The sequence below is a fragment of the Myxococcus qinghaiensis genome (genome assembly GCF_024198215.1).
Classification (GTDB): domain Bacteria; phylum Myxococcota; class Myxococcia; order Myxococcales; family Myxococcaceae; genus Myxococcus; species Myxococcus qinghaiensis.
Genome location: NZ_JAKCFA010000003.1, coordinates 115344 through 230686, shown reverse-complemented (window position 1 = coordinate 230686; position 115343 = coordinate 115344). Strand labels below are relative to the sequence as shown.

General features: G+C 69.2%; 80 protein-coding genes and 2 tRNA genes (2 of these 82 cut by a window edge). 43 read left to right on the top strand and 39 right to left on the bottom strand.

The features are described from left to right. From LZ199_RS06005 to LZ199_RS05990, 4 genes are all read left to right on the top strand, one after another. Positions 1-588 carry the 3' portion of a class I SAM-dependent methyltransferase gene (locus LZ199_RS06005; RefSeq protein ID WP_253992677.1) on the top strand. It extends 153 nt beyond the left edge of the window, so the window shows 588 of its 741 coding nt (coding positions 154-741); the start codon falls outside the window, past its left edge; the stop codon is at positions 586-588. 170 nt (positions 589-758) lie between these two features. Further along, positions 759-2357 carry a M28 family metallopeptidase gene (locus LZ199_RS06000; RefSeq protein ID WP_253992676.1) on the top strand — a complete coding sequence of 533 codons (1599 nt, stop codon included), beginning with the start codon at positions 759-761 and terminating at the stop codon, positions 2355-2357. A 101-nt stretch (positions 2358-2458) separates the two neighbouring features. Then, positions 2459-3019: a gamma-glutamylcyclotransferase gene (locus LZ199_RS05995; RefSeq protein WP_253992675.1), complete on the top strand. Its 561-nt coding sequence runs from the start codon at positions 2459-2461 to the stop codon at positions 3017-3019. 120 nt (positions 3020-3139) lie between these two features. Beyond that, the gene (locus tag LZ199_RS05990) at positions 3140-4513 is read left to right on the top strand and encodes a DNA/RNA non-specific endonuclease (protein ID WP_253992674.1); all 1374 of its coding nucleotides are present in this window, start codon (positions 3140-3142) and stop codon (positions 4511-4513) included. 54 nt (positions 4514-4567) lie between these two features. Here the strand turns inward: LZ199_RS05990 and LZ199_RS05985 are convergent, their stop codons facing one another. The 6 genes from LZ199_RS05985 to LZ199_RS05960 form a co-directional block, all read right to left on the bottom strand. Beyond that, the gene (locus LZ199_RS05985; protein ID WP_253992673.1) at positions 4568-5473 is read right to left on the bottom strand and encodes a glycoside hydrolase family protein; all 906 of its coding nucleotides are present in this window, start codon (positions 5471-5473) and stop codon (positions 4568-4570) included. 38 nt (positions 5474-5511) lie between these two features. Next, a complete protein-coding gene (gene uvrA, locus LZ199_RS05980) occupies positions 5512-8055 on the bottom strand; it encodes an excinuclease ABC subunit UvrA (RefSeq protein ID WP_253992672.1) in 2544 nt (847 codons plus the stop codon). Positions 8056-8166: 111 nt separating this feature from the next. After that, positions 8167-8601, bottom strand: a complete 435-nt coding sequence (locus LZ199_RS05975) for a hypothetical protein (protein WP_253992671.1) — start codon at positions 8599-8601, stop codon at positions 8167-8169. A 47-nt stretch (positions 8602-8648) separates the two neighbouring features. Next, the gene (locus LZ199_RS05970) at positions 8649-9080 is read right to left on the bottom strand and encodes a hypothetical protein (RefSeq protein WP_253992670.1); all 432 of its coding nucleotides are present in this window, start codon (positions 9078-9080) and stop codon (positions 8649-8651) included. A 156-nt stretch (positions 9081-9236) separates the two neighbouring features. After that, positions 9237-12272: a DEAD/DEAH box helicase gene (locus tag LZ199_RS05965; RefSeq protein ID WP_253992669.1), complete on the bottom strand. Its 3036-nt coding sequence runs from the start codon at positions 12270-12272 to the stop codon at positions 9237-9239. Positions 12273-12346: 74 nt separating this feature from the next. After that, positions 12347-14182, bottom strand: coding sequence for a fibronectin type III domain-containing protein (locus LZ199_RS05960; RefSeq protein ID WP_253992668.1), 1836 nt, complete (start codon positions 14180-14182; stop codon positions 12347-12349). 303 nt (positions 14183-14485) lie between these two features. On the opposite strand from LZ199_RS05960, the gene LZ199_RS05955 reads away from it, so the two are divergent. The 6 genes from LZ199_RS05955 (at position 14486) to LZ199_RS05930 (ending at position 26803) form a co-directional block, all read left to right on the top strand. Further along, positions 14486-14908 (top strand): YciI family protein, encoded by a 423-nt coding sequence (locus LZ199_RS05955; RefSeq protein ID WP_253992667.1) that lies wholly within the window; start codon positions 14486-14488, stop codon positions 14906-14908. A 433-nt stretch (positions 14909-15341) separates the two neighbouring features. After that, positions 15342-16838 carry an SDR family oxidoreductase gene (locus LZ199_RS05950; RefSeq protein WP_253992666.1) on the top strand — a complete coding sequence of 499 codons (1497 nt, stop codon included), beginning with the start codon at positions 15342-15344 and terminating at the stop codon, positions 16836-16838. A gap of 24 nt (positions 16839-16862) precedes the next feature. After that, positions 16863-23330 (top strand): type I polyketide synthase, encoded by a 6468-nt coding sequence (locus LZ199_RS05945; protein WP_253992665.1) that lies wholly within the window; start codon positions 16863-16865, stop codon positions 23328-23330. A 26-nt stretch (positions 23331-23356) separates the two neighbouring features. After that, positions 23357-24451 (top strand): fatty acid desaturase family protein, encoded by a 1095-nt coding sequence (locus tag LZ199_RS05940; RefSeq protein WP_253992664.1) that lies wholly within the window; start codon positions 23357-23359, stop codon positions 24449-24451. A 297-nt stretch (positions 24452-24748) separates the two neighbouring features. Continuing rightward, positions 24749-25825, top strand: a complete 1077-nt coding sequence (locus LZ199_RS05935) for an NADH:flavin oxidoreductase (RefSeq protein ID WP_253992663.1) — start codon at positions 24749-24751, stop codon at positions 25823-25825. Positions 25826-25996: 171 nt separating this feature from the next. Next, positions 25997-26803 carry an outer membrane beta-barrel protein gene (locus LZ199_RS05930; protein WP_253992662.1) on the top strand — a complete coding sequence of 269 codons (807 nt, stop codon included), beginning with the start codon at positions 25997-25999 and terminating at the stop codon, positions 26801-26803. 66 nt (positions 26804-26869) lie between these two features. Here the strand turns inward: LZ199_RS05930 and LZ199_RS05925 are convergent, their stop codons facing one another. The 3 genes from LZ199_RS05925 to LZ199_RS05915 all read right to left on the bottom strand — a co-directional run bounded on the left by LZ199_RS05925 (position 26870) and on the right by LZ199_RS05915 (position 30296). Further along, on the bottom strand, positions 26870-28216 hold the full coding sequence (locus LZ199_RS05925) for an alpha/beta hydrolase family protein (RefSeq protein WP_253992661.1): 1347 nt from the start codon (positions 28214-28216) through the stop codon (positions 26870-26872). A gap of 226 nt (positions 28217-28442) precedes the next feature. Next, complete coding sequence (locus LZ199_RS05920) at positions 28443-29258, bottom strand: NAD(P)H-binding protein (protein ID WP_253992660.1); 816 nt, start codon at positions 29256-29258, stop codon at positions 28443-28445. 159 nt (positions 29259-29417) lie between these two features. After that, positions 29418-30296: an alpha/beta hydrolase family protein gene (locus LZ199_RS05915; protein ID WP_253992659.1), complete on the bottom strand. Its 879-nt coding sequence runs from the start codon at positions 30294-30296 to the stop codon at positions 29418-29420. Positions 30297-30605: 309 nt separating this feature from the next. Between LZ199_RS05915 and LZ199_RS05910 the strand changes: the two genes are divergently transcribed. Continuing rightward, positions 30606-32003, top strand: coding sequence for a hypothetical protein (locus LZ199_RS05910; RefSeq protein WP_253992658.1), 1398 nt, complete (start codon positions 30606-30608; stop codon positions 32001-32003). A 160-nt stretch (positions 32004-32163) separates the two neighbouring features. Here LZ199_RS05910 and LZ199_RS05905 read toward each other — a convergent pair whose 3' ends face one another. Beyond that, complete coding sequence (locus LZ199_RS05905) at positions 32164-32874, bottom strand: cell wall protein (protein ID WP_253992657.1); 711 nt, start codon at positions 32872-32874, stop codon at positions 32164-32166. Between the two features lie 331 nt (positions 32875-33205). Here LZ199_RS05905 and LZ199_RS05900 point away from each other — a divergent pair, with 331 nt between their 5' ends. Continuing rightward, positions 33206-33442, top strand: coding sequence for an FAD-dependent monooxygenase (locus LZ199_RS05900; protein ID WP_253992656.1), 237 nt, complete (start codon positions 33206-33208; stop codon positions 33440-33442). A 12-nt stretch (positions 33443-33454) separates the two neighbouring features. Here LZ199_RS05900 and LZ199_RS05895 read toward each other — a convergent pair whose 3' ends face one another. Beyond that, complete coding sequence (locus tag LZ199_RS05895; protein WP_253992655.1) at positions 33455-34147, bottom strand: TetR/AcrR family transcriptional regulator; 693 nt, start codon at positions 34145-34147, stop codon at positions 33455-33457. A 148-nt stretch (positions 34148-34295) separates the two neighbouring features. Continuing rightward, entirely contained in the window at positions 34296-37010 is a 2715-nt protein-coding gene (locus tag LZ199_RS05890) for a hypothetical protein (RefSeq protein WP_253992654.1), read from the bottom strand. A gap of 254 nt (positions 37011-37264) precedes the next feature. Here LZ199_RS05890 and LZ199_RS05885 point away from each other — a divergent pair, with 254 nt between their 5' ends. After that, entirely contained in the window at positions 37265-39610 is a 2346-nt protein-coding gene (locus LZ199_RS05885) for a DUF1588 domain-containing protein (RefSeq protein ID WP_253992653.1), read from the top strand. 5 nt (positions 39611-39615) lie between these two features. After that, positions 39616-41013 (top strand): DUF1552 domain-containing protein, encoded by a 1398-nt coding sequence (locus tag LZ199_RS05880; RefSeq protein WP_253992652.1) that lies wholly within the window; start codon positions 39616-39618, stop codon positions 41011-41013. A gap of 268 nt (positions 41014-41281) precedes the next feature. Here LZ199_RS05880 and LZ199_RS05875 read toward each other — a convergent pair. The 6 genes from LZ199_RS05875 to LZ199_RS05850 form a co-directional block, all read right to left on the bottom strand. Further along, positions 41282-41358 (bottom strand) — tRNA-Asp (locus tag LZ199_RS05875). Between the two features lie 8 nt (positions 41359-41366). After that, a tRNA-Val gene (locus tag LZ199_RS05870) sits at positions 41367-41438 on the bottom strand. A gap of 149 nt (positions 41439-41587) precedes the next feature. Continuing rightward, the gene (locus LZ199_RS05865; protein ID WP_253992651.1) at positions 41588-45655 is read right to left on the bottom strand and encodes an IPT/TIG domain-containing protein; all 4068 of its coding nucleotides are present in this window, start codon (positions 45653-45655) and stop codon (positions 41588-41590) included. A 36-nt stretch (positions 45656-45691) separates the two neighbouring features. Continuing rightward, a complete protein-coding gene (locus LZ199_RS05860) occupies positions 45692-46540 on the bottom strand; it encodes a sugar ABC transporter permease (protein WP_253992650.1) in 849 nt (282 codons plus the stop codon). Next, entirely contained in the window at positions 46537-48708 is a 2172-nt protein-coding gene (locus LZ199_RS05855; RefSeq protein WP_253992977.1) for an extracellular solute-binding protein, read from the bottom strand. Before LZ199_RS05855 ends, LZ199_RS05860 begins: the two co-directional genes overlap by 4 nt. A gap of 5 nt (positions 48709-48713) precedes the next feature. Beyond that, positions 48714-49802, bottom strand: a complete 1089-nt coding sequence (locus tag LZ199_RS05850) for an ABC transporter ATP-binding protein (RefSeq protein WP_253992649.1) — start codon at positions 49800-49802, stop codon at positions 48714-48716. Positions 49803-50023: 221 nt separating this feature from the next. On the opposite strand from LZ199_RS05850, the gene LZ199_RS05845 reads away from it, so the two are divergent. The 9 genes from LZ199_RS05845 (at position 50024) to LZ199_RS05805 (ending at position 64947) form a co-directional block, all read left to right on the top strand. Next, complete coding sequence (locus tag LZ199_RS05845; protein WP_253992648.1) at positions 50024-52465, top strand: glycogen debranching protein; 2442 nt, start codon at positions 50024-50026, stop codon at positions 52463-52465. A 39-nt stretch (positions 52466-52504) separates the two neighbouring features. Continuing rightward, positions 52505-54004: a hypothetical protein gene (locus tag LZ199_RS05840; RefSeq protein ID WP_253992647.1), complete on the top strand. Its 1500-nt coding sequence runs from the start codon at positions 52505-52507 to the stop codon at positions 54002-54004. After that, positions 53995-56499 (top strand): alpha-amylase family glycosyl hydrolase, encoded by a 2505-nt coding sequence (locus tag LZ199_RS05835; protein WP_253992646.1) that lies wholly within the window; start codon positions 53995-53997, stop codon positions 56497-56499. The genes LZ199_RS05840 and LZ199_RS05835 overlap by 10 nt, the downstream gene beginning before the upstream one ends. A 13-nt stretch (positions 56500-56512) precedes the next feature. After that, the gene (gene hemE / locus LZ199_RS05830; RefSeq protein WP_253992645.1) at positions 56513-57559 is read left to right on the top strand and encodes a uroporphyrinogen decarboxylase; all 1047 of its coding nucleotides are present in this window, start codon (positions 56513-56515) and stop codon (positions 57557-57559) included. A 264-nt stretch (positions 57560-57823) separates the two neighbouring features. Further along, positions 57824-59323 carry a hypothetical protein gene (locus LZ199_RS05825; protein ID WP_253992644.1) on the top strand — a complete coding sequence of 500 codons (1500 nt, stop codon included), beginning with the start codon at positions 57824-57826 and terminating at the stop codon, positions 59321-59323. Positions 59324-59530: 207 nt separating this feature from the next. Next, the gene (fadI, locus tag LZ199_RS05820; protein WP_253992643.1) at positions 59531-60832 is read left to right on the top strand and encodes an acetyl-CoA C-acyltransferase FadI; all 1302 of its coding nucleotides are present in this window, start codon (positions 59531-59533) and stop codon (positions 60830-60832) included. Continuing rightward, complete coding sequence (fadJ, locus tag LZ199_RS05815) at positions 60832-63063, top strand: fatty acid oxidation complex subunit alpha FadJ (protein WP_253992642.1); 2232 nt, start codon at positions 60832-60834, stop codon at positions 63061-63063. Before fadI ends, fadJ begins: the two co-directional genes overlap by 1 nt. 85 nt (positions 63064-63148) lie before the next feature. After that, the gene (locus tag LZ199_RS46055) at positions 63149-64282 is read left to right on the top strand and encodes a mannosyltransferase family protein (RefSeq protein ID WP_256568864.1); all 1134 of its coding nucleotides are present in this window, start codon (positions 63149-63151) and stop codon (positions 64280-64282) included. Then, on the top strand, positions 64279-64947 hold the full coding sequence (locus LZ199_RS05805; protein WP_253992641.1) for a class I SAM-dependent methyltransferase: 669 nt from the start codon (positions 64279-64281) through the stop codon (positions 64945-64947). Before LZ199_RS46055 ends, LZ199_RS05805 begins: the two co-directional genes overlap by 4 nt. Here LZ199_RS05805 and LZ199_RS05800 read toward each other — a convergent pair. Beyond that, on the bottom strand, positions 64920-65768 hold the full coding sequence (locus tag LZ199_RS05800) for a ChbG/HpnK family deacetylase (RefSeq protein WP_253992640.1): 849 nt from the start codon (positions 65766-65768) through the stop codon (positions 64920-64922). The genes LZ199_RS05805 and LZ199_RS05800 overlap by 28 nt on opposite strands. Positions 65769-65777: 9 nt before the next feature. Beyond that, positions 65778-66566 carry a glycosyltransferase family 2 protein gene (locus LZ199_RS05795; protein ID WP_253992639.1) on the bottom strand — a complete coding sequence of 263 codons (789 nt, stop codon included), beginning with the start codon at positions 66564-66566 and terminating at the stop codon, positions 65778-65780. Between the two features lie 130 nt (positions 66567-66696). Here LZ199_RS05795 and LZ199_RS05790 point away from each other — a divergent pair, with 130 nt between their 5' ends. From LZ199_RS05790 to LZ199_RS05780, 3 genes are all read left to right on the top strand, one after another. After that, the gene (locus tag LZ199_RS05790) at positions 66697-67647 is read left to right on the top strand and encodes a diguanylate cyclase (protein ID WP_253992638.1); all 951 of its coding nucleotides are present in this window, start codon (positions 66697-66699) and stop codon (positions 67645-67647) included. A gap of 168 nt (positions 67648-67815) precedes the next feature. Beyond that, positions 67816-69396, top strand: a complete 1581-nt coding sequence (locus LZ199_RS05785) for an ATP-binding protein (protein WP_163861326.1) — start codon at positions 67816-67818, stop codon at positions 69394-69396. Then, positions 69393-70859 (top strand): sigma-54-dependent transcriptional regulator, encoded by a 1467-nt coding sequence (locus tag LZ199_RS05780; RefSeq protein WP_163861329.1) that lies wholly within the window; start codon positions 69393-69395, stop codon positions 70857-70859. Before LZ199_RS05785 ends, LZ199_RS05780 begins: the two co-directional genes overlap by 4 nt. 1 nt (position 70860) lies before the next feature. Here the strand turns inward: LZ199_RS05780 and LZ199_RS05775 are convergent, their stop codons facing one another. Continuing rightward, the gene (locus LZ199_RS05775; RefSeq protein ID WP_253992637.1) at positions 70861-72192 is read right to left on the bottom strand and encodes a replication-associated recombination protein A; all 1332 of its coding nucleotides are present in this window, start codon (positions 72190-72192) and stop codon (positions 70861-70863) included. A 117-nt stretch (positions 72193-72309) separates the two neighbouring features. Here LZ199_RS05775 and LZ199_RS05770 point away from each other — a divergent pair, with 117 nt between their 5' ends. Further along, positions 72310-73155 (top strand): NAD(+)/NADH kinase, encoded by an 846-nt coding sequence (locus tag LZ199_RS05770; RefSeq protein WP_163861335.1) that lies wholly within the window; start codon positions 72310-72312, stop codon positions 73153-73155. A gap of 16 nt (positions 73156-73171) precedes the next feature. After that, positions 73172-73948 (top strand): YdcF family protein, encoded by a 777-nt coding sequence (locus LZ199_RS05765; RefSeq protein ID WP_253992636.1) that lies wholly within the window; start codon positions 73172-73174, stop codon positions 73946-73948. Between the two features lie 30 nt (positions 73949-73978). Here the strand turns inward: LZ199_RS05765 and LZ199_RS05760 are convergent, their stop codons facing one another. Next, positions 73979-75061, bottom strand: a complete 1083-nt coding sequence (locus LZ199_RS05760) for a 2-oxoglutarate and iron-dependent oxygenase domain-containing protein (RefSeq protein WP_253992635.1) — start codon at positions 75059-75061, stop codon at positions 73979-73981. 196 nt (positions 75062-75257) lie between these two features. After that, positions 75258-76877, bottom strand: a complete 1620-nt coding sequence (locus tag LZ199_RS05755) for a bifunctional metallophosphatase/5'-nucleotidase (protein WP_253992634.1) — start codon at positions 76875-76877, stop codon at positions 75258-75260. Positions 76878-77117: 240 nt separating this feature from the next. On the opposite strand from LZ199_RS05755, the gene LZ199_RS05750 reads away from it, so the two are divergent. Further along, positions 77118-79013 (top strand): alpha-amylase family glycosyl hydrolase, encoded by a 1896-nt coding sequence (locus LZ199_RS05750; RefSeq protein ID WP_253992633.1) that lies wholly within the window; start codon positions 77118-77120, stop codon positions 79011-79013. A 54-nt stretch (positions 79014-79067) separates the two neighbouring features. Here the strand turns inward: LZ199_RS05750 and LZ199_RS05745 are convergent, their stop codons facing one another. The 8 genes from LZ199_RS05745 to LZ199_RS05710 all read right to left on the bottom strand — a co-directional run bounded on the left by LZ199_RS05745 (position 79068) and on the right by LZ199_RS05710 (position 84915). After that, entirely contained in the window at positions 79068-79814 is a 747-nt protein-coding gene (locus LZ199_RS05745; RefSeq protein WP_253992632.1) for an MBL fold metallo-hydrolase, read from the bottom strand. Further along, positions 79811-80308, bottom strand: coding sequence for a pantetheine-phosphate adenylyltransferase (gene coaD, locus LZ199_RS05740; protein WP_253992631.1), 498 nt, complete (start codon positions 80306-80308; stop codon positions 79811-79813). Before coaD ends, LZ199_RS05745 begins: the two co-directional genes overlap by 4 nt. Further along, positions 80305-81516 carry an MFS transporter gene (locus tag LZ199_RS05735; RefSeq protein WP_253992630.1) on the bottom strand — a complete coding sequence of 404 codons (1212 nt, stop codon included), beginning with the start codon at positions 81514-81516 and terminating at the stop codon, positions 80305-80307. The genes coaD and LZ199_RS05735 overlap by 4 nt, the downstream gene beginning before the upstream one ends. Continuing rightward, entirely contained in the window at positions 81513-81719 is a 207-nt protein-coding gene (locus LZ199_RS05730; RefSeq protein WP_253992629.1) for a hypothetical protein, read from the bottom strand. The genes LZ199_RS05735 and LZ199_RS05730 overlap by 4 nt, the downstream gene beginning before the upstream one ends. Further along, entirely contained in the window at positions 81716-82324 is a 609-nt protein-coding gene (locus LZ199_RS05725) for a TetR/AcrR family transcriptional regulator (RefSeq protein WP_253992628.1), read from the bottom strand. Before LZ199_RS05725 ends, LZ199_RS05730 begins: the two co-directional genes overlap by 4 nt. A 91-nt stretch (positions 82325-82415) precedes the next feature. Continuing rightward, on the bottom strand, positions 82416-83258 hold the full coding sequence (locus LZ199_RS05720; protein ID WP_253992627.1) for an alpha/beta fold hydrolase: 843 nt from the start codon (positions 83256-83258) through the stop codon (positions 82416-82418). A 119-nt stretch (positions 83259-83377) separates the two neighbouring features. After that, the gene (locus LZ199_RS05715) at positions 83378-83932 is read right to left on the bottom strand and encodes an adenine phosphoribosyltransferase (RefSeq protein WP_253992626.1); all 555 of its coding nucleotides are present in this window, start codon (positions 83930-83932) and stop codon (positions 83378-83380) included. Next, positions 83929-84915, bottom strand: coding sequence for a 2-hydroxyacid dehydrogenase (locus tag LZ199_RS05710; RefSeq protein ID WP_253992625.1), 987 nt, complete (start codon positions 84913-84915; stop codon positions 83929-83931). Before LZ199_RS05710 ends, LZ199_RS05715 begins: the two co-directional genes overlap by 4 nt. A 135-nt stretch (positions 84916-85050) precedes the next feature. On the opposite strand from LZ199_RS05710, the gene LZ199_RS05705 reads away from it, so the two are divergent. From LZ199_RS05705 to LZ199_RS05690, 4 genes are all read left to right on the top strand, one after another. Continuing rightward, complete coding sequence (locus LZ199_RS05705) at positions 85051-88317, top strand: DEAD/DEAH box helicase (protein WP_253992624.1); 3267 nt, start codon at positions 85051-85053, stop codon at positions 88315-88317. A gap of 147 nt (positions 88318-88464) precedes the next feature. Then, positions 88465-90204 carry a DNA repair protein RecN gene (recN, locus tag LZ199_RS05700; protein WP_253992623.1) on the top strand — a complete coding sequence of 580 codons (1740 nt, stop codon included), beginning with the start codon at positions 88465-88467 and terminating at the stop codon, positions 90202-90204. Between the two features lie 60 nt (positions 90205-90264). Next, positions 90265-91062, top strand: coding sequence for a Stp1/IreP family PP2C-type Ser/Thr phosphatase (locus LZ199_RS05695; RefSeq protein WP_253992622.1), 798 nt, complete (start codon positions 90265-90267; stop codon positions 91060-91062). Between the two features lie 215 nt (positions 91063-91277). Then, positions 91278-92195: a M23 family metallopeptidase gene (locus LZ199_RS05690; RefSeq protein WP_253992621.1), complete on the top strand. Its 918-nt coding sequence runs from the start codon at positions 91278-91280 to the stop codon at positions 92193-92195. Between the two features lie 99 nt (positions 92196-92294). Here the strand turns inward: LZ199_RS05690 and LZ199_RS05685 are convergent, their stop codons facing one another. Then, positions 92295-93005 carry a GGDEF domain-containing protein gene (locus tag LZ199_RS05685; protein WP_253992620.1) on the bottom strand — a complete coding sequence of 237 codons (711 nt, stop codon included), beginning with the start codon at positions 93003-93005 and terminating at the stop codon, positions 92295-92297. Between the two features lie 49 nt (positions 93006-93054). Further along, the gene (gene rlmM / locus LZ199_RS05680; protein WP_253992619.1) at positions 93055-94077 is read right to left on the bottom strand and encodes a 23S rRNA (cytidine(2498)-2'-O)-methyltransferase RlmM; all 1023 of its coding nucleotides are present in this window, start codon (positions 94075-94077) and stop codon (positions 93055-93057) included. A 355-nt stretch (positions 94078-94432) separates the two neighbouring features. On the opposite strand from rlmM, the gene secA reads away from it, so the two are divergent. The 6 genes from secA to LZ199_RS05650 all read left to right on the top strand — a co-directional run bounded on the left by secA (position 94433) and on the right by LZ199_RS05650 (position 102025). After that, positions 94433-97276: a preprotein translocase subunit SecA gene (secA, locus tag LZ199_RS05675; RefSeq protein WP_253992618.1), complete on the top strand. Its 2844-nt coding sequence runs from the start codon at positions 94433-94435 to the stop codon at positions 97274-97276. A 393-nt stretch (positions 97277-97669) separates the two neighbouring features. After that, positions 97670-98653: a 30S ribosomal protein S2 gene (gene rpsB / locus LZ199_RS05670; protein ID WP_407667170.1), complete on the top strand. Its 984-nt coding sequence runs from the start codon at positions 97670-97672 to the stop codon at positions 98651-98653. A 159-nt stretch (positions 98654-98812) separates the two neighbouring features. Beyond that, the gene (tsf, locus tag LZ199_RS05665) at positions 98813-99466 is read left to right on the top strand and encodes a translation elongation factor Ts (RefSeq protein ID WP_253992617.1); all 654 of its coding nucleotides are present in this window, start codon (positions 98813-98815) and stop codon (positions 99464-99466) included. A 213-nt stretch (positions 99467-99679) separates the two neighbouring features. Continuing rightward, positions 99680-100432 (top strand): UMP kinase, encoded by a 753-nt coding sequence (pyrH, locus tag LZ199_RS05660; protein ID WP_253992616.1) that lies wholly within the window; start codon positions 99680-99682, stop codon positions 100430-100432. Positions 100433-100475: 43 nt separating this feature from the next. Continuing rightward, positions 100476-101033: a ribosome recycling factor gene (frr, locus tag LZ199_RS05655; protein ID WP_253992615.1), complete on the top strand. Its 558-nt coding sequence runs from the start codon at positions 100476-100478 to the stop codon at positions 101031-101033. Next, positions 101033-102025, top strand: a complete 993-nt coding sequence (locus LZ199_RS05650; RefSeq protein WP_253992614.1) for a diguanylate cyclase — start codon at positions 101033-101035, stop codon at positions 102023-102025. The genes frr and LZ199_RS05650 overlap by 1 nt, the downstream gene beginning before the upstream one ends. Here LZ199_RS05650 and cyaY read toward each other — a convergent pair. Together cyaY and LZ199_RS46050 are read right to left on the bottom strand one after the other, a co-directional pair. Further along, positions 102013-102345 carry an iron donor protein CyaY gene (gene cyaY, locus LZ199_RS05645; protein WP_253992613.1) on the bottom strand — a complete coding sequence of 111 codons (333 nt, stop codon included), beginning with the start codon at positions 102343-102345 and terminating at the stop codon, positions 102013-102015. The two genes, LZ199_RS05650 and cyaY, sit on opposite strands and share 13 nt — an antisense overlap. A gap of 13 nt (positions 102346-102358) precedes the next feature. Then, complete coding sequence (locus LZ199_RS46050) at positions 102359-102856, bottom strand: SixA phosphatase family protein (RefSeq protein WP_256568863.1); 498 nt, start codon at positions 102854-102856, stop codon at positions 102359-102361. 192 nt (positions 102857-103048) lie between these two features. Between LZ199_RS46050 and LZ199_RS05630 the strand changes: the two genes are divergently transcribed. After that, the gene (locus LZ199_RS05630) at positions 103049-103720 is read left to right on the top strand and encodes a hypothetical protein (protein WP_163861409.1); all 672 of its coding nucleotides are present in this window, start codon (positions 103049-103051) and stop codon (positions 103718-103720) included. A gap of 21 nt (positions 103721-103741) precedes the next feature. Here LZ199_RS05630 and LZ199_RS05625 read toward each other — a convergent pair whose 3' ends face one another. From LZ199_RS05625 to LZ199_RS05615, 3 genes are all read right to left on the bottom strand, one after another. Beyond that, positions 103742-107521: an FAD-dependent oxidoreductase gene (locus LZ199_RS05625; RefSeq protein WP_253992612.1), complete on the bottom strand. Its 3780-nt coding sequence runs from the start codon at positions 107519-107521 to the stop codon at positions 103742-103744. A 406-nt stretch (positions 107522-107927) separates the two neighbouring features. Further along, on the bottom strand, positions 107928-108758 hold the full coding sequence (locus LZ199_RS05620; RefSeq protein ID WP_253992611.1) for a glycosyltransferase: 831 nt from the start codon (positions 108756-108758) through the stop codon (positions 107928-107930). A 1574-nt stretch (positions 108759-110332) separates the two neighbouring features. After that, positions 110333-112567, bottom strand: coding sequence for a glycosyltransferase family 4 protein (locus LZ199_RS05615; RefSeq protein ID WP_253992610.1), 2235 nt, complete (start codon positions 112565-112567; stop codon positions 110333-110335). A gap of 29 nt (positions 112568-112596) precedes the next feature. Between LZ199_RS05615 and LZ199_RS05610 the strand changes: the two genes are divergently transcribed. The 3 genes from LZ199_RS05610 to LZ199_RS05600 are packed head-to-tail and all read left to right on the top strand — an operon-like array spanning position 112597 to position 115031. Then, the gene (locus LZ199_RS05610) at positions 112597-113700 is read left to right on the top strand and encodes a glycosyltransferase family 4 protein (protein ID WP_253992609.1); all 1104 of its coding nucleotides are present in this window, start codon (positions 112597-112599) and stop codon (positions 113698-113700) included. A 55-nt stretch (positions 113701-113755) separates the two neighbouring features. Further along, positions 113756-114280, top strand: coding sequence for a hypothetical protein (locus LZ199_RS05605; RefSeq protein ID WP_253992608.1), 525 nt, complete (start codon positions 113756-113758; stop codon positions 114278-114280). A 25-nt stretch (positions 114281-114305) separates the two neighbouring features. Continuing rightward, a complete protein-coding gene (locus LZ199_RS05600) occupies positions 114306-115031 on the top strand; it encodes a hypothetical protein (RefSeq protein WP_253992607.1) in 726 nt (241 codons plus the stop codon). On the opposite strand, the gene LZ199_RS05595 is transcribed toward LZ199_RS05600, so the two are convergent. Beyond that, positions 114982-115343, bottom strand: partial view of an NADAR family protein gene (locus LZ199_RS05595; protein ID WP_253992606.1) — the 3' portion only. The gene runs 199 nt beyond the window's last position; 362 of the gene's 561 nt are visible here — the last part of the coding sequence; its start codon lies off the right edge, out of view; its stop codon occupies positions 114982-114984. The two genes, LZ199_RS05600 and LZ199_RS05595, sit on opposite strands and share 50 nt — an antisense overlap.

The following is a 115343-nucleotide window of genomic DNA, read 5'->3' as shown; positions in this document are numbered from 1 at the left end:
AACGCCAGCTTCCTCAAGCACGACTTCCAGCTCACGCTGGTGGAACCCTCGGAGGGCATGCGCAAGCACAGCCGCGAGCTCAATCCCGAGTGCGAGCACCTGCCCGGTGACATGCGGACCGTGCGCCTGGGCCGCGAGTTCGACGCCGTGTTCATCCATGACGCCGTCGAGTACATGACCACGGAGGCGGACCTGCGCGCGGCGCTGGAGACGGCGGCCATGCACCTGCGCCCGGGTGGCGTCGTCGTGGTGGCCCCGGATGCGACGCAGGAGAGCTTCGAGCCGGGTTCAATCACCGAAGGAGGCGACGAGCCCGAGGTGCCGGGGCGGGGCTCCCGCTCGCTGCGCTACCTCATGTGGACGTTGCCGACGAAGCCGGGGAGCGCGACCTCGGAGACCCACTTCGCGATGTTGCTGAAGGAGCGTGACGGCAGCGTCCGCTCCGTCCACGACGTGCACCTGCATGGCCTCTTTTCGAGGGCGACGTGGCTGCGCCTCTTCGACGAGGTGGGGCTCGACGCCCGCTTGGAGACGCGCACCCTGGAGGGGACGCCGTACGACACCTTTGTCGCCGTCAAGCGTCGCTAGCCGCCACACCAGGCGAGCGTCCCGGACGCCGGCAGATCCACCGCCGGTGATACATCGCTGAGACAAGGCACTGAAATCACGGGGAAGTGAAACCTTCTCGCAACCTTGAACTCCCCCGGGGCGATAATCCTGAAGCGCGCCGTTCGTGCTCTCCATCGGGATCCCCCACCATGGCCTCCAAGATCAGCGATACGCCTCGTCCTCTGCCGACCACGACGACGCGAACCCCGGCCACGAAGGCTCCCTCGGAGACGCCGAACAAGGTCACCACGCCCGACCTGAAGTGGAACAAGGACTGCTTCGAGCCGGGCAAGGCCCAGCCGCTGCCGCTCCCCAAGCCCCCGGTGTCCCTGCCCCTGCCGCTGCCCAAGCCTCCGGCGCCGCAGGTGCCGACGAACCCGCTGCCCCTGCCGCTGCCGCAGCTTCCGACGGACCCCCAGGTCCCGACGAATCCGCTGCCCCTGCCGCTGCCGCAGCTCCCCACGGACCCCCAGGTGCCGACGAACCCGCTGCCCCTGCCGCTGCCGCAGCTCCCCACGGACCCCCAGGTCCCGACGAACCCGCTGCCGGAGCCCGGCCCCGTCGAGCCCACGCCCGAGCCGAAGCCCGAGCCGTCCATCACCGACTCGGACCCGATGACGCACATCGCGTACCTCGCCTCGGATGAGCTCCAGGGCCGCGACAGCCCGTCGGCGGGACTCGATGCGGCCTCCGCGTACGTGCAGGCGCATGTCCAGAAGTACGGCCTCGTGGGCCCCAACAGCAACAACCCGGAGAACCCCTTCCAGCAGAAGTTCGACGTGTTCTCCTTCGTTGGAAAGCCGGAAGCGGCGGCGACGGGGGATGCGCGGGCGCACGACCACGCGGAGCACAAGGAGTTCGGCCACCAGCTCTTCCAGGAGGGGTTCTACCTGGAGGATGGGATGCCCCGCGAGACGCTGGAGATGCTCAACAAGAAGTACGAGAGCACGATGAAGGCCGAGGGGCAGCCCCTCACGCCCGCTCGCGGTGGTGGGCTGCGCAGCGTGGAAGAGCTGCGCGCGCTGGCCACGGAGTCCGGCCAGGCGGTGAACACGATGGCGCTGCTGCCCGGCACCGGGCCGCACAAGGACGAGGTCATCGTGGTGATGGCCCACCTGGACCACGTGGGCACGGACCGTCGCGGCAACATCCACAACGGCGCGGACGACAACGCGTCCGGCAGCGCGGTGCTGATGGCGGCGGTGCCGGAGCTGGCCGAGGCGCAGAAGCGCGGCGAGTTGGACCGCTCCATCCTCTTCATCTGGACGGGCGCCGAGGAGAAGGGCCTGGTCGGCTCGCAGTACTTCGTCGACCACCCGATTCCGGGGCTGAGCACGGAGCAGATCTCCGGCGTCGTCAACGTGGACATGGTGGGTCGCTGGGACGACCAGCGCCTGTCCGTCGTGGACACCGACCGCAGGGGCCAGGCCAACTACTTCCGTGACGTGGTGGACCAGGCCAACGCGCAGCTCGCGGACCCGTTCGACCGCATCAACCGCGACATCAACGTGTACCGGGACCGCCAGGATGGCGCCGTCTTCGGCCGCAAGGGCGAGGACGTCCTCTTCCTCTTCGAGGGCCTGTCCAATCCCAAGGGCGGCGGCGACCTCATCCCCGAGTACCACGAGCCCGGAGACGACATCGACCTCATCCTCCGCGACAACGGCGGCGAGAAGCCGCGCCGGGTCAAGGACCTGATGGTCAACGTCATCGAGCTGGCGGCCAACCGGACCACCGCCAAGGAGTGACGTCCGCCTGGACGTGAAGCCGCCGGCCCCCGAATCCCCGGCGGCCGGCGCGCACCCCCAGGGGCTTGTCCCCAGGTCATCGCCCGTCGAGACTCGATGCCATGTCCGCAGGTACTCCAGCTCCGCGTCCGTGGTTCGCCTTCTCCGTCGACCTGTCCCCCGCGACAGCGCGTGAGCGCCTGCCGGGCCTGCCCTCCGCGCCCACGTTGCCGGAGGGAGAACTGGCCGAGGCACTCGACGTGGACGTCGTCTACGACGTGCCCTCGCTCGCCTGGGGCGGCAAGGTGGCCCGGCTGGTGGACGCCCCGGGCAAATCCCTCCCCGGACTGCTGCGGCGCGTGTCAGCGGAGACGTGGGACGCCGTGAGCCGGCTGGAGCCGGTGCTCGCCGAGGCCACCACGTCCCGGCCCGTCAAGGTGCGCACCGCCACCGGCGCCGTCCTCTCCGCCCACGCCTTCACCGCGCCAGCTCGCGGTGGCCCTCCCGCGCAGGGCCCCATCAGCGAGGCCTTCCTCATCACCGTGGCCCTCGCCGCCGAGCGCTCCGGCCTCCCGGCGGACTACGTGGAGCGCCTCCAGGCCGAGGCCCGTATTGTGGGAACGCTCCAACAGGCGAAGGCGGACGCACGCTCCGTCCCAGGCTCCCCGGCGAAGAAGCCGTGATCTCAAGTTTCTAGAAAAAAGGTGGGGCGATGACGCAACCCGGTGTCGCTCGCAACCGACCATAGCTCTACCAGGGCCTCACTCCGTTCCTCTCCTGGGCGGCCCAAGGATGTCTTCCGCATGACGACGCTGCGACCCACTGCTCGTGTCAGCACCCCGCCCACCACGGTCGCCCCGGCGGACACCGCGTCCACCAACGCCGTGACGCCGAAGGGGGGCAGCTGGAACCGCTCCGCCGCTCGCGAGGTGCCCATCTCCGAGCTCCAGGCGAAGTTCGGCTGGACGGAGCAGAGCTGGGAGACCGGGCTGCTGAAGGCGGCGGACGCGGCGGGCGCCAAGACGCGCGGAGGCAATGGCCAGGTGTCCGCGGCGGAAATCGAGGCCTACCTCGCCGCGCCCACCGACGGTCGCTATCTCACCTCCACGGCGCTCCAGCAGGGCCGGGCCGCGGTGGACGCGAAGCTCGCCAAGGGCGGCGGCGCGCCCGTGGACGTGGATGCCTTCGACTCCAAGTGGCAGGACGGGCTGGCGAAGCGCGCCGACCTCCTGGGTGGCAACAGCGACGGCAAGGTCACCCAGGACGAGCTGGCGGCCTACATCCAGAAGTCCAAGGCCAACCAGGTGGACGGCACGCGGTGGGTGCCGGACCAGCAGATGGCCACCTTCCAGAGCCGCGTCGCGGAGTCCGCCGGAGAAGTGGACCCGCTGCGTCCCACGGGCGGCGAGGGCAAGGGGCTGGAGCTGGTGAAGCAGTACTCGCGAGTGATGCTGGACGAGGGGAAGAACCTCCCCACCTTCGTGAGCTACCTGCTGTCCGCCGCCGACATCAAGGAGACGCCCGCCGAGGTGAACCGCACGAAGAGCACCTTCGTGAGGGACCCGTCGCTGGGAGGCAACGGCGTCTCGACCTCCGACTACGACCACACGGGCTTCGACCGCGGGCACATGAAGGCCGCCGACGACTCTCCCAACCAGGAGGCGATGGACGAGAGTCACCAGATGACCAACATCGCCCCCCAGTACGGCAACCACAACCAGCAGGTGTGGAAGACGCTGGAGCGGGCCGTGACGGACCTGGTGAAGGAGACCGGCGGCAAGGCGCACATCATGACCGGCAACCTGTTCCTGGACGCGGACGGCAAGCCGCTGCCTCCGGAGTCGGTGGAGACGACGGGCGCCAGGGACCGCAAGATTGGCGTGCCCACGCACAACTTCAAGACGGTGCTGCTGGAGCTGCCCAACGGCAACGTGACGATGTTCGCGTACCTGGTGCCCAACGTGAAGGACGGGCCCTCGAAGAAGGACGCCATCGTCCCGCTGCTGGAGTCCTCGCGCGTGCCGGTGGACCAGCTCGAGCAACTGCTGGGGCAGGACCTCTACGCGCAGCTCCCCAAGGGCGTGCAGGAGCAGCTGGAGAAGGACACGTCGGCCCCCGGCGCCTTCCAGCTCCAGGGCAGCAAGTACGAGTCCGTCACGCTGCTCACGAATCGGTAGTGCCTCCCTCGCACCGGGCCTCCTCCCACGGGCCCGGTGGTGCGCTGTCCCGCCTCAGGGCGTCGTGGGCAGGGCGATGTAGTGCTTGCCCAACTCGTTCAGGACGCCGTTCGCGCCCAAGAGACTCGCGAAGCACGGGTCATTGGTCCACCGTCCGGTGAACCACGCGTAGCGGAACACGTCCGAGCGGCGCTCGCAGACGGCCACCATCTCCGTCATCTGCGCCTTCGCCTTGGCGACCGAGTCAATCTGCGCGCCGTCCTGCTGCTGGTGGCAGTTGGCGAACTCGGTGACCCAGAAGGGCTTGCCGTACTTCGTCAGGCGGTTGAGCTGGCCGTCGAGCCCGTAGTCGTACCAGTGGAACGCCAGGTAATCGATGCGCGGCTCTCGGTTGCCGTTCTCCGCGCGGTACGTGGCGAAGAAGGCATCCAGCCAGACCACGGGGTCCTGGTAACCCGACACCGTGCCCCAGTTCATCGCCGGGCCCACCAGCTTCACACCCGTGTTGGTGGCGATGCTCTCGTACCGGGGCCACAGCCGCGCGGCGGCCTGCGGCGTCATGTTCGCCTGGTCCCTCAGGTTCGGCTCGTTGAGCAGCAGCAGGTACTCGATGTGGGGACTGTCCCGGAGCATCGTCTCGATGCGCGCGGCGTCGAAGTCGCCGTTCCAGAGCATGGGGATGAAGTCCATGCCGTAGCGGGTGCGGAAGTCCGTCGGCACGTTGGTGTGAGGCCGGGGGCTCCAGTTGTACCACCAGCTCACGCCTGGAGAGACGGCCGCCAGGTCCTCGGGCGTCGCCAGGTCGAAGGCGAGGCCGCGCTTGGCGCTCTTGATGAGCGGGGGCGTCTGGGTGCCCGCGTCGTCACCGGTGGAGGGACGGCCGGGCTTGATGGGGTCCGCCGGGTCGCAACCCAGGAGCAGGAACAACGCGATGGAGAGTCGTGCGAGCCAGCGTCTCATGTGCCGTCACCTCCGCCCGTGAGGGCGTGTGGAGACGGTCATCCTAGTGCGAGGAATGGCGCGGTGCGGCTCTTCGATGAGGCGGCGACCTGCGCGGGTGTCCCCGCCGCGACGATGTGGCCCCCTTCGTCCCCGGCACCGGGCCCCAGGTCGATGACCCAGTCGCTCGCGGCGACGACGCGCATGTCGTGCTCGACGAGGATGACGGTGTTGCCCGCCTCCACGAGCCCATCGAGCTGCGCCATCAGCTTGTCCACGTCCGCGGGGTGCAGGCCCGTGGTGGGCTCGTCCAGGACGTAGAGCGAGTGGCCTCGCTGGGTGCGTTGCAGCTCCGTGGCCAGTTTGATGCGCTGGGCCTCGCCGCCGGACAGCTCCGTCGCGGGCTGGCCCAGGCGCAGGTAGCCCAGGCCCACCTCGCGCAGGACGCCCAGGGCGCGGTGGACGTGGGGCTCCTCGGTGAAGAACGCATGGGCCGCGTCCACCGTCATGCCCAGCACGTCGGCGATGTTCTTCCCCCGGTAGCGGATCTCCAGCGTCTTCGCGTTGTAGCGGGCACCGTGGCAGGTGGGGCAGGGCGCGTAGACGCTGGGCAGGAACAGCAGCTCCACGCTCACGAAGCCCTCGCCCTCGCACGTCTCGCAGCGACCCTTGGCCACGTTGAAGGAGAAGCGGCCGGCGTCGTACTTGCGAGACCTGGCCGCGGGGGTCGCGGCGAAGAGCTTGCGGACATGGTCGAACAGGCCCGTGTACGTCGCCAGGTTGGAGCGCGGCGTGCGGCCGATGGGCTTCTGGTCCACGCGCACCATCCGGTGGATGTCCTCCAGTCCCTCGGTGATTCGACCGCCCGTGGTCAGCACCTCGGAGCGCTCCAGGAGCTCGCCCTCCTCCTCGTCCTCGGGAGGCTCGTGGCCCAGGTGCGCGGCCACCAGCTCCACCAGCACCTGGCTCACCAGGCTCGACTTGCCGGAGCCGGAGATGCCCGTCACGGTGGTGAAGACGCCCAGCGGAAAGTCGGCGTTCAGGCCGTGCAGGTTGTTTCGGGCGACGCCTCGCAGGCGCAGCCACCCCTTGGGCGTGCGCGGAGGTCTAGGACGCGGGGCCTCGGCCTCGAAGAGGTAGCGCCGCGTCTGGGACGCCTCAACGCCCTTCAGCCCGTCCAGCGGGCCGCTGTAGAGAATCTGGCCGCCCTGCTCTCCGGCGGCGGGGCCCACGTCGATGACCCAGTCCGCGTGGCGGATGACGTCCACCTCGTGCTCCACGACGAACAGCGAGTTGCCGGAGCCCTTCAGCGAGTCGAGCGCCTTGAGCAGCGCCTGCGTGTCGGCGGGATGCAGGCCCGCGGAGGGCTCGTCCAGCACGTACACCACGCCGAACAGGTTGGAGCGCACCTGCGTGGCCAGCCGGAGCCGTTGCAGCTCACCCGGGGAGAGCGTGGGCGTGGAGCGCTCCAACGAGAGATAGCCGAGGCCCAGCTCCAAGAGAACGTCCAGTCGCTCCACCAAATCCCTGGCGATGCGCTCCGTGACGAGCGCCTTCTCGGGGTGCTCTCGCGTGAGCTTCTTCAGCGCGGAGGCCGTCCCGTCCGCATAGGGCTGGAGCAGGGTGGCGACGCGCTTGAGCGGCAGGCGTGACAGCTCTCCGAAGTCCAGCCCGGCGAAGGTGACGGACAGGGACTCGGTGCGCAGGCGTTTGCCGTGGCAGACGCGGCACTCGCCGCTCTCCATGTAGCGCGACACGCGCTTCTTGATGAGCGGGCTCTGCGTCGTGGCGAAGGCCTGGAGCACGTACTTCCGGGCGCTGGTGAAGGTGCCCATGTAGCTGGGAGCTGTCTTGCGCTTGAGGGCCTGACGCGTCTCCGCGGGGGTGAAGCCCGCGTACACCGGGACGGTGGGCTGCTCGTCCGTGAAGAGAATCCAGTCGCGGTCCTTCCGGGGCAGGTCCCGCCACGGCGTGTCCACGTCGTAGCCAAGCGTCACCAGGATGTCGCGCAGGTTCTGCCCGTGCCACGCGGGCGGCCACCCGGCGATGGCCCGCTCGCGAATGGTGAGCGAGTCATCTGGCACCAGCGAGCGCTCCGTCACCTCGTAGACGCGGCCCAGGCCGTGACAGTTCGGGCATGCTCCCGCCGGTGTGTTGGGAGAGAAGGCGTCGGAGTCGAGGTGGGGCTGGTTCGGTGGATAGGTGCCGGCGCGCGAGTACAGGAGGCGCAGGGAGTTCGACAGCGTCGTCACGCTTCCCACCGATGAGCGTGTCGTGGGAGCGCCCCGGTGTTGCTGGAGCGCGACGGCGGGGGGAAGGCCCTCGATGGCGTCCACCTCGGGGATGCCTGCCTGGTCGATGAGGCGCCGAGCGTACGGGGCCACGGATTCGAAGTAGCGCCGCTGGGCCTCGGCATAGAGCGTCCCAAAGGCCAGGGAGGACTTGCCGGAGCCGGAGACGCCCGTGAAGACGACCAGGGCATCGCGGGGCAGGTCCACGTCCACGTGCTTCAGGTTGTGCTCGCGGGCACCGCGGACGCGGACGAAGCCTGCCCGGGTGTCGCTGGAGCTGCCTGGGATGTGGAGACGGCGGGGTCGACTCATGAGGGACGCTCCTCCGGGCGTCCTATCGAATCTGATGCCGGAAGGCGTGGAGGAACAGGCTCCAACCGACGGAGCCCGTGGTTGAAGCGCTGTGCTGACGGACAGGCGCCCCTAGACGACCCGGGTGCGGTGAAGGGGGCCCCGCCACCGCCCTATCAGCCATCGGACAAGGATGGCGACCACCGCCAGGATTCCCGAGGCCATGGACGCGTAGAGGGGCACGAAGAGGAGGGCAATGGGTGCCTGGGCATCGGTGTGCACCTGGGCCCAGGCATAGACCTGTCCGGCCAGGGTCAGCACAGGGGCGCTGACGGCGCCCGTGACGAGTCCCCACCTCACAGGGGGCGTTCTGGGGACGCCGTGGGCGACGGCGACTCCCAGCGCGATGAAGCCGACCAACGGGACGGCGACATACGGGATGAGCATGGGCATGGCGCTCATGTTCTGGGGACCGACGCCGAGGAAGAGGCGGCCCAGCCCCACGCTCAGTGGATTGACGATGACGCTGAAGAGCGCGGCGGCGACCAGTGCGAGAAGCGATTTCATGAGTCCCCTTTCTGCCTTCGTGCAACGGGCACTCCTTACCGGGCTCCCTATGCGGTCCGAGGGGGGCGGGCCTCGTCCAGGAAACCCCCACAGGCCCAGCGCAAGAACATGGCGACCAACGCCAATGCTCCCGAGGCCAGTGCCGCACAGGTGGGGATGAACATGAAGGTGATGACGACGTAGGGGTCCCTGCCCACCGATTCCCAGGCGTAGAGCTGCGCGGCCAGCGCCAGCGCGGGCGCGCTGATGGCACCCGTCCAGAGTCCCCACTTCACGGAGGGCCTCCTGGGCGCCAGGTCGGCGACGATGACTCCCACGCCGACCAGGACGACCAGCGGGACGACGGTGAGGGGGATGACGTTGAACGCGTCATGTCCATGGACGTGGGCGTCGCCGAGGCGCTTGGCCACTGCCCCGACAAGCGGATGGACGAGGACTCCGAAGATGATGGCGGCGACCATGGCCTGGAGCGACTTCATGAGGCCTCCTTCTTCCTGCGTGTGCCTCACACCGTACCGGGTCCTCATGAGTTCCGGAGGGAACTAATCAGGTGCTCATCAATCACTCACGGTTATCGATGAAGCCGTGGAGCCGGGCTCGGTGCGGCGCCAGTTCCTGGCGGAGCCCAGAGCCGTTCAGTCGAGCAGCTGCATCAGGTCCGCGCGGGTGATGGCGGCGCCACCCGAGGCTCCTCCACCCAGCGCCGACTCGAACAGCGCGCGCTTCTTGTCCTGGAGCGTGAGGATCTTCTCCTCCACCGTGCCCTGGGACACCAGCCGGTACACCATGACGGGGCGCTGCTGGCCGATTCGATGCGCGCGGTCCGCGGCCTGATTCTCCACGGAGGGGTTCCACCACGGGTCCACCAGGAACACGTGGTCCGCCGCCGTGAGATTCAGCCCCGTGGCGCCCGCCTTCAGCGAGATGAGCATCACCGGCGGACCCTTCGGGTCCTGGAAGGACTCCGCCACGGCGCCGCGATTGGACGTGCTTCCGTCCAGTCGGATGAAGCCGATGTCCGCTTCCTTCAGCGCTGGCTCGATGAGGTCCAGCATGGACGTCCACTGCGAGAAGACGAGCGCCTTGTGTCCGTCCGCCACCGCCGTGCCGAGCGCCTCCAGGAGCGCCTGGACCTTCGACGACGTCTTCGCGTGCTGCCCCGGGACGAGCGCGGGATGGCACGCCGCCTGACGAAGCCGCAGCAGGGCCTCCAGCGCCTTGAGCACGCTGCCGCCCGCCTCCAGCTGGGACACCACCTCCTCGCGGGTGGCGGAGTACACCGCGTCGTAGACGGCGCGCTCGTGCTCGCTGAGCGTCACGTGCCGCACGGACTCCGTGCGCGGCGGAAGCTCCGGGGCCACGTCGCGCTTGAGCCTGCGCAGCACGAAGGGACGGATGCGCGCGCGCAGTCGCTCGGCGGCGCCCTTGTGGTTGTCACCGACGGGACGGGCCCAGCGCTCCTCGAACTCCTTGCGCCCGCCAAGCAGCCCCTGGTTGGTGAAGTGCATCAGGCTCCACAGCTCCTCCAGCCGGTTCTCGATGGGCGTGCCGCTGAGCGCCAGTCGGAACGTCGCCTCCAGTCCGTATGCCGCGCGCGCCACCTGACTGTCGGGATTCTTGATGGCCTGGGCCTCGTCGAGCACCACCATGTCCCACGTCTTCGCGCCGAGCACCTCCGCGTCCAGGCGCATCAGCGCATAGGTGGTGAGCGTCACGTCGGCCGTCTCGTCCAGGGAGCGTCCGGGGCCGTGGTACACGGACACCTTCAGCGAGGGACGGAAGCGCTTCACCTCCGCGTGCCAGTTGGGGAGCACGCTGGTGGGCGCGACGACGAGCGTGCCCTTGCCCACCATGCAGATGGTCTGCAGCGTCTTGCCCAGACCCATGTCGTCCGCGAGCACTCCGCCCAGGCCCGCCTGACGCAAGAAGGTGAGCCAGCTCACGCCCTGGAGCTGATACGGCCGCAGCGTCGCCGTGAGGTCCGCCGGGAGCCTCGGGTCGGGGAGCTTCTCGAAGCCCTGCACCAGGGGCGCCAGCCGCTCCAGGCCGGGAGGGGACGGATGCTCCAGCGCCTCGCACAGGTCCGTGAGCTGGGGGATGGCGTGGTTGGCGAGCCGACCATCCGAGCCGCGCGCCGCCAAGAGGTCCGTCACACGCTGGCCATGCGACTTCAGCCATGCGGTGGGCAGCGGCGCCCACCCGCCGCCCTGAAGCGGCACCAGTCCGAGCCCTTCTTCCCACGCCTTCATCACCGCGCCCGCGTCCACCGTGCGCGGCGCATCCGGTCCCGCGCCCTCCACCTGGAAGTCGAAGGAGAAGTCCACGCGCGGGGCCCCCGCCTCGGTGGTGCTCGCCTTCACGTCGAGCATGGGGCGCAGCTTCACGTCCGGGCTGACGAAGCGCGCCGCGTCCCCGGTGAGCCCGCCCCGCCAGCGCCGCAGCTTGTCAGCGAGCTGCAAGGCCTCCTGGCCCTGCACCGTCACCCGGCGACCGGGGACCATGTTCAGCTCGTCGCGCAGGCCGTGGATGAGCTGCTGCTCCGCGGCCTCGTTGCGCACGGGCACCGCGCCGGTGAGGTACACCATGCGCCCGTTGTCGATGCGCACCGTGGGCGGTGAGCCGTACACGAGCGTGGGCAGCACGGAGAGCCCCGTGCCCAGCGCGTCCAGCTCCAGTGAGATGCGCGGCTTGAGCGTGCGGTCGATGCGCGGCAGCCGCTGGCTCTTCACGTCCACGGGCAGGCGCCGGGCCATCTCCGGCAGCACCTTGCCCGTGAGGTCGCCCATCTGGTCGGGCGAGAAGACGCGCTCCTGGGGCAGGTTCTCCAGCCGCGAGCCGGTGAGCGACTGCTCGCCCATGCGGAAGAGGATGCCTCCGCCCACCGCGACGCCGGGGCTGACGACTTCGGTGATGCGCGGGTCCCGGTCCACCTTCAGCACCGTCTGCTCGCCCCGGTCCTCCACGGTGACGCGAGGCAGGAGCAGCTCGCTGGATATCGAGACCAGGTTTCCATCGAAGAGCACCGTGCGCGCGGGCTCCAGCGCGCGCAGCAGCGCCTCCAGTCGCTCCGGAGGCAGGGCGCCGCGCGTGGGCTTCGCGAGCAGCGCGTCGGCGACGCGGTCGCACGGCTCCACCTGGATGCGAGCGGCCTCCACGGGGTTCGTCAGCAGCGAGGACAGGCTGCGCGCCAGGAGTCGCGCCGTGTTGTCGGGACGGACCACCAGCCGCTCGAGCTGGAGTCCGCCGTCCACGCGCTTGAAGCGGTACACCATCCGCTCCGGCTTCGGCGCGGCGCCGGGACGTGGGGCGGACGGGGCTGTCGCGCGCGCAGGAGCGGAAACGGGCGGACGGGCAGGGGGACGCGCGGGGGCGGCGGGGCGGGGCGGCGTGCCCTTCTGCGTGGAGTGGTGGAGGAAGAGGGCCGCGGCCACCACGTGCTCGCACGGGTCCGCCTTCCCCTTGCAGTCGCACTCCCAGATTTCGTCCTCGGGATAGAGGACGGTCGTCACCGGCGCGGGGCGGCCGGTGGCGCGCACGCGCAGCACCGTCTCCTCCTCGCCGACGGACTGCACCGAGACGGCGCCGGCACGAGCCAGGCCCATGCCGGCGGACCAGGTCTCCGGGCGCGCTTCCTCCTGGATGGTTTCGAGCAGGTCGGCGGTCGCGGACATACGAGGACCGCCTCCCTAGCTCCGTTGGAGGACCCGGCGCAATGCTCGCCTGCGCCGGGCCTGTAGGGGCGTGGCTACGGGTAGGTGTCCAGGTACGCGCGGTGGCTGTTGGAGAACTCGAAGTTCGTGAACTTGTCCCAGTTGATGGACCAGGTCATCAGGCCCTTGAAGCCCGGGTAGCCCGCGGTGTTGCGCAGGACGTAGGTCCCACCGAAGGACTGGCCCTTGATGAGGTAGTCGAGCGCCTTGTGCACATTGGCCGGCGTGGTGTACCCGCCACCCGCCGCCTGCGGCGAAGAGGGCAGGCCGATGAGAATCTGCTCAGGCCGGAGCGCGGGGAATATCGCGCTGCTGTTGCCTCCCACGGGGAAGCCGCGCAGCAGCATCTCCGCCATGGCGACGTGGAAGTCCGGCGTGCTCTGCGCGTAAGCCCGGCCGTCAAGCGCCGTGACAGTCCCGGTGTTGTAGTGCTGCACGTGCAGGTACGTGAGCCTGTCGCGCAGCGCGTAGATGACGGGCAGGTACGCACCCCAGGGGCCGCCGTAGGCCGCCATGCCACCCTGCACATAGGCCGTCTCCGGCGCCATGGTCAGGATGAAGCCGGAGCCATTCTGGTTGAGCAGCTGGCGGGTGGCCTGGATGAGGTTCGTGATTCGCGGCGTGGTGGGAGTGCGGAAGTCCGTGTCGCCGCCATTGAGGGAGAGCGAGCTGCCCTCCAGGTCCAGGTCGAACCCGTCGAAGCCATAGGTGTCGATGAGGCCCTGCATGGTGGTGACGAAGTTCTGCCGGGCGGCGGCGTCATCCAGGTGCACCGTGCCGTTGGCTCCGCCGATGGAGATGAGCACCTTGCGCCCCTGGCTCTTGAGCAGGGCGACGTCCGCCTTGAAGTCCGCGACGCTGGAGTTGTACGGCGTGAAGGCCATGTTGCCGGAGCCGGCGCCGCCCACGGGCTCGGCGAACGCGACCTGGATGACGTTGAACTTCGCGGAGATGTCGCGCAGCCGGATGTTCGTCGAGCCGTTGTCGAAGTTGTGCCAGTAGCCGACCAGCAGCTTGTTTCCCACCGGCTGCGTCCCCGTCGTCGTCGCGGAGATGCTGTTGCTCGCCGACGAGCGGTTGCCTGCGGCGTCCCGCGCCTTCACGGTGAACGTGTACGTCGTGTTCGCGGCCAGCCCCGTCACCGTGACGCTGGTGGCGCCCGTGGTGCTGGCGGACGCGGACGCACTTCCATTGACGAAGACCTCGTAGCCCGTGACGCCGACGTTGTCCGTGGACGCGCCCCAGGCCAGCGACACGCTGCTGCTGCTCACGCTGGTGGAGGTGAGGCTTGTGGGAGTGGAGGGCGCCACCGTGTCGTTCGCCGGGCGGGGCGACGTCGTCACGCTGTGCGCGGTGCTCGCGGAGGAGCGGTTGCCCGCGGCGTCACGCGCCTTCACGGTGAAGGTGTACGTGGTGTTCTCCGCGAGGCCCGTCACGGTGACGCTGGTGGTCCCGGCCGTGGACGCGGACGCGGTGGCGCCTCCGTTGACGAAGACCTCGTAGCCGGTGACGCCCACGTTGTCCGTGGACGCGCCCCAGGACAGCGACACGCTGTCGAAGGTCTTCGCGGTGGAGGTGAGTGAAGCGGGTGTGGAGGGGACCTGCGTGTCGGGCTGCGGATTCCCCGTACGCTCCAGCCACAAGGCCAGGACGTTGGGCGGCTCCCAGCCCACGAGGGAATGATGGGACTGACGGCAGTCGTAGGCCTTGCCTCCATAGGAGGCGATGTCGCCCACGGTGTACTGCGTGTTGGGAGCCCAGGCCCCTCGGTCCGCCGCGAAGGCGGACGTGGGAAGCAGGGTGCTGAGCAGGGTGACGAAGGCCACCAGGGCGGTAAATGTCGCCCGGGAGAGGTGTCCTGGAAGCTGCATGGCGTCTGCCTTTCGGCTTGGGGGAAACCGAAGAGAGCGGACCGCCCACTTTTTCGGGTCATTCCATTCTTTTCGTTTTCCTTCGCGCCCGTGGACCGGGCGAGCGACCGGCTTCGTGATTTCCGGCGGAGCGCGCCCCATTTTCTTCGAGGACGGGCAAGGACGGCCTGTCATTTCGCGGGTTTGACGCCGGCCTTCGGAAAATAAAAAGGCCGTGTCGATCTCCCGCGAGTCTGTTCGACGAAGAAGTAGAGCCCGGGACAACGGGCACGTACGAACCCCAGGAACCTGAAGGAGAACGACATGCGATTCATGGTGCTGGTCAAGGCGACGAAGGACTCGGAATCGGGAGCACCGCCGGACGAGAAGCTGATGGCCGAGATGGGGAAGTACAACGAGGAGCTGGTGAAGGCGGGCATCCTCCTCGCGGGCGAGGGACTCCACCCCAGCTCCAAGGGCGCGCGCGTGCGCTTCTCCGGGACGAGCCGGACCGTGATTGACGGCCCGTTCGCGGAGACGAAGGAGTTGGTGGCCGGCTTCTGGCTGTGGCAGGTGAAGTCGAAGGAAGAGGCCATCGAGTGGGTGAAGCGCTGCCCGAACCCGATGCCCGGCGAGTCGGAGATTGAAATCCGCCAGGTCTTCGAGATGGAGGACTTTGGCGCGGAGTTCACGCCGGAGCTGCGTGCGCAGGAAGAGCGCATGCGTGAGCAGATTTCAAAGCGCTAGGCGCCTCGGCCCTCTCCCACACCCCGCAGAACGCACGCGGCCCCACTCCAGTGCGGGGCCCGTGCGCGATATCACCCCGGCGATTTCTTGTCGCGTTACCTGTCGTGAGAGCCCTTGGTTCTCGCGATGTCTGTGTTTTGTGCGGTGGATTGAACCCCGCCTGTTGATTCCTGTCACCCCCGCATGGACATGGCTGGCCATGGTGGTGGAGGAAGGTCCGGAGTGAGCCCGTTTGCGTGAGGAATTCCGCGACCTGCTCAAGCTGGAGCCTGCTGTTGGTCGTCTCGCTCGCGAGGATTTATTCCCGAGCGAAGTCGCTCATGACTGTCTTTTGGGTCGCCTGAGCCGGGTCGCGAAGCAATGTCAGACCCATGGTGCACAACGCACGTGGCTTATTGATCTCCATGCGGTTCTCGAATTGTGAGGGTTCACCATGTCCCCGTCATTCCAGCAGGGCACTCGTTCGCCTGTGCAGGTCCTGGAGCAGATTCGTCGTTGCGCGGCGAGCGTCACGCGGTATCCGCTCGATATCCTCACCGCCGAGGCCCACCTCGAGGACGAGCTCGGCATCGACTCCGTGAAGCTCGCCGAGATTGCCGCCGTCGTGGCGCGGGAATTCAATCTTCCGGTGGAGCGGCTGCCACGTGGCGCGAAGGCTCGGACGCTGGGCGCCATCTCCGAGCGTGTGGCGGAGCTGCTGGCGGAGGTGGCGCCGGCTCCCGTCGCGGCGCTGGAGGTCGCTCCCCCGTCGGGTGGTGTCGCCCCCCGTCCCCCCGTGGCGCCTGCCTCGCCCGCGACTTCTTCGGACCTCGAAGCCCAGGTGCGTGCCGTGTTCGCCCGGGCCACCCGCTATCCGTTGGAGTTGCTGACGCTGGAGGCGGACCTGGAGGATGAGCTGGGCATCGACTCCGTCAAGCAGGCGGAGGTGATGGCGGTGCTCGTCAAGGAGCTGGGGCTGGAGGTAGGGCCCAAGCCCTCCCAGCGACTGCGGACGCTCTCCGCGCTGTGCGAGGCGATTCGCATATCGCGAGGCGCGGTGAGCGCGCCTCCTCATGCGGTGGAGCAGCCTGTGCGAGCCGCGCCTCCGCCCGCGGTGGCCCGGCTTCCCTTCGAGGGGAAGGTCGCGCTCGTCACGGGCTCGGGCAAGGGCATTGGCAAGGTCATCGCCATGCGGCTGGCCAGCGCGGGCGCGACGGTGGTGGTGAACTCGTTCCACTCCCGAGATGAAGGGGAGCGGACGGCCCAGGAGATTGTCGCGGCGGGGGGCAAGGCGCTGCACCTGTGGGGTTCCGTCGCGCAGGAGGAGCACCTGGAGCGGCTGTTCGCCGCCATCTCCGAGCAGTTCGGCGGGCTGGACTTCCTGGTGTGCAATGCGTCCAACGGCTTGATCGGGCCGTTCGACCGGATTTCTCCGCGCGACTGGGACAAGGCGTTCCGCACCTGCGTCACCGGCACCTACGAGTGCGCCATGCGCGCGCGTCCGCTGATGGCACGGCGGGGCGGCGGGGCCATCGTCACGATGTCCACGTCCATGTCCCAGCGGTACATGCATGACCTGGGCTGCCAGGGCGTGGTGAAGGCCGGAGTCGAGTCCCTCACGCGCTACCTGGCCGCGGAGCTGGCTCCCGAGGGCATCCGCACCAACTGCGTGTCGGCCGGGCCGGTGCACGGCGAGCTGCTGGGGATGTTCCCCAACGCTCCTGGGCGTGTCGCGCGCTGGGAGGGGGCCACTCCGGGCGGACAGCTCTGCACGGCGGAGGACGTGGCCGACGTGACGGAGCTCCTGCTGGGGTCGAAGACGCAGCGGGTGAACGGCGCCGTCTGGGTGGTGGACGGCGGGCTCTCCAGCACGGTGGATGGCTTGTTGCCCGCCGGCCAGCGGCCTTCCAACGGACACGACGTGCGGGCGCTGCTCGCCCTGGATTCCTGAACGCCTTCGAAAGGGGAGAACGCCATGGGTTACTTCGCTGTCCCGTACGTCATCCATTTCGATGACACGATGGCCTACGGGAGCCATCACTTCCTCACCAACTTCAAGTTCCAGTGCGCGGGCCGCGAGCACCTGCTCTTCGGGCCTCACTTCTTCGAGGTGCCGGAGTTCCGCCGCGACTTCGACCGCGTGCTCCTGCTCACGTATGAGGGGTACTCGCGCAACCTCGCGCCCGCGAACCTGGGCGACCGATTGGTGGTGCTGACGTCGTTCGAGGAGTGGGGCGAGGTGTCGGTCCGCTACTGCTTCCGGACATTGAAGCAGGACGGCACGCCCGTGGCCTGCGGCTACCAGACGGTGCTCTGCGCCGACAAGCAGACCGGCGCCCTCTGCCCGTTCCCTGACTCGTTCCGGCTGGGCTTCGAGACCCTGGCCGGGATGTCGGAGTCCGTGGCGCCGCTGAGCTTCCGTGAGCGCGCGCTCAAGGGTGGCACCTCCATGTCGGAGCTGTTCTCCGAGAGCGTCCGAGCTTTGGCCAGGCAGCTCCTCGCGGACCCGGCCACGTTGGGCTCGCCTCGTCTGGTGGAACTCGCGCCGACGCCCGCGCGGACTGCTCGGGAAGAAGCGCCTGACTTGGCGCTGCCCGCCGGTGCCACCGCGTTCCTGTTCGCGGGACAGGGCTCGTTCGAGCCCGGGCTGTTCGCGCGGCTGCGGCTCCTTCAGCCGGAGCTGCGGGGCGAGCTCGCGGCGGTCGAGGAGGTGGCACGGCGATACGGGTTCGAGGCGGGGCCCTTGCTCGCGGCCCGGGATGCGGACGAGGTGCGGCGTGCGCTGGAGCAGTCGCCCCGGTTGGACCAGCTCGGCATCTTCCTGGTGGGCGTGCTCGGAGCGCGGTGGCTGATGCGCGAGGGACGGGCCGCCGACATCTTCGTGGGCCACAGCTTCGGGGAGATCGCCGCGATGACGGCGGCCGGGGCCATGGACCTGCGAGGGGGCGCGGAGGTGGTGTGCCTGCGCAGCCAGGCGCTCCTGAAGGTGTCGGACGACCTGGGAACGCTCGCCGCCGTCGCGCTGGGTGAGGCGGAGACGTCGCGGGCCATCGCGGACTGTGGCGCGGCGGGGCTGGTCATCGCGGGCCGCAACCACGCGAAGCAGACCGTGGTGGCGGGGGCGCGCGCGGAGCTGGAGCGGCTCCGCTCCCACCTGGAGCAGCGCGGACAGGGCTTCACCTTCGTGGTCAGCCGGTATCCGTTCCACCATCCCGGACTGCGGAGCGCGGCGGAGGCGTTTCGTGCCGCGCTCGCGCGTGTCGAGATGCGGCCACCTCGGGGGCCCATCTATTCGCCCATCGAGCGACGCGTCTACACCGGAGCGCCGGGGGAGCTGGCGGACGCGCTCGCGTCGCACCTGGTCCACCCCTTCGACTTCCAGGGCGCGGTGGAGTGGTTGTCGCGCTCGGGCTGCACCCGCTTCCTGGACTGCGGAACGGAGGGACGACTGGCGCGCATCGTCCAGCGCGTCCTCCCGTCGACCGCGCTCACCGAGCTGAGCGCCATCGCCGGGATGCTGCCCTCGGACTCGGTCCCCGTGGTGCCGGCTCATGATGAGGCGACGGGGGCGGCACCGGAGGTCGCCATCGTCTCGCTCGGGTGTCTGTTTCCGGGGGGCGCGTCGGACCCCGAGGCCTACTGGCGGAACATCCGCCAGGGCGTGAGCGGCATCATCGACCCGGGAGCGAGCGACCCCTCCCTGGTCACCGACTTCGTGGGACCCACGGGAACGCCGGACCGCGCCTACACGCTCCTCACGGGCACGGTGCGAGACGCGGACCTGGTGGCTCCGCGAGGTGTCGACCCCGTGCGCTTCCAGCGGTACGTCCGGGAGCAGAAGCTCCTGGCCATCGCGCTCGCACAGGGGATGGCGGGGCTGGAGGCCATCGCCGCGCGCTCACCCGAGCGCATCCAGTGTCTGCTCGGCTCCACGGCGGAAGGGTCGGCCGAGTACGACGCGGCGCTCAGCCTGGAAGCGGGAGAGGCCCTCCTTCGCGCGGACGGGATGCGAGGGGCTGACCTCGCGTTGCTGTCACACGCGGCGCGCTCGGTGATGGGAGTGGAGTCCCGCTCTTCCGAGCTGGCGCCGCATCCCACGCTTCAGGCGGTGGTGACGGACGTCGTTGGACGGGGTGTCTCGACGGTGTTGCTCGATGCCGCGTGCGCGTCATCGCTCTATGCCATCGCGCTGGGGATGAAGTCGCTCCAGCAGGGAGACGCGGACCTGGTGCTGGCCGGCGGAGTCTTCTCGCCGGGTCCTGGCAACAGCTGTCTCTTCTCCCAGTTCAACGGGCTCTCGGGGACGGGGAGTCGTCCGTTCGACGAGCGGGCGGATGGAGTCATCTTCGGAGAAGGCGCGGGCGTCGTCGGGCTGATGCGGCTGTCGGACGCGCTCTCCGCGGGGCTTCCGGTGCGCGCCATCGTCCGGGGCACCGGGCTGTCCAGTGACGGGCGCAGCAGCTCGGCGAACGTTCCGCGCGTCGAGGGCCAGGTGTCCGCGATGAAGGCGTGCTACGCGGCGGCCGACATCGACCCGGCCACCATCCAATACCTGGAGGCGCACGGCACGGCCACGCCGGCGGGAGATGCCACCGAGCTGAAGTCGATTGCGAAGGTCTTCGGTGGCAAGCGCCAGGGCATCCAGCTCGCGAGCGTGAAGGCGTTGATTGGTCACGTGGGCTGGGCGGCGGGCGCGGCCTCGGTCATCAAGCTGTGCAAGGCGCTGGAGCACCGGCTCATTCCCCGGCAGGCGAACTTCGAGCGACCTGGCGCGGAGCTGCGAGCGCTGGGGCCCGACTTCGAGGTGAGTCTGAACGAACAGCCCTGGCCCGAGAATGGCGAGCATCCTCGTCGTGCCGCCACGAATGGCTTCGGCTTCGGGGGAACGAACGCGCACCTGGTGCTCGAGGAGTATCGAAGCGGGCGCGTTACGCCGAGCGCCTCGGTCCGCACGGCCCCGCTCGGCGAGCTGGTGGTGGTGGCCGCCGAGGGAGTGTTCCCGGATGCGAGCGGCCTGCCGGGTGTCGGTGTGCCTTCCGAAGTGGGGGCGCGCTTCGATGCCTCGGCCTTCCGGCTGCCGTCTTCGCTGCGGCTGTTGCCGGACATCGCCGAGGACATGGACCTGACGCAGGGGCTCGCGCTGACCGCCGCCAGTGCGCTCGTCCAGAAGCTGAAGGGCTTCGACGACCTGCGCGCGGGAACGGCCCTCGTGCTCGGGCTTGAAGGCAAGACGCGCCGAGGAGTGGAGGCCATCCAGCGCGTGCTGGCCGCGTCCATTCGTCGCAAGCTGCGAGAGCGTGTCCTGCGGGCTCCAGACCAGGCTGCCTTGTTGCCGCTGGCGGAGCGCTTCCACGACGTGGTGCTTGGCTCGCTGCGCCCATCCGGGCCCTACACGCTGCAAGGGATGATGGCGAACGTCACGCCGGGGCGGGTGGCGGGAGCGCTGGATGTGAAGGGCCCCAACTTCGTGGTCGATGCAGGCGGGGCTTCACTGGCCGCCGCGCTGAAGGCCGCGCGAGGGGTCCTGGAGACGGGGTTCGAGCTGGTGCTCGTGGGCGGCGCGCACGTGCTCCGACCGGGGGCCGTCGCGAGTGGGTCGCAGCCGGAAGAGGGGCTGATGCTCCTGGCTGTCACCACGGCCGAGAAGGCCGCGCGGCGGGACCTGAAGGTGCTGTGCCGCCTCCAGATGTCGGAGGCCAGGGACTCGCGAGCTGGAGCCAGCCACGTGCTGCCTCCTCATTCGGCGCAAGAGAGCCTGGAGGTCCTGCTCGCGGTGCGGGCCGCCGCTGAAGGACGTCCCGCCACGCTGCGGTTCCATCCGGATGCCGCCAGCGGCTCCCGCCTGGAGCTTCAGCTTCTGCCGGAAGGGCACGCACGTCAGGAAGCAGCGAGTCACTCGCGATTGGAGCCTCAGCTCCCTTCTCCGTCGTCCACGCAGGCCGTGAAGTCGACGACCGAGCAGGTCGCCGCCGAGGATTCATCCAGTGGCTTCGACCACGCCGCGCCCATTGGCTACTACTCGCCGGTGCTCGTGGAGCAACCGGCGCGCTCGTCGCGGCCCGTGCGGCGCGAGGGGCGGCGCGTCCTCGTCATCGCGGGGGATGAAGCGCTGGCCCATGAGCTGGAGCCCCAGGCACGCCGACTGTTCGGGCCTGACTTCCTCGTGCTCTTCGCCGGCGAGGCGAAGTCCACGGGACAGGTTCGCGGCATCGACCTGACCCGCGAGGAGACCGCCGAGGCGGCGCTGGAGGCGCTGGGCTTCTCGCCCCAGCTCATCCTCGCCGTCGGTCGAACCGAACCTGACGCACGCGAGGCGGAGGTGGTCTCCGACACGGCGCTGCGCCACGAGGCGCTGGAGCTGCTCTTCCTCGCCGCCCGCCGTTCCTATGAGCAGCTCCTCGCCGGCGAAGTCACGCTGGCGAGCCTGTGCGTGGGCGGCGTGGGCCCGCGGCGCGTCCTGCACCCGATGACCGGTCTGTTCGCCGGCATGCTCAAGTCGATTGCTCGCGAAGTCCCGGCGCGAAACGTTCGCGCCATCGCGACCTCAAAGCGCGGCTTGTCGGAGGCCTTGGAGCAGGCCCTGGCCGAGCTGAGCTCGCAAGAGGAGGACGCTTGCTCGGTCGAGGTCTGCTTCGATGGAGAGACGCGGTGCGTGCGTCGACTTCGCCCCTCCGCCACTCCGGCGTCGGGTGCGTCCACGCTCGACTCCAGCTCCGTGGTGCTGCTGACAGGCGGCGGACGAGGTGTCACGGCGGTGCTCGCCGGCGCGCTCCTGAAGCGGTACGGCTGCACGGTGGTGCTCCTGGGGCGCAGCGACCCGGAAGCCGCGCCCGAGCGGGTGCTCCACGCCTCCGAGGAGCAGCTCCCCGGACTGGAGCGGGAGTTCTACGCGTCGGAGCTGGCGGCGAAGCCGGGCACGCGGATGCCCGAGCTGCGCGCGCGCTTCGAGCGGTACCTCGCGGTCCGGGAGCTGCGGTCCACGCTGGTGGGCCTCGCCAGGCTTCCAGGCCGCATGGTCTACCGCGTCGCGGACGTCACCAGCCCGGGCGACGTGGCGCGGGTGATGGACGAACTCACCCGGGAGCACCGACGCCTGGACCTGGTGGTCCATGGAGCGGGCACGCAGACGTCCAAGAAGCTCAACCGTCGGCGACTCGCGGAGCTGCGCACGAACCTGGACACGAAGCTGCTCGGGCTGCGCAACCTGCACGCCGCCTGCGCGAGCCGCTTCGAGCGGCCCGTGCCCTTCCACGTCCTCACGTCCGCGTTCAGCTTCATCGGCAACGACGGGCAGGCGGACTACGGCGCGGCGAATGAGGCACTGGACCGCCTGTGCGCCTGGGTCAGTGACGCCCAGCCAGGGACGCCCTGGTGCAGCGTGGGCTGGCTGGCCTGGGATGGAATCGGAATGACGCGAGGCTCCGAGTACCGCGTGCTCGGCGCCACCCGGAAGCTGCGAGGGATTCGAGCGGAGGAGGGCGAGGCGCTGTTCCTGCAACTCCTCGAGGGTCCCTCGCGCGAGTCCATCCACGTCCAGCTCACCGAGAGCGAGCGTTCCTACTACGGCCTGGAGCTGCTTCCCGCGGAGTCCCCGCCACCGTCGAAGCCGTCCGCCGTGCTGAGGGACCTCGTGGTCGATGCCGCGAGCGTGCCGTGCCTGGAGGACCACCTCATCCGAGGCACGCCCACGCTGCCCGGGGCCTGGGCGCTGGACTTGATGCTGCGCGCCGCGGTGGGAGACGGGCGACCGGAGCTGCGCACCGTCACCATGGAGGACGTGAAGTTCTCGCGCTTCATCCGGGTGAAGACTGGCGGGCGTCAGGCCTTGAGGGCCGAGTGCACCCAGCTCATCGACGAGCCCGGCCGGCACTGCGTGAGGGTGAAGCTGCTGGGCGACATCGTCCATGCCTCCGGCGTGGTGCTCGAAAGAGACCTCGTCTTCGCGGAGGCCCGCTTCACGTTGTCGGCCCAGCCACCCCGGAGCATGCCGGGGCTCGATGCGACGACGTCCTCGGGACGCGGCCTGTCCGCGGAGGACCCGCACTGCGCCCTGGGAGGGCCCATCGAGCTGCGCAAGATGTTCGACTGCCTGGAGGACATCCGCCTGGAGCGCTCGGCGCGCTTCGCGAGCATGGGGCTGCCCGCGCGGCGAGAAGAGGCGGGGGGCAGCGTGCCCGCCCTCGTCCTGGATGCGGCGATGCGGCTGAGCGCGATGCATGTGGAGGGGGTGTCGAGCGTCGTCTTCGCGCCTGTGCAGATGGGGCGAGCCACCTTCGACCGGGGCCTGGTGGGCAGGACGGATGCACCGGTGAGGCTGTCATTGAAGGCGCTGAGCCCCAGACAGGAGGGTGACGTCGTCCAGTGCGGCGCTGTCGCGGCGGTCGACGAGGCGGGCCGACTGCGAATGCTGCTCGAGGGCGGCCTCGCGCGGCCCATGGCTTGAACCTTTTCTCCATCGGAGTGAACACCATGCCTTCCACCGCACTGTCGACGGAGTCCCTGTCCATTGATGACCCGAAGTCGCTCCGCGCGGAGCTGCGTCGGGTGATGCCTCCTGAAGCCTTCGAGCCACAGCCCCAACGAGGGGTCGCCGCGCTGGCGCTGGTGCCAGTGAACCTGGGGTTGATGGTGCTGCTGGGCTGGGGCGACCTGCCCTGGTGGCTCTGCCTGCCGCTGTCGCTCCTGCTCGGGCAGACGGTCACCAGCGTGGGGCTGGCCGCACATGAAGCGCTGCACCACTCGGTCTTCCGCAGCCGGCGCTGGGAGGAGGTGCTCGGGTGGGCGGGCTTCGGCCTGTTCCTCGTCACGCCGGGCACCTGGCGGGCCTGGCATGTCCAGGCGCACCACAGCGCGGCGAATGTCCACGAGCGGGACCCGGACATCCTCCCGCGTCAGCAGGACCTGAGCACCCAGTGGTTCGCGCGCCTGTTCCACGCGATTTCGCCGGGCTCGGGCACCTGGGTCAGCTACATCAGCTTCTTCCTGTTCTTCACCGCGCAGGGTCAGGCGTTCCTGTGGCACCACATCCGCCAGCCCCAGCTGCGGCACGTGCGCATGAACCTGGTGAAGGAGCGCGTCCTCACGGTGCTGTTGGCCGCGGGCTGGCTCGCGCTGGGCTTCGCCATGGGACCGCGCGGCGCGCTCTTCGCGCTCGTCATTCCCCACCTCGTCGGCAACTTCACGCTGATGATCTACATCGCGACCAACCACTGGCTCCGGCCGGCGTCCGAGGACAATGACAATCCCTTCGTGAGCACCGCCAGCGTGGAGACACATCCGCTGATGAACTGGGCCCACTTCAACTTCAGCTATCACCAGGAGCACCACATCTTCCCGTCCATGAGCCATCGCTTCGGGCCGCTCTTGCGGCAACGGCTGCGGGATCTCAAGCCGGAGGCCTCCGCCGTCTTCCCCCATGTCCGCGCCCTGCGCGCGCTGTACTCGCGCCCGGCGCTGTACTCGCCCACGGACGGCTCCGTCCTGGTGGGCAGGGACGGCACTCCCTCGGTGAGCACGGAGGAGCTGCGCAGGCGACTGGACGCTCCGGGGCAGGCGATGTCGTGAGAGCGGGGACGCCTCGGCGCCGATGCGCTGCTCCGAGGCGTCCTTCGCGTCCGCGCCGGGCTGCTTCCCAGTCCGGGAGTGAGGGGCGTTGACGGGCCTGGACTCGGGGCTGCCCTTCTCCCGCAATCTGTCCATGGATGCGCTCGCCGGACCCATGCGGAAGGAGTGGACGCCCGCCGGATCTGTCTCCCGTCCACCGGGCCTGTGAAAAATCGCCTGACGGGGGTGCGACGGCCCCTCGTTCCTGGCATCAGAGCGCCCAGCCTCCTCTGGCCCCTTCGCGGGAGATGCACGCACATGGCAGGACTCTTCGACCCCCTGGCGCTCCGTGAGAACGTCGTCGCGCGCAACCGCATCTGGCTCGCGCCGCTCACGAACCAGCAGAGCCATGCGGACGGCACTCTGTCCGATGATGAACTCCACTTCCTGGCACGGCGCGCGGACGGGGGCTTCGGGCTGGTGGAGACCTGCGCGGCGCACGTGGAGCAGGACGGCAAGGCCTGGCCGGGCGAGCTGGGGGTGCACGACGACGCGATGCTGCCGGGCCTGCGCAGGCTGGCCGCGCGAATCCACCAGGGCGGCGCGCTGCTGTCCGCGCAGCTCTTCCATGGCGGCCTGCGGGCCGACCCCGCCGTGAGCGGCCTGGAGCGCTGGAGCGCGAGCGCGCACTCCGAAGAGGCGGACCGGTGCAGGGCAGGGACGGAGGAGGACATCCAGGGCGCCATTGACGCGTTCGCGAGCGCGGCGCGCCGCTGCGCCCAGGCGGGCTTCGACGGCGTGGAGCTCCACGGCGCGCATGGCTACCTGCTGTCGCAGTTCCTGAGCACCACGTACAACCGTCGAGAGGACCGCTGGGGCGGCTCGCTGGAGAATCGCTCGCGGCTCATCCGAGAGACACTGGCCGCCGTCCGGCGCGCGGCGCCCGGCCTGGTCCTCGCCGTGCGGCTGTCTCCCGAGGACTTCGGGCAGGCCAAGGGCCTGGACCTGGACGAGACGCTGGAAGTCGCGCGGATGCTCGCCCAGGAGGGCATGGAGGTCCTCCACCTGTCCCTCTGGCGCTCCGCGCTCAACACCCACAAGCGGCCCCAGGAGCACGCGACGACCCTGTTTCGCGCGGCGGTGCCCTCGCGAGTCAAGATTGTCGTGGCGGGAAACATCTGGACGAAGGAGGACGCCGAGGCGCAGCTGGCGCTCGGTGCGGACGCGGTGGCCCTGGGCCGCTCCGCCATCGCCAACCACGACTGGCCCGAGCGCGTCCGCCGGGGCGACGCCATCCAGCGCGCCCCCATCCCCGCGGAGGTGCTGCGGCGGGAAGGCGCATCGGCGGGCTTCGTCGATTACCTGCGCGCCTGGAAGAACTTCGTCGTCCCATAAGGGCGGAACCAGTGGGGGGCCCTGGCTTGTGGGGGCCCGGGTCTCCTGGAACCCCGTTTTTTGTCCCACCGAGACTTTAAATATATGACGGGGTCGCGCGTCTTAACCGGCGCCCGACAACTTGATGGTGTGGGGCCTAACTCCTCACTTTCTTCTTTCAGGACCTTCGTCATGAAAAGCCGCACCCAGTGGATGCTGTGCTCGCTGTCCTTTGCCCTTGCCGCCTCTCCCGCGCTGGCCGGTGATACCTACCGCCTGCAGGACGACACCGGCCAGGAGGGTTACTCCGATGAAGGCTATGCCAGCGAGGAGACCTCGGAGGGCAAGGGCGGCGGCAAGGGGTTCGCGCTGGGCCTGAGCCTGGGCTACGGCGCGCCGTACGGCGAGCTGGGCTCGACTACCGAGGACGCGGAGGAGACCGGCAAGGTGAGCGACCTGGTCACCGGCGTCATCCCGATTCAGTTGGAGGCCGGTTACTTCTTCAACCCCAACGTGTACCTGGGCGCGACCTTCCAGTACGGCATCGCGAGCCTCAATACCGACGAGTCCGATTGCGAGGACCAGGGCGGCGTCAGCGTGACGTGCAGCGCGAGCCAGCTCCGCCTGGGCGTCAACCTGGCCTACCACTTCAACGTCACGCCGAAGATCGACCCCTGGGTGAGCGTGGGTGTCGGCTATGAGTTCCTCAACACGTCCGTCAAGGGCGAGCAGGACGGCGAGTCCATCACCGCCAAGGCCTCCGTGAAGGGCTTCGAGTTCATCGCCGCCCAGGTGGGCCTCGACTACCGCATCTCCCCGAAGTTCTCGGTGGGTCCGTTCGCGACCGTCACCGCGGGCCAGTACTCCACCGCCACGGTGTCCCTCGAGTCGAGCGAGGAGATCCCCGGCGGCGAGGAGCTCGAGGAGTCCGAGGACTTCGAGACGAAGAAGATCCACGGCTTCATCTACGGCGGTGTCCGCGCGCAGTACCGCTTCTAGTCGTCAGGTGTGAGACGTCGGGCCGGGACTCACCGGCCCGACGTTGCGCTGTATGGAACGAGGCCTTTAGAGGTACTCGTCGAGCCAGTCGAACATGCGGTGATTGGCGACGGCCTGAGCGCCCTCCTGGCAGTGCAGGAGTCCAGTGTCCTCCTCCGTGAAAAGCAGGTAGTCCTTGGGGCACGTCAGCGCGTCGTAGAGCTGTTTCGCCTGGCCTCCCGAGTACGCCTCCGCGGTGCCGTCCATGACGAGCGTGCGGCAGCGGATGCGGTGGACGACGGGCTCATTGGTGAACTCCCGCAGCTTGAAGAGCAGGTCCGACGGTGAGCTGGCGCCGTGCTTGGACATGGCGTCGCGCATGTACCAGCGGTACAGGAACACCTGGGACATGAGCTCGTAGAGAGCCGCGTCGAATGCCGCCGGGTCCGTGTCCAGCAGCTTCATGATGTCGGGGAAGTAGCCGTTGAAGTTGTCGAACTGCGACTTGCCCCAGTCGAGGACGCCCGGGTTGGGGATGAGAATCTTCAGGCGCCGCTCGAAGGCCGCCGCGCGCGGCACCAGCGCCCCGCCCATGCTCCACCCCAGCAGCGCGAGCCTCCTCGAGTCCACGCCGGAGATGCGCACGGCGAAGTTGACCACGGGCGTGATGACCTTCTCCCAGTCGGGCCGGAACGTCAGGTGTTGCGCCCGGACGGCCATGCCCTGGCCCGGCGCGTGGACGATGAGGCAGTGGTAGCCCCGCTCCAGGGCATCATCAATCACATACTTGGACTCCTCCGGCCACGCGTCGCGGCCCTGCTGGAAGATGAGCAGCGGCGCGTCCCCGCGCGTATGCGGCGCGCGGAAGAAGTAGCCGGGCAGGGTGGTGTTCTCGTAGGGAATCCGCACGGGCGTCGCCGGAATCTTGAGCAGCGTCAGGGCCTTGTCGTAGGTGTCCACGGCCTTGCGCCCCGTGGCCAGCACGCTGGGGTGGCCCGGCTCCGGGTGGTGGATGAGCGCGGCGCGGTAGTAGTTGGCCGCGCGCAGGTAGGCGTTGCCCGCGCTGCGGGAGTGACGGCGGGCGAGGCTTGCGTCCCCCATGGCCCGGAGGCGGTCCGCCGTGCTGACCCACTCGGTGGGCCAGCTCCACTCGTCCTCGGGGTGGATGCGGCTGGCGGTATCCAGCACCTCTCCGATATCCGCCTGGGCGCTGTACGTCGCGGCCAGGAAGTGCAGGAGCTGGTTCTCCATGATGGGGTCCGACAGCAATCCCAGCTCATACCAGGGCCGCGAGGGCTCTTGAGCGCCAGGGGACGGCGTCAGGCCGGGAGCTGCTGGCGCCGCGAGCGAAGAGGAGCCGCGCAGGAGCGCGAGCCCCCCGGTGAGCCCCAGGCCCGCATGGAGCAGGGAACGGCGATTCAAATTGAAACCCATGGTGTGCTGCCTCCTGTTCAGGAATTGGAGGCTTGAACACCGGTCCCTTTTGATTCTGTCATCGCGACCCCGAAATCACAGACGCGAGGATGACAGGGCGCCGAAGAACACATGCGGCGGCGGGAAGCGCACGGAGCGTCCCGTGCCTTCCCCAGGGTTCTTCAGGATGTGTTGCTCAGATGATTGAATCGTCCGATTGGTTCATGCGATTGTCAAGCAGGCCCGCTCACTTCCAGGCGCCCGAGGCCGCGGCCTGGGTGGCGTAGGTCTCGAAGGGCTTGGGGGCGTGGCCGGTGACGGCGCGCACGGTGTCGGTGGGGGTGGCGTCACCTCGGTGGCGCAGGGCACCGTAGGCCTTGAGCTCTCCCTGGATGGCGTCGGCGGGCCGGCCCAGGGCCTGTTGCGAGGCGCTGTAGGCGTCCGCGTCTCCGTCGAAGCGCACCTGTCTTCCAGCGGCGCGGCCGATGATGGCCACGGCTTCACCGAAGCCCAGCGCGCGGGGTCCGCTCACGTCGTAGCTCTGGCCCTCGTGGCCGTCCTTCGTCAGCGCCACCGCGACGACGGCGGCGATGTCGTCGGCGTCGACGAAGGCCTGCTTCGTGTCTCCGACGGGGAGGGCGACCTGGCCTGCGAGGATGGCGGGCTGGAAGAAGCCCTCGTCGAAGTTCTGGTTGAACCAGTCCGGCCGGACGATGGTCCAGTCCACGCCCGAGCCGCGCACCAGCCGCTCGGCGGCCATGAGGCGCTCGTCGCCCATGATTTCGATGCCCTGGCTGGACAGCAGGACGATGCGGCGGATGCCCTTGGACACGGCCACGGACACGAAGGCGGGCTCGATGGGCTGCTCATGCGGCGCCATGAGGTACATGCCCGTCGCCGGACCCACGGCCTGTTCCCAGGTGCCGGGCTGCGTCCAGTCGAAGCGCACGTCCCCGCTCCGGGACGCGGCCCTCACCGAGTGACCTTGGGCTTGGAGCAGCCGGGTGACACGTCGTCCGGTGGTACCGCTGGCGCCCAGGATGAGGATGCTTGAAGAGGTCATGGCGTGATGCCTACACGCCCGCTCCTCTCCGGGGCGAGGCGTGCTCGCGGGCCGTGTGGATACTCAACACGTCCGCGGCCCGAGGGGCGGCCGGGTGTTCGCTGTCCGCCATCGCGCCAGCCCCCCTCGCATCGCGGGAGGCTGGCGCCAGGCCTGGGGCTACGGCGTGGTGAACTGGGTCAGCCAGTTCAGGTTGGTCCGCAGGGACCAGGGTGCGGTGCCGGTGCGCCAGGTCGAGTCGAGCAGCAGCCCGACGCAGCCCCCCGTGCGCATGTAGCAGTGGTCCGCGTTGAGGTCCCCGAGCTGGATATCCTTGATGATGTACCAGCCGCTGTTGTTGCTCTGGAAGCAGGACGTCGCCAGGGGGCAGGACTGGCCCGTCGTCTCCGTGTTTTGAGCGCGGACGGAGGACTCGGTGGGGCCGACGAAGATGTCCTGCTCGCCGTTGATGATGCGCAGGCGGTTGCTGGGCAGCGCGCGGTTGCCATTGGCCACGCAGGAGCGCAGGTTGTAGATGGAGTATTGGACGCCCGCGCCCAGGCCGTAGGCGGCCTGGACCCGCGAGTCATGGTTCTTGGCGAGGATGGCCATGATGGAGCCCTGGCTGAATCCCGCCACGACGATGCCCTTGGAGCAGTCCGCCTTGGCGCGGGCGCACAGCGTGCCGACGGCGCTGGTGGCCCGGCTCCCGTCATAGATGCACTTGGAGCGGGCCGTCATCGAGGAGCAGGTGCCGAACGTCCCGTTGTCGTACTCGACGGTGGCGGCGACATAGCCGCGCGACGCCATCTCCTCCACGGCGGCCAGCGCCGAGGAGTGCTCGTACGGCTCCGTGGTGCCCACCGTGTAGATGAACACGGGGTACTTGCCCGAGGCCGACGGCTCCTGGCCGCGCAGGTTGTACGTGGAGCCGCACAGCGAGGTGCTACCGCCCCGGTACGTCGCCGTGAAGCTGCTCAGGGACTGCGCTCCTGCTGAGGACGTCCAGGCCAGGGTCAGGAGCAATCCAAGACGGAAGGTCAGCTCTGTCTGCTTCATGACTTCTCCTCGTGGGTGACGTGGGACTTCAGGTCCGGGGCTTCGGGCACCGGACCGACGCGGGCCTTCACTGCATTCACAGGCGGCCCCGTCCTCACGATTAAGACTCCGAGGATGTCTTCTCGTCTATCTGATTTTTCAGACTGTTATGTTTTTCCTTGTTTTGTTTCGCGTCGCGAAACATGGATGTCATTGTTTCGCGGAGCGGAATGTCATTCGAGGTGTTCAAGCGACCCCACGTGAAGCGCGAGGAACTCCCTGGGTGGAGGGCCTGCGTCCCTGGGGGAGTCATGGTAGACGCGGCGACCCATGTCTCCTGTGTTCCTGTCTCTGCCATTGTTGTTCGCCCTGGGCCAGTCTCCCGAGTCACCTCCCGAGGAGCCGTCCCTCCGGGCGCGTCTGTCCTTTCTCGCGACGGACGACGATGTCGACACCTCGGGCTCCTACACGCAGTGGAACGCGGCCCTGGATGCCCACACGTCCGAGCTGACCTCGGGGCTGCGCGCCGAGGCGGCGCTGTCGTTCTTCCTCTCGGTGAGCGGTCCCGGGCGGGGGGCCACCTTCGTGGACAACGGCAGTGCCTTCCGGCTGCGTTACCGGCCTTCTCAGTGGGCCGAGGAGGAAAGCCTGGTGCTGGGCCTCCATCCGCTGAGCTCCGTCCGGCTGTACCTGGGCTCCAGCTATCCGGTGACGTGGGGGCGGGAGCTCTTCCCGCGTCGCACCGGGGCCGAGCCCGCGCTGGAGCTGCGGCTCTCGCGGAGGCAGTGGGGAGCATTCGCGGCGCTGAAGTCCGCCGTCATCACCGAGGAGCTCGCCGGGGACTCGCGCCACTACGCGGTGCTCGCGGGTGTTTTCGTGGACGTGTTGCCCCCGCTCCGGCTGGAGCTGGAGGGCATGTATGGGAACCTGGGAGATGCTCCCGGCGCGGCGAACTTCGGGGTGGAGCTGCCCATGCACATGCGCGGGGCCTCCCTTCGAGCCCTGTGGCACCAGGGCCCCCCCATTGGCGGCAACGTGGACCTGTCGCTCTATCGGGGCGACCCGGCATTCTTCGAGAGGTCCTTCACCGTCGAGGCGTATGCCCCGGGGTTCGCGGCCTCGGCGTCACTGGAAGGCAGCCTGGTCTCGCAGGATCTCCAGTCCGCTGAAGGGACGACCCCTCGGGCGAGCACCCAGCAGGCCCGCGCCGCCGCGCTGGACGTCCGGGTGCGGCGGGACTTCTTGCGGCTGTTCGGGCTGGCGTACTACCGGACCCCGAGCTTCATCCAGCTGGGCGTCCCCGGGTTCCCCCCGAACCAGGCCTTCAGTCGCGACGCGGAGCCCCAGGCGGAAGTCTCGGGCTCGCTGGGGGCCGACTACCACTTCGAGCGCTGGGGGCTCACGCCGGGCCTGCTCGCCCGGCTCACGCTGCCGGCGTCCTTCATGGATCCCGGCTTCGGCGCATCGGCATCGCTCCGCAGGCTGGTGCTCCTGAACCCCAATCAGTTGAGGATCCTCCCGACAGGCGAGGAGCGGAGGGCCGCGCTGACCTTGAAGGCCACGGTGCGCTGGGACCTGGGCACGGTGGCCGGCGTCGTGGCGGAGTTTGCCTACGTGAATGACCCCAACAAGACGGAGTTCGCCGACGATGACACCGGCGTGGCGGTGCCTGTCTTCAAGAATGCGAACACCTACGGCGCGACGGTGATGCTCCAGGCTCGCTACTGAGCGGGCAATCCTTCGCGCGGTGTCCTGGCTGTGATTGGGTTCATCCAGGGTGTGAGTCACTCCTGGATGAACCGATGAACCCCGCGCCCTCCTCGGGCGTCCCGACTCGCGAAGCGAGGGACGTATCACCGGGTACAGCGCGGGGAACTGAAGGCCGCCTTCAGTTGCGACGCTTGGTCGCGAGGAACTCCGCGGCCCAGCGCTTCACCGTGTCCGCCGCATCGGCACCCTCGGCCGGGCGGAGGGTGGGGAGGATGGACGGCGCGGACGGGCCTTCCTCGCCCTGGGGACCCACGGACTGTGTCTGGCCCTTCTTGCGGACCCAGACGCGGGGGCCCGACGGAGCGGGAGTCGCGGTGCTCGCGGGCGTCTCCGCCGAGCTCTCCGAGCGACGACGGCGAGACAGGATGACATCCGGGATGGAGTGGGGCGCGGCGTGCTCGACCCAGGCGGCGTGGAGCCGGCCCGTGGCCACCATCTGCCGACGCTTCTGGTAGTGCGCCGAGCAATAGCCGAGCGTGCGGACGGGCTGTCGACACCCGATGACAGCGCAGGCGACGGGCTGCTCGACGACGGCCTGGATTTCAGGCTCGGGCGGCGGAGCGGGGGCCTTCTTCCGGGCGGGGACGGGGGGCGCGGAGTAGGGCTGGCCGCTCAGTCGCTCGGACAGACGGCGCATGGCCGTCATCAGCGGGGCGAACGACTCCTGCACGGCGCCTTGCACGATGGCCTGGAAGGCCTCATCCAGTGACGGCGTCGCCGAGGAAGCGCCGCGCGCGGGAAGAGAGCGGGAGGGTCGGGGGGAGGGGGTGACGCGACGGGCTCTGGGCATGTAGCGCTTGGCGTAGCACGGCTCAGGTGGTTCGACCATTGTGAATCCAGCCCCGCTCCCCTGGTGGGTCATCCAGACTCGGTCCTCGGGGCAGGCGCGCTCTTGCTCCAAAGCCTCTCCAGGTGACGAGCGCCGCTGGCGTGATTGTAAATCGCGAAGAGCACCCTTCTCCCGTGGGCCCCGTGGAAGTGGTTCATCGAGCCAGGGTTCCACGCTGCTACAGCCCGAGGCGCACAGGCCTTGTTCGCGACTCAGTACCCCGGAAATCAGGTCTAAATTGACCTGTTTTGAACACAGGTGTTCAATCTGGGGTGTCGTGGTGACTGGGGAGGCGTGAGCAGTGATACCCCATGAAGCAAGCAGCCGCTCCATGAAGGCATCCATCCTTGTCGTGGGATATGGGCCTGTCGGCGCCGCGACTGCGTGCCTGCTTGGTCGGCCAGGCGTCCATACAATCGTCATCGACAAATCGAACACGGTGTTCGCGCAGCCGCGCGCCATTGCCCTCGACAACGAGGCGCTGTGCGTCCTGCAGATGGCGGGGCTCTCGGACGATGCCTTTGCACGCATCGCCATTCCCTACGTGAAGCCGCATTCACCGTTCTGACGAACGGTGTCGCTACTCCCCGCGCTTCCGACGCGTCGTGCCGGGGCTGGGCCTGCCGACGCGGGGAGGGGAGGGGGACGCCTCGCGCAGCGCGGGCAGCTCCAGGGTCGCGAGCTTGCGCGCCTCCTCGCGGGGAACGCCCAAGGACTTCAAGCAGAACTCCACCGCGTCGCTGCCCGCGTCACGCCAGGTGCGATGGCCCTCCAGCACCAGGCGGATGGCGCCGAGGGTGGCGCTCGCCATGAGGCTGACCGCTGACGGCAGCTGGTCGAGGCGGAAGTCGTACTTGCCGCTCTTGTGTCCGTCGACGAGGTCCTGGGTGGGTTGCCCCAGCCACAGCGACTGCATCGACGGCTCGCTCATCGCGAAGCGGAGCAGGAAACGACCCCAATGGGGGTCTTCGTGGGCACGGCGCACGTAGAAGCGGACGCCCAGGCCCAGGCGCTGCGCGGGGTCCGTGACGCCCTCGCAGCTTGCGGTAATCCGGTCGTACATCTCGGTGGCCAGGTCATTCGCGAGCTGCCGGAAGAAGGCATCCGTCGACTCGAGATTGTTGTGGACGGTGCCGCGAGCAACGCCAGCCGCCTGGGCCAGCTCGCTCATCGTTACCTGCGTCGAACCCTGCTCCGCGAACAACCGCACCGCTGCTTCCTGGATGCGGCGCTGGGCGGCGCTCAGGGAGCGGCGTCGGCGTGCGGTCTTCATGAACCGGACTGTCACACATCTGGCGCTCGATGGGCCGCGAGTTCATGGGGTGAACACGTCTGTGTCACTTGAAACTCGAAGGTCTGGCATGAGCCGCTGGCTGCTGGCCCACCGAGCTGAACGTCGGTGGGCCGCGGTTCACGCTTCGTCAGCCACGGAGGTTCGCCAGGTAGGCGGGGAGACGGCTCAGCTGGCCGAGCCCCTCTTCCACCGTGCCCTCGTAGGTGAACACCGTCTGCGTCTGGTCGTAGGCGGTCCCGCTGAAGTTCACCTTCGCGGAGTTCACGCTGTCGCCCCCTTGGAATTCGGCGCCCAGCTTCGTCTCGTTGCCTCGGGTGACGCTCGCCTTCACCGTCACGTCCTCGAGCTCCGCGAGCGCGCCGGTGTAGTCGCCCGAGAAGAGCTCGGGGAGGGCCCCGGCGATCTTCCCGGTGTCGCCGGTCAGCTTGATGGACGTCTGCGTGACGCCCGTGGCCCCTCCAGGAGCGCCGCCGTTGACGCCCGGGCCTCCGGAGACGCGACCGCGGAGCTCCACGGACGTGGTCGCCTCGTTCCGCGCCGTCTCCACCAACCGCTCGGCGGAGCCCTGTGGGTCGGAGAACACGTCGCCCAAGCCCAGTCCCTCGGGGAGCGGCAGGCGGTGCTCGACGATGACCGTGCCCTGCGCGCCCACCACGTCGGCGCTCGCCGTGCCACCGAGCTTCGCGGAGCCCGCCGCGGTCAGCTGCGCCGTGCCGCGCAGGACGACCTCGGGCGGCCCTTCCCGGCCGTTCGGGAACTCGATGCGTGCGCCGTACTGGAGCTTGCCGGTGATGTTGCCGCTGAGGCCCGCGGCGAGGTCCGCGCCGAGACTGCCCTGCAGCTTCCCGGTGATGTCCGTGCCCAGCTCCACCGCGCTGAGGTTCTCAGCCAGCAGACCGAAGTCAGGGAGCAGCGCATCCACCGCCTCTCCGGTGTCGCCCTCGACCAACGCGGAGGCCGCGCCGCCGACCGGCCCGAGGACCGCGCGGGCGGCGTCGACCAGGTCGCTGGGACTGTCGAAGGTGAACTCCGCTGCCGCGCTGTTCCCGACGCCGATCGACGCCTCACCCGTCGCGCCGCCGGTCGCTCCGCTCACCGACGCGAGCGCCGCGCCCAGCCGGCCCTCGGCGCGGAGCACGTACTGCCCCTGCTCGTTCTGACTCATCATCAGCGTTCCGCCGATAGAACCCTGGACGTCGAACGCGGCGCCGGCGACGGTGGCTTCGATCCTGAAGAAGTCGCCCTTGCCGAGCAGCTCCACCTGCTCCTGCAGCTTGAGGAGCTCGGCCGCGGTCTTGCCCGCGTCGAGGACCTTCTCGCCGGTGCCCACTGGATCGACGACCGCGTCGTGAACGAAGCCGTTCGCCGCATGGCCGCTGCTCTGGACCGCGTCCAGCGCGTGGTGGCGGACGCGGTTGTTGACGTCGAGCGCCTGGTGCCCGTGCCGCGCGCCGGTGTCCACCACGTTGAGGGCAGGGTCGAGCCATGCTGGACCCTGCTCGCGTGCGTACGCCGAGCCCCGCTCCACCAGCCCGAGGCCCGCGTGCGCCACGCCGGTGGCCACGTCGCCGCCGGTGCGAAGCGCGCCGGTCCCCGCGTCCACCGCGCGGTCCACCACGGCCCGGCGCACCCCGTCGACGCGCTCGACGACCTCGCCTCGGAAGTCGTAGAGCGCCGCGGCGGGACCGTCCACCTGGTCGATGAGGGCCTCCACCGCCTGGCGGGCGCGGTCCGTCACCGACGAGCCGCCCTGGTCCTGAACGAGCTCCTCCGCGGCGTCACCCTTGCCCTGCGCGTTCAGCGCCTCGGCCACCAGTCCGCGGAAGCGGTCGGTGCCGGAGGACTCGGCGTAGGCCTTGAACCCGTCGTCGACCTTGTTGAGCTCGGAGTCGTCGTCGATCTTCGAAGCCAGTCCCACCGCCAGCTGCGCGGCGGCATCTTCGGGCGCCGCGGTGCCAATCCGGCTGTACGCGGCGGCCAGGTCCTCCACGCCTTGGTCGTTGTAGTCGTTCGCCTCGGTCGCCCGGCCGAGGATCTCCGCGCCGCGCTCCAGCTGCGTGCTCGACAGGTGCAGGAGCTCTCGCACCAGCTCCGGGTTCTCCCGGTTCGCCACCACCTGCTCCGCGAGCGCTTCATGGAAGTTCGCCGCGTCCACCGCGCCCCAGTCTTCCGGCTGCTTGTTCGAAGCCGACGCCACCTGCTCCTCGAAGAGAGAGCGCGCCTCCAGCTCCAGCTTCACCTGGCCCGGGTGCTCGCCGCCCGCCACGCGCTCCTGGAACTCCGGAGTGCGGAGCAGCTCGCGGTCCGCCTCGGGGACCAGGTCCGCCGCCGCTTCGATGACCCGCGCCACCTCGGCCGGGTCAGTCGCGAAGGTGATGAGGTTGTTCGGGTTCAGCTCCGCATCCGGCGCCTGGGACTCTTCCTCGAGGGACTCGCCGAACGCCTGAAGCTCCGAGCCGCTTCGGAGGTCCAGCTCCTCGAGGGTGCGCTGGCCGGCCGTGGTCGCGGCGAGCTGTGCGTAGCGCTGCTCCGCCTGGGTCCGCGCGGGCGACTTCGCGCCGGTCTTGTCCGCCTGCGTGACCTCCGGGCGCTGGCCCGCTGAGGTGGAAGGCTGGGCCGCCCCGGATTTGTCCGTGCGCGTTACGGCCGGGTCACCGCCGAGCATGGCCCGGGTCCGCTCGGTCCGTGACGGCGCCTCGAAGCCGTCCTGCATCCGCGCCAGCGTCTTGTTGCTCGGCTTGGGCTCAGCAGCCGTCTTCTTCGGCTCGGCGGCCCTGGGCGGCTCCGCCGGCTTGCGGGAGACGTTGGAGCGGCTGAACGGGTTCCTGAAGAGCGAAATCATGCGGACCTCCCACGGCGTGAGTTGCTGTGAGAACGGGTACGAGAAATCCCGAAAAGCGGTTACATGTCGGCTGACGAACGGAGTCGGCCTTCATGGCGCATGCGGACGAACATGTCTCGTGGCCTGGGCTCGAGCCGGTTCGATGAACGGATTGACTTCGCCGCCGCCCTTTCGGCACGCAGGGGCCCCGGGCCATCGGAAACCGGACAGAACCTGCTTGCCATCCCACGGGTCGTCTGCTGCAGACTGGCCGGATGAACCGCGTCCTCCTGCTGGCCGGACTGTTGAGCCTCGTTGCGTGCAAGGGCTCCATCGAGTCCAACGACACCCACGATGGAGGCCCCAACAACCCAGGGGGGGCCGATGGAGGGCCCGATGGTGGGCCCGGGGGGGACTTGGCCGCCGCGTGCGTGGTGCAGTCGGTGCTCACCAATCGCTGCGCGAGCTGTCACGGCGCGCTGCCGACCGCGGGTGCGACGATGCCGCTGCGCACCCTGCACGACATGCGGGTGAGCTCGGCGATGGATGGGACGCTCAGCAATGCCCAGCGCGCGCTCATCCGCATGCGCGACAACGCGTCTCCCATGCCGCCGGCCCCGCATGAGCGCGCGAGCGCAGCCGAACTCACGGCGCTCGAGACCTGGATAGGGGAGGGGATGCCCCTGTGCAATGGCACGGGCGGCCCGCCCGCGACGGTGGTGTCCGAGCCCAACCTGCTCGATCAGTCCGCGCTCTTCAGCTGCACCGAGGGCGTGCGCTCGGATGCGCCGACGCGCATCCGCCGCATGAACCGGCGCGAGTTCACCCGCAACGTCGGTGGCTCGGTGGAGCGCAGCTGGACCGGGTTCAGCTTCTACGACAACCCGCTCGACCCGAGCGCCATCGAGCAGTACAGCTCATGGGCCACGGACGAGACGCTGGATGAGTCCACCGTGGAGCTCTTCCTGCCCGTGGTCGGCGAGGCCGCCTCGCCATGGACGATGAACTACCCGGACGGCAACCGGATGGAGCGTGTCTTCACCGACAGGCGCTTCAACTGCATGTTCGTCGAATCGAACCCGAGCGACACCTGCAAGCGCTTCCACCTTGGCCAGATGCTCGAGTTCGGCGTCTTCTTCCGCCCGCCCACCGAGGATGAACTCACCCGCATCACCGCCTTCGCGACCGCGGTCATCGCGCAGGAGCCGAGCAACTCCCCGACAAACCGCGCGGCCTCCATCACGCGCATCTCCAACGCCGCGTGGATGATGACCGGCGCCATGTTCCGCGGCGAGATGGGCGGCGAGCCGGCCGACGGTCGCGTGGCGCTGACCAGCCTGGAGCTGGGCTCGCAGCTGGCCTACGCGCTGGCGGGGCGTGCGCCCTCGGCCACGCCGAGCTTCGTGTGGCCGTACTACTCCGCGCCTCTCGAGGGGCATCTGGCGGACGTGGCCACCGCCGCGAAGGACGGCTCGCTCACGCAGGATGCGACGACCACCGCGCTCATCGCGAAGCACCTGGGCGGCGTCGACGCCAACCAGAACGGGACGCCGCGCTTCGATCTGGTGCAGGACTACAACGAGGAGCAACGCTCCAAGCGCGGGCAGTACTGGCTGGGTGACGGCGTCGCGGGCTTCTTTCGCGAGTGGCTCGGCTATGGCCACGTGTCCGCGGTGTTCAAGGAGTCTCCGGCGGCGACCTCGCGCTTCGAGCTCGAGGGGCTCGGCTACATCAGCGCGGTCTCGTACGACAACCTGCTCACCAACTTCCATCCGCTGGAGCCGACCTTCATCCAGCAGTTCGACGACCTGATCGCGCGGGTGGTGGTCGAGGACCAGAACGTGCTGGCGAACCTGCTCACCACGCGCACCTTCTACGTGCCCTCCATGCAGAACGCGGCGTACGACTCGCACAAGGGCCTCTCGCACCCCTACAACGTCAGTGAGATCCTCCCAGCGACCGTCGCGGGCCGCTGGAAGACGCTGCCTGCCGCCGAGCGCGCGGGCGTGCTGACCCACCCGGTGTGGCTGGCCGCGCACGGCGGCAACTTCGAGGACGACCCGTCCATCGTCCACCGCGGCAAATGGGTGCGCGAGAACCTCCTGTGCGGCTTCGTCCCGCCGCTCAGCAGCGTGCAGGTGGCAGCCCAGGTCGGCGCTCACGCGCCCGACAAGAACGCGCGCCGCCGCCTGCAGGAGGCGACCGCCGGAGCGCAGTGTCAGGGCTGTCACCGCCTGATGGAGCCGCTCGGTTTGCCCTTCGAAATCTACAATCACGCGGGCTTCCTGCGCGCGAGGGACCACTCGACGACCGGAGGCTGGACCACGCCGGACGGAAGCTCGACGCTCACGTCGATGCCGGACCCCGCGCTGAACGGCGCGGTGCGCGACGCGGTGGAGCTGAGCGCGCGCCTGGCGACCTCTCAGCACGTGAAGCGCTGCTTCGTGCGACAGGCCTTCCGCTACTTCGTGGGCCGCCCCGAGAACCCGAGCGACGCCTGCACGCTGACGCGGATGGAGCAGTCCTATGATGAGAACAACGGCTCGTTCTCCAAGATGCTGACCACGCTGATGACCAGCGACACCTGGAAGACGCGGCGCGTGCCGCAGGCTGGAGAGTGACTGCCATGTTCTCGCGACGAACCGTCCTGAAGGGCATGGCCGCCGGCCTCTTCGCGCCCTACTTCCGCGATGTCTACGCCCAGTCGTCAGCGTTGCCGGCGCGCCTGGTGCTGGTCCTCGAATGCAATGGCGTCTACCCCCGCGCGCTCCTGAGTACGGGCACGCGCACGGCTCTGGGGGGACGCGCCAACACCTCCGACCGCCTCTTCTGGGACGCGTACAAGGACACGCCGCTGGTGCGTGAGGGCGACAATCTCGCCACCGCGATCAGCCTCGGGCCGCTGGGGGCATCCTCCGGCAATATCGACCTGGTGAACCGCTCCGCCGTGCTGCTGGGGCTCTCCAGCCTCATCGCGGGCGGCGGGCACTCCAGCGGGACGGGCGCGCTGAGCTGCGCGGTGAATGGCGCGGGCGCGACCTTCGATTCGGTGATTGCCCCCCGCCTGCGCCGGGGTGCACCGTTCGACGTGCTTCGCCTGGGCACCAGCTCCGCGCGCGTGTCGATTGTGTACGAGACCTGCGCGCTCGGACCGCGCAAGCCCGCGGGCATCATCGTCAACCCGTCGCTCGCGTTCGACAGCACCTTCGGCTCGCTGCTCGGCGGCTCGACGAACGGGCGCGACCGCAAGATGCTCTTCGACTTCGCGCTGGCCGACTCGCGGAAGGCGTTGGCGGAGTTCAGGGGCAACTCCAACGAGCGGCTGAAACTGGAGCGCTACCTCTCCTCGCTCGAGTCGCTGCGCACGCGGGAGGATCAGCTCGCGGGCATGGCGGACCGCGTGCGGCCCTACCTGCCGCTGGCGCCGAAGGACAACCCGCTCCTCACCGGCGCGGGCTCACCGCCCGACTCGCTGAAGTGGTTCGAGGCGCAGTTCCAGATCGCCACGGCGTCCCTCCTGGGCGGGCTGACGAACACGGTGGTGCTGGCGACGGGCACCTCGGGCTTCGATGTGGCCTACGGCCCGGATGTCACTGATATCCCGCGACACAGCCTGCAGCACGGCCTGGATGCGGGGCAGAACTGGGATCGCGTCGCCGAGGTCACCCGTCGGCACGTGCAGCTGGTGGCGAACCTGGCGAGGACGCTGGCCGCCACGCCCGAGGTCGGCGCGAACGGCTCGATGCTGGACCACACCGCCATCGTCTTCATGTCCGACAACGGCGAGCAGCACCACTCGACCTCGCGTGAGTGGCCGAAGCTCGTGGTGGGCGGCAACGCGCTGGGCCTGAAGACCGACGGACGCACGGTCGTGTACCCGAAGTACGACGCGGCCCGGAACCGGCAGGTCTCCAACCTCTTCAACACGCTCGGCCACGCGTTCGGAGACGCGGACTTCAACACCTTCGGGCAGGAGGGCAGCACGCGCATCGCCCCTGGGCCGCTGAGCGAGCTGTACGGCTGAGCCGCCAGAGCGGGCTTAAGCGGCTATGACGCCGCCACGGGCGCCCTCCAGGAAGCGGCGCGGGACCCTCTGATGGTGGAGTGGTGACCGCGCCGCTTGGGTGGGCGCGAAGTTCGCTGGAGTCCCTGGCGCGAGGCGCGGCGACTTGGGCGTGGGCCGTCAGTTCAGGCGGTGGCCTGGAGAACGCCCCGGCTGCCGGCCAGCGGTGACAGCCATGGCCAGAAAAGAAAAAACCCCAGTAAGTCCGAAGACTTACTGGGGCAATTCCTGGCGAGGAGTACGGGACTTGAACCCGTGGCCTCCGGCGTGACAGGCCGGCGTTCTAACCAACTGAACTAACTCCCCATAAACCTTGGGCGGAACAGGGATTGAACCTGTGACCCTCGCCTTGTAAGGGCGACGCTCTGCCGCTGAGCTATCCGCCCGCAGGCGTGTTCCGCGTTGCGACGAGCGGGCTTTTATAAGTGGCCCACGCCCCTGTCAAGCACCTGTTTAGAAGACCCGGGATCTTCCGTCACCGACCGCGCCGAGCGTGAAAACACTCGCGCGGCCGGTGACTTAAGGGCCTTGCGGCCTAGGGGCCGCCTGTGGCTCCCAGGTTTGCTCCTGAGAAGCCGTCGCCGAATTTGCCGCCCCCTCCCCGGTCGTTCCGATCGCCGTAGCAGTAGGGGCCTCCATTCAGCGAATAGCGGTACGCGTAGGCATCTCCTGCGGCACCCGGCAGGGGCGCTGAGAACTGGTCGTTATTGCCCTCGTCGCTCAGGAACGGGGCGGCGACCCACGTCCAGCCCGCGACACCAGGGTCTTGCTGGGCGTTGCCCACGCCCAACTCAGCCATGAGGCCCGGGATCGCGCCGCCCTGAGACGTCACTCCGTCCTCGTACACCTGACCGTAAACCGTCGTACCGGCACCTGCGGAGAACGGCCACTGCACGTTGCAGTAGTCGATGTCCGAGTGCTTGTTGACGGTGAGGGCATGCTGCTGGCCCTGGGAATAGCCCCCCACGTCACTGCCATCCTTGTCGCAGTAGGTCCACGTCGAGCCATCCGTGCTGTAGCGAAGACTCACGGCACGGTTGCCCTCGTAGGCCGGATGGATGGCCGTGGTGAACTCGTCCGTGTCCGCCTCGCCCGAGGCCTCGCCGGAGTAGGTCGCCGGCTTCCAGGTGAACGACGCCGGGGTGGTGGAGGCGTCCACGTCCGCGTTGCCCAGGCCGACCTGCACCTGGAGGCCCGTACCCGCACCGGGGCCGTTGGTGACGCCAGGGATGCGCACGCGGCCCGTCACGGTGACGGCATCGCCGCTGCCCACCGTCGTCCCACTCACGGCCTGCAGCCGGCAGACGCCCGTGGCCGCTGCCTGCACCGTCAACGTGCCCGCGTCCGCGATGTCGAAGTCGTCATCCGTCCCGTCCGCGTCGCAGTACACGTAGGGGCCGGTGCCCAGCTTCACGCGGTAGGCGAAGCGGAAGCTGCCCGCCGTGCCCGGGTTGGGCAGGGTGGCCCGGTACTCGTCATTCTGGTTGTTGCCCGTGTCGGCGCCATGCGTCGCCGCCACCCACTGCCAGCCTCCGCCCGTGTGGGCGCTGCCAGTGGGGCCATAACCCAGCTCCGCGACGATGCCCGCACCCGCACCGGCGCCCGGCGTCACGCCCGCCTCGTGCACCTGCACCGCGATGACCTTCGAGGCCGCCTCGCCGATGGCGTACGCCTCGACAGGGGGCGCCGCTTGCGTATCACCGCCCAGCCGGCACCAGTCCACCTGCGGCGGCACCACCGCGGCCACCGTCAGGACCGAAGCCTGCGCCGTCTGGTAGCCGTTGGCGCTGCCATCCCGGTCACAGTAGGCCCAGGCCCCGGTCTGATACCGGAAGCGCACGGCCACCGCGTAGGTGCCCTCCGTCGCGGGCGCCGTCAGCGACGTCTCGTAGGAGTCCTGCGCCCCGCTGTCCGTCTCGCCCGAGAAGCTCGCGGCCGTCCAGCTCCAGCCCGTCCCCGTCGCAGGGTCCGAGTCCGCGGGGCCATGGCCCACTTCCGAGGTGATGCCCGCGCCCGCCGCGCCGCTCGTGACGTCCGTCACCGTCGTCACCAGCACCTTGCCGTGCACCACCTGCGTGGCGCCGCCCGGCGTCGCGGTCAGCGTCGCCGGACCCACCAGCTGGCACGCGTCCACGGCCACCGGCTTCACCTCCAGGCCACCGGCCTGGTCCAGCGAGAAGCCGTTGCCGAGCCCGTCCGCGTCGCAGTAGCGGTACGCACCACCATTCACGTTGAAGCGGAAGGCGAACTTGTAGCGGCCCACCGTGCCCGGGTTGGGCAGCGCGGCCTTCCACTCATCGTTGTTCCCGCCGCCCACCTCGCGGTTGAAGCTCGCGCCCGTGGAGGTCCACTGCCAGCTCGCGGAGTCCGGCGCGGCCGCCTCCGGCCCGTAGCCCACCTGGCCCTGGATGCCCGTGCCTCCGCCCGTGCCCGGCGTGACGCCCTCCATGTAGACCTGGGCATAAATCTCCTTCGTCGCCTGGCCCACGCGGTACACCTCGCTCGGAGGCGGCTCGGTGGCCTCACCGCCGAGCTTGCACCAGCCGACGGAGATGTCCTGCGCCGCGCTCACGGTGAGCGTGCCCATCTTCGTGGTGTCGAAGCCCGTGGGGCCGCCGCTGTTTCCGTCCGAGTCGCACAGCAGATACGCGCCCTCATTCACCTTGAAGCGGTACGCGAAGCGGTAGCTGCCCAGCGTGCCCGGGTTGGGCAGCGTCGTCTCGAACTGGTCGTTGTTGCCGACCTCGTCCTTGTACGCGGCCGTCGTCGTCCAGTTCCATTGAGCCGAAGTGGCCGGGTTCTCCCCCGAGGGCCCCCAGCCCAGCTGGCCCACCAGGCCCGTGCCCGCGCCCGCGCCGCTCGTCACGCCCTGCACGAAGACCTGCGCCAACACCTTGCGGTTGGCCACCGCGTCCGTCGCGTACGTCACCGTCTCCGGCGTCGTGTTCCCATCCGGCCCCAGCTTGCAGTAGCCGATGACCTTGGGGACCACCACTTCGCCCGCGACGGTGAGCTGGCCCAGCTGCGCCAGCTCGAACTCCTGGCCGCCGTCATCCACGCCGTTTCCGTCGCAGACGCGCACGGGGCCGCCGTTGGCGCTGAAGCGCACCGCATAGCGGTAGTCGCCATTGAGCCCCGGGTTGGGCAGCGTGCCCTTCCACTCGTCGTTGACCTCGAAGTTGTCCTTGTTCCAGGCCAGCGGCGTGGCCCAGTTCCACAAGGGCGAGGTGCGGGGGTCCTCACCCGCGGGGCCCCAGCCCAGCTGGCCGGAGATGCCCGGGCCCGCGCCCACCTTGTCCGTCACGCCCGGCAGGTTGACCTGGGCGAAGACCGTCTTGAGCCCCGACGTCTGCGTCGTCTGGTAGTTGATGACCTCGGGGGCCTTCTGGTCCTCGCCAATCTTGCACCAGGCGACGGGCGGCTTCGGCGCCTCGGTGCCCACGGTGAGCGTGCCGAGCTTCAACAGGCTGAAGGTCAGCTCGCCCTCCACGCTGTCGTTGACGCCGTCCGCGTCGCACACGCGCCACGCGTTCTCACTGATGCTGAAGCGGAAGGCGACCTTGTACGTGCCCTCCGTGCCCGGGTTGGGCAGGTCCGCTTCCCACTCGTCGTTGTTGCCGTGCTCGGCCTTGTAGACGGCGGGGACCCACGTCCACGCGGCGGAGTCGCGCGGGTCCGAGTTCACCGGACCGATGCCCAGCTGCGCCACCAGCCCCGAGCCCGCGCCGGCGCCCTGGGTGATGCCCGCCGCGTACACCTGGCCCGCCACCTTGACCGGCGTCGTGTCCGCGGGGCGGTAGAACAGCTCCGGGTTGGCGCGGTTTCCGTCCGGGCCCAGCTTGCAGTAGTCCACGCGCGGCCGGGTGATGAACACGCGGCGCAGCATGTTCTCCGCCACGCCGTTGGCGATGCCGTCGCCGTCCGCCATCACCCACGTCTTCCCACCGTCGATGGAGAAGCGGATGGTGATGACCCACTCGCGGCTCTCCCCGCCGATGGCCGGCTGGAGCAGGACGTTACCCTTGTAGATGTCCGCCTCGCCGCTGTCGGAGTCGCCCTCGTACGTGGCCTCCTCCCAGGTGTAGCTGTCCGCGTTGAGCAGCTCGCCGTCCGCCGCCGCGAAGCCCACCTGCGCGCGCACGCCGCCGCCCTGGCCCACGCCCCGGGTGAGGCCGGCCACTGTGATTGCGCCGCGCACCAGCACGCCCACCGGCTGCCCGCCGCTCACCGCGTCGGTGTTGCCGTTGATGATTTCAGCCTGGTCGATGTTCGCCGCCGGCGGGCCCTCGTAGTTGAAGCCCCTCACCAGCACGCCATAGGCGCCGTCCGGGTTGACCACCCTCACGTCCACCTGCGCGGTGCCCGCCGAGGGCGAGTACCCGTAGATGCGGAAGGCGTTGACCACGACGACGCGCAGCGCCTCCTGGTTGCCCAGGTAGAGCTTCGCGCCCGGCTCGAAGCCGGAGCCATAGACGTTGATGAGCGTGTTGCCCGCGATGGGGCCACCCGCGGGGGTGATTTCCCTCACCGTGGGCGGGGTGGCCGCGGGGGGCAGGCCGCCCTCCGGGTCATCGCCACAGGCCGCGAGGAGCAACGACAACACGAGAAGAAGGGACCTCGGACAACGCGACATCGGCCATCACCCCTTGACGCCGCCGGCGGTCAACCCGCCGACGAGGTGCTTCTGGAGAGCGAAGAACAACGCCATGACCGGCGCGGAGACAATCAACGCGCAGGCGGCGAACTTGCCCCATTCCACCTTGTACTCGCCCACGTACCGCTGGAGGGCGACGGGCAGGGTGAAACGGGTCGGGTCATTGATCAGCGTGGCGGCGAGGACGAACTCGTTCCACGCCGTCATGAAGGAGAACAGCGCCGTCACGGCCAGCGCGGGGCGGGCCAGGGGCAATACCACCTTGATGAACACCTGGAAGGGCGAGGCCCCGTCCATCACCGCCGCCTCCTCCAGCTCGCGCGGCAGCGTGTCGAAGTAGCCCTTCAACATCCAGATGCAGAAGGGCAGGGCGGTGGTGGCGTACACCAGCACCAGCCCGGTGAGGCTGTCGAGCAGCCGCAGCTTCTGGAGGATGCCGTAGATGGGCACCAGCATCAGCGTCGCCGGGAACATCTGGGTGACGAGCAGGGCCTGCATGCCGCCCTCCTTGCCCGGGAACTTGAAGCGCGACAGCGCGTACGCCGCCGTCACCGCGAGCGTCAGCCCCACCGCCGTCGTGGCGCCGGAGACGATGAAGCTGGCCAGCACCTGCCGGCCGAACACCCATCTCCCCTGCGCATCCGAGCCGAGCAGCACGTCCCGGAAGTGGTCGAACGTCACCGCGTCCGGGAACGGGTTGGCGGTGAGCGACATGCTGTCCGACGGCGACAGCGCCATCTTCACCACCCACAGCACCGGGTAGAGCGTCACCATGCACATCAGGCTCAGCCCCATGTGGATGACGGCCATCTTCAAGCCGGAGGGCTTCTTCATGACGCCTCCTCCGGCTTCATCAGGCGCCGGGTGAAGACCGACCAGCCCATCAGCACCACGAAGATGAGGACTGAGTACGCCGCCGCGAAGCCGTACTGCTCGTTGCGCTGGAAGGCCCAGCGGAACGCCTCAGACACCAGGATGTCCGTGGCGCCGCCCGGCTCGCCTCCGGACACCAGGTAGATGATGTTGAACATGTTGAACGTCCACACGCTGCCCAGGATGACGGCGGGCAGCATGGCGGGCTTGAGCAGGGGCAGGGTGATTCGCCGGAACTGCGTCCACTTGCTGGCGCCGTCCACCTCCGCGGCCTCGTACAGCTCCTGCGGGATGGACTGCAGCGCGCCCAGCGCCACCACCATCATGAACGGGAAGCCCAGCCACGTGTTGGTGGCCACGTTGGCCGCGAAGGCCGTGGAGAATCGGGTGAACCAGCTCACCGGCTCCAGGTCCAGCGCCACGAGCAGGCCGTTGATGGCGCCGAACTGCCGGTGGAACATGCCCTTCCACATCAGCGCGGTGATGTAGTTGGGCACCGCCCACGGGATGATGAGCAGCACCCGGTACACCCCGCGCATCTTGAGCAGCGGGTCCTTCAGGATGAGCGCCAGCCCCAGGCCGATGCTCACGTGCAGCACCACGTTCACCACCGCCCACAGGAGCGTCACCGCGAGCGTGAAGTAGAACGAGAGCGGCTCGGTGATGCTGTAGCCCCGGCTGGCCAGGATGTCGACGAAGTTGGCCAGGCCCACGAACGTGTACTGCCCCGCGTCGTGGTGGAACAGCGACAGCGTCAAACCCACCGCGAAGGGGATGAACACCAGCACCAGCAGGCCCGCCGCCGCGGGCGCGACATACGTCACCGCGCGCGAGACATCCGGATAGCGCTGACGGAACGTCTGGCTCTGCGCCGGCCGCCGCAGCACCCACGCCGTGCCACCGCCCAGGACCATCACCCCCGCGAGCGTCAGCCAGGGCATGGGGTTGGCTTCGGGCGGACGCTCCCGGTGCAGGGCCCGGTAGCGGCGGTCCGCGAGCGCGCCCGCGTCCTCGGGCCGGGTTCCGCCCTGGAGCACCGCGCGCAGCGTCAGCTTCATGGGCTCCCACACGCGCGCCATCTCCAGCGTGTTGGGCATGGGCGTGGCGTCGCGCGCCGCCTCGCGGAAGGAGGAGATGAGCGTGTCGTCCTTCACCTCCTGGAACTGGTAGGCGGCCACGTCCGCCGGAATCTGCCGGCCCACCGTGGTGCGCACCCGCGAGGCCTCGCCCAGCGACAGGAAGCGCGCCAGCTCGTGCGCCCGCGCGGCCTGCTCCGTGCGCGAGGAGACGAAGGCCGCCTCCACGCCGAGGAAGGGCTTCATCGGCGTGCCCGTCTCGCTCACCGTGGGCAGCGCCACCACGCGGTACTGCACCGACGGCGCGATTTCCCCCGCGAACCAGGGGCCGCTGATGGTCATCGCCGCGCGGCCATCGTTGAAGAGCGTCTTCACCAGCGCCCCCGACACCTCCGTGGGCATCATCCGCTCGTCCTGCAACTTCTTCACGAAGGCCAGCGAGCGCGCCATCCCCGGCGTGTCGAAGCTCGCCCGGCCCGTGGCGTCGAACAGCGGCCCGTCGAAGCCGAAGAGGAACGGCGCGTGGAAGTAGAAGTCCCCGCTCTCGTACGCCAGCCCGAAGCGCCCCTCCTCGGGCTTCGACAGGGTGGGCAGCAGCGCCAGCAGCTCCGCGGTGGTGGTGGGCGGGCGCGGCACCAGCTTCGTATTCACGTAGAGCGCCAGCGACTTGAGCGACATCGGATAGCCGTACACCTGGCCATCCACCTCCAGCGCCTGCACCGTGTTGGCGAAGTAGTCGTCCCGGACGAGGGTGCCCGTCGTGGGCGCCAGCAGGTTCTGTCCCTGGAAGTTGCGCAGCCGCTCGTGGTTGAAGATGAAGACGTCGGGGCCCGCGCCGTGGGGAATGGCGTTGGTCAGCTTGGCCGCGTAGGCGTCATAGGGCAGCGCGAGCATGTCCACCCGCACGCCCGTCTTCTCCGTGAAGAGCGTGGTCGCTTGGAGCAGCGCGGCCTCCTCTCCACCCCGGTACGCGTGCCACAGCTTGAGGGGCGCGGGCTGGGGCTCCTCCGCGTGAGCGCTCCCCGCCAGGGCGAGCAGCACCAGCGCCAACACCCTGCTCAAGACGCCACCTCCAGCGACTCGCGCTCCACGGGATGGCGCAGGGCCACGGAGCCGTCCTCGGTGAACACATGCAGCGCGTCCGCCATGGGCGCCAGGAACACCTTGTCGCCCACCGACACCTGGGTGCCCTTGTCGAAGCGCGCGGCCACCGGGCCCGCCTCCGTGCTGACGAAGGCGTACCCGTCGAACCCCAGCCGCTCCACCGCGTCCACCGTGCCCGCCAGGGGCCCCAGCGTCGCCACGCGCAGGTCCTGGGGACGCAGGCCCACCAGGACGTTGGCCGCGCCCGGAGAGAGGTCCGCTGGGGAGAGCAAGGTGAAGCCCTTGCCCACCAGGTTCGCCCCGTCGCGCCGGGCCTCCAGGAAGTTCATCGCCGGTGAGCCCAGGAAGCCCGCGACGAAGCGGTTCGCCGGTCGGTTGTACAGCTCCAGCGGGGGGCCCACCTGCTGCAACACGCCCCCGTTGAAGACAGCCACCCGGGTGGCCAGCGTCATCGCCTCCACCTGGTCATGGGTGACGTAGATCATCGTCGCGCCCAGCCGGCGGTGCAGCCGCGCCAGCTCCCCGCGCATCTGCACCCGCAGGGCGGTGTCCAGGTTGGACAGGGGCTCGTCGAAGAGGAAGACCTTCGGCCGCCGGACGATGGCGCGCCCCATGGCCACGCGCTGGCGTTGACCACCCGACAGCGCCTTGGGCTTGCGCTCCAGGAGATGCCCCAGCTCCAACATCGCCGCGACTTCGTCCACCCGGGAGGAGATCTCCGCCTGGGGGAACCTCCGCAGCGTCAGGCCGAAGGCCAGGTTCTCCCGCACCGTCATGTGGGGGTAGAGCGCGTACGACTGGAACACCATCGCCACGTCGCGATCTCTCGGGGGCACGTCGTTGACGCGCGCCCCTCCGATTCGCACCTCGCCTGAGTCCACCTGCTCCAGCCCGGCGATGAGCCGCAGCAGCGTCGTCTTTCCGCAGCCCGACGGCCCCACCATGACCAGGAACTCGCCCTGTCCCACCTGAAGGTCCACGCCCTTCACGATGAGGTTCGGGCCAAACGACTTCTTGATTCCGTTCAGGGTGACTTCGGACAAGACGCGCTCGGAAAATAGAGGGGGGAACGGCGCGGCACATTACCCGGAGCCTCGCGCTTTCCTCAAACCCGCCGGGTTGGGCGCGGTGCGTCATTATCGCGGGGGCCCATCCGGAAGTTTCCGGAGTCCGTAGAGTGACAACGGGGGTGGCCGCCTTGTCAGCCCCGGAAGGCGCTTGTTATGGAAGACGGCATCCGGTTCGTCGAGGTCTACCCCACCGTATGAGCACTCCCCGTTGGTCCCTCCCGAGGGGCGCGACCCTGGTCGCTTTTCTGTTCGCCGTCGGTTGCAGCGAGAGCGACTACGTCCGGCTCTACCACAGCGAGGCCCGCGCCCCGAGCTACACCGTCGAGGACGTCGAGTCGATGAAGCACATGGGCGCGACGTTCACCGACCAGGGGGTCAACTTCGCCCTCTACTCGGAGAACGCGACGCGGCTGGAGCTGCTCCTGTTCGATGACCCGGAGAGCAACCGGCCCTCGCGCACGTACCCGCTGACGCGCTACGGGGACGTGTGGAACGTCTACGTGGAGGGCGTGGGCCTGGGGCAGCACTACGGCTTCCGGGCGTGGGGCCCCAACTGGGAGTTCGACGAGCGCTGGTTCCCCGGCTCCATCCACGGCTTCCGCGCGGACGCGGACGTGGACGGCAACCGCTTCAACCCGAACAAGCTGCTGACGGACCCGTACTCGAAGGCGCTGCACCGGGACCACGACTGGGGCAAGGGCAGCACCGCGAGCGGACCGGCGCGCACGGAGGTGACGTACGCGGCCTCCGCCAAGAGCGTGCTGGTGCAGAGCACCTACCAGTGGGGCGAGGCGGAGCGGCAGTGGCGGGACAACCGCCAGAACGAGCAGTGGGCGGGCCACAAGTGGCAGGACCTCATCGTCTACGAGGTCCACGCCAAGGGCTTCACCGCGGACCCCGCCAGCGGCGTGCGCTTCCCCGGCACCTACCGGGGCCTGGGCGAGAAGGCCGACTACTTCAAGGACCTGGGCATCACCGCCGTGGAGCTGCTCCCCATCCACGAGAAGCCGCTGGACGGCGGGTACTGGGGCTATCAGACCATCAACTTCTTCGCGCCCGAGCTGTCCTACGCCGCCTTCAAGCGGCCGAACGAGGTCATCGACGAGTTCAAGTGGATGGTGGAGGAGCTGCACAAGCGGGACATCGAGGTCATCGTCGACGTCGTCTACAACCACACCGGCGAGGGCGGCCTCTGGCGCGAGAAGCTGGAGTCGGACGATGTGCTGCCCGGCGATCCGCTGGACTCGTTGGACCCGGCGGAAGTGGCGGGCGTGTACTCGTTCCGGGGCATCGACAATCAGGCGTACTACGGCCTGACCGGGGACCGGCGGCTGTACTGGAACAACACGGGCGTGGGCAACCAGACGCGGCCCAACCACCGGCCCATGCGCAAGCTCATCATCGACAGCCTGCGCTTCTACACCGAGGAGCTGCACGTCGACGGCTTCCGCTTCGACCTGGCGCCCATCCTTGGCGAGAGAGACCAGGACTACAACCGCTGGGATGATCCGAAGAACACGGTGCTCCAGGAGATTGTCGATGACCCGGTGCTCCAGAAGTACAACACGCGCATCATCGCGGAGCCCTGGAGCGCGGGCGGCTGGTACTGCATGCCCATGGGCGAGTTCCCCAACTCCCTCACCCAGCCGGGCAACGGCTGGTACGAGTGGAACGGCCGCTTCCGCGACTGGTGGCGCGCGTTCATCAACCGCGACGACTGGAAGCTCAACTCCAACGAGGGCTCGCTGTGCGGCAGGCCGGGCTCGGCGGACGGCGCCTTCCTGATGTACGGCAGCAAGGAGTGGTACTCGCGCAACGGCCGCCGCCCGTACCACTCGATGAACTTCATCACCGTGCACGACGGCTTCACGATGTATGACTTGTTCACCTACGAGGTGAAGCAGAACAAGTGCGGGCCGCTCAACCCGGTGTGCTGCGACACGCCCAACAGCCCCTTCTGCGACAAGGTGAGCGGCGAGGACCACAACCGCTCGCGCAACTGGGGCCCGGTGGGGGATGCGCGCGGGGAGAGCATGCGCCGGCAGATGATGCGCAACGCCTTCATGGCGATGATGATTTCGCACGGCACGCCCATGATCCTGGGCGGCGACGAGTGGATGCGCACGCAGCTGGGCAACAACAACGCCTACTCCACGCGCGCCGACAACCCGTTCAACTGGTACCAGTGGGGCGCGTACCTGGCGCGCGACGAGCGGCACCGGATGTACGAGTTCGTCAAGGCGGCCATCCGCCTGCGCAAGGAGCACTCCTACGCCTTCGCGCCGCCGGACTACGAGAAGGGCTCGCCCCTGGTGTGGAAGAGCGCCCAGAACACCGAGGAGGTGGGCTGGGACACCAAGCAGCTGATGATGCACTACCCGGACACGACCCACGGCCCGGAGCTGGTGGTGCTCATCAACATGGAGCCGCGCGCGGTGGAGTTCACCCTGCCGCCGGGGCGCCAGTGGAAGCGGCTCATCGACACGCAGGCCTACTTCGACAGCCCCGAGTACCTGTCCGCCACGGGCCTGGAGTCCCGTGTCACGGGCAACTCCTGGCTGGACGCGCCGTCCCCCGTGACGGGGACGACCTACGGGGTGCCCGAGCGCACCATCGTCGTCCTGCGCGCGGAGTAGGGGCAGGCAGCCGAGGTGCGCTATAAGCAGGGCCCGTCCATGCGAGTCCTGCCAGCGCGCCTCGGCGCCCTCCTGCTGCTCCTCTTCCCGCTCGTCACCCTGGCCGACGCCACGAGAGATCGCTTCGGCGCGGCGGGTTACTTCCGCATCATGACCCGCCCGGATTTCTCGGGGGGCTCCGGCCAGCTCGGTTACTACTGGCTGTACGGTCGGCTCCTCAACGAGAGCCCCTACGGCGAGCTGAACCTGAGACTGGACGTGCTCCAGTCCGCGCCGGGAACCGACGAAGCGTGGGCGGAGGTGCACACGCGCTTCTCCGGCACGTCGTTCCGCTCGGCCGACCCGGGCAACGGCTCCTTCGTCAACTTCCGCGCGGACTACCTGTTCGTGCGCGCCGGCAACATCCTGCTCGACAGGGTGACGTGGCAGCTGGGCACGCTCGAGGACCGGTGGAATGACTTGCACATCTACGACCAGCGCCCGGCGACGCTGCTCTGGGACACGGTGGGCCTGTCCGGGACGTACCAGGGCGACCGCTACGACGTGCTGCTGGCGGTGGGTGACAGCGGCTACACGCTGCGTCCCCAGAAGTACAACACGGTGCTCACCGGCGCCGCGTCTTTCCGCTACCGGCTGATTCCGGGGCACCTGGAGTTGGGCATCCGCGGGCAGCTCGGCTACGAGCCGAAGGTGCGGGGCAACCGCAACGCGCTCTACGCGTCGCCCAACACCAACTACGAGGACTTCGTGCGGCGCGAGGTCGTGCAGCGCTACTTCGAGCAGAACCCGGGCCAGGCGGACTACGAGGTGGGGCGCCTGACTCCGCGCAGCGCGCTGTCGTACCGGGCCATGGGCTACGTGGGCTTCGGCAACCTGGGGCCGCTCATCTGGGACAACCTGTACCTCACCTTCGAGCGCAAGCACCCGGACCAGGGCTACACGGAGCGCGTGCGCGACAGGGAGTTCCAGGTCTTCATCGCGGACCAGACGGACGAGCGCTACGAGGCGGCGCTGGGCAACGAGGCGTACCTGAAAATCATCCCCGACAAGCTGGAGGCCCTGTGGGGCGTCTGGGTGGGGTACGCGTACAACAAGGACAACGCCATCAAGCCCGGCGACGACGACCGCTTCATCGCGTCCACCGTGCTGCGGCTCCAGTACTTCCTCACCGAGCGCGTGCACCTCCTGGCGGAGACGAGCATCGCCACGGAGCGCAGCCAGAACGGCAACCTGTATCGCAACCACGTGGACTCGGTGTTCACCAACACCGGCGGCATCCCGGACTCGCGCGGCCTGGAGTACGGCGACAGCGACACGCGCAACACGTGGCAGGGAAAAATCGGTGTCGTGCTCACGCCGACGGGACGGGGCATCTACGCGCGCCCCAGCCTGCGGCTCTTGTACGGCATCCAGCACTCCTCGCAGCACGCGGCGTTCGGCAATTCGTTCGTGGATAGCCTGGACCAGTACAACACGTACATCGGCCCCGAGCGCCACTGGCACTCGGTGGTCGCCATCGAGGCCGAAGGATGGTTCTGAGACAGCGGTGGATGGTCGTCCTCTTCCTGGCGCTCACGGCGTCGGGCTGCCTGAAGCGGCAGGGGCCGCCGGTGCTGGCGCCCGAGGGCACGGTGGTGGCGGTGGCCTATATCCGGGACGACGCGCAGCGACGCGGCACCGTGTCGCAAGTTCCTGAGGGTGTCCGGCAGCGCATCCAGGAGTCCCTGGCCAAGCGCAACCTCCAGGTGCAGGAGGTGCCCTACGAGCGGTACGCCACCGAGTTCGCGAAGGTGACGGACTCGCAGCGCCGCTTCGCGATGCTCAAGCAGCAGGCCCCGGAGGCCCCGCTGCTGCTCCTGGTGGAGACGCGGGTGTCGTTCTTCGGCCAGGTGGGCGGGCGCTTCTCCTGGGACGTGTACGTGAAGACGACGGCGAACCGCGCCTCGTCCAAGCTGGAGCCGACCAGCGACCAGCAGGACTATGGCGCCGCGCTCCAGTTCGACCAGCAGCGCGAGGATGACGCGCAGAACGAGGTGTCCCGCCAGATTTCGGGGCAGGCCGCCGCGCTGTTCGACTCGTTCCTCGCCTCGCCCATGCTGGTGCCGAACACGGATGGTGGCCCTGGCGTGGTGCCCGGCCTGGACGCGCCGGCCGGCGAGGGAATCGAGCCGGGCAAGAGCACGCCGTCGGAGCTGCCTCCTCCCGGGCCCGAGGCTCCGCCCGTGCCGCCTCCCGCGCCCAAGCCGTACCGGGGCCTGTGGATGCCGCCGGACGGCGATGCCATCTACTTCGTGCTGGTGGACCGCTTCTCCAACGGGGACGCGGGCAATGACGGGACGGTGGATGCGAAGGACGCGCAGGCCTTTCACGGCGGAGACCTGCAAGGTGTGATTGACCGACTGGACGGGCTGAAGTCGCTCGGTGTCCGCACGGTGTGGCTTTCACCCGTCTTCCAGATGCGGACGGAGAAGTTCCATGGGTACGGCGCCTTCCACGGGTACTGGGTGGAGGACTTCGGACGGGTGGAGCCGCGCTTCGGTGATGCGGCCCTGCTGACGCGGCTGTCGGACGAGCTGCGGCGCCGGGACATGCGGCTGGTGCTGGACGTGGTGCTCAACCACGTGGGGCCGGACACGCGGCTCACGCGCGAGAAGCCCGAGTGGTTCCACGGACTGGGCCCCATCACGAACTGGGAGGACTCGCGCGAGCTGGTGATGCGCGACGTGCACGGGCTGCCGGACCTGGCGGTGGAGCAGGAGGCGGTCTACGCGCACCTGTTGGAGAAGTCGCTGAAGTGGGTGGACGCGGTGAAGCCGGCGGGCTTCCGCCTGGATGCCGTCAAGCACCTGCCGATGGACTTCTGGGCCCGCTACAACGACGACGTGCGCGCGCACGCGGGCAGCGACTTCCTCCTCCTGGGCGAACTCCTGGACGGCGACCCGGTGCTGCTGGCGCGGGTGATGAAGGAGGGGCGCTTCGGGACGATGTTCGACTTCCCGCTGGCCTTCGCGCTGGTGGATGTCTTCTGTCGCGGCCGCTCGCCGGCGCACCTGGGCTCGGTGCTCTTCAACGACAGGCTGAACCCGGCGCCCGGCTCGCTGGTGACGCTGCTGGACAACCACGATTTGCCCCGCGTGATGAGCGAGTGCGGCGGGGACGTGGAGAAGGTGAAGCGCGCGCTGGCGGTGCAGCTCACGGCGCGAGGAGTGCCGGCGCTGACGTACGGCATCGAGGAGGGGCTCACCGGCGCGAAGGAGCCGGAGAACCGTGGGGACATGCGCTTCACGCCGGACCACCCGCTGCGTGCGTGGATTGGTCGGCTGTTGGAAGCACGGCGGGGCAGCGGGGCCCTCCAGCGTGGCGAGACACTGGTGCTCGCCGCCCGGGAGGACCTCTTCGCCTATGCCCGCGTGACACCCGACGAGGCCGTGTTCATCGGCATCAACTCCGGGACGAAGCCCCGCGACGTATTCCTCCCCAAGGCGCTGGCCGAGGCCGGCCGTGCCGCCGACCCGCTGACGGGCGCCGAGGGCATGCTGCCCCGGTTGGCCGAGTCCGAGTACTTCCACGTCTCGGCGCCGCCCGGAGAGGTGACGCTGCGTCGGCTGAAGCCCCGCACGCCGGGCGGCTTCGCGGCGCTCGCCACGAAGGCGCGGGCGTGGTGGCGCGGCGAGGGTGAGCGGCGCACGGTGGTGCTCGCGACGGGGGACGCCTCCGTGCGCGTGGTGGGCGGCGGGCCGGAGCTGGGCGGGTGGAAGCCCGAGCGCTCGCTGCGCCCGGAGGCGGGCGCGGTGACACTGTCGCTGCCCGTGGGGGGCCTCTTCGAGTACAAGCTCGTCCGGGACGACGGCCCGGGGAAGTTCGCCTGGGAAGGCGGACCGAACCGGCTGCTCTACGTTCCGGAGCCGGACGCGTCCGGCCTCGACAGCTCGGGTCCCCTCCGCGTGGAGGTGGCCTGGGAGCAGCGCCCCGTCGTCGCCGTGCCGTCCGCCCTCGTCAGCCCTCTTCTATTCCGCTCCCGACCGGAGCCCTGACCCAGAGTTCGAAGTGAACGACCGACTCCTCCGCGCCGCTCGCCGCCAGCCCACCGACACCACCCCGGTCTGGCTCATGCGTCAGGCTGGCCGCTACCTGCCCGAGTACCGCGCCATCCGCGGCAACATCGCCTTCCTGGACCTGTGCAAGCACCCGGACCTGGCCGCCGAAGTCACGGTGCAGCCGGTGACGCGGCTGGGCGTGGACGCGGCCATCATCTTCTCCGACATCCTGATTCCCGTGGAGGCGATGGGAATCACGCTGGAGCTGGGCGACAAGGGCCCGCACTTCCCGCAGCCCGTGCGCACCGCGGCGGACATCGACAAGCTGGGCGTGCCGGACCCGGTGGAGGGCACGGGCTTCGTGGCGGAGGCCATCCGCCGCACGCGCAAGGCGCTCAACGACTCCGTGCCCGTCATCGGCTTCGCGGGCGCGCCCTTCACGCTGGCCGCGTACATGGTGGAGGGCGGCGGCTCCAAGAGCTACATCCTCATCAAGCGGCTGATGTTCGAGCAGCCGGAGCTCGCGCACCGCCTGTTCGGCAAGCTCACCGACACGCTCATCCCCTACCTCAAGATGCAGGTGGAGGCGGGCGCGAGCATCGTCCAGATTTTCGACTCGTGGGGCGGCGAGCTGTCGCCGTGGGACTACGAGCGCTTCTGCATGCCCTACCTGACGCGCATGGTGTCCGAGCTGAAGGCCACGGGCGTGCCCGTCATCGTCTTCGGCGTGGGCATGTCCACGCACCTGCCCTTGCTCAAGCGCACGGGCGCGGACGTGGTGGGCCTGGACTGGACGCTCCCCATGGACGAAGGCCGGCGCGTGCTGGGGCCGGACGTTTCAGTCCAGGGCAATCTGGACCCGCTGCACCTGTTCCTTCCGCGTGAGGAATTGGATGGGCGCGTCAAAGACATCCTCCTGCGCGCCGGCCCCGTGGGGCACATCTTCAACCTGGGCCACGGCATCCTCCCTCCCACGGACCCCGAGGCCGCGAAGTTCGCCGTGGAGGCCGTGCACCGCCACGGTGTCGCGCTCCGTCAGGGAACGCTGACGCCGTAAAGCTTCAAGGCCGCTGCGCGCCTGTCTGGGAATGCGCGCGGCCCGACGTAACCTTTCACGCCACAGGGAGCCCGGCTCTTGTGGCGTGAAAGGTCTCTGCGCGAGTCATTGGGCGCCGCGTCATCCCTGTTCTGTCTGTGTTTGGTTTTAGGCACGGGCATTGCTCCGTCGCCGGCCAGCAGCCCGCCATTCATTCGCTCAACTCGATTCTGACCTCTTCGACCCGGACCGGTGCGGCTGAACCCGCGGCACCACGAGGAGCGTATGCACCATCGTCAATCACACCCCCGAACCACCTTCAGCTCTGCCATCACCTTGTTGGCCCTGGTGGCCTTCACCTGGAGCGGCACGGCCCAGGCGCAGACCTTCACCCAGGGCATCGCGGACAACTTCGTCGCGCCCACCGAGCCGGTGTCGCCCAGCTCCGGCATGCTCAGCTACATCACGTCGGTCTACAGCGTCCCCGGCTCGCGTCCCTTCGACGACGCGAGCAGTGACAGGTGGTTCGCCACCACCTTCACCAACCTGCGCCGCAATGGCCCCATCTGTGGTGCCACCCTGCGCATGACGGTGCGCAACCTGGGCAGCAATGACTCCATGGGCTTCATGTTCATGGGCCCGATGGGCACGCCGCTCGCCACCGGGTGGGGCGACTCCCTGCCGAACCTGGGCGTGGCCTTTGGCGCCACGGGCACCATCACCCTCAACCTGGCGGCGCTGCCGGGCGCGGTCAACCTCATCCCCACGCTCAACGCGCAGGGCTTCGTGGACGTCATCGTGCAGGACGACTCCGCGGTGGACTTCGTCTCGCTCACCGTCACCCAGTGTCGCGTGGACGTGTACTCGAAGGACAACGCCAGCGACTTCGGCAACTCGCCGACGGTGGACCCCATCTGGGTCAGCCCCGACATTCGCGTCTGTCAGACGGCCGGCTGCGTGGGCCACCAGAACCCCGAGTTCGGCCAGACGAACTTCGTCTACGTGACGCTGCGCAACAACGGCCCGCTGGCGCCCGTGGGCAACCCGGCGAGCGGCACGCTCATCGTCTATTACACGGGCTCCGGTGGCGCGGCCATGTGGCCCATGGACTGGGCGACCATCGGCTCCACCGCCGTCAGCATCCCCGCGGGCGCCACGCAGGAGTTCATGGTGCCCTGGACGGGGGTGCCGGCGCCCGGCCACTACTGTCTGCTGACGCGGTGGGTGTCGTCGCAGGACCCGATGACGCTGGTGGAGCTCAACCCCTCCAACACGCTCAACAACACGCGCTGGAACAACAACCTGGCGTGGAAGAACGTGAACGTCGTCAACCTGTCGCCGTTCGCGCCCGTGCGCGAGTACGACTTCCGCCTGCGCAACCTGCTGCGTGACGCCCAGGGCCAGGCCGCCCTGGAGGTTCGCATCCCCGACCGCACCGGTGGCCCGTCCTTCCTGGAGCGCGGCCAGCTCATCCTCACGCTGCCCCAGGAGCTGTGGGCCCGCTGGCAGCGCCAGGGCACGGGCTTCGAGGTGGTGGGCGAGCGCCAGGTGCGCATCGTCAACCCGAACGGTGCGCGGCTGGAGGGCCTGATGCTGGACCCGAACGGCGCTCACCATGTCGGCGTGCGCTTCGCCATCCAGGCGACCGCGACCGAGCAGGGCAAGTTCGCGGTGGACCTGGTCCAGCACTCGGCCAGCGAGGAGAACCCGAACAAGGTCGAAGAGGCGGGTGGTGTTCGCTTCGACATCACCGTGGGTCAGCAGACGGACACCCTCGCGAAGTAGTCGTGCGCGGGGCCTGACCCCGTGAGTAGCAGGGTGAGGGGGTGGAGGTGCCTGTCATGGGCCCTTCGCCCCCTCGCTCCATTGCGGGCCAGGCGTGCCTCGGGACAAGTGCTCGCGGATTGACTCTTGAGTCAATCCCGGGTTGACGCGGCGCATCACCGCCCATTAGATGGGCCTCACTCGTCGTCGCAGGAGGGTGAGGCACACATGGCAAGCGAGAAGCGTAACGGCCACCGCAGGGTGGCCATCGTCCGCGGCCTGCGGACCCCGTTCGTCAAGGCGGGCACCGTCTTCGCCGGGCTCACCGCGCTGGATTTGGGGCGCATGGTGGTCCAGGAGCTGGTGCAGCGCGCGGACCTGGACCCGGACCTCATCGACCAGCTGGTGTTCGGCACCGTGATTCCGTCGCTGACGGCGCCATCCATCGCGCGCGAAGTCGTCATCGCCGCGGGCCTGCCGCTGAAGATTGAAGCGGCGACGGTGACGAAGGCCTGCGCGACGTCCATCCAGGCGATGACGACGGCGGCCAACTCGATTGCGGTGGGCGAGGTGGACGTGGCCATCGCCGGGGGCACCGAGGCGATGTCGGACGCGCCCGTGTTCACCAGCCGGCCCCTGGCGCACGCGCTGGCGGCGGCCTCCAAGGGGCGCTCGCTGCCGGAGAAGCTGCGGCCCTTCCAGAAGCTCAAGGCGGCCGATCTGGTCCCGGTGCCGCCCGCCATCGCGGAATACTCCACGGGCCTGTCCATGGGCGAGAGCGCGGAGAAGATGGCCAAGGAGAACGGCATCTCCCGCGACGAGCAGGACCGGATTGCGCTGGCGTCGCACAAGAACGCGGCGGCGGCGTGGAAGGACGGCCGCTTCGACGACGAGGTGATGCACGTGTCGGTGCCGCCCCGGTACGAGACGACGGCGACGCGCGACAACATCATCCGCGAGGACTCCACGCTGGAGGCGCTGGGCAAGCTCAAGCCGGTGTTCGACCGCAAGTACGGCACCGTCACCGCGGGCAACGCGTCGCCGCTCACGGATGGCGCCGCGGCGCTGCTGTTGATGAGCGAGGAGCGGGCCCGGGCGCTGGGGTACGAGCCTCTGGGCTACCTGCGCTCGCACGCGTACGCGGCCACGGACCCGGGGGACCAGCTGCTCCAGGGGCCGGTGTACGCGGTGCCCACGGCGCTCAAGCGCGCGGGACTGAAGCTGTCGGACATCGACCTCGTGGAGATGCACGAGGCCTTCGCCGCGCAGGTGGGCAGCAACCTCCAGGCGCTGGCGTCCAAGTCGTTCGCGAAGAAGGCGGGCTGGAGCGAGCCGGTGGGCGAGATTGACCGGGAGCGGCTCAACGTCACGGGCGGCTCCATCGCCATTGGACATCCCTTCGGGGCGACGGGGGCGCGCATCGTCACGCAGGCCCTGAACGAGCTGAAGCGTCGGAACAAGAACACGGTGATGTGCACCGTCTGCGCCGCCGGCGGCCTGGGCGCCGTGGTGGTCCTGGAGCGTGCGTGATGGCCATCAAGCTTGAAGAGCTGGAGGCGAAGCAGGGCTTCTCCCTCACCGTGGAGGACGGCGTCGCCGTCGTCTCCTTTGATTTGCCGGACTCGGCCGTCAACACGCTGTCCCCCGAGGTGGGCGCGGCCTTCACGCTCCTGCTGGAGGAGGCGGAGCGCGAGGCGGGCGTGAAGGCGGTGGTGCTCATCTCCGGCAAGAAGGACAGCTTCGTCGCCGGGGCGAAGATCGACTACCTCCAGACGCTCAAGACGGCGGAGGAGGCCACCGCCATGAGCCAGCAGGGGCAGGTGGGCTTCGACCGGCTGGAGGCGTTTCCCAAGCCCGTCGTCGCCGCCATCCACGGCGCGTGTCTGGGCGGAGGACTGGAGTGGGCGCTGGCGTGCCACTACCGCATCGCCACGGACAGCCCCAAGACGACGCTCGGCCTGCCGGAGGTGCAGCTCGGCCTGATTCCCGGAGCAGGTGGGACGCAGCGGCTGCCCGCGCTCATCGGGGTGCAGGCGGCGCTGGACCTCATCCTCACGGGGAAGAACGTCAAGCCGTCCAAGGCGAAGAAGCTGGGCATCGTCGACGAAGTGGTGCCGACGCCCATCCTCCGCGCGATTGCACTCCAGCGCGCCCGGGAGCTGGCCGAGGGCACGCTGAAGCCCGAGCGCACGCACGGCCAGGGCTTCAAGGCGGTGGGGCAGAAGAAGGGCGTCGCGGGCTTCTTCCAGGGGCTGGCGAACAAGGAGCTGTGGACGGAAGTCGCCCTGGAGGACAATCCGCTGGGCCGCAAGGTCCTCTTCGACCAGGCGCGCAAGCAGCTGCGCAAGAAGACGCGGGGCAAGTACCCGGCGCCGGAGAAAGCGCTGCAGGTGGTGCGCGTGGGCCTGGAGTCCGGGCGCAAGGCGGGCCTGGAGGCGGAGGCGAAGGCGTTCGGCGAGCTGGTGATGTCGGACGTGTCGAAGCGACTGGTGGAGGTCTTCTTCGCGACGACGGCGCTCAAGAAGGAGAACGGCACGGCCGACGCCAGCGTGAAGCCGCGCGAGGTGAAGAAGGTCGCGGTGCTGGGCGGCGGGTTGATGGGCGGCGGCATCGCCTATGTGGCCGGCGTGCTCCAGGGCGTGCAGGTGCGCGTGAAGGACAAGGACGACGCCGGGACGAGCCGCGCGCTGAAGCAGGTGCAGGGCATCCTGGACGAGCGCGTGAAGCGCCGCTCACTCACGTGGCGCGAGGCGGCGGCGAAGCAGGCGCGAATCACCGCGGGCACCGACTACAGCGGCTTCAAGGCGGCGGACCTGGTCATCGAGGCGGTGTTCGAGGACCTGAAGCTCAAGCACCGCATCCTCGCGGAGGTGGAGGCCGTCACCGGCCCCGACGCCATCTTCGCGTCCAACACCTCCAGCATCCCGATTACGGAGCTGGCCAAGGGCAGCCAGCGGCCGGCGCAGGTCATCGGCATGCATTACTTCAGCCCGGTCAACAAGATGCCGCTCTTGGAGATCATCACCCACGCGGGCACGGCGGACTGGGTGACGGCCACGTGCGTGGAGGTGGGCCGCAAGCAGGGCAAGACGGTCATCGTCGTGAATGACGGGCCGGGCTTCTACACCTCGCGCATCCTCGCGCCGTACATGAACGAGGCGGCGCACCTGCTGGCCGAGGGCGCCGACATCGCCGCGCTGGACAAGGCGCTGGTGGAGTTCGGCTTCCCGGTGGGGCCGATGACGCTGTTGGACGAGGTGGGCATCGATGTGGCCCACAAGGTCGGCCCCATCATGGAGGCGGCCTTCGGCAAGCGCATGTCGGCGCCGAAGTCGCTGGACGGCGTGGTGGCCGACGGCCGGCTGGGTCGCAAGAGCCAGAAGGGCTTCTACCTCTACGAGAACGGCAAGAAGAAGGAGGTGGACCCGACGGTCTACGCCCTTTTGCCGCACGGCAAGGAGCGCAAGTCGTTCGAGGCCTCGGAGATGGCGGAGCGGCTGGTGTTGCAGATGGTGAACGAGGCCATCCGCTGCCTGGGCGAGGGCATCCTCCGCAGCGCGCGCGACGGTGACGTGGGCGCCATCTTCGGGCTGGGCTTCCCGCCGTTCCTCGGCGGACCGTTCCACTACGCCGACAGCCGTGGACCGGCGGAGGTGCTGCGCAAGCTGGAGCACTACCAGGACAAGCTCGGTGAGCGCTTCACGCCCGCGCCGCTGCTGGTGGAGATGGTGAAGGCGGGCAAGACGTTCTACCCGCGCTGAGCCCGTGGCCGCCGGGGTGGGGGAGCGTGACTTCCCACCCCGGTGCTTGACCAGGGCGGTGTTCTAGGAACAGCCTGCCGCCCGAATGGCCCGCTCCGCGTCTCGCACCATCGCCCTGGTCGTCCTCGTCGCAGTCCTGCTGTGCAGTGCCGCCGCGGCGGCCGGGGCCTGGCGCTACTTCCACAAGAATCCGCGGAACCCCGTCGTCCGCCTGGACGAGTACGTCACCATGGGCTGGGTGGCGTGGGATTCGAGCTGGTACATGCGGATTGCCCAGGAGGGCTACCAGTACACGCCGGGCGAGCAGAGCTCGGTGGCCTTCTTCCCGCTCTATCCGCTGCTCATCCGCGCGGTGGAGTCGCTGGGGCCCAACGTCTATCAGGCCGGGGTGCTGATAACGCTGCTGTGTGGCCCGCTGGCGCTGCTCATGTTCACGCGCTGGGCGAAGCTGCTGACGGATGACGACACGGCGCTCAAGGCCGGGCTGCTGATGGCGATGTATCCCTTCACCATGTACTTCTATGGCGCCATGTACTCGGACGCGCTGTTCGTCCTGTTGGTGGTGTCGGCCTTCTTGTTGTTGGAGAAGGGGCACCTGGCGCCGGCGGTGCTGGTGGCGGCGGTGGCGACGGCGGCGAGGCCGGTGGCGCCCGCGGTGGTGCTGGGGTTGTTGGTGCGGCGGCTGGAGTGGAAGCACGCTCGGGGCGAGAAGTGGGGCGTGGTGGACTTCATGCCGGTGCTCTCGGGGTTGGGCTTCGGCTGCTACATGCTCTTCCTGTGGCACAAGTTTGGAGACCCGTTCGCGTTCGTGAAGGTGCAGGGCGCGGCGGGCTGGGAGCAGACCCCCGGCTGGCACACGTGGCTCAAGGTGAGCTGGTTCGAGCGCGTGGTGCTGAACCCCACGGACAAGCGCGAGGCGTTCCGACTGGCGGCGCACGCGTTCTTCACGTTCCTGGCGCTGGCGCTGGTGTGGCCCACGCGCAAGCTCTTGGGGTGGGGCTATGCGGTGTATGTGCTGGCGATTGTCGGCCTGCCCGCGTGGTCGACGAAGGACTTCATGGGCATGGGGCGGTATCTGCTGTCCTCGTTCCCCGTGTTTCTCACGGGGGCGCTGTTGTTGAGGCAGCGGCCTCGGGTGCTCCAGGGCGCGCTGGTGGTGGGCGCGGTGTCGCTGCTCGTGTTGTCCTGGGCGTTTGGCGCGGACTACTACATCTCATGAGCACGCCCCTCGAGCAGGCCCTCGCGCTGTACTCCGGGCTCCCCGCCGCGGAGCGTTTCCATGTGCATGCGCGCGCGTCGTCAGCGCCGCTGCTCGCGGTGGCCGAGCGCGTGTCGGGTGGCACCGTGGCGGACATCGGCTGTGGGCACGGCCTGCTCTCCGCGCTGCTGGCGCTGGCGGAGCCGAGTCGCACGGTGCACGGCGTGGACCCGGACCCGCGCAAGGTGGAGTGGGCGCGCCGGGCACTGGCGGGAGTTCCGCAGGTGAAGCTGGCCGAGGGCACGGTGGAGGACGTGCTGGCGCCCGCGCTGCCGGGAGCGTGTGACACGGCGGTGGTGTGCGACGTGCTCTACCTGTTGCCCGAGGCGAAGTGGCCCACGTTCCTGCGCACGGTGCATGGGCTGCTCAAGCCGGGAGGGCGCTTCCTGCTGAAGGAGGTGGAAGGGGACGGCTCCTGGAAGCACCGCAAGGCGCTGGCGCAGGAGTGGGTGATGGTGTCGCTGCTCGGTCGCACGAAGGCGAGCGGTGGGATGGTGCTCAAGCCTCGCGCGGAGATGACGGTGCTGCTCGAGGACGCGGGCTTCGTCGTGCGCGACGTGGTGGACCTGGGGCGAGGCTACACGACGCCCCACGTGCTCTACGTCGCGGAGGCGAGCGTCCCGTAGCTGTGGAGCTGGATACCGCGCTCGTCAAGACGCGCCCTCACGCGAGGACTGGTGAGCGCCGCCAGCTCCGCCTGCCAGCCGTAGTGCCACGCCGGGTCCTCCGGCACATGCGGCGCGCCCTCACCAGGATGACACCCCAGCTCGAAGTCACCCGAGGGCAGTGCATCCAGCGCGGCCAGCAGCGCGGCCTCGTCCAGTCGGCCCGCCTCGAACACCCCGCCCGCGCTCACCCGTCGCACACCCTGGGGCGCACGAGGCGCGGTGCGTGCCAGCACCGTCAGCAGCGTCGTCTTCAGCGCGGGCCCAGGCGTCCGCAGCCACTTCACGCGCGGCAGTGCATCCGGCCAGCGCAGCGGCAGCCTCTCCCGCGCGGCCAGTGCCTCCACCAAGGGCCTGATGCCCGGAAGCACATGCAGGTGCTGGTGCCCATCCAGGTGGTCCACCGCCACGCCCAGCTCGCGCGCTCGCCGCAGCTGCGCGTCCAGCTCCAGCGCCACCTCTTCGCGCCGGACCTTCCCCATCAACCAGTCCCTCGCGAAGTCCGCCCAGCTCCCGCGCAGCCGCCCCCCCGGCGCCACCGTGCTCACCGCCTGCGCGGGCGCGGCCGGAGTCAGCCGGGTGGACAGCGCCAGATGCAGCCCCACCGCGAGCCCTTGAGCCCGCGCGCGGTCCGCCGCCTCCGCCGCCGTGGGCCCCATCGCGAGCAGCGTGGCGCTGGTGACGATGCCCTCGCGGTGCGCGCGGAGGATGCCCGCGTCCAGCGACGGGTGCAGCCCCAGGTCATCCGCATTCACGACGAGGCGCGTGGGGCGTGAACTCACGGCGGGCTCTCAGCCCCGCGCCGTGCGGCCGGACACCGTGCGCAGCGGCTGCACCGACGGCGGCAGGCGCACCGGCTGCGTCGGCGGCGCTGGCGTGCGCGTCTCCGGGTACAGCTTCACCAGCTCCTTCACCATCTTCACGATGACCGACGGCGAGGCCAGCGTGGACACGCCCCGCGTGCGCGGGAAGTAGTCCACACCCATCTGGAACACGCGGAAGCCCTTGCGGATGGCCTTCACCACCAGCTCCGCGTCGATGAACGAGCCCTGGCTCTTGAGCTCCATCGACTCCAGCACCCGGCGGTGCATCACCTTGAAACTGAAGTTGACGTCCTTGATCTGGATGTCGAACAACGCCCGGATGAGCATGTTGTAGACGAACGAGTAGACGATGCGCTTGGGCCCCTCACTCGTGCGGTCGAACCGGAAGGCGCAAATCATGTCCGCCTCCAGGTAGTCCATCAGATGCAGTGAGCGCTCCAGCTCCCGCAAATCCCACGGCAGGTCGATGTCCGAGTAGACGACGATGTCCTTCGTCGACGCCGCCAGCCCCGTCCGCATCGCCCCACCCAATTTGAGATTGACCGGATGGTTGATGACCCGCAGCTGCGGAATCCGCTGCGCCATCGCCTCCGCCAGCTCCTGCGTGCGGTCCGTCGACGCGTCGTTGACGACGATGATTTCAAAGTCGTCCGTCAGCTGGGTGAGGGCCTCCACCGCCCGACCCACCGCCCGCTCGACGTAGTCCTCCTCGTTCCAGGCGGGAAGGAAGAGGCTGATGCTCGGGTACTTGGCCACGGAGGACCTCGGGGTACGGGGGGACTGCTCGGGCGGCTCGGTACCAAGCCCTGGGTCCTAAATCAATCATGGGACTCCCACCTGAAATCACCTGTGTGGTACCGTGGAGTCACCATTTTCCGGGGATACTGTGACCATCAGGCCCTGCACCTTGTTGGTGGTGGACGAAGCGGAATCAACCCTGGCCCGGCTGGCGCGGGCGCTCGGGCCGGACGACTTCTGCCTCCGGCTCGTCTCTCCCGGCCCCGAGGTGGGCCGGCTGGCTCGGGAGGTGGACCTGGTGGTGTGGGTCGCCCGCCCGCCTGGAGAGCCACCAGCCCGGGACTGGCTCGACAAGCTGCTGACCCTGGAAGGACCGCCAGGGCCTCCCGTGCTGGTCCTGGCAGATAGGGAAACCCGGGGCTTTTGGGTGGGTGCGCTGGCCCAGGGGGCAGAGGTCGTCTTTGACCCATGGGATGCGGAAGAATTACGGGCCCGGGTGACCAAGAGCCTGCGGACCCAGGCCCGTCTGACTCAGCTATCCAACCAGGTGGGTGAGCTGCAGCGGCTGTCCTCGACGGACGGCCTCACGGGGGTCCACAACCACCGCCATTTCCAGGAGCGGCTGCGCGAGGAGTTCCGCCGGGCGCAGCGCTACGACGACCCGCTGGCGCTCATCCTGTTGGACCTGGACCACTTCAAGCAGGTGAACGACAGGCACGGGCACACCACAGGGGACGGAGTGCTCCGGGAGGTGGCCGCCACCCTCCAGGCCAGCGTGCGCGAAACGGACCTGGTGGCGCGCTACGGGGGCGAGGAGTTCGCCGTCCTGCTGCCTCGCACCCATCTGACGGGGGCCCTCTCCGTGGCGGAGCGTGTGCGCCGCGATTTGGCGACCCTCCGGGTAGGGCCGGATGGAGCACTTCAAGTCACGGCCTCCCTGGGCGTCTCCAGTTTTCCCCATCGCACCGTCCTCAGCCCTGAACAGCTCCTGCTCACCGCCGACGAAGCGCTCTACCGGGCCAAGGACGAGGGGCGGGATCGCATCTGTCTCCACTCTCAAATGCCCCTCTTTCCGCCCCCTTCGTCGCAGGGCGAGTAGCCTGGGTCAAAGACCCTGGGTTGTTGTTGACCCGGGAATAGGGGATGAGTCTAGGATGACCCCGGCCCCCGATTGTCGGGGAGTCGAATCATCTCGTGATTCCATGGGTTTGCAGTGCCCCACCGGCTGGCAAACGCATTGCAAATGTCATGGGACGGAAAGAATCCCATGGGACCCCTCGCCGCACAGCTCCCGAAGCCCGAAGCCGCCCCGCGGGGCAGGCTGCTGCTCGTGGACGACGAGGAGAACATCCTCAAGTCCATCCGGCGGGTGCTGCGTCGGGGTGACTGGGATATCGAGACCGCGACGGACGCCGAGCAGGCGCTGAGGACGGTGGAGGAGTTCCGTCCCGAGGTCGTCATCTCCGACTTCCGCATGCCCGGCATGAACGGGGTGGAGTTCCTGACGCGGGTGAAGCAGCAGGAGCCGCGCGCCCAGCGCATCATGCTCACGGGGCAGGCGGACCAGCAGGCCATTGAAGAGGCCATCAACCGCTCCGAAATTTTCCGCTTCATCTCCAAGCCCTGGAACGACAGCCACCTGGTGCTGACGGTGAAGAGCGCGTTCGAGCAGTACGCGCTGCAGGCGGAGAACGAGCGGCTGTACCGGGTGACGACGGCGCAGAACGCGGAGCTGAAGCTGCTCAACGCGGACCTGGAGGAGCGCGTCGCGCAGCGCACGCGGATGCTCAGCCAGGCCAAGCGCGAGTGGGAGCTGTCGTTCGACTGCATGGAGACGCCGCTGTGTGTCGTCCGCGGTCGCGACTTCGCGGTGCGGCGGGCGAACCTGGCGTACGCGCACGTGGCCGGGCGCTCCATCGAGCAGATTCCGTCGGACGTCGCCTGCTACCGCTACCTCTTCGGCCGCAACGAGCCGTGCACGGGTTGCCCGCTGCCGGCGGCCATGGAGAGCGGCAAGGGCGCGCGGGGTGAGGTGCAGCAGGGGGGCAGGACGTACGTGGTGGCCGCGTACCCCATGGCGGGGGATGAGCGGGTGGTGTGCACCTATCGCGACGTCACCGAGGAGCAGGCGATGACGCGCCGGCTCATCGAGACGGAGAAGATGGCGGCGGTGGGGCAGCTGGCGGGGGGCGTGGCGCATGAAATCAACAATCCGCTGGGCGGAATCCTCGCGTTCGCGCAGCTCATGTCGCGCGACGCGGGCCGCGACGACGCGGACCTGGAGTCGCTGGGACTGATTGAAGAGAGCGCGCTGCGCTGCAAGCGCATCGTCGAGAGCCTGCTGAAGTTCAGCCGGCACAGCCGCGTGGAGGACCGGCGGCTGTTCGATTTGTCGCGCTGCGTGGAAGACGCGGCCGTGCTCTTCCGCGCGCAAATCAAGGCGACGCCTCGCGCGGTGTTGTCCCTGGGTTTGAAGGAAGGGCTCCCCAAGGTGTACGGGGACCCCGGCACGCTCGCGCAGGTGGTGCTCAACCTGCTCCAGAATGGCCTTCAGGCGCTGCCCAAGCGCGAAGGCAAGCTGACGCTGGAGACGGGCCGCGAGGGAGACCGCTGCTTCTTCGCGGTGTCCGACACCGGCTGCGGAATCGAGGAGCGGCACCTGCCGCGCATCTTCGAGCCTTCCTTCACCACCAAACCCCCCGGTGAAGGCACCGGGCTGGGTCTGTCCATCGCGTACCGCATCGTCCAGGACCACGGGGGCAGCTTCCACGTCGACACCCAGGTGGGCGCCGGCTCCCGTTTCACCGTCTTCCTGCCCATTCCCCTGCAGCTCGAGAGGTTGCCGTGAACCAAGTCAAGCGCGCCAAAGTCCTCGTCGTGGATGACGACTCCGTCGTCCTCAAGGCCGTGACGCAGATTCTCCAGCGCGAGGGCCACCCGGTGGTGGCCATTGATGACGCGGTGGAAGGTCTGACGGCGGCCAAGGACCCCTCCATCGACGTCGTCGTCCTCGACATCAAGATGCCGAACCTGTCCGGCATGGACCTGCTCCGCGGCATCAAGGCGGACCGTCCGGATGTGGAGGTCATCATGATGACGGCCTTCGCCACCGTGGAGACGGCGGTGGAGGCGGTGAAGGCGGGGGCGTACGACTACCTCACCAAGCCCTTCGAGAACATCGACGAGGTGAGCCTCACGGTGGCCAAGGCGGCCGAGCGCAAGGCGCTCAAGGACCGCACCCGCGCGCTGGAAGAGGCGCTCACCGTGCGCAGCCAGTTCGAGGACCTCATCGGCCAGTCGCCGCAGATGCGCTCGGTCTTCAAGCTGGTGGAGACCGTCAGCCACTCCACGGCAACGGTGCTCATCCAGGGCGAGAGCGGCACGGGCAAGGAGCTGGTGGCGCGCGCCATCCACTACCGCAGCTCGCGCAAGGACAAGCCCTTCGTCGCCGTCAACTGCTCGGCGCTCACGGAGACGCTGCTGGAGAGCGAGCTGTTCGGCCACATCAAGGGCAGCTTCACCGGCGCCACGGGCAACAAAAAGGGCCTGTTTGAAGCGGCCGACGGCGGCACCATCTTCCTGGACGAGATTGGCGACGTGCCTCCCGCCACCCAGGTGCGCCTGTTGCGCGTGCTGCAGGAGGGTGAGGTCAAGCGCGTGGGCGCCAACGAGCCCGTGAAGGTGGACGTTCGCGTCATCGCCGCCACGCACGTGGACCTGTCCCGCGCCAAGGAGCAGGGCAAGTTCCGCGAGGACCTCTTCTACCGCCTCAACGTCATCACCATCGACCTGCCGCCCCTGCGCGACAGGCCGCAGGACGTGCCGCTGCTCGCGCACCACTTCCTGAAGCTGTACGCCTCCAAGGCGGACAAGAAGGTGGCGGGCATCTCTCCGCGCGCCATGGAGGCCCTCACCTGCAACCGGTGGACGGGCAACGTGCGCGAGCTGGAGAACGTCATCGAGCGCGCGGTGGTGCTCACCAGCAACGAGGTCATCGACGTGGAGGACCTGCCGCCCGGCTTCCAGTCGGCGCCGCAGGCCGACTCGGCGGTGGAGGTCTTCTCGCTGGCGCACCTGCCGTACGCCCAGGCCAAGCGCCTGGCGATGCGCGCCTTCGAGCGCCGCTACCTGTCCGCGCTCCTGGAGAAGAACAACCAGAACGTCTCCAGCGCCGCGCGCGCCGCGGGCGTGGACCGCTCCAACTTCCGTCGCCTCCTCAAGCAGTACGAGGTGGCTGGCCGCTCCATGAAGCCGCGCGTCCTCAAGGACGACGACGTCGACGGAGTCGAGCCGTTGGAAGCCGCCTCCTAGTTCAACCCTCCTCGCCAGGCTCGCGGACCCGCTCCGCGAGCTGGCGTTGGATGGATTCGTAGCGCTCGGCCAGCTCCGCCTCGAGCCCGTTGCGGGTAGGGGTGTAGAAGCGCCGGGCGCGCAGGGCCTCCGGCAGGTAGTCCTCCGGGACGTAGTTGCCCTCGAAGTTGTGCGGGTACTTGTAGCCGCCCCCGTAGCCCAGCGACTTCATCAGCTTCGTGGGCGCGTTGCGCAGGTGCAGCGGCACCGGCAGCGCGCCCTCCTTCGTCACGGCCTCGCGCACGGCGGTGTACGCGGCGATGACCGCGTTCGACTTGGGCGCCAGCGCCAGGTACGTCACGGCCTGGGTGAGAGGCAGGGTGCCCTCCGGCAGCCCCACGAGCTGGAAGGCGCGCAGCGCGTCCACCGCCACGCTCAAGGCGCGCGGGTCCGCGTTGCCGATGTCCTCCGAGGCGAAGATGACCATGCGCCGGAGTACGAAGATGGGGTCCTCGCCCGCCTCCAGCATGCGCACCATCCAGTACAGCGCGCCGTCCACGTCGCTGCCGCGCATGGATTTGATGAAGGCGCTGATGACGTTGTAGTGCTCCTCGCCGCCCTTGTCGTACAGCAGCGTCTTCTGCTGGAGCGCCTCCTCGGCGATTTGACGGTCCACCTTCTCGCCGCCGTGGGCCGCGGCCACCTCCAGGCCGGTGAGGGCCTTGCGCGCGTCACCGCCGGCTGTGCTCGCGAGGAAGCTCAGCGCGTCGTCCTCCACCACCACCTTGCCGCCCAGGCCGCGTGCGTCCGCGACGGCCCGGCGCAACAGCGGCACCAGCTCCTCCTCCTCCAGCCCGCGCAGGGTGACGACGCGGCAGCGGGAGAGAAGGGCGGCGTTCACCTCGAACGACGGGTTCTCCGTGGTGGCGCCGATGAGCGTCACGGTGCCCTTCTCCACGTGGGGTAGCAGGGCGTCCTGCTGCGACTTGTTGAAGCGGTGGATTTCGTCGATGAACAGGAACGTACGCTGGCGATTCAGGTTCCAGCGGTCCTGGGCACGGGCCACCGTCTCGCGGATGTCCTTCACGCCGGCGAGGACGGCGGACACCGAGTCGAAGGCGGCGCCGGTGGAGCGGGCCACCAGCCCCGCGAGCGTCGTCTTGCCGGTGCCTGGAGGCCCCCAGAGGATGAGGCTGGGGACCTGGTCGCTTTCAATGGCCCGGCGCAGGAAGCGGCCCTCGCCGGTGATGTGCTCCTGGCCGACGAACTCGTCGAGGGCCCGGGGACGCATCCGCTCCGCGAGCGGCGCCCGACGGGCCTGCTCCTTCTGTCCGGCATGTTCGAAGAGGTCCATGGCCGCCCCAAACCTAGCGCCCTGAAGGCCGCCTCGCCGGGGCGTCTGTCTGGTGGGCGGGCCCTCGCGCAAATCAGGGGAGCGCCCGGGTGCCCGCCTGGATTAAAAAGCCCCCGCGTGCAGACCCTCGTCATCGTCGCGAAGAAGGACAACCCGGAGGCGGTGGCGCTGGCGGCCCGCATCCGAGAGACCTATCCGCACCTCACCGTGCTGGGGGACCGTTCCCTGGCCCATGTCCTGGGCTGGCCTCGGATAGAAGACCGGGAGCTGGCGGCCCGGGCGGACCTGACGGTGGTGCTGGGAGGTGACGGCACCCTCATCTACGCGGCGCGCCTGTTGGGCGGACGCGGCGTGCCCATCCTCGGCGTCAACCTGGGCAGCCTGGGCTTCATGACGGAGATTCCCGTGGAGGAGCTGTTCTCCACGCTGGAGGAGGTGCAGGCCGGCCGCTTCCAGGTGGACTCGCGCATGAAGCTGACGTGCCGGCTCATCCGCAACGGCAGCGTGCTCATCGAGGACGAAATCCTCAACGACGTGGTCATCAACAAGGGCGCGCTGGCGCGCATCGCCGACCACGAGACGTCCATCGATGGGGTGCCCATCACCACGTACAAGGCGGACGGCGTCATCCTCGCCACGCCCACGGGCTCCACGGCCTACTCGCTGTCGGCCGGCGGCCCCATCGTCCACCCGTCGGTGGACTGCACGGTGCTGTCGCCCATCTGCTCGCACGCGCTCACCCAGCGCTCCATCGTCGTGCCGGCGGACCGGGTCATCCGAATCACCCTGCGCAGCGAGACGGCGGACACGTACCTCACGCTGGACGGACAGACGGGCCACGGCCTGCAGGGCGGCGACTGCATCGAGGTGGTGCGCTCCGCCAACCGCGTCAACCTGGTGCGCAACCCCCGCGTGGCCTACTTCTCCATCCTTCGCCAGAAGCTCCACTGGGGCGAGCGCTGAAGGGCCTTCGCGTCCCGTGTTCCTGATTCTCTCGAAGGTGCTGGACCTCTTCCTGGCACCCCTGACGTGGGTGTTGCTGCTGCTCGTCGTCGGAGCCGTGGTCCTTCGCCGCAAGCCCCGGCTCTCCCGAGGCCTCACGTTCGCGGGCCTGCTGGTGCTCTACCTCTTCTCCACCGACGCGGTGTCCACGCTGCTGACGTACCTGGCGGAGTCGGGCGCACGCGACACGTCCAAGCCGGGCGTGACGTACGACGCCGTCATCGTCCTGGGAGGAGGGCTGGACCCAGCCGCCACGGAGCGCTCGGGGCGCATCGAGTTCAACGGCGCGTCGGAGCGCGTGCTGAAGGGCTTCGAGCTGGTGCGCGAGGGGCGCGCGAGTCACGTCTTCATCTCGGGTGGCTCGTTGGACCCGCGTCCCGAGGCCGTGGTGGAGGCGGACGTGCTGTCGCGCTTGCTTCAAGAATGGGGCGTGCCCGCGGAGCGCATCGTCACCGAGGGCCGGAGCCGGAACACGCGGGAGAACGCGCTGGAGTCCGAGCGCATCATCCGCGAGCGGGGCTGGAAGCGGCTGCTCCTGGTGACGAGCGCGGCGCACATGCCTCGCGCCGCGGGTTGCTTCGCCGCGGTGGGGCTGCGGCCGGACACGTTGCCGGTGGACGCGAGGATGCCCGCCACGCGCCCGGGGCGACTGAGCTGGGTGCCCCGGGCGTCCTCCCTGTCGCAGAGCACGGACGTCCTGCGCGAGCTGGCGGGACGCGTCGTGTATCGGCTCCGGGGCTGGACGACGCAGTGACGTCGGCGGCGTCGTTGTCGCCGAGGCTCCTCAGCTCGCGGCGCGGCGCAGGGGCACCTCCTCCACGGGCATGGTGCGCTGGACGGCTTCCTCGCGCAGCCAGGCCAGCGTCGTCAGCCGGTCCTCATCGAGGATGCGCTGGGTGGTGACGCGGTCCGGGTAGCAGCGGATGAACATGTTGGTGAAGTGCGAGCCGTAGTGGATGAACTCTTCACGCGAGGGCTCCCGCAGCGGACGCACGCACGCCTCGAAGTGGGGCTCGTGGAAGTAGGCCATCGCGAAGCGCTCGCGCGTGTTGAGCGCCACTTTGTGGGGCGTCGACAGGAGATAGCCCCGCGTGAGGAACTGGAGGATGTCCCCGGGGAACACCGTGAGGACGTCGGGCACGGGCTTCACGAAGGTCCACGGCTCCTCGTGCTCGTACATGCCCGCGGAGCTCTCGCCCGGCAGCCAGTTGCGGTGGCGCTTCTCGCCCTCCACGGGCGGGCGGATGTAGAGGCCTCCCACGTCGTCCTGCGCGGCGATGACCAGCATTCCGTAGTCGGTGTGCGCGCCGATTCCCCGCGTCGCCATGGGGGAGCGGGCCGGGAAGCGCAGCACGCGCATGTGGTGCCACCCGTCCCGCGTCAGCGCCGTGAGCGTGTCCACCTCCAGGCCCAGGCCCAGCGCCACCAGCCGCAGCAGCCGCTCTCCCGCGGAGCCCAGCTCTTCGGTGTGTTCCTTCATGTCCTGGCGGTACGCCTCGTCCGGCCAGGGCGCGGGGCCGTGGCAGGGCCAGTTCGACTGAACCCGCGGGTCTGTGAGGGGCACGTCCTTGCAGACGGTGAAGACCTCCGAGTAGTCCGCCTCGCCCGCCGTCAGCTCCTCGCCCGAGGCGACGTAGCCGCTGTACGTCAAATCACTCACGCAGCGGGCCTTGGCGTCGAGCGTCTGGCGGAAGAAGCGGCGGCTCGACTCGAAGGCGCGCCGGGCCTTCTCCGCCTGGGTGGGGCTCATCCTGAGCTGGAAGATGCCGTCGCGCCTCCAGGCTCGAATCATGGTGAGCCCGAGCGCGACGTCGGACTCGCTTCCACTCACGGATTGCGGCAACTGAAACGTCTCGAGCTCGGCCATGGGAACTCCCGCGTGGGGGTGGTGGGGAGCTCGCCCGGGCCGGGTTTGTCACGTCGCAGATGAAGGGGGGCTCCGCCGGCGCGGCAGTGGAGCAATCCCTCGCATTCATTGCCAGACACGGGGCAAAGGCACCCAGGTTTCAAGCGGCCCGAGTGTCTGGAAGTGAATGTGAGGGGCGGGTCAATTCCAGCCAGGGCTACTTCATGGGCGGCGCGGGTCGGCGCGCGTCGGGCGCCAGCGTGCTTCCGCCCAGTCGGACGATGCGGCCTTCGGGCTTTGCGCGCGGCGCGGGCTTGCCCGATTTGAAGGTGTCGGCGAGCACGTCCAGCGGCGAGCGTCCGTCCTTCAGCGCGGGTGTGGTGGGCAGGCCCTTGAGCACGTCGTAGCCGTCCTTGCCGCTGGTGAGGAAGTTCAGCGTGGCGAGCCGGTATGTGGCCTCGGCGTCCAGCGGCTTGCCGTGGACCTTCACGTCCACCACGCGCCCACCGGCGGGCTTGCGCGGGTCGAACGTGAAGCGCAAGCCCGACACCTGGAGGAAGCGGCCGGGCCGTGAGTCCTCGCGAGCCAGGCTGACGCCATTCTCCAGGGCCGCGCGCAGCGTGGCGCCCTTCACCTCCGCCACCACCAGCTCGTCCGTGTACGGCATCAGCGAGTGCAAATCCCTGCGCGTCATCACCCCCGCCGGTAGCACGCTGTCCGCGCGCAGCGCGCCCCCGTTGACGAGGGCCACGTCCGCACCCGCCGCCTCGCGGAAGGCGTCCGCGACGAGCGAGCCCAGGTTCGTCTCCCGCGTGCGCACGTGCGCGGTGCGCGCATCCAGCGCCACCGGCGTTCGGCCCACGGGCTCCGCCAGTCGCGCGAACAGCGGCCCATAGGCCTTCATGGCCTCGTTGAACTCCGCGTCCTCCGGCACCTTCTTCGTGACGGGAATCCGCGTCCAGGACGTCTTGCGAACGGTGCCCGTCGCCGGGTCCACGTCCAGCGACAGGCGGCCCAGCTCCAGCGCGTCCGAGGGCACCTTGAAGATGGGCGTGCCCGTGGTGCGGTCCGCCGCGCCCACGTGGTCATGTCCGCCCAGAATCACGTCGACCTTCACGCACTTCGCCAGCTGTCGGTCCTGCTCCAGCGGCAGGTGCGTCAGGCCTACCACCACCTTGGCCCCGGCCTCGCGCAGCTTCGCCACCGCGTCCTTCGCCGCCGCGCAGATGTCGCCAAACTGGGTGTCCGGCCCCGCCTTCGTCGAGGTCTTCGTCTCGGTCAGCACCACGCCGAACAGGCCGACGGGAATGCCTCCCACCTCGCGGACCTCGTACGCCTTCACGCCCTCGAACAGCGCGCCCGTCTTCGAGTCCGTCACGTTGGCGCCCAGCCAGGTGAAGCGCGACTGGCGGATGCGCTCGCGCAGCACCTCGTCGCCGAAGTCGAACTCGTGGTTGCCGAGCACCGCGACATCCAGGCCCAGCGCGTTCCACGCGTCCACCATGTGCCGGCCCTTGAGCTGCTGGCCGTCCATGTCGAGCAGCGACTCCACCGACGGCGACAGCGTGTCGCCCCCCATCAGCGTCAGCACGTGCGGGGCAGGCGTCTCCTTCAGCACCTGCTTGCGCAGCGTGGCCACCCGCGCGAGCCCGCCCCGGTCGCCATGCTCCTGCGGCTGCACCTGGTACACGTCCGCCAGGTGGAGGAACGTCAGGCGCGTCGTGCCCTTGGGCGCGGCGGGGACGGCGGCCCGCGCGCGGCCAGGCGCGAGTGCCAGGAACAGCGCGAGCGGCAGGAGCAGGACCCCACGTCGGGCCAGCGCTGTCGGAGTCATCATCGCGAGTCGTTCTCCAGGGGCGCCCGCACGGCGCCGGGGCTCGCGGGAGTAGCGCACTCACGCGGGGAAGGCGAGCACCCCGCCTTCACGGCCCGTCCTGAGTCGAGGTCAGCTCTGGAAAACGTGAATCGCTGCTGCGGCGTGTCATGACTGAAAGTTACAGAAATCACACGTAGGCGGTTTGCTCGCACTTCACTGCGGTTGCTAGGACCCGCCTTGTCCCAAGAGGAGGTTGTCACCATGCGATACAACGTGTTGAGCGCGTTGCTGCTGGCCGGGTTGTTCGGCTGCGGCGAGTCCGCGCTCGAGAAGCAACAGGGCTCCGTTCAGGAGACAGCGCAGGTCGTCCAGCAGCTCACGTCATCGACGCGGCCGGGCATGGGCGCCACCGTCTATTCGGGTGGCACGACGTTCCGCACCTGGGCGCCGCTGGCCAGCCGCGTCTTCGTGGCGGGCGACTTCAGCAGCTGGGGCTGGGTGGAGCTGGGCAACGAGTTCAACGGCAACTTCTCCGGCGACGTGGCGGGCGCGGTGAAGGGCCAGAAGTACAAGTTCGTCACGCGCAACCAGTGGGGCGCCGACGCGTGGCGCGCGGACCCGCGCTCGGCGTGGCAGGAGAACTCCACGGGCGCCAGCATCATCTATGACCACGGCGAGTACTGGTGGAACGCGCAGCAGTTCAGCACGCCCGCCTTCAACGACATGGTCATCTACGAGATGCACGTGGGCACGTTCCACGACTCGCCGGGCTTCGGGCCGGGCAACTGGAACAGCGCCATCGCCAAGCTCGACTACCTGCGAGATTTGGGCATCAACATGGTCAAGGTGATGCCGGCGTACGAGTTCGCCGGGGACTTCTCCTGGGGCTACAACGCGGCCTTCCCGTTCGCGCCGGAGAGCGCCTACGGCTCGCCCAACGACATGAAGCGCTTCGTGGACGAGGCGCACTACCGCGGCATCGGCGTCATCTTCGACGTGGTGCACAACCACTACGGGCCCAGCGACCTGCCCATGTGGTGCTTCAGCGGCGACTGCCTGGGCAACGGCGGCGAGTACTTCTTCACCGACAACCGCAAGGTGACGCCGTGGGGCGACACGCGCCCGGACTACGGCCGTCCCGAGGTGCGTGCGTACATCCGCGACTCGATGATGAACCTGCTGGACAACTTCCGCGCGGACGGTCTGCGCTGGGACGCCACGAAGTACATGCGCACGATTGACGGCTCGGGTGACATCCCGTCCGCGTGGCAGGTGTTCCGCTCCATCAACCGCGAAATCAACGCGAACAAGCCCTGGAAGATCTCCATCGCCGAGGACTTCGGCGGCGGCGACTCCATCACCAACGATGCGACCTCCGACTTCGCGGGCGGCGCGGGCTTCGACGCGCAGTGGACGGCGGAGTTCGTGCACCCCCTGCGCACGGCGGCCATCGAGCAGAACGACGCCAACCGGAACATGTTCGCGGTGCGTGACGCGATTACCCAGCGCTTCAGCGGCCGGGCCCACTCGCGCGTCATCTACACGGAGAGCCACGACGAGGTGGCCAACGGCCATGCGCGCGTGCCGGAGGAGATCTGGCCGGGCAACGCGGGGAGCTGGGCGGCGAAGAAGCGCTCCACGCTCGTCGCGGGCATCACCTTCACCTCGCCGGGCATCCCGATGATGTTCCAGGGCCAGGAGTTCCTGGAGGATGGCTTCTTCGCGGACGGCGACCCGCTGGACTGGGGCAAGCTGACCCCGTACGGCGGCATCAAGACGCTGTACCGCGACCTCATCCGCCAGCGCCGCAACTGGAACAACAACACGCGCGGCCTGCGCGGTGGCAACGTCAACGTCCACCACGTCAACAACACCAACAAGCTGCTCGCCTATCACCGCTGGGACAGCGGTGGCGCGGGTGACGACGTCATCATCGTCGCCAACTTCAGCGGCACCTACTACCCCAACTACAACATCGGCTTCCCGCGCACGGGCACGTGGTACCTGCGCTTCAACAGCGACTGGAACGGGTACTCGTCCGACTTCGGCAACACCGCGTCGGCGAACACCACCGCCTATAGCGGCGCCAAGGACGGCATGGCCAACAACGCGTCCTTCGCCATTGGTCCGTACTCACTGCTCATCTTCTCGCAGTAGCGCGAAGACGTAAGGACGTGGGCGCCCGTTGCCTCGTGGGCGGGCGCCCGGTCCTCAGACGGTGTAGCGACGACCTTGCTGGAGCGGCTCGATGACGCTGGCCGCGGTGTCGAAGTTGTCGGGGTAGTGGATGAGGCGCATGCGGGCGCGCAGGCCTTCGGGCAGCGCGGCGAGCTTCTCGTAGGGCGTGTGCACGCCGTAGTTCGTCTCGTGGATGACCAGGTCCGCGCGTGACAGCCAGTCGATGAGGCCCTCGTCGTAGGCGGTGTCCGCGCTGTAGCCCAGGCACCGGCCTCCCGCGTGGATGCGCAGCGCGGTGGTGGGCACGTGGTGGTACGTCATCCGGGCCTCGATGAGGAAGGGCCCGTGCCGCACGGCCGACTCGGTGGAGAGCGGCGTGTGGTCGAAGTAGTCGTCGAAGTGCTTCGGGTTGGGAGGCTCGCCCTTCTTCTCGATGAGGCACTCCATGCCGGCGGCCAGGTGGCCCTCCCAGAGGCGCTCCGCCACGTCCGGATGGGTGAGCAGCTCCAGCTTCTTCTTGAGCACGAAGAAGGAGAAGTAGCCCAGGCCCTCCAGGCCGGAGGCGTGGTCCGCGTGCAGGTGCGTGAGGGCCACGGCGCTGACGCGGTCCACGTCGAGCGGGACGCCGGAGGACAGCGACGCCTCGCGCATCATCTTCCGGATGGGGTGGGGACAGTCGACGAGGAGGACCTGGTCCTCCGCCTCCACCGCGAGACAGGACGAGTAGTAGAGCGCGGAGAAGGCGTCACCGACGCCCAGGGGAGTGAAGGACAGGCTCATGGCTGACTCCGGAGGGACGGGTCGAGTCGCTCGCGCAGCTTCGCCGCGACGGCGGGAGGACAGAAGGCCGAAACGTCCTCGCCCCGGGCGACGCGTTGCTTGAGGGCACTGCTGCTCACCTCGGCGAGGTGGGCCTCTGCGGGAAGGAAGAGGGTGGAGATCTCAGGCGCGAGCGCGCGGTTGTTCTGGGCGAGCTCCGTCTCGAACTGCGCATCGGTGGCGCCGCGCACGCCGCGCAGGAGCACGCTGGCGCCGATGGCTCGCGCGTAGTCGACGATGAGCCCTTGTGTCCATGCCACCGTGACGTTGGGGTGCATGGCCACGGCCTCGCGCACCAGGGCCAGGCGCTCGTCTTGAGAGAGCAGGGTGTTCTTGGCGGGGTTGATGGCGACGACGACGACGACGTGGCCGAACAGTCGCGCGGCCTGCCGGACGACGGAGAGGTGTCCCGCCGTGACGGGGTCGAAGCTGCCTGCGTAGACGGCGATGGTCATGACGACACCTCGGGCGCTCCGGGCGTCAGCTCCCGGGACGGGTGGAAGGCGAGTGCCACGTAGAGCGTGCCCGCGAGGCAGAGCAGGGCGGACAGGGCGAAGTGTCCGGGGTAGCCCAGCGCCTGCGCGCTGAAGCCGCTGACGGCCGCCGCCGCGCCGGTGGCCAGGACGACGAGCGAGGCCTGCACGGTGTAGTCGGTGGCGGCGTGCTCGGGCCGGCACGCGTCCATCATCGCGGTGAAGAGGGTGGCGGTGGCCATGCCGCTGGCCACGTGCTCCACCGCGCACACGGCGGTCAGCCACACCATGGACGAGGGGAAGCTTGCGACGAGCGCGTACAGCAGCACCGCCGTGGCCTGGATGACGCCGAAGAGGAGCAGCGCCCGGCGTCGTCCCAGTCGCGCCACCAGGCTGCCGCCCAGGAGTGCGCCGAGGAGGCCCGCCGTGAAGCCCACGCCGCCCAGGAGCCACGCGATGTCCGTGAGCGTCAGGCCCCGGTCCACCAGGAAGGTGCGCAGCATGCCCGTGGCCAGCGCCTCGCCCGCCTTGTACGCGACGAGCAGGAGGAGCCACGTCGTCGCACCGGGCCGGCGCCACCACCATGCGAGGCCCAGGCTCGCGCGAGGAGACGGCTCGGTGGGCGGCTCGCGATAGAGCGCCACGGGGACGGTGGCGACGAGCAACACCAGGCCGAGGGCCAGGAGCGTGGGGCGCCAGCCCGCCTTGTCGAACACGGCGAGCATGACCCCGCCGCCCAGAATCATGCCCACGCGATAGGCGGCGACCTGGATGCCGTTGCCCCAGCCTCGCTCGGAGGGGGAGAGCAGCGTCACCGCGAGCCCATCGGTCGCCACGTCCTGTGTCGCCGCGAGCAGGTTGACGCCGAGCACCGCCGCGAGCAGCAGGCGAGTGTCCACGGTGGACTCGGGCAGCGCGAGCGACAGGAGCAGGCCCGCGCTGAGGCACTGCAACGGGAGGATGTAGCCGCGCCGCAGCCCCCAGCGCGCGGAGCCGTGCCGGTCCATGAAGGGCGCCCAGAGGAACTTCAGGGCCCACGGCAGCGCGAGCAGGTGGGCAAGTCCGATGGCCGGAAGCGACAGGCCCTGGTGGCGCAGCAGCACCGGGAGCGCCTGGGTGAAGAAGCCGAACGGCAGGCCCTGCGAGAGGTAGAGGCTCGACAGAAGCCCCAGCTTCGTGGAGGTCTTCATGCGCCCTCCCGCTCCACCGACGTGTCCGTGAGTCGCTCGGCCCCATGCTTCGGGAGGCTGTCCGAGCGGAGTGTGCTGCTCGTGAGGAGGTTGTCGGTGGTGGGCTTTCGAGCCATTCCCGTGAGCCGCTCGACCCTGCGCTTCGCGATGCTCGCCGAGCGGAGTGTCCGGTGCGTGAGGAGGTCGTCCGTGGAGGTCTTCATGCGCCCTCCCGCGCCACCGGCGTGTCCAGCAGGCCCGCGGCCATGTGCTTCACGGTGCTCGCCGCCGAACCCGCCGGAACCAGTCCTGGCGAGCTGGCCGAGAGGACGAAGTAGCCCTGCACCGCCGCGAAGAGTCCCGCCGCCAGCGCCCGCGCCTTGCGCTTGCCCACCAGCGTCGCCACCAGCGCCTCGAGTTGCTCCAGGTCCGTGCGCACCACCTTCTCGTAGGCTGCGCGGACCTCTGGCTGCCGAATCGCCTCCGCGCTGATGGTGACCCAGCCGGCCACCGCGCTCGTGTCCGCGTCCGCGCCCGTCGCGAGGAACGCGTCCAGGAAGGCATCGATGCGTCCGCGAGCATCCTCGGCCGCGAGTCGCTCGAAGCGCTTCGCCACCCGCTCCCGAGCGCGCGCCGCGAGCTGCTCCACCAGCACGAGCAGAATCTCCTGCTTGTCGCTGAAGTGGTAGTGCACCAGCCCCGGGCTCAGCCCCGCCGCCTTCGCGATTTCGTTGACCGAGGCCCGCTCGTAGCCGCGCTCCGACATGACGCGCAGCAGCCCCGAGACGATTTGCTGTCGGCGCTCCTCGGTGTTGGACGGACGGGGCATGATGGCCTTGTTTATTGGTTGTGTGACCAACTTATAAACAGGCGAGGCGGTGGTGTCAATCGCTCCTGGGGCGGCAGCGGGGGAGGAGAGGTCAGCCCGGGGGGCCGAGGTTCATGCGGCTCGTGCTGACGGCTGTCCTGCGTCCGGAGACGAGGGCCTGGATTCCGACGGCGATGAGCTCCGGCACCTCCAGCGAGGGCAGGTGGCTGATGGCGGGCAGCTTCATGACGTGGAACCACGGATGCGTGGTGGCGAAGGCCACCTGGGTCTCCAGGTAGTCATGCGCGTCCGGCTGCGAGTACAGGTGCAGGGTCGGCGTCGAGGGACTCAGTCCGGCGAGCGCGCGCAGGGGAGAGCCCTCCCGCGAGTAGGCGGCGGCGATTTCGCGCGCGGCCCGGGCCCACATCTCCTCGGAGAACTCGAGCATGTCCTCGTGGATGGAGCGCAGGACGGCTTCGTTCTCCACGCCCCGGGTCCACTGCTGGAGCAGCTCGTCGCGCGTGCGTCCCCAGCGCTCCGACATCAACCCTCGCAGCGTCGCGAGGAAGGGCGGGGGAGGCTCAGTGACAATCCAGTCCAGCAGGACGAGCTGGGGGACTTTCTCCGCGCCCAGCTCGCGCCGCAGCTCCAGCGCCCAGAAGCCCGCGTGGGAGAGCGTCACCGGCACCACCCGCTCCGCGCCGCTGGCCTCCACCACGGCGAGCAGGTCATCGAGGACGGTGTCGCTGTCGAAGTCCCCTTCGCCATGCTCGGAGTCTCCATGGCCTCGCAGGTCGACGCTGAGCACCCGGTGTTGCTCGGCGCAGAGCGGGACGAGGGGGCTGAAGACGTCGCGGCGGGTGCACCAGCCGGGGATGAAGAGCAACGTGAGCGGCCCCTGGCCGACGTCGTCATAGCGAATGCGGGCACCCCCCGCGCAGCGCACCTCGGGCATGACACTCCCCCTGTCGAACGAGCCTTCCGTTCTCAGGTGACCATGCGCGGCAGGCGCGGCAGCAGGCGGGCGGGGAAGGGATGGAGGCCCGGGCCGCTCGGACTTGTCACTTCAGCGCGTCAGAACGTCAGCAGCGTCGTCACCTTGTCGTGCCCCAGGCGCTTGTGGCCCTGGAGGAAGTCGAGGGTGATGAGGAAGCTGAAGCCGACCAGCTCTCCACCCAGTCGCTTCACCAGCTTCGCGGTGGCCTCCGCCGTCCCGCCGGTGGCGAGCACGTCATCCACGACCAGCACGCGCTCGCCCTGGAGGATGGCGTCCTCGTGCATCTCCACGCCGTCCGCGCCGTACTCCAGCGAGTAGCGCTCGACGATGGAGCGGTGGGGCAGCTTGCCCGGCTTGCGCGCGGGGACGAAGCCGGCGCCCAGCGCCAGGGCGATGGGGGCGCCCAGGAGGAACCCGCGGGCCTCCACGCCGACGACCTTGGTGAGGTGCTGACCCCGGAATGGCGCGGCCATGGCGTTGATGACCCGGCCGAACAGGCGCGGGTCGGCGAGCACGGGGGTGATGTCCTTGAAGACGATGCCGGGCTTGGGGAAGTCGGGCACGTCGCGCAGGCGGGCGTTCAGGTCGGCGACGAGGGTGGTGTCGGGGATGCTCACGGCGGGCGCGGTCATTCGAAGACCTCCGGGTTGACGCAGTGGGGTGGCCGCCGTCCCTCCAGCGCGGCCAGCAGGTTGTCCACCGCCATGGAGGCCATGCGCCCCCGGGTGGCATGTGACGCGCTGGCGATGTGCGGCGCCAGCAGGATGTTGGGCAGGGTCATCAGCGGGCTGTCCGGAGGCAGGGGCTCGGGGTCCGTCACGTCCAGGGCCGCCCCGCCCAGTCTTCCGTCGCGAAGCGCATCGACGAGCGCGTCCTGGTCTACGACTCCGCCGCGCGCCGTGTTGACGAGCAGCGCCCCCGGCTTCATCGCCGCCAGCTCCGCGCGTCCCACCCAGTGCTTCGTCGCGGGAGTCAGCGGGACATGCAGGGTGAGGATGTCCGCTTCGGCCAGGAGCGTGGCCTTGTCCACCTGGTGGGCGCCCGTCTCCGCCTCCAGCGCGGGCTTCGGCTCGCGGCTCACGTACAGGATGCGCATCCCGAAGCCCCGGGCCCGCCGGGCCACCGCCGAGCCGATGGCTCCAGGGCCGACGATACCCAGGGTGGCGCCGTACACGTCCGTGCCCAGGAGGAGGGTGGGGCTCCAGGTCCGCCACTTGCCCGCCCGGACGAAGGCGTCCGCCTCCGCCACGCGCCGGGCCAGCCCCAGAATCAGGGCGAAGGCGAAGTCCGCGGAGGTCTCCGTGAGGGCGCCCGGGGTGTTTCCGACCGCTACACGCCGCTCGGTGCAGGCGGGGACGTCGATATTGTCGTAGCCGACAGCCACGTTGCTGACGGCCCGGAGCCTCGGAGCACAGGCAAGCAGGCGGGCGTCCACCCGGTCCGTCAGCAGGGTGACGAGCCCCTCGGCGAGGGCCGCCTGGGTCAGCAGGGCGTCACGGGAAGGTGGCAGTTCCTCCTCCCAGACGGACAGGTCCACGTGCCTGCTCAGTCGGCCGAGGGCCTCTCCAGGGAGCTGGCGGGTCACGAAGACACGGGGGCGGACGGTCCGGGCCATGGCGAGCGTTGATGGTCTCATAGCCTGATGTCGGTGGCTGCTTCCGCTGGCCGACTCATCCAAATTTCCCGCGAGCGGGAGCCCTCTTGCTGTGCTAGTGGCAGGGGTTCCCCGGCGCTTAGGAGCCAGGGGCCTGTGCCAGCCGTGCAATCCACCGCCGACATCCGAGACGCCCTCCCTCCTCAGGACACCCAGTGGCTCAGGGCCCTGAAGGCTGAAGTCCAACCCACCATCTTCAAGCAGGGCCGTGAGGTGGCGGAGTCCCGCCGCGTCTTCGGGCTCCAACGTGAAGGTGACCACATCCGCGCGCAGGTCGCCGGCTCCACGGGCGAGCGCTATGAAGTCGTGCTCGCGCTGGGAGACGGTCGAGCCACGTCCACCTGCACGTGTCAGTCGTGGAACGTCGATGGTCCCCACTGCAAGCACGTGGTGGCCGCCGCGCTCATCTACGCCGCGCGCTTCCGGCCGCCTCCCCGGCCGCAGCCGGTGGTCACCACCCCTGTCGAATCCGCCGCGCCCAACGGCAACAACGAGGTGGTGGACAACGAAGTCCCCGTGGAGCCGGAAGGCCCTCCGGTGGACGCCGTCAACCTGCCCGCGCTCGCCAAGGTGGAGAGCTGGCTGGGCCTGTCCTCCCAGCCGGATTACGAGTTCTTCTACCGGCTGACGGCGGCGAACACGAACTCGGGCAGTCGCCAGTGGGTCGTGGACGTGCGCCGTCAGGACGCGCAGACCAAGGGCCCCATCCACGTCAAGCGGACCCTCCAGACGGGGGGACGCATCTCCCCGGCCGACGAGCGCGTCTTCATGGCGTTGTCCCGCCACGAGCATCGCTACGACTCTCGCATCGTGCTGTCCGACGAGGAGCTGAGCGAGGCGATGGACCTGCTGCGCCAGCGGCGGGTCATCTACCGGGGCACGGCGCTCATCAACACGGAGGTGCCCATCCGTCCGCAGATTCGGCTGGAGTCCCGGCCGGATGGCGCCACAGCGCGCATCGAGCTGCTCTTCCCGGACGGGCTGAGCTACTCGCTCAAGGACGTCATCATCCTGTCGGGTCGGCGCACCTGGGTCATCCAGGCGCAGAACCTCCACCCCGTGGAGCCCGACTTCCCGCCCCGGCTGCTGCGCAAGTGGCTGCTGGAGCCCAGCATGTCCTTCCCCTCGGGACAGCTGGACCGGGTGCTGACGTTCTTCGCCGCGCACCTGCCGCGCTTCCGCATGTCGCTGAAGGCGGACGACATCGAGGTGGACGAGGCGGTGGAGCCGCACTTCGTGCTCACGCTCGAGGGCACTCCGGAGCGCGTGAAGGTGCAGCTGGCCGCCCGCTACGGGCAGACGACGGCGCCGGTGTCACCCACGGCCACGCACCTGGGCTACGCCAGCGGCGTGGGCGGGGACAGCCGCAAGCTGTACCGCCGTCGAGAGGACCTGGAGCGCGCCGCGGGCAAGCTGCTCTTGGATTTGGGGCTGCGCTTCGAGGCGCAGGCGCAGGTCTTCGACGCGACGGGCGACGTGGCGCTGGAGTTCTGGGCGCGCGGGCTGGCCTCGTTGCCGGCGGAGTGGGAGCGCTTCGGGGTGCAGGCGCCCAAGGTGCGGCTGCGTCCGAAGCTCAAGCCGCGCATCCGCGTGGGCATGAGCGGCGTGCAGTGGTTCGACCTGGACGCCGAGTTCGTCACCGATGACCAGGCAGTGGACCTGGGCGCGGTGCGCATGTGGCTGGACTCCGGCCGCAAGTTCGTGCCGCTGAAGGACGGCTCGTTCGCCGAAGCGGACCCGGCCGAAATCAAGCGCGTGGCGGACCTGCTCGAAGAGGCCGGTGCGCTGCCAGGGCGCTCTCGCACGCGGCTGCCGCTGCATCAGGCGGTGGCGTTGGACCTGCTCGCGGACCTGGGTGAGTTCACCGAGGTGGAGGCCAAGGCCCGGCAGGCGATGCTGGAGCTGCGCGAGACGGCGGGTGTTCCGAAGGTGGCGGTGCCCGAGGGACTCCATGCCACGCTCCGGCACTACCAGGAGGCGGGCCTGTCCTGGCTCTGGTTCCTGCGCCGCCATGGCCTGTCCGGCATCCTCGCGGACGACATGGGCTTGGGAAAGACGGTCCAGTCGCTCAGCCTCCTGCAGAAGATGGCGAACGAAGAGGGGCGCAAGCCGTCGCTCGTCGTCGCGCCCACCAGCGTGCTCGCCAACTGGGAGCGCGAGGCGGAGCGCTTCACGCCGGGCCTCAAGGCCATGGTGTGGCACGGGCAGGACCGCAAGGAGCGCGCCGAGGACTTGAAGGACATGGACCTGGTCCTCACGTCCTACGCGCTGGTGCGAAGGGACTTGGATCAGCTGTCCCAGGTGGGCTTCCGCTTCGTGATTCTGGACGAGGCGCAGAACATCAAGAACGCGGACAGCGCCACGGCGCAGGCGTGCAAGTCGCTTCCGAGCGACACGCGCCTGGCGCTCACCGGTACGCCGCTGGAGAACCGGCTGTCGGAGCTGTGGAGCATCTTCGACTTCCTCATGCCGGGCTTCCTCGGCAGCGCGGACAGCTTCAGCGACAGGTACGAGCAGCCCATCCAGGTGGCGAACGACGCCTCCGCGAGGGACAGGCTGCGCCGGCGCATCCAGCCCTTCATCCTGCGTCGCCTGAAGACGGAGGTGGCCAAGGACCTGCCGCCGAAGACGGAGAGCGTCGCCTGGTGCGAGATGGAGCCTGGTCAGGCCGCCCTCTACCGCGAGGTGATGGACGAGAGCCGCCGCAAGGTCAGCGAGAGCATCGAGAAGGTCGGCTTCAAGCGCAGCCGCGTGTCGATTCTCGCCGCGCTCATGCGGCTGCGGCAGGTGTGTTGTGATCCACGCCTGCTCAAGATGCCTCCGGGCACGCTGTTGCCGCCCAGCGCCAAGGTCGAGCGCTTCATGGAGCTGGTGGAGGACCTGGTGGCGGAAGGCCACCGGGCCCTGGTCTTCAGCCAGTTCACGGAGATGCTGGAGCTGCTCAAGCAGGAAGCGGACAAGAAGGGCCTGCGCTACCTCTACCTGGACGGTCGCACCAAGGACCGCATGGGCAAGGTGGACGAGTACAACCGCCCGGACGGACCGCCCCTGTTCTTCATCTCCTTGAAGGCGGGTGGCACCGGCCTCAACCTCACCGCGGCCGACTACGTCATCCACTTCGACCCGTGGTGGAACCCGGCCGTGGAGGACCAGGCCACGGACCGTACGCACCGCATCGGTCAGACGCGCGCCGTCATCAGCTACAAGCTGATTACTCGCGGCACGGTGGAGGAGAAGATCCTCTCCCTCCAGCGCCGCAAGAGAGACCTCGCCGCCGGAGTGCTCGGTGGAGAGGGTGACGAGATGGCGCGGACGCTCACCGAGCAGGACATCCAGGAGCTCTTCACCGAGAGTCAGTCCTGAGACGGAGGGGATGGTTGGGGTTCCGACGGAACCCCGCCCTCCCCCCGCCCGCCATCCGTGCGGCTGAACGGAACGCCTGTGCAGTGTCAGGGGGACCTGTTAGGGTGTTCAGTGCCAGGGCCGTCGTACGGACATTGGAGGGCGCGCGTGCTGCTGGGTCTGCGGATTTCGAACGTGGCGGTGATCGAGGAGGTGGAGGTGGCGTTCGGAGCCGGCCTCACCGTCCTCACGGGTGAGACGGGTGCGGGCAAGTCCATCCTCGTGGATTCATTGGGCTTGCTGCTGGGAGGCAGGGCGGACGCGGATGTCATCCGCGCCGGCTGCGAGGAGGCGTCCGTGGAGGGCGTCTTCGCTCGCACGTCGGTGCTGGGCGCGCGCCTGGAGGAGCTGGGCCTTCCGGACCTGGGCGAGGAGGTGCTGGTGCGCCGCGTGTTGGGGCGCACTGGAAGGGGCAAGGTCTACGTCAACGGCGCCCTCGTCACGGTGGGGGTGCTGGCCAAGCTGACGCGAGGGGCGGTGGACCTCGCGGGGCAGCACGAGCACGTCAGCCTCTTCGACTCGGGCCTGCATCGGGTGCTGCTCGACAGGTACGGGGAGGTGGAGGAGGCGCTCGCGACCTACTTCGGGGAGTACTCCGCGCTGCGGGAGGTGGACGCGCGCATGGAGGCCCTGGGTGGGGACGAGGCCAAGGTGCGGGAGCGCGCGGAGTTCCTGCGCTTCCAGCTCGACGAAATCACGCGCATCGACCCGGAGTCCGGCGAGGACGTGAAGCTGGACGCCGAGCGCAAGCGGCTGTCGAGCGCGGAGAAGCTCAGGCGCCTGGGGTCGGAGGCGGAGCTGCTCGTGGCCGGGGAGGAAGCCTCGGCGCTGGAGACGGTGGGCCGGGCCCTGGGCCTGGTGCACGACGCGGTGAAGTGCGACGCGACGCTTTCGCCGGTGGCCCAGTCGCTGAGCACGGCCCTGTCGGAGCTGGAGGAGGCGCAGCGGCGGCTCAACCGGTACGTGGAGGGGCTGGAGTCGGACCCCGGGCGGCTGGCGGACGTGGACGAGCGGCTGGATGGCCTCAAGCGGCTGTGCCGCAAGCACGGCGCCACGCTGGACGGCGTGCTGAAGAAGCGCGGCGAGCTGGAGACGGAGCTGGGCACGCTGGAGAACCGCCAGGAAGTGCTCGAGGAGCTGGCCACGGAGCGGCGCAAGGTGGAGGAGCGGGCGCGCAAGGCGGCCCGGGCGCTGTCCAAGGCCCGCACGACGAGCGCCGTGGCGTTCTCCGCGCAGGTGCGCGAGGGCCTGGGGCACCTGGCCATGGGCAAGGCGGCCTTCGAGGTGCGCGTGACGCCCGGGGAGACGCTGCGTCCGGATGGCGCGGACGAGGTGGAGTTCTTCTTCAGCGCGAACCCCGGCGAGCCGGCCCGGCCCCTGGCGAAGGTGGCCTCGGGCGGTGAGGCGAGCCGGCTGCTCTTGGCCCTGAAGCGGGCCCTGGCGGGCAGCGACGCGTGTGGCTGCTACGTCCTGGACGAGGCCGACGCGGGCGTGAGCGGCGCGATTGCGGACGTGGTGGGGCGGATGATCAAGGAGGTGAGCGGTCACCGTCAGGTGCTCTGCATCACCCATCTGCCCCAGGTGGCGGCCTACGCGGACGCCCACCTGCTCATCCGCAAGGCGGTGAAGGCGGAGCGAACCGTCTCCCAGGTGACTGTTCTGGCGGCGGGCTCGGACCGCACGCAGGAGCTGGCCCGGATGATGTCCGGCGTGGAGGTCACCCGGGAGGCGCTGGGCGCCGCGGAGGCCCTGGTGCGCTCGGCCCACCGTTCCCTGGGGGCGCCGAGGACTCGGAGGGAGTCCGGACCCGAGGGCGGACCCCGTGGCCGCCTCCGAAGATTGGCTTGACGCGCTGCAAGGTCATCCGTGTCCTTGCCCCATCGGTGGGTCTCACATAGCATCATTGGTGTGTCCAACACCGCAGGGCAGACCGCGGCCTCCCGCCTGAAAGTTGTTTCCGCTGGCCTGACGGATGTCGGGCGGAAGCGCAATCACAACGAGGACAGCTTCCTCATCGACGATGAGCTCCAGCTCTACGTCGTGGCGGATGGAATGGGCGGCCATGCCGGCGGCGGTACTGCGTCGCGCATCGCCGTCGAGACCATCGACAAGGAGCTCCGGCGGGCTCGGGAGGGCAAGGACAATCCGTTCCTGTCCGTACCGAACCTGCAGGACTCACCGATACCGGAGGCCCTGCGCACGGCCGTGGAGAAGGCGTGTCTCGCCATCTACACGGCGGCGCAGGAAGACCCACGGCTGTCGGGCATGGGCACCACGGTGATTTCGCTCGTGGTGCGCGAGGAGCACGCCTTCTTCGCCCACGTGGGCGACAGCCGCGCGTACCTCATCCGAGGCGACCTCATCCAGCAGATCTCCGAGGACCACTCGCTGGTCAACGAGCAGATCAAGGCCGGGATGATTACGCCGGAGGAGGCCAAGCACTCCCGGTACAAGAACATCATCACCCGCTCGGTGGGCTTCGAAGAGGAAGTCCAGGTGGACGTGATGGGGCTCGTCTCCGAGCCCGGCGACGTGTTCCTCCTGTGCTCGGACGGCCTCGCCAACATGCTCGAGGACCGCGAAATCCACGAAGTGGTGGCCCAGGCCCAGCGCTTCGAGGACGTGCCCAAGCGCCTCGTCGACTTCGCCAACGAGCGTGGCGGCGACGACAACATCACCGTCATCGTGGTGCGGGTCGCCCCCTGAGGTCCCCGGCCCCGTGGCCGACAAACACCGCGTCAGGTCACTGTTGACCTTGACACTCTTGGAAACTGAATGGTAGCTGCCCAAACGTTTCCAATCCGGGCAGACGTCGCCCGGAGACGAAGTCGGCGGGGTGTGGCGGTGGGGGGAGGTGTTGGGCGACAGGGAGCGACTTAGCTTCTGGCGCCGGATGTCCCACGCAAGCAGGGAGCTGTCCCGTGGCGAAAAAGTCCTTCACGTTGATGGTGATCCCGGACCATGACGCGCCGGTGAAGCGGTACACCATCCAACGCTCGTTCCTGATGCAGGTGGGGATGGGGTTGATGCTGGTGGTGGGACTGAGCGCGGGTGCGAGCATCCACTACTTCCAGGTGGCGGCGGACGCCTCCGAGAACCGCATCCTCCGCGAGGAGAACCTGACGCTGCGCTCGCAGCTCAAGTCGGTGCGGGAGCGAATCGAGCACATCGGCTCCACGTTGGACCGGGTGGAGCGCTTCGACCAGAAGCTCCGGGCGATGACGCTGCTGTCGGACCCGCAGCGCAACCTGGCGATGGGCCCCACGGAGCCGGAAGCGGGCACCCAGGTGCCGGCGACGGACACCCAGTTCACCCAGCTGACCACCACCGAGACGCCCAAGCTGCTGATGGGGCGCCTGGACAAGCTGAGCGCGGAGGCCACCCGTCAGGAGCAGAGCCTCCAGGAACTGCAGGCGTACTTCCAGGACCAGAAGTCGCTCTTGGCCTCCACGCCGTCCGTCTGGCCCGCGCGCGGTTGGGTGACGAGCGACTTCGGTCAGCGTGTGGACCCGTACACCGCCGACCGCGTCATGCACGCGGGTCTCGACATCGCCGCACCGCACGGGAAGGAAGTCTTCTCGCCGTCGGACGGCACGGTGGTGTTCGCGGGCCTTGAGGGTGGCTACGGCAACGTCATCGTCGTGGACCACGGCTACGGCATCAAGACGCGCTACGGCCACCTGGCGAAGATGCTGGTGAAGGCCGGTGACAGGGTGAAGCGCGGCTCGCTCATCGCCGCGGTGGGCAACACGGGCCGCTCCACTGGACCGCACCTGCACTATGAGGTCCGCGTCAACGGCATCCCGCAGAACCCGCGCAAGTTCATCCTCGAGGAGTAGTCCTCGGGGTGTGGTGCCTCCCGAGCCCGGCTCGGGAGCGTGGCTGTCCCAGGGACGTCGGGCCCTTGAGGCTCGCCCCCGGGGCCCTGCTTCCTTCCCTCAGCGTGACAGCGTGGCGGGCCCGGGGATGGACGCATCCAGCCGGATTCGTCGCTGCTGGAGCCCGTCGGCGCGACCGCTGCGCTGCATGACGTGGGCGCGCTCCAGCTCCGCCCAGAGCAGCGGCCCCAGCACCTGCCAGTGCGAGGGCGAGTCCACCGTCACCTCCAGCAGGCTCACCGTCCAGCTCGGCGCTTCCGTGTCGGGAGTGCCCTCGGGGAGGACGCGGCGCACGTCGCGCGAGAGGCGCTCGTGGGTGGGGCCGGCCAGGTCCGCGCTCACGGTGAGCTGGGAGGTGGGGACCAGCAGCGCGGCGAAGGCGTCCGGGTGGAGGCGAAGCACCTTGGCGCCGGGGTACTGCGCGGCGAGCGACTCCACGGTGGCGCGCAGAATCGCGTCGCCGGTGGCGAAGCCGAAGCGGGCGTTGAGGGAGATCATCTCCTTCACGTCCGCGATGACCGCGCCCACGCGCCACCCGTCATGGTGCGCGTGCGTGGACAGGTCGTACTCCTCCTTCAGGAGGTTGCCCTGGGTGAGCGCGGGCACCTGGAGCGCGCCCGTCTTCGGGTCCGGGTGGCCTCGGCGGGCCTGCTCGGCCTGGAGGAGCACCTCGACGGCGGCCTGCACGGGCGCCTGGGGGCTGCGGGTCAGCACCCAGGGGTGGAGGGCGATGAGGGCGGTGGCGGTGGCGTCGTCGAGCGGATAGGGCATCTGACTCGCATCTCTAGCGCGTCACGAGGACGCGCGCAGGGGCTTCCCGTCAGCGCAGCCGGTGGGCCGTCACCGTCACCTCATCCCGGTCATGGTAGAGCTGCCGGACGGTGAGGCCCTCCCAGCCGCCCTCCTCGACGAGCGTGTGGCGAACGCGCAGGAGGATGGGGTTCTTGTCCTTCATGGGCAGCTTGATGTTGGCGACGAGGTGGCTCGCCCAGCCCCGGCGCCCCCACTTGGCCAGCAGCTGGGCCACCTCCAACGGCCGCCAGGCCATGTCGCAGAAGAGCCAGTCGGCGCTCTCCTCGGGGGCGTAGGAGAAGGCGCTCTCCTGGATGTGCTTCACCCGGCTGTTCGAGGCGAGCTCGGGCATCAGCTTCGCCGGGTCCACCGCCACGACCTTCGCTCCCCGGGCCACCAGGCGCTGCGTCCACCCACCGGGCGCCGCGCCCAGGTCCACGCAGACATCGCCCCGTCCCGGCTCGAAGGCCAGCCCATCCAGCGCCTCCTCCAATTTCATGGCGGCCCGGGAGGGAGACTCCACCTCCCGGCGCATCCGCTGCCGTCCACCGGGGGCCAGGGACAGCGCCTCCCGCGCGGAGACGGCGCCCACGGCCGTCACGCCGTCGGGGGCCACGCACAGCGCCACCAGCCGGGCGCCGGACTCCCGGGCCCGCGCCGCGTCCTCCAGCAGCCGCTCCGCCGGCAGTCGCGCGCGCACCGCCGCCTCCAGCGCCTCCGCGGGGGCCGCCAGCGTGTTGCCCCGAGGGCTGTCGGGCGTGAAGGACTGGAGGACCCAGGGGCCCGCTCCTGGCAGGGCGAGGATGGCCCGGGCCGCCGCGTCGGCGTGGGCCTCCGGGGTGCCAGGAGGAAGGGCGGCGACCACCCGCCAGGCGGCGCGCGCGAAGGCGGGGACCAGCCCGGGCTGCGAGTCGCTCTCCACCAGGGCCTCGCCAAGCAGGCGAGGGGCCATGCCGGCCCAGGCCAGCTCCTCGAAGAGGTGGGATTCGAAGCCGGCCCGGCAGGTCCACAGCCACCGCCCGACCTGGGGAGGCTGCGTCTGTGCGGGCATGGGGGGAATGCGCGCCCTGGGAGGGGCGGGCGGAGGGGGCGGCGCGGTGCGTGCAGGGGCCGCCTTACCCTGGGTGGGGGCGGGCTTGCGGTGGGAGGGCGGCGCCGGGCGGTCAGGGCGACGAGGGGACTTCGAGGGGGCGCCCCGGGCAGGCCGGCGGCGGGGATTTCGCGGAGGGGACATTGCGTGGGCTCCTTTCCGCTTTACTCTGAACCGATGCGCGCTGGGCAACCGGCCGAGAGGAAGTTTCAAGAGGCGCGCGTGGTTTCCCACCAAGCCTCCCTTACATCTCCAGGGATTTCCCTTCACTCGCCGCCGTCCTTCGAGGATTCTCCGGCCGCGAGAGAGTCAACGAATGATCGAATGGACGCTGAAGAAGCTCATCGGGACCAAGAATGAGCGCGAGCTCAAGAAGGCCCGCGAGAAGGTCATCCGCATCAACGAGCTGGAGAGCCGGATGCGGGCCCTCAAGGACGAGGACTTTCCTGCCGAGACGGCTCGGCTGAAGCAGGAGATTCAGAACGGGAGGCCGCTCGACAGCATGCTCTTCGAGGCCTTCGCGCTCATCCGTGAAGGCGCGCGCCGCGAAATCGGCCAGCGTCACTATGACGTCCAGCTCATCGGCGGCATGTTCCTCCACGAGGGGTGCATCGCGGAGATGCGCACCGGTGAAGGCAAGACGCTGACGGCCACCCTGCCTTGCTACCTCAACGCCCTGTCCGGGCGCGGGGTGCACGTGGTGACGGTGAACGACTACCTCGCCCGCCGCGACGCGGAGTGGATGGGGCGCGTCTACAAGTTCATGGGCATGACGACGGGCTGCGTGCTCCACGAGCTGTCGGACAAGCAGCGCCAGGACGCGTACCGCTCGGACATCACCTACGGGCAGAACAACGAGTTCGGCTTCGACTACCTGCGCGACAACATGAAGTTCCGCCTGCAGGACTACGTCCAGCGCGAGCTGAACTACGCGATTGTGGACGAGGTGGACTCCATCCTCATCGACGAGGCCCGCACCCCGCTCATCATCTCCGGTCCCACCGAGGACAGCACGGACAAGTACTACCGGGTGGACCAAGTCATCCCCGGCCTCGTCCCGGACCAGGACTTCACCCTGGACGAGAAGCACCGCTCGGTGTCCCTGACGGACGACGGAATCGAAAAGCTGCAGAAGCGGCTGGGCGTGGGCAACCTCTACGACCCGGGCGAAATCGAGACGCTCCACCACGTCGAGCAGGGCCTGCGCGCGCACACGCTCTACAAGCGCGACAAGGACTACGTGGTGAAGGACGGCGAGGTCGTCATCGTCGACGAGTTCACCGGCCGCCAGATGCCGGGCCGCCGTTGGTCCGACGGCCTCCATCAGGCGATTGAGGCCAAGGAGGGCGTGAAGATCGAGAACGAGAACCAGACGCTGGCGACCATCTCGTTCCAGAACTACTTCCGCATGTACACCAAGCTGTCCGGCATGACGGGCACCGCGGACACGGAGGCGGAGGAGTTCGCGAAGATCTACAACCTGGACGTCCGCGTCATCCCGACCAACCGCACCAACGTCCGCAAGGACCAGCAGGACGTGGTCTACAAGACGGAGCGCGAGAAGTTCGAGGCGGTGGCGGCCCAGATTGAAGAGCTGCACAAGAACGGGCAGCCGGTGCTGGTGGGCACGGTGTCCATCGCCAAGAGCGAGGTGGTCGCCAACTTCCTGAAGAAGCGGGGCGTCCCCCACAACGTGCTCAACGCCAAGCAGCACCAGCGCGAGGCGGACATCGTCGCGCAGGCGGGCCGCAAGGGCGCCGTCACCATCTCCACCAACATGGCCGGCCGTGGAACGGACATCCTCCTGGGCGGCAACGCGGAGGTGCTCGCCAAGGCCTCCGTGGGCCCCCCGCCGGAGGCTCCCGAGCCCCTGCCGCCCCCGGCGGATGGCACCGCGCCGCAGGTGGACCCGATGGTGGCCTACCAGGAGGCGCTGGCCGACTGGGAGCAGCGGCTCGTCGCCGCGCAGGCCCGCCTGGAGACGGAGACGAAGCAGGAGCGCGAGGAGGTGATGAAGGCCGGCGGCCTGTTCATCATCGGCACCGAGCGCCACGAGTCGCGCCGCGTGGACAACCAGCTGCGTGGCCGCGCCGGTCGCCAGGGTGACCCTGGCGCCAGCCGGTTCTTCCTCTCGCTCGAGGATGACCTGATGCGCATCTTCGGCTCGGAGCGCATCCAGGGACTCATGGAGCGGCTGGGCATGGAGGAGGGTGAGGTCATCGAGCACATCTGGCTGTCCCGAGCGATTGAAGGGGCCCAGAAGCGCGTCGAGGGACACAACTTCGACATCCGCAAGAACCTGCTCGAGTACGACGACGTGATGAACCAGCAGCGGCGCACCATCTACAAGCTGCGTCGCCAGGTGCTGGCCGCGGGCGCGGGCGTGCCCCTGGTGGAGTTCACCGAGGACCCGAAGACGCGCGTGAAGAGCCGCTCCGAGCGGATGGTGAGCTGGGCGGACTTCAAGGAGATGGTCCTGGACGCGCTGGAGGACGTCATCGTCACCACCGTGGACACGTACGCGCCCACCAAGGGCTCGGACGGGTGGGACCTGGATGCCCTGTCGAAGAACGTGAAGGAGACGTTCGACCTGGAGATGGGCTTCGAGGGCGTCGGCAACCGCGACGAGCTCCAGGACCACATCTACAAGGCGGCGGAGAAGGTCTTCCGCACCCGCGACGAGGAGTTCGGCGAGAACTTCCTGCGCTTCCTCCAGTACAACTACCTGGCGACCATCGACCGGCTCTGGAAGGAGCACCTGCTGGGCATGGACCACCTGCGCCAGGGCATCGGCCTGCGTGGCTACGGCCAGAAGGACCCGAAGCAGGAGTACAAGCGCGAGGGCTACCAGGGCTTCATCCAGACCCTGTCCGCCATCAAGGCGCAGTTCGTCTCGCAGCTCATGCGCGTGCAGCCCCGCTCCGCCACCAACGCGGAGGAAGAGGCCGTCCGCATCCAGCGCCAGCTGGCCCAGCAGCAGCGCAAGGCCGTGGAAGGCCGTGGCACGGCGGAGGGCAAGCTGGACGAGGCCTCCGTGGCCGCGGCGGCCCGTCCGCCCGCCGCCCAGCAGGGTCCCCGCGTGGGCCGCAATGACCCGTGCCCCTGCGGCAGCGGTCGCAAGTACAAGAAGTGCCACGGCGCGGCGGAAGCCAGCGTCTAGTCGGCCCTTCTTGGGACGTCGGGAGCAGGGCGCCGGCGCGGCGCCGCCCGGGGTTGTCGGGCGGCGGGCCGCGCCGGTCCTCTTTCCAGCGCTCGGCCCCGCCCTCGGGGGGCCTGGAAAGGGCGCCAGGAGGGCGGCGGGGCGGGCATGAGCCTTCTTCCCGCCACGGCGGTGAAGCGAAGCTTGCGCCGCCGGGAAGGGTTCTGTTAAGGACCCCCCGCCTCGTAGTCTGGGGTCGAGGGTGTCAACCCCGAGTCGTACCCACTTCACACACGCCCGTGCCGGTCGCCGGTGCTCTCGTGAGTGGAGGACTTCCTGCGAAAGGAGGGTCCTCGCTCCCGGAAGTCACGGCCGGAGCAACACCCGGGTGTGGCGGAACAACCGGAGAAACACATGTCGATCGACACGCAGGAAACGCAGACGCAGCAGCAGGCCATGGCCGCCGCCGGCGGCATCACGATGCGGCAGCTCCTGGAGGCCGGCGTCCACTTCGGCCACCAGACGAAGCGCTGGAACCCGAAGATGAAGCCCTACATCTTCGGTGCCCGCAACGGCATCTACATCATCGACCTGCAGAAGACGGTCTCCATGGCCCGTTCGGCGTTCCGCTTCGTGGCGGACGTGACGGCCCGTGGCGGCACGGTGCTGTTCGTCGGCACCAAGAAGCAGGCGCAGGACGTCATCCGCGAGGAGGCCGCTCGCGCCGGTCAGTACTTCGTCACCAGCCGCTGGCTGGGTGGCACGCTGACCAACTTCAAGACCATCAAGCAGGGCATCGACCGGCTGAAGACGCTGGAGAAGATGGCCGAGGACGGGACGTTCGACCGTCTGCCCAAGAAGGAAGTCGCCTCCCTGGAGCGCGAGCGGGAGAAGCTGGAGAAGAACCTGGGCGGCGTGAAGGAGATGTCGAAGCTGCCCCGCTGCGTCTTCATCATCGACCCGAAGAAGGAGCACATCGCCATCCACGAGGCGACCCGCCTGGGCATCCCCGTGATTGGCCTGGTGGACACGAACTGCGATCCCGACGGCATCGACTTCGTGATTCCCGGCAACGACGACGCCATCCGCTCCATCAAGCTCTTCACCTCGAAGATCGCCGAGGCCTGCATCGAGGGCGCCGCCCGTTACCGCGCGTCTGGCGCGGCGGAGCGCGACGAGCAGGAGGAGCGCGAGGGCCGTGATGACCGTCGCGACCGTGACGACCGCCGTGGCCCGCGCCGCGACAACCGGGATCGCCGCGGTGGCGACCGCGGTGGTGACCGTGGCGGCGGCGAGCGCCGGGGTCCCCTCGTGGAGATGAAGGGCGCTCCCGTCGTCGCCGAGCAGCCCGCGGCCGAGGCTGTCGCCTCCGAGGGTGGCGAGGCGGCGAAGGAGTAGTCGCCTCCCGCTGCACCTCAGGTTTCGTGGCGGCCGGGTGGCGCATCAGAATGCCTGCGACCCGGCCGTCTCTTTTTTCTGCTGTAGCGGTATCCCCTTGAACCCCGATGCTCCGCCCGGCGCCTGGCGCCCTCGTGACGGTGGAGACAGGAGCCGAACATGGCCGAAATCACGGCCCAGATGGTGAAGGACCTGCGCGAGCGGACCAGCGCGCCCATGATGGACTGCAAGAAGGCGCTCACGGAGACGGGCGGCGACTTCGCGAAGGCCGAGGAGTGGCTGCGCAAGAAGGGCATCTCCAAGGCGGCGGGCAAGGAAGGTCGCGTCGCGGCCGAGGGCCTCGTCGGCACGTACGTCCACGGCGGCCGCATCGGCGTGCTGGTGGAGGTCAACTGCGAGACGGACTTCGTCGCCCGCAACCCTGACTTCCAGGACCTGGTGAAGGAAGTGGCGATGCAGATCGCCGCGGCCGCCCCCAAGTTCGTCCGCCGCGAGGAAGTCCCGACGGACAACATGGACAAGGAGCGCGAGATTCAGCGCGACCTGCTCAAGCAGCAGGGCAAGCCCGAGGCGATGCTGGACAAGATCCTCGTCGGGAAGATGGAGAAGTACTACGAGCAGGTCTGCCTCGTGGACCAGCTCTGGGTGAAGGACGACAAGAAGAAGGTCGGTGACATGATCACCGAGCGCGCCGCGAAGATTGGCGAGAAGGTCTCCGTGCGCCGCTTCGTCCGGTTCGAGGTGGGTGAGGGCATCGAGAAGAAGAAGGACGACCTCGCCGCCGAAGTCGCCAAGACGCTGGGCCAGGGCTGAGCCGTCTTCCGGCCCTCCCCGGGCCGTGAAGGGTTTGCCGTCGGGCCCTGAGGGCCGCGCGCTCCGTACCCCTGAGAAGGGGACGGGGGACGCGGCCCTCGCCTTTTGCGGGCCCTTCCGGCCCCTCCAGGCGATTGGCATCTGACGGTGTGAGCCGCGGTGTCCGACTCGGGCGTTGATATGGCGGCAGGCGGGGGATAGAAGCGGACGCGCATGTCCTCCGACACGACCCAACCGCTCCGCTTCAAGCGCATCCTCCTCAAGCTCTCGGGCGAGGCCCTGATGGGAGAAGGGAAGTACGGCATCCACCCACCCACCCTCAGTGGCATTGCCGACGAGGTCATCAAGCTGGCCGCGGCCGGCGTGGAGGTGGCGCTCGTCATTGGCGGAGGCAACATCTTCCGCGGCGTGGCGGGCGCGACGGAGGGGATGGACCGGGCCAGCGCCGACTACATGGGCATGCTGGCCACGTGCATCAACTCCATGGCGATGCAGGACGCGCTGGAGAAGAAGGGCATGCACACGCGCGTGCTGTCCGCCATCAAGATGGAGCAGATCGCCGAGCCCTACATCCGCCGGCGCGCGGTGCGCCACCTGGAGAAGGGGCGGGTGGTGATTTTCGCCGCGGGCACGGGCAATCCGTACTTCACGACGGACACGGCCGCGTCGCTGCGCGCCATGGAAATCAACGCCCAGGTCATCCTCAAGGCGACGAAGGTGGACGGCATCTACAACGCGGATCCGAAGAAGGATCCGACGGCGCGCCGCTACCGCTCGCTGACGTACATGGACGTGTTGAAGCAGAACCTCAACGTGATGGACTCCACGGCCATCTCGCTGTGCATGGACAACAAGCTGCCCATCATCGTCTTCGACCTGACCGTGCCGGGAAACATCCAGCGCGCGGTGCTGGGGGGCGGAGAGATTGGTACCGTCGTGGGCGGCAACGAGACGGTCTGGGCCTGACCCCTCGCATTCATCCCGACTCGTGTTCAAGGAGAGCTCGCATATGAGCGGAGACGTCGTCGTCGAATTGAAGGGCCGTATCGACAAGTCCCTCGAGGACCTCAAGCGGGAGCTGACCAAGGTGCGCACCGGGCGCGCCAGCACCGCCATCCTCGACAACATCCGGGTGGACTACTACGGCACGCCCACCCCGCTGTCCGGCGTGGCCAGCGTCAGCGCCCCGGAGCCCCGGCTCATCATCATCAAGCCTTGGGAGAAGACCGTCCTGAAGGAAATCGAGAAGGCCCTTCGCGAGGCCAACCTCGGCATCAACCCGATGAACGACGGGGAGATGATTCGCCTGCCCTTCCCGCCGCTCACCGAGGAGCGCCGCAAGGACATCGCCAAGCAGGTGAAGACCAAGGGTGAGGACCACAAGGTCGCCATCCGCAACATCCGCCGTGACGCCAACGAGGCGCTCAAGGTGCAGCTGAAGGACAAGAAGATCACCGAGGACGACCACAAGCGCATCTCCGAGAAGGTCCAGAAGGAGACCGACGGCGGCGTGGCCCAGGTGGATGAAATCATCAAGAAGAAGGAGAAGGAGGTCATGGAGGTCTGATGGCCTTCGTGCTCCTCGCTGAGCCCGCCGCTCCGGTGGCGGGTGTCTTGCGCCGGTTCCTCGAGGGAGCCGGCCATGAAGTGAGCTGGGTGGCCAGCGCGGACGAGGCTCAACGCGCCTCGCGAGTGCGGCCGCCCGCGGTGGTCCTGGCCTCGGGGCTGGGGCCGCTGGATGGAGAGGCGCTGTGCCGGAGCCTGCGTGCCCAGGGGCTCCAGGTGCCCATGCTGCTGGTGTACCCGCCGGACGAGGAGCAGGCCGACGAGCGCGCCACCCAGGCCGGCGCGGATGGCAGCCTGGTGGGGCCCCTCAAGCGCGTCACCGTCCTGACGTGCGTCTCGCTCCTGCTGCAGCGCGAGGAGGCCCGGCGCGCCGCCGTGGCTCCTTCCGCGCCGTCTCCCGCTCCGACACCGGTGGTGGAGCCCGAGGCCCGACGCGCCAGCCGTCCGGAGCCGGCCGCGGCAACCGGCGGCACGTCGGCGGACTTCGAGTTCCTCAAGCGGCTGATGCTGATGGAGGTGAAGCGCAGCCGGCGCTACCGCTACCCCATTGCCCTGCTGATGGTGGAGGTGGACCGCTTCACTGAGCGGGCCGCGGCGCTGTCACCCACGGCGAGGCGTGGAGCGCTGGCGGAGACGCTGGGCCTGCTGGTGGAGGGCGTGCGCGACATCGACGTGGCCGTGCCCTTCGCGGACAGCCGCTTCGTCGTCTTCCTGCCGCACACGCCTCGCTCGGGTGCGAGGGTGGTGGCGGAGCGCCTGCGGGAGAAGCTGAAGGCCGTGCAGGGCCTGCCTCCTGGCACCGCGTCCGTGGGCGTGGCCGTGTCCGAGCCTCCCGCCGGCAACAAGAGCGCGCCACCGGGCGCCCCGGGACAGCAGGTCAGCTTCGGCGGGCTGTTGAAGGACGCGGGAGACGCGCTGCGACGCGCGCAGGCGGCCGGAGGTGACTGGGTGGAGGTGGCCAGCGACGCCGCCAGCCGGACTCAGGACGGGTAGATGAAGTCCACGTCGCTGATGTCGTGCACGACGTCGGCGACGAAGCGGAACAGCTCCAGGCCGCGTCCCTTGTCGTCCTGCCAGGTGCCGCTGGCTTCGTCGTAGTTGAAGTGGATGCCCTGGCCTCGTCCCGCCACCCAGATCTGCTTCACGGCGCGCTGGGTGTTGACGATGCACTTCTCCCGGGAGCGGGAGGTGAGGGTGAGCATGTCACCCGTGCTCTCCGCCTCCAGGATGTCCGGGTCGATGGCATCCGCGGCCGCAATCATCCGCTTGAAGACGGCGGCCACGAGCTGGTTGTAGCGGGCTTCGTCCATCATGGCCGTACGGGCCTCACTGGATGACGTCAAGCACCTGCTGGCCAGGGGCCGCGTAGAACAGGAACTTGAAGTGCGGCGGCGTCTCGCTCTCGATGCGCTCCAGCGCGATGACGGTGCCCGGGTTGACGGGCTTGGGGAACGACTGCATCCCCAGGAGATGCGCGGCGAGGGCGCCCATGGACGGCTGGTGGCCGACCAGGACCAGGTTCTGGTCCGCGTGCTCCGCCAGCACCGGCTCCACAGCGCCCACCGGCATGTCCGGGAGCAAGCTGCGGTGCGCCTTCAGCAGGCCCTCGTGCTTCGTCGCGAACGACAGAATCTGCGACGTTTGCATCGTGCGAGCCACAGGGCTGGTCAGGATGAGGCCGATAGGGCCCATGCGCTCGGACAACGATGCGAAGTGTGCGGCGGTGCTTGCCCGAGCCTTCGCTGTGAGCGCGCGCGCCTCGTCACCGAGACCCTCGGGGATCTCAGCGTCCGCGTCGCCGTGCCTAACCAGGAAAATCCTCAAAGTCCCTCCACCGGTACGACAGGACCGCGGTTCGTACACGACCGCAGCCGGGTTGGTCAAAGGTAATGCGGCGATTGTTCAGTGGCCGCAACAACCTCCGCATGGCAGACAGGAGTTGGCCGCCCTCCGCCGCATGCGTCCGCGCAGCATACAGCGGGGACTGACGTGCCGTGTCTCTCAGGAGGAGTCTGGATGCGCAAGGCGCTGTGGGTCCTGGCCGGGCTGTTGGCCTTCTCGGGCTGTAAGAAGGATGGGGCCACGGGTAGCGATGCACCCGGGGTGGTGGATGGCGGTGGCGTCGCCGGCCTGGAGGCCGAGGAGGCGAGCGGCGCGGGCCCGTATGTGGTGACGCCCGAGAAGCTGACGGCCTACGTGGACTACCAGCGGCGGATGCTGGAGGTGTACGGCTCCCAGGTGAAGGGGCTCCAGGGGTTGGGCGCGCTGGTGGATGCGGGCACGCCGGAGGCCATGGCGGAGGTGCGCGCGGGCCTCAAGGTGGTGGAGGCGAAGGCCAAGGCGGAGTCGGAGGCGCGCGCGCAGGCGGGGCTGAGCGTGAGCGACGTCAACGGGCTGGCCGAAGTGGTGACGGCCGTCGTCAGCCAGCGGCAGCTCGGGCGCACGCTCCAGTACGAGGAGGAGCTTCGGAAGCTGGAGGAACTCCAGGAGAAGCTGCCGCCCGAGCAGCGCCAGGAGCTGGCGGCGCAGGTGGCCTCCATGCGTCAGCAGGTGGAGTCGTTCCAGAAGCTGACGGACGTGCGACGTGAGTACGGCGACGCCAACGTGGACGTGGTCCTCACGCGCGAGGACGAGCTGATGAAGAACTACCAGGAGATGCTGCGAGTCTTCACCGGCACGCGCCGGTGAAGACCCGGGAAGGCACCGGCCTCAGACGCGCTTGAGGTGCGGGGCCTTCTTGAGCAGCTGCGCCAGGTACAGGTCGGCGACCTTCTCCATCACCGTGTTGCCGCGCAGGCGCTGGTTCAGGTTGACGAAGTCCACCTGGTCCAGCCGCTGGTCCTGGTTGTAGCAGGAGAACACCCACGTCTCCTTGCCGGTGCGCGGGTCCACGTGCCGCTGGAGGCACTGGGCGCAGATCTCCTTCATCATGCACTGCATCGGCGAGTTGATGGAGCCGATGGCCTCGTGCTCGGGCTTCAGGTACGGCTGGAGCACCTTGTGCCGGGCCTCGGCCACCGCGCGCATCATCCGGTCCGAGCCGATGGCGATGATGCGGTCGACCTCCGACAGCGGGATGAGGCCGGGCGTGGCGAGCTTGCCCTCGGCGTAGGCCACCATGGCCTGCACCACGTTGCCCCGGAAGGCGGCGTCCTGGGGACGGCGCGGCTCAATCAAGTCGCCGCTGTCCACGGACCACACAATCTGGTCCGTGCCGGCCTCGATTTCGTCGTGCTTGAAGGAGTCCGACTTGAGGCGGTACGCGGCGAAGTAGACGACGCGGCAGCCGGCCGCCTTGAGCGAGCGGGCGATGGAGAAGAGCACCGCGTTGCCCAGGCCACCGCCCACGAGCACCACCGTCTCGTTGTGGCCAATCTCCGTGGGAGCGCCGGTGGGGCCCATCAGCACCACGGACTCTCCTGGAGTGAGCGCGGCGCAGAGGCGCGACGAGGAGCCCATCTCCAGGACGATGGTGCCCATCAGTCCCTTCTCCTTGTCCACCCACGCGCCAGTGAGGGCCAGGCCCTCCATGGTGAGGCGCATGCCGTCGACGACGGGCGCGTTCCGCTCGAAGTTCTGGAGCCGGTAGAACTGGCCGGGCTGGAAGTGGCTGGCCGCGAAGGGCGCCTTCACCACGACTTCGACAATCGTCGGCGTCAGGCGGGTGACGGACACCACGGTGGCGTTGAACGCCGCGTCCAGCTTCGCGAAGTGCGCGGCGCGCAGCTCCTCGCGCCGGGCCTGGGCGACCTCGTCGTCGAAGTCGAGCGCCGCCACCTCCTTCGCGTACAGGCGCGCGACTTCGGAGTAGCCATCCTTCGCGCTGGCCATGGCCTTCACCACGTTGCCCGCGTACGTCGGGTGATTGTCTCCGTAGAAGGAGATGAAGTGCCCGTCCTTCGCGTACGAGGTGAAGAAGCCCACCTTGGAGTCCAGGTCCTCGCTGGCCTCCACGGGCTCCAGCGTGAAGCCCTGCTCACCGTCCACCAGGGAGTAGCCCTGGAAGTAGTCGCCGCCCTCGTCGAGCTTGAAGGTGCCCGGGTACTCGCGCTCGTACGTGACGTTGGGCGAGGTTCCAGCGGCCACGCACACCGTGCGCGCTGGCAGTTCGAAGAACTGGCCGCTGCCCTTGAGCTTGCCGTCCACCGTCACCATGCGCTCGAAGCGCAGCGCTCGCACCGCGCCCGTCTCGTCCTGCAGCGCCTCCACCGGACTCATGCGCTCGATGAAGCGGATGCCCTCCTCCAGCGCCTTGGACACCTCTTCGTGGTTGAGGCGGTAGGCGGGGGACTCGGTGAGGCCGCGGCGGTAGGCCAGGCTGACGCCGCCCCACGCGCGCACCAGCTTGATGAAGTCCGGGGTGCGGCCCTCCGCCTTCGCCTGCTCGCGCTCGGCGCGCACCGCGCGGCCGTGCTCCAGGAAGGTCTGGTAGGTGGCGCGCTCCTCGGCGTCCAGCCTCGCGAGGATGGCCTCGTCACCCAGCTCCGCGGAGAGCTTCTCGTGACGGGCGAGCGCCTTCTCCACCTGCACCGGGTAGTACGCCATCAGCTCCGTGGCGGTGTCGACGCCGGTGAGGCCGCCGCCGATGACGATGGCGGGCAGCTGCACCTGGAGGTTCGCCAGCGAGTCCTTCTTGAAGGCCCCCGAGAGCTGGAGCGCCATGAGGAAGTCGCTCGCCTTGCGGATGCCCCGGATGAGGTTGTTCTTCATCCCGATGATGGTGGGACGTCCGGCGCCCGCGGCGATGGCGATGTGGTCGAAGCCCAGCTCCCACGCGTCCTCGATGGTGAGCGTGCCACCGAAGCGCACGCCGCCGTGGATGCGGAAGCCCTCGCGGCGCGCCAGCGTCAGGTGGATGAGCGTGAGGAAGTTCTTGTCCCAGCGCACGGTGATTCCGTACTCGGACACGCCGCCGAAGCCCTCCAGCACGCGATCATCCAGCTCGCGCGTGAGCGAACGCCAGTCGCGGATGGGCTTGAGGGCGTGGCCGTTGCGGCCGGCCAGCTCGTCGGAGAACGGCTCGATCTTGAGGCCGTCCATGCCGGTGACGCCGAAGCCCTCGTTGAGCAGGTAGTGCGACAGCGTGTAGCCGGCGGGACCCAGGCCCACCACCAGCACGTTGCGACCCACGTAGGGCAGGGCGTACGGACGGCGGATGTTGAGCGGGTTCCAGCGCGTGAGCAGCCCGTAGATTTCGAAGCCCCAGGGCAAATCCAGCACGTCCGTCAGCGCGGCCGTCTCCGCGAGCGGGATGTTCACCGGCTCCTGCTTCTGGAAGATGCACGCCTTCATGCAGTCATTGCAGATGCGGTGGCCGGTGCCGGGGCACATCGGGTTGTCGAGGGTGATGACGGCCAGCGCCGCGAGCGAGTTGCCCTCGCGCTTGAGCAGGTGCGCCTCGGAGATGCGCTCGTCGAGCGGGCAGCCCGTGAGGGGGATGCCCAGCGGGTTCTTCTTGTAGCTGTGGCCCTCGGCGACCTTGTCCTTCGCGGGGAAGCCCTTGGAGCAGGAGTCCTTCTGGCGCTCGTGGCAGAGCACGCAGTAGTCCACCTCGTTCATCACGTCGCGCGCGGTGCCTCGGCGGTCGGTGAGCTTGAAGCCGTCGCGGTGGCGGAGGTGGTGATGCAGGCCCTCGGTGGCCTCGGGCAGCTCGGCGTCCGGACGCTGGAGCTGCACCAGCTGGTCGAACACCAGCGGCTTGGGGATGCGGTGGGTGGGCCAGGTGTGGAACTGGTCCTTGGTCTCCGGGTGCAGCGCGCGCGCGTAGGTCCAGCGGTCCGCCAGGGACAGCAGCGCGCGGACGGCCTGGAGCTCCGCGGCGTCATCGCCCTGGGCGACGAGGCTGGAGCCGAAGGCCTCGCGACCTTCTGGCGTGGCCGTCAGCGAGGCGCGCAGCGCGGACCAACGGGCGCGCAGGGCCTCCGCCTTCGCCTGCTCCTCGGCGGGCAGGTTGCCGGAGAACATGCGCTCCAGCTCCATGAGGCTGAGGACGGACTCGGCGAGGCCGCGCTCGAAGTCGCCCATGGAGAGCGCCTCCGGGAAGCCGAGCTGGAGCAGCAGCCGCATGCGGCCATCCAGCGACGGGAACTCGGCGAGCGACGGACGGTCCGGGGCGCCCTTCTTGAAAACGCGGCGGGTGATGAACTCGCGCTTGAAGTCGAAGAGGGGCAGCTCCCCCTTCAGCTGGCCCATCTGCCGCTCCAGCTCCTGGTCGACGCGGAAGAGCTGGGAGACGAAGCCCGACACGTGCCGGGCCACGCGCACCAGCAGGTCCGACTCGGCGGGGCCGGTGAGGCTGGTGCCGCCGGACTTGCGGTACGCCTCGAAGGACTTGAAGAGCTCGGGCTCGTCCTCTGCGAGCCGCGCGTCGAAGCTCTGGGCCAGCCGGCGCAGTCCGCGCGGACGGTAGAGGTCTTCGAAGGTGAAGCCCGGCAGACCCAGTTGAAGGGAGGGGCCAGGGTCGGAGGGCAGGTCGGTCAGGGCGCGCATATCACTGAAGGTGTAGGAGGAACCCGGAGCAACGGCTCGCGTGCGGGGCCTATTTCGCGGTGAGCCGCCCGGAAAGCAAGCGGCCTCGCGACGCCGCGTGAAACCAGGCGATGGGAGGGAGTGACTCTGCTGGAGTTGTAACGCGCGAGCCCGACGTCAGCCTCCCCGTCCGCCTTGTCCTTGGGGGCAGGAGCTTGCTCTGGGGGTACGACGGCACACCGCGCCATGTATTGAGGTGCCCGCACAGGGGGGCGGCTGTGTGCCGACCGCCTCGGATTTCCGCTGGGAGCGTGCTCCGGGGCGCCTCTGACGCCTTGCTGGCCGCTCTCCGTGCAGGGGAGGGGGGCTTGTCGCCGCGTCGGATGAGACCCGCCACAGGGCGCGCCGGACCACGGCGATGCCGCTGTCACCGGGTATCGATTCCCGGTAGGGAGGCGGGCAGGGTCGCGCTCTGCTCGGGGGCGGGCAGGGAGACGCCCTCCAGGCGGCGGCGGAGCTTGAACAGCCCCCAGAACATGCGGGCCGCATCCAGGCCGGGGACGACCTTGGAGCCGCCGAAGTCCTCCCAATCGATGGGAACCTCGAGGCAGCGGGCGCCCTGTCGCTTGAGCAGGGCGAGCAGCTCCACGTCGAGCAGCCAGCGCTCCTCGCGCAGTACCTCCAGCAGCGGGCGCAGCACGGAGGCTCGAACGAGCTTCACGCCGCATTGCGTGTCGTAGAAGTGCAGGCCGAAGTGGAAGTCGGTCAGGGTGGCGAAGATGCGGCCCTGCAGGTGGCGGTGGAGATTGCGCACCACGCGGCGGCCCGCCATGAGGATGCGCGAGCCGGCCAGGACCTCGACGCCCTGCGCTTCGGGGGAGTCAGTCATCCGAACCAGTCGGAACAGCTCCTCCGCGTTGATGGCGCCATCCGCGTCCAGGAACGCGAGCCAGGTGGCGCTGGGAGAAGCATTGCGCCAGCCCAGGCGGATGGCGGAGCCCTTGCCGCCATTGCGAGGCGCCGCGACGTACGTGAAGCGATGGGGCGATTTCGCGGCGGAGAGACGGGCCTGGGCTTCATCGACGCTGGCGCGCTGAAGGGTGGAGTGCTCGGGCGCGCTGCCATCATCCGCGACGATGAACTCCACCTGGGGCGTCGGCTGAAGCAGGGCGACGCGGGCGAGCGACTCCACGAAGCGAGGTAGACGCTGCCCCTCGTTGTAGGCGGGGATGACGACGCTGATGGAGGGAGCTTCCACGCGCCGGGTTTGAGCACGGAGGGGGAGGGGCGTCAATGCGAGGGCGCCACAGGCTCCGCTCCTCTGGGCGGGAGGGAGATGGGGTGCGTGCTCCTGATGCGCTCGCCGGGTGACAGGGCCTGGCGGCACGAGGAACGAGGGTGCATGCGTTCCGAGGCCGGGAGGCGGGTGCCTGACCGAAGGCCGGTGAGAGGCCTGGAGCCTTGCTGGAAGTCAGGGCCTTGGAGAGAGGGGCGAGGACACCTTTTCTCGGGTGAGGAGCGCGCTCTGCTCCTCCTTCAGCGTGGCCTGGAGTGATGCAAACCGATGGCGGATGTTGCTCGGAGGCGTGTGGATGATTTCGCCGCCTCGGAGTGGCACGACGGCCGGGGCAAGGCCGTCTGTTCCACGGGAGTCGCTCTACCGCCGTTTCGGACGGCGCTGCTTGGAAGCGGGCGGGCGGGGTCGCTTCCCGGAAGGAGGCGAGGGTTCCTTCTTCCCCGTGGCCGCAACGGAAGCGGTGGGAGGCTGTGCCTGCCGGGTCTCCGTGTCGGTCTTCTGGGTCCGGGGCTTGGGGAGGACCGCCGCCGCCTCGGTCGAGGTCGATGGAGAGGGCTCGCTCTGCGTCGCTCCTCGCGCACCGTGGGCACGAGCGGGGGACGCCGTCTTCGTTCGTGAGTGCTCCGACGCGGCACGAGCAGGCCCAGCCGAACGTTCGGACCGCTGCGATGACGTCGCGGGCTGTACCGCCTTTGCGCGCGAGTGCTTCGACTGAGTACGAGCAGGCTGTTCCGCCTTCGCTCGTGATTGCTCTGACTGAGCACGAGCAGGCTGTGCCGCCTTCGCTCGCGAATGCTTCGAGTGGGGGCGAGCCGGACCGGCCGAATTCTCAGACCGCTGAGACCGCGGCGTTGCCTGTGCCGCATTCGCTAACGACTGCTCCGACGGGCCACGAGCCGGACCGGCTGAATTCTCAGACCGCTGTGGCGGCGCCGCGGGCTGTTCCGCCTTCGCTCGTGATTGCTCCGACGGACCATGAGCCGGACCGGCCGAATGCTCAGACCGCTGAGACGGAGCCGCGGGCCGTGCCGTGTGCGTCGGCTCCTTCTTCGCCTCTGAATCAGACGCGCGTGCGGGGCGGGCCGCCGACGCAGCTTCCGAGACTCGCGGCTGAACCGTGCTCGACGCCTCCGCCGTCACGGGCGTGGACTGTCGGGCGCGCAGTTGCTCGACCTCGCGGCGCAGACGGACGACCTCGGCGGAGAGCTGGGCGTATGAATCGCGCACGTGTCCGTTGAAGACGCGCTGACGCCCCAGGGTCTCGTTGATGAACACCTGGCACGACTTGCGGAAGGCCCACTTGGCCACCACCACGAGCTGCCCCGCGCCTCCACGGTGTGTCTGCAGCGGCAGCGCGCGCGTGGCGTCGGCGTTCTCCTCCAGCGCGTGCAGGTTGAACGTCAGCGGCTCTACCCGAGGCTCGACGCCCTCGGCGGGCACCTCCACCGCTTCGGAAGTGGGCAGCCCCCGCGTTCGCAGGCGCTCCTCGATGCGGGCCAGCAGCTCCCGCGCCGGAATGTCGCGTCCCAGCAGCTTCATCGATGCTTCTCCTCGAGGATGCGTTGCAGCTCATCCCGGTAGGCGGCCACCACCTGCGGCCACCCTTGTTTCTTCACATACGCCAGGCCCCTGGCGCCCAACGCCTTCCGCGCCTCGCCCACTTCGCGCAGCCCCTGGATGAACGAGTCCAGGTCCGTATACGCGCGTCCCGCGCCACTGCGCGCCACCTGTCCCACCAGCACGTCCGAGCGTCCGTTCACCAGCACCGGCGTGCCCTGTGCGAAGGCCTCCAGCGTGAGCAGCGACAGGCTCTCGTAGCGAGAGGGCACCACCACTGCCAGCGCACCCGCCAGCGCGTCGTGCTTGTCCTGCTCGGGGATGCGTCCCAGGTAGCGCACGCCGTCGCCTTCCAGCGGCATGTGCGCGTCACCCGCGAGCACCAGGTCCGGCGCATCCGCATACCGCTGCTTCAAGGCCTGATGGAACTGGAGCAGCTCCGGCACGCCCTTGCCCGGCTCCTGCCGCCCTATGTAGAGCAGGTAGTCGCGGTGCACGCCGTGCTTCTGGCGGAAGCGAGCCCCATCCGCGGCCGGGCGCTCCACGCCCACGCCCACCACGCGCGTCCTCGCATGGCCCGGGAAGTACTTCTCGATGATGGTCAGCTCCTCCGGCGTCAGGCAGAGCAGCGCGCGGGGAAGCTCGAAGACGTCGCGGTACGCATCGAAGCGGATGGGCGCCTCGTCGTGCGTCGTCGGCACGAGCAGCGAGCGGTCCGCCACCAGCGGCATGCCCCACACCGTGGGCGCATAGAGGTACGTGAAGAACAGGTAGCCGTCATACGTGTTCCGCGTGTCGGCCAGATGGCGCAGCAGCCCCGGTGCCAGCGGGCCCTGCTCGGCCACCCACTGCTCCTCGCGCAGCCGCTCGTTGCTCTTGTCGAAGAGCTTTCGCGACAGCCCGTTGAAGCCCCGGATGTTGCGGACCCGCGTCACCGGGAAGCGCAGCACGTCCACGCCGCGCACCTGGTCTGGTCCTTCCGGGAAGGCATTCTCCCAGGACAGGTGGTTCTTCGCGCACGTGGTCAGCACCGTGAGGTCCCAGTGCGGCGTGAGGCGCTCGGCCACCTGCGCGGCCAGCATCTCCGCACCTCCCGTCACCTCGCCATATCGCTGCACCACCACCGCGACACGAGGCCGCTTCGGCGGCGCGCGACGGGGACGCGGCGCGGGCAGGAACGGCTTCAGGGCTTGTGACAGCGCCCCCTGCACGGACTTGGAGGAGAAGTGCTCCAGTCGTCGCCGTTGGCCGGCGATGATGGGCTCGCGAAGCGACAGGTCCTCGCTCAGGTCCACCGCCAGCTCCGCGAGGAACGCGAAGCGCTTCTGGTCGAACGCGATGCCCGCGCCGCCCAGTGTCTCCGGCACCGCCGCGGCGCCATACGCCAGCACGGGCACGTCCGCCGCCATGGCCTCGATGAGCGGAACCCCGAAGCCCTCGTGCTCGCTCATCGACACGAACACAGAGGCGGAGCGGTACGCGGCCACCAGCTCCGCGTGGCTCAACCGGCCCAGGAAGTTCACACCGCTCAAGCCCTTCGTCTCGCGCTTGAGCGAACGGAAGTAGCGACTGCCCGGCTCGTACCCGCCCACCATCAACAGGCGCGCCTGGGGACGCAGCCGCAGCACCTCGCGGTGCAGGGCGATGAGGTCCTCGAAGCGCTTGTGCGGCATCACCCGGCTGACGCCGAGCAGCACGGGGCCCGGGCCCGACAACTCGCGCAGCAGCTTCGCGTCCGCGCGGTCGGGGCCGAAGCGCTCCGGCTCGATGAGCAGCGGCACCGTGTGGACGTTGCGGTAGCCCGCGACGCGCAGCTCGGCGGCGTTGTAGTCCGACACGCCGATGGCCACGTCCACGAAGGGCGCCATCGCGGCGAGCTGCGCGCGCCCGGCCACCAGCGCGTTCTCCAACGACAGGCCCGAGTAGAAGCGCGCGGGGCTGATGTTGTGGAACACGAGGCCACGGCGACACGGCAGGTGCATCAGCCGGCTGCTCAGCGGCGAAGCGATGCCGTGGTGATAGAGCACCAGGTCGCCTGGCTCCGGCTTCAGCGTCGACGCGGGACTGGCCAATCCCTCCAGGCCCGCGCCCACCTCATCGGCGTACAGGCCGCCCCACACACCCAGCCGGCGCAGGAGGAGCTGCAGGTGCAACGCGGCCTGCCCGGTGGCGTCTCCGGGCACGAAGCTCGCTATCAACTGGTGAATCGCCATGCGCGCCCTGCCTATCACAGGGGCGTGGTATGAGGCGCTCCGTGTCCACCGGCCCCATCGCTTTCGACGCGACGCTCTGGGATGAGCCCACCACCGGAATCGGCCTCTACACCCGCTGTCTCGCGGGCGCGCTGGAGGCCAGGGGTGTGCGGTTGGAGAAGCTGGGCGCGCGCGGCTCGGGCGACCATCCGAGAGGCGACAGTGGCCGCACCGCCTGGACGCTCGCCCGGCTTCCCCGGGTGTTGGAGCGCTCGAAGCCCGCGCTGTACCACGCGCTCGGCAACTTCAACCTGCCCCTGATGCGCGTCCCTGGCACCGCGTACGTGCTCACGGTGCTGGACCTGATTCCGCTCATCATGCCGGACACCGTGTCGGCGAAGTTCCGCTGGCAGTTCCGGCTGTGGTTGTCGCGCAGCCTGATGCTGGCCGACCGGGTGGTGTGCATCAGCGAGCGCACGCGGAACGACTTGCTGGAGCGCTTCCCGGAAGTGGAGTCGCGCGCCGTGGTGGTGCCCATCGGCGTGGACCATGTCCATGCGCCCGTGCTCGACGCGACGAGCGTGGACTTCCTGCGCGCGCTCGCATTGCCCAAGGACTTTGTCCTCTACGCGGGCTCGCTCGACGTGCGGAAGAACGTGGACCTGGTGCTGGACGCGATGGAGCGCCTGAAGGCCCAGGGGCGGCCGGCGTCGCTGGTGCTCGCGGGGCAGAGCTGGTTCGGCTCGGGCCGCGTGGAGTCGCGCATCTCCCGGCTGCGCGCGGAGGGGCTCGACATCCGCCCGCTGGGCTACCAGGCGGAGCCGGTGTTCTACGAGCTGATGCGGCGCGCGTCCCTGTTCGTCTTCCCCTCGCGCTACGAGGGCTTCGGCCTGCCTCCGCTGGAGGCGATGCGCCTGGGGACGCCGGCCATCGTCTCGACGGCGGGCTCGCTCCCGGAGGTCTGCGGCAGCGCGGCCCTGGCGGTGAGTCCGGACGACGCGGAGGGGCTCGCGGAGGCCATCCATCGACTGCTGCGCTCACCAGGGGAACGCAGTGCCCTGGCCGAGAAGGGCAAGGCCCGGGCCGCGGAGTTCACCTGGGAACGGACGGCGGAAGGAACGCTGGCGGTGTACGAGGCCGCGCTCCGACGCTGAGCGCGGGAGCGAAGTCGGTGGTCCCTCGCGGTCGAATCGGAAGTGGAGGATGACGATGCGAAAGCTCATGTGGAGTGGCCTCGTGCTGAGCGGTCTCCTGGTCGGGTGCGCGAACGCTCCCGGGAAGCAGAACCCCGGAGAGCCTCAGGTGGAGCAGGACGTGGCGGCCTCTCCCGGCGCGGAGGCTCCGTCGCCCGGTGAAGCGGTGAAGCCCGCCGAGGCGCTGCCGCTTCAAGTCAAAGCCAATCCCCAGCCCCAGGACCCCATCAACATCGAGGGGGCGAAGGTCGCCGGCAACATCCTGACGCTCAACGTCTCGCATGGCGGCGGCTGCGCCGAGCACACGTACACGCTGGCCTGGGACGGCACGCTCCAGAAGAACGCCAGCGCGGCGCCGGTGGCCAATCTGGTGATGATTCACAACGCCAACGGAGACCGCTGCAAGGCCATGAAGTTCGCCGAGCTGCAATACGACCTGAGCCCCATCTCGCAGACGTGGGCCGCGCAGGCGGGCAAGGGCTCCGGCACGGTGGAGCTGGCCCTGCCCGGACTGTCCGCGCCCGTGAGCTACTCGTTCTGAACCTCGTGGTGGACCTGGACGCGACATGAAGCTCTCGGAGGCCCTGGCCGTACTGGAGCAGCGCTTCAGCGGCCTGGAGGAAGGCGCCGCTCGGCTCGTCGAGGCGGAGGAGGACCGCTTCGCCTTGCGGCCGAGCGCCGTGTGGCTCGAGTACCGCTGGTACGTGCGCGCGGGCGGCATGGCGGAGGTGTTCCTCAAGTCGGAGCGCGTCCGTCCGGAGGCCCGCTTCCAGGCGGAGGCCACGGTGCTGCGGGTGCACCTGCTCGGTGCTTCCCCAGAGCTGTCGGAGCGCGCGGAGAAGTTGCTCGTGGGAGGCCGTCCCGCCCCGGAGCGGCTCATGGGCCTGTTCGGTGACGATGGCGTGCGCCGCGAGGTCGTCGCCTTCGGGCGCACGAGCGTCACCGTGGAGCACTGGGACACGCCCGGCCCGCGCCCCTTGCTGGCCGAGGCGCGCTTCCAGGCCCTCGCGGAGCGACTGGCGGACCCGGCCTCGACGCCGGAGGAGCGCCACGAGGCGGTGCAGCGCCTCGCGGATGAACGCAGCCCTCGCGTGGTGGAGGTGCTGTTGGAGCTGCTCTCGCGTCAGTCCTCGTTGATGGCGCTGCGCGTGCTGTCCGAGTGGGGCGAGGAACGCTCCAGAGCGGCGCTGCTGCGCGCCCTGGACGCGGTGCGCCCCGACAACCCCGCGGACCTGTGGACGCTCACTTCCCTGGTGCGACGTCTGGATGCGTGGACGCACGTGAAGCGCTGACGGAGGCCACGGTGAGGCCCTCCGCGAGGAGGTCCTCACGCAGGCGCGTCAGCACCTTGCCCAATAGATTGAGCCCCCTCCACTTGGAGGGGTCCTGGATGAGGGGGTTGTCCATGCTCAACCCCACGCCCCAGATGCGGTCCATGGGACTGGCTTCCACCAGCTCCGTGCCAGCGGTGGCCAGCAACGCCTCCAGCAGCGACGCGTTCTGCGTGAACTTCGCGCGATTGCCCTCGTAGACGATGCGCTCTCGCTCCCGCTCCCAGGTGGCGCCATCGAAGCCGCGCACCTTGCGGCCCAGCGCCTTCTGCG

Excerpts from the sequence above, each read along its gene's own strand:
- LZ199_RS05840 (WP_253992647.1), top strand. The coding sequence starts at position 52,505 with ATGCGAGTCCTGCCAGCGCGCCTCGGCGCCCTCCTGCTGCTCCTCTTC.
- LZ199_RS05930 (WP_253992662.1), top strand. The coding sequence starts at position 25,997 with ATGAAAAGCCGCACCCAGTGGATGCTGTGCTCGCTGTCCTTTGCCCTT.
- LZ199_RS05725 (WP_253992628.1), bottom strand. The coding sequence starts at position 82,324 with ATGCCCCGTCCGTCCAACACCGAGGAGCGCCGACAGCAAATCGTCTCG.
- LZ199_RS05915 (WP_253992659.1), bottom strand. The coding sequence starts at position 30,296 with ATGAAGCAGACAGAGCTGACCTTCCGTCTTGGATTGCTCCTGACCCTG.
- LZ199_RS05735 (WP_253992630.1), bottom strand. The coding sequence starts at position 81,516 with ATGAAGACCTCCACGAAGCTGGGGCTTCTGTCGAGCCTCTACCTCTCG.
- LZ199_RS05885 (WP_253992653.1), top strand. The coding sequence starts at position 37,265 with ATGAACCGCGTCCTCCTGCTGGCCGGACTGTTGAGCCTCGTTGCGTGC.
- LZ199_RS05710 (WP_253992625.1), bottom strand. The coding sequence starts at position 84,915 with ATGGCCCGGACCGTCCGCCCCCGTGTCTTCGTGACCCGCCAGCTCCCT.
- LZ199_RS06000 (WP_253992676.1), top strand. The coding sequence starts at position 759 with ATGGCCTCCAAGATCAGCGATACGCCTCGTCCTCTGCCGACCACGACG.
- LZ199_RS05895 (WP_253992655.1), bottom strand. The coding sequence starts at position 34,147 with ATGAAGACCGCACGCCGACGCCGCTCCCTGAGCGCCGCCCAGCGCCGC.
- fadJ (WP_253992642.1), top strand. The coding sequence starts at position 60,832 with ATGGCCATCAAGCTTGAAGAGCTGGAGGCGAAGCAGGGCTTCTCCCTC.
- coaD (WP_253992631.1), bottom strand. The coding sequence starts at position 80,308 with ATGACCATCGCCGTCTACGCAGGCAGCTTCGACCCCGTCACGGCGGGA.
- LZ199_RS05715 (WP_253992626.1), bottom strand. The coding sequence starts at position 83,932 with ATGACCGCGCCCGCCGTGAGCATCCCCGACACCACCCTCGTCGCCGAC.
- LZ199_RS05720 (WP_253992627.1), bottom strand. The coding sequence starts at position 83,258 with ATGCCCGAGGTGCGCTGCGCGGGGGGTGCCCGCATTCGCTATGACGAC.
- LZ199_RS05845 (WP_253992648.1), top strand. The coding sequence starts at position 50,024 with ATGAGCACTCCCCGTTGGTCCCTCCCGAGGGGCGCGACCCTGGTCGCT.
- LZ199_RS46055 (WP_256568864.1), top strand. The coding sequence starts at position 63,149 with ATGGCCCGCTCCGCGTCTCGCACCATCGCCCTGGTCGTCCTCGTCGCA.
- LZ199_RS05965 (WP_253992669.1), bottom strand. The coding sequence starts at position 12,272 with ATGTCCGCGACCGCCGACCTGCTCGAAACCATCCAGGAGGAAGCGCGC.
- LZ199_RS05905 (WP_253992657.1), bottom strand. The coding sequence starts at position 32,874 with ATGGTCGAACCACCTGAGCCGTGCTACGCCAAGCGCTACATGCCCAGA.
- LZ199_RS05835 (WP_253992646.1), top strand. The coding sequence starts at position 53,995 with ATGGTTCTGAGACAGCGGTGGATGGTCGTCCTCTTCCTGGCGCTCACG.
- LZ199_RS05755 (WP_253992634.1), bottom strand. The coding sequence starts at position 76,877 with ATGATGACTCCGACAGCGCTGGCCCGACGTGGGGTCCTGCTCCTGCCG.
- LZ199_RS05745 (WP_253992632.1), bottom strand. The coding sequence starts at position 79,814 with ATGAGCCTGTCCTTCACTCCCCTGGGCGTCGGTGACGCCTTCTCCGCG.
- LZ199_RS05775 (WP_253992637.1), bottom strand. The coding sequence starts at position 72,192 with ATGGACCTCTTCGAACATGCCGGACAGAAGGAGCAGGCCCGTCGGGCG.
- LZ199_RS05960 (WP_253992668.1), bottom strand. The coding sequence starts at position 14,182 with ATGCAGCTTCCAGGACACCTCTCCCGGGCGACATTTACCGCCCTGGTG.
- LZ199_RS05975 (WP_253992671.1), bottom strand. The coding sequence starts at position 8,601 with ATGAAATCGCTTCTCGCACTGGTCGCCGCCGCGCTCTTCAGCGTCATC.
- LZ199_RS05900 (WP_253992656.1), top strand. The coding sequence starts at position 33,206 with ATGAAGGCATCCATCCTTGTCGTGGGATATGGGCCTGTCGGCGCCGCG.
- LZ199_RS05785 (WP_163861326.1), top strand. The coding sequence starts at position 67,816 with ATGGGACCCCTCGCCGCACAGCTCCCGAAGCCCGAAGCCGCCCCGCGG.
- LZ199_RS05600 (WP_253992607.1), top strand. The coding sequence starts at position 114,306 with ATGAAGCTCTCGGAGGCCCTGGCCGTACTGGAGCAGCGCTTCAGCGGC.
- tsf (WP_253992617.1), top strand. The coding sequence starts at position 98,813 with ATGGCCGAAATCACGGCCCAGATGGTGAAGGACCTGCGCGAGCGGACC.
- LZ199_RS05825 (WP_253992644.1), top strand. The coding sequence starts at position 57,824 with ATGCACCATCGTCAATCACACCCCCGAACCACCTTCAGCTCTGCCATC.
- LZ199_RS05925 (WP_253992661.1), bottom strand. The coding sequence starts at position 28,216 with ATGGGTTTCAATTTGAATCGCCGTTCCCTGCTCCATGCGGGCCTGGGG.
- LZ199_RS05955 (WP_253992667.1), top strand. The coding sequence starts at position 14,486 with ATGCGATTCATGGTGCTGGTCAAGGCGACGAAGGACTCGGAATCGGGA.
- LZ199_RS05950 (WP_253992666.1), top strand. The coding sequence starts at position 15,342 with ATGTCCCCGTCATTCCAGCAGGGCACTCGTTCGCCTGTGCAGGTCCTG.
- secA (WP_253992618.1), top strand. The coding sequence starts at position 94,433 with ATGATCGAATGGACGCTGAAGAAGCTCATCGGGACCAAGAATGAGCGC.
- LZ199_RS05625 (WP_253992612.1), bottom strand. The coding sequence starts at position 107,521 with ATGCGCGCCCTGACCGACCTGCCCTCCGACCCTGGCCCCTCCCTTCAA.
- LZ199_RS05935 (WP_253992663.1), top strand. The coding sequence starts at position 24,749 with ATGGCAGGACTCTTCGACCCCCTGGCGCTCCGTGAGAACGTCGTCGCG.
- LZ199_RS05910 (WP_253992658.1), top strand. The coding sequence starts at position 30,606 with ATGTCTCCTGTGTTCCTGTCTCTGCCATTGTTGTTCGCCCTGGGCCAG.
- LZ199_RS05605 (WP_253992608.1), top strand. The coding sequence starts at position 113,756 with ATGCGAAAGCTCATGTGGAGTGGCCTCGTGCTGAGCGGTCTCCTGGTC.
- pyrH (WP_253992616.1), top strand. The coding sequence starts at position 99,680 with ATGTCCTCCGACACGACCCAACCGCTCCGCTTCAAGCGCATCCTCCTC.
- LZ199_RS05995 (WP_253992675.1), top strand. The coding sequence starts at position 2,459 with ATGTCCGCAGGTACTCCAGCTCCGCGTCCGTGGTTCGCCTTCTCCGTC.
- fadI (WP_253992643.1), top strand. The coding sequence starts at position 59,531 with ATGGCAAGCGAGAAGCGTAACGGCCACCGCAGGGTGGCCATCGTCCGC.
- LZ199_RS05880 (WP_253992652.1), top strand. The coding sequence starts at position 39,616 with ATGTTCTCGCGACGAACCGTCCTGAAGGGCATGGCCGCCGGCCTCTTC.
- LZ199_RS05685 (WP_253992620.1), bottom strand. The coding sequence starts at position 93,005 with ATGCCCTATCCGCTCGACGACGCCACCGCCACCGCCCTCATCGCCCTC.
- LZ199_RS05940 (WP_253992664.1), top strand. The coding sequence starts at position 23,357 with ATGCCTTCCACCGCACTGTCGACGGAGTCCCTGTCCATTGATGACCCG.
- LZ199_RS05650 (WP_253992614.1), top strand. The coding sequence starts at position 101,033 with ATGGCCTTCGTGCTCCTCGCTGAGCCCGCCGCTCCGGTGGCGGGTGTC.
- LZ199_RS05970 (WP_253992670.1), bottom strand. The coding sequence starts at position 9,080 with ATGAAGTCGCTCCAGGCCATGGTCGCCGCCATCATCTTCGGAGTCCTC.
- LZ199_RS05945 (WP_253992665.1), top strand. The coding sequence starts at position 16,863 with ATGGGTTACTTCGCTGTCCCGTACGTCATCCATTTCGATGACACGATG.
- LZ199_RS05630 (WP_163861409.1), top strand. The coding sequence starts at position 103,049 with ATGCGCAAGGCGCTGTGGGTCCTGGCCGGGCTGTTGGCCTTCTCGGGC.
- LZ199_RS05615 (WP_253992610.1), bottom strand. The coding sequence starts at position 112,567 with ATGGCGATTCACCAGTTGATAGCGAGCTTCGTGCCCGGAGACGCCACC.
- LZ199_RS05610 (WP_253992609.1), top strand. The coding sequence starts at position 112,597 with ATGAGGCGCTCCGTGTCCACCGGCCCCATCGCTTTCGACGCGACGCTC.
- LZ199_RS05805 (WP_253992641.1), top strand. The coding sequence starts at position 64,279 with ATGAGCACGCCCCTCGAGCAGGCCCTCGCGCTGTACTCCGGGCTCCCC.
- LZ199_RS05730 (WP_253992629.1), bottom strand. The coding sequence starts at position 81,719 with ATGAAGACCTCCACGGACGACCTCCTCACGCACCGGACACTCCGCTCG.
- LZ199_RS05860 (WP_253992650.1), bottom strand. The coding sequence starts at position 46,540 with ATGAAGAAGCCCTCCGGCTTGAAGATGGCCGTCATCCACATGGGGCTG.
- rlmM (WP_253992619.1), bottom strand. The coding sequence starts at position 94,077 with ATGCCCGCACAGACGCAGCCTCCCCAGGTCGGGCGGTGGCTGTGGACC.
- LZ199_RS05890 (WP_253992654.1), bottom strand. The coding sequence starts at position 37,010 with ATGATTTCGCTCTTCAGGAACCCGTTCAGCCGCTCCAACGTCTCCCGC.
- LZ199_RS05920 (WP_253992660.1), bottom strand. The coding sequence starts at position 29,258 with ATGACCTCTTCAAGCATCCTCATCCTGGGCGCCAGCGGTACCACCGGA.
- LZ199_RS05750 (WP_253992633.1), top strand. The coding sequence starts at position 77,118 with ATGCGATACAACGTGTTGAGCGCGTTGCTGCTGGCCGGGTTGTTCGGC.
- LZ199_RS05760 (WP_253992635.1), bottom strand. The coding sequence starts at position 75,061 with ATGGCCGAGCTCGAGACGTTTCAGTTGCCGCAATCCGTGAGTGGAAGC.
- frr (WP_253992615.1), top strand. The coding sequence starts at position 100,476 with ATGAGCGGAGACGTCGTCGTCGAATTGAAGGGCCGTATCGACAAGTCC.
- rpsB (WP_407667170.1), top strand. The coding sequence starts at position 97,670 with ATGTCGATCGACACGCAGGAAACGCAGACGCAGCAGCAGGCCATGGCC.
- uvrA (WP_253992672.1), bottom strand. The coding sequence starts at position 8,055 with ATGAGTCGACCCCGCCGTCTCCACATCCCAGGCAGCTCCAGCGACACC.
- cyaY (WP_253992613.1), bottom strand. The coding sequence starts at position 102,345 with ATGATGGACGAAGCCCGCTACAACCAGCTCGTGGCCGCCGTCTTCAAG.
- LZ199_RS05990 (WP_253992674.1), top strand. The coding sequence starts at position 3,140 with ATGACGACGCTGCGACCCACTGCTCGTGTCAGCACCCCGCCCACCACG.
- LZ199_RS05985 (WP_253992673.1), bottom strand. The coding sequence starts at position 5,473 with ATGAGACGCTGGCTCGCACGACTCTCCATCGCGTTGTTCCTGCTCCTG.